We start from the raw sequence: 113,603 nt of genomic DNA, 5'->3' as shown, positions 1-113,603 counted from the left end.
CAGCGCGTGGAGACCGGCGACGACACCGTCGACGTGGCCGCCCCCACGGAGCTGTCCGGCGGGGACATGGTCTCGGTGTCGGGCAAGATTGGCTACGACGTGTCCTCGTCGCGGCCGGTGACGACGCAGGGTTTCGTCACCGCGCGCGAGCTGGAGGAGGCGGGCCGCATCGAGGGCTCCCCGAACGGCGCGCTGATGCTGGCCTTCCCGGACAACGTCTACGTGCGCTTCAAGCGCAAGGCCGACGCCAAGGTCGGTGACCGCTACGTCGTCTTCCACACCACGCAGAAAGTGAAGCACCCGCGCTCGGGCAAGGAGCTGGGCTTCCTGACGGACTTCGTGGGCACGCTGCGCGTGGTGCGCGTGGACAAGGGCGTCGTCACCGCGCAGATCGTCGACACCTGGGACGGCATCGAGCGTGGCGACCTGGTGGGCCCCTACGGCGAGAAGCTCAGCGAGCGCGTCGCCCCCCGGCCCAACACGAAGGAGCTCAACGCCACCGTCGTGACGGCGCTGGTGCCGTACCTGTCGCTGCTCGGCGAGCACAACACCGTGGTGCTGGACAAGGGCAGCGCCGATGGCGTCCAGCTGGGCAACACCTTCCTCATCCTCCGCCAGGGCGACCCGTCCCGGCAGGTGCTGGGCAAGCCGGAGCTCCCCCCGCCGCCCGCGTCCGACAAGGCGCTGCCGTGGGAGAACATCGGCACGTGCATGGTCACCGAGGTGAAGGAGCGCACCAACAACTGCCTGATGATGCGCTCCACCGAGGAGATCAACACCGGCGACCGCGCGTACATGCGCGTCAGCCCCGCCCCCACCGCCAGCCGCTGATTCCGGCAGGAAAAGTGCATCCCCTCCCGTCCAGGAGGGGTTGAGTGCTTGACCGGTGGCGGTCCGGTGTTTATGTGTCGCGCCCCTCCCTGCGGACCCATCTTCTATATAGGTGGGAATGGAGGGGGGTTGGGTATGGCGGACGCTGAGACGGACAGCCTCACGGCGGAACAGCAGGCATGCCTGGCGCTCTGGGCCGTTCCCGGCCTGGGGCCGAGGACGCTGGCCGCCTTGCGCGCATTCGCCGACGGTCGTCTCGCTCCCCTGGCCGCGACTCCGGTAGGAGACTGGGTGTCCGAAGCGCCGGTTTCCCCACAAGTTCGTCGTCGGCTGGCGACCCTGGAGCGGCTCCCCGTCGTCGCGGAGCGGTTGCAGGAGGCGTGTCACGCAGGAGGCATGCGGGTGGCGTTCGCCGAACAGCGGACCTATCCGGAGCGTCTCAAGCAGGTGGAGGACGCGCCGCCCCTGCTGTTCCACCGGGGCCAGCCCGGGCCGCCGCGCAGGCGGGTGGCCATGGTGGGCAGCCGACATCCGGATCAGGGTTTCCTGCCTTTTGCCCGTGCCTTCGCCCGTCAGGTGGCCGAGGGTGGGGTGGGGGTGGTGTCGGGTGCGGCGGCGGGCGTGGACCGGGCGTGCCACTGGGGTGCACTGGACGTGGGCGCGGAGACGTGGGCTTTTCTGGGGTCGGCGCTGGATGCGTTGGACCCGGCGCAAGCCCGCCTGCTTCCTCACTTCTTGGAGAGGGGCGGGGTGTTCTTCAGCGAGCTGCCGCCTGGGGTGCGGGCAAGCACCTCCACGTTCCCCCGGCGCAACCGGCTCATCTCCGGCGCATCGGATGCGGTCCTGGTGATGAGGGCGGGGGCGGAGTCGGGCAGTTTGCACACGGCGAAGGCGGGGCGGGCGCAGGGACGGCCGGTGCTGGCGATGCCGGGGGATGTACGTCAGGCGGATGCGGCAGGCTGCAACGCCCTGCTGCGGGAAGGGCACGCGAGTGCGTGCCTGGATGCGAAGGACGTCTGGCGGGCGGTGGGTGTTGACCCTGGGTGGATGGTGGCGCCGGGAAAGGCTGATTCGTGGGAAGGGCTCTCCGCGGAAGCGCGGGGCGCCTATGCGGTGTTGGACCGGATTCCCCGGACGTTCGATGAGGTGCTGACCGGGAGCACCCTCACACCCGCGGCGCTCGTCAGCGCGCTGGTGGAGCTGGAGATGACGGGGCTGGTCGTCCAGCACCCGGGCAGGCTGTACGAGAAGATCTAGGTAGGAGAGTCATGGCCACGCGGACGAAGAAGAAGGCGGAAGAGACCGAGGCGACCGAGGAGAAGGCGCCCCGCGAGGCGACCGGTCGCACGGCCGCCAAGAAGAAGACTGCGGCCAAGAAGAAGCCCGCGGCCAAGAAGGCCGCGGCCAAGAAGACCGCGGCCCGCCGACGTACCACCAAGAAGGGTGACGACGACTCGCTGCCCGCCGTGGACGCGGACGCCGAGGAAGAGGCCACGCCGCGCGGCAAGGGGCCGCACTACCTGGTCGTCGTGGAGTCGCCCGCCAAGGCGAAGACCATCAAGAAGTACCTGGGCTCCGGCTACACGGTGAAGGCGTCCGTGGGGCACGTGAAGGACCTGCCCAAGAGCAAGATTGGCGTCGACGTGGAGCACGACTTCCAGCCCGAGTACGAGGTCATCAAGGGCAAGGAGAAGGTGCTCAACGAGCTGAAGAAGATGGCGAAGTCCGCCGACAAGGTCTTCCTGGCCACGGACCCCGACCGCGAGGGCGAGGCCATTGCGTGGCACATCAAGGAAGAGCTGGCGCATCCGGACGCGATGCGGGTGACCTTCAACGAAATCACCAAGAAGGCCATCCAGGAAGCCATCGCCCAGCCGCGTGAGCTGAACCAGGACAACTACGACTCGCAGCAGACGCGTCGCATCCTGGACCGCCTGGTGGGCTATCAAATCTCGCCGCTGCTCTGGCAGAAGATCCGCCGGGGCCTGTCCGCCGGACGCGTGCAGTCCGTCGCGGTGCGCCTCATCGTGGAGCGCGAGGCGGAGATCAAGGCCTTCGTCCCCGAGGAGTACTGGACGCTCGACGCGCTCCTGGAAGGCCCCACCGGCCCGCCGCCGTTCAAGGCCAAGCTGTCCAAGGTGGATGGCAAGAAGGTGGAGCTGAAGGACCGCGCCATCACCGAGGGCCTGGTCAACGAGCTGAAGGACGCCGCGTTCTCCGTGGCCAAGGTGGACCGCCGCGAGCGGCGCCGCAACGCGCCCGCGCCCTTCATCACCTCCAAGCTCCAGCAGGAGGCGGCCAACCGACTGTCCTTCACCGCGAAGAAGACGATGACGCTGGCGCAGAAGCTCTACGAGGGCGTGCCCCTCGGCGAGGAAGGCCAGACGGCGCTCATCACGTATATGCGCACGGACTCCACGCGTCTGTCGGACGACGCCGTGAAGCAGGTGCGGGAGATGATCGGCTCCAAGTACGGCGCGGAGTACCTGCCGGAAGAGCCGGTGGTCTACAAGTCCAGGAAGAGCGCGCAGGACGCCCACGAGGCCATCCGCCCCACGTCGCTGGAGTACCCGCCGGAGCGCGTGCGGCCCTTCTTCGACGCGATGGACGAGCAGGACATGTTCCGGCTCTACGAGCTCATCTACAACCGCTTCGTGGCGTGCCAGATGAAGCCCGCCGTGTATGACCAGACGAGCGCGGACATCGCCGCGGGCCGGGCCACGTTCCGCGCCTCCGGCAGCACGCTGAAGTTCCCCGGCTACCTCGCGGTGTACGGCGCGGGCCTGACGCCGGAAGAGGAGTCGGAGAAGGAGAAGGCCAAGGCCGCGGGCGAAGAGGGCGCGGATGGCGCCGACGCCGTGGGCGACCTGCCGCTGCTCAACGACAACGACAAGCTCGGCCTGCAGAAGCTCCTGCACGAGCAGCACTTCACCCAGCCGCCCCCGCGCTTCAGCGAGGCCACGCTGGTGAAGGAGCTGGAAGAGAAGGGCATTGGCCGCCCGTCCACCTACGCGGCCATCCTCTCCACCATCCAGGACAAGAAGTACGTGGAGAAGCTGGAGGGCCGCTTCCGGCCCACGGACCTGGGGCAGATGACGAACGAGATGCTCGTCAAACACTTCCCCCACGAGCTGGACGTCACCTTCACCGCGACGATGGAGGAGAAGCTCGACCAGATCTCCGAGGGCGAAGCGAAGTGGGTGTCGGTGCTGCGCGACTTCTACGGGCCCTTCAAGGACACGCTCGAGAAGGCGAAGGCGGAGATGCGCGACGTCAAGCGCGAGGAGATCAAGACCGACATCGCCTGTGAGAAGTGCAGCAACCACTTCGTCATCAAGTTCGGAAAGATGGGGCACTTCCTCGCCTGTTCGAACTACCCCGACTGCAAGAACACCAAGGACTTCAAGCGGGATGCCGAGGGGAAGATCGTCATCGTCGAGGAAGAGACGACGGACGAGCTATGCGAGAAGTGCGGCAAGCCCATGGTCATCAAGCGCGGCCGCTTCGGGCGCTTCATGGCGTGCTCGGGCTACCCGGACTGCAAGACGTCCAAGCCCATCTCCATCGGCGTGGGTTGCCCGGAGTGCAAGCAGGGCTACCTGACCGAGCGCCGCAGTGGCCGCGGGAAGATCTTCTTCGGCTGCAACCGCTACCCGGACTGCCGCTTCGCCGCGTGGGACCGGCCCCTGGCGGAGGCGTGCCCGGATTGCGCGTCGCCGTATCTCCTCCAGAAGTACTCCAAGCGGGACGGCGCGTACGTCGCCTGCCCGAACAAGGAGTGCGGTTACCGGCGGGAGGTCGCTGAGCAGTCGGGCGTCCCCACGGACCCGGGAACTTCGTCGGCGGCCTGAAAACCCAAGTGTTTACAGGGGGCTGGCCCGTCCGTGGCTTGACAGCTTCGGCGGGCCCGCCCTACAACCCGACCAATGATTTCCTCGGTGGTCAGCGAGCTGCTGGTCAACGCGAGCCTCGCGGCCGCGGACGCCGGAAAGCTCGGCGTCACGGACTCCGTCATCAAGTTCTTCAAGGATGGCGGTCCGTTCATGTTCGTGAACCTGTTCTGGCTGGCGTGCGCGCTGGCGGTGGCGTTGGAGCGCATCGTCACGCTGGTGTTCCGCTACAACCTGAACCCGGCGCCCTTCATGGAGCAGATCTCCAAGCTGGTGCGCGGCGGCAACCTGGACCGCGCGGTGAAGGTGTGCGGCATGGCGCCGACCGCGCCCCTGGCCAAGGTCATCCGCGCGGGGCTGGTGCACGCGAACCGGGGTGAAATCGAGGTGGCCAAGGCGGTGGAAGAGGCCCTCATCGAGCACAGCCCGCATGTGTCCAAGCGCATCCCCTGGCTGTGGTCCCTGGCGAACATCGCCACGCTGGTGGGCCTGGTTGGCACCATCTTCGGCCTCATCGGCACCTTCCAGGCGCTGGGCGACGTGCCGGCGGACCAGAAGCAGCGGCTGTTGTCGGACGGCATCTCCAAGGCGATGAACAACACCGCCTTCGCGCTCTCCATCGCGGTGGTCTGCATCATCTTCCACCTGTTCCTCACGTCGTACGCGAAGAGCATGGTGGAGAGCCTGGAGCTCAACGCGCTGAAGCTGGAGAACCTCCTGTCGCGTCGCGGCAGCGTGGACCCGGCGGCCACGGAGCTCGAAGCCCGCGCGTCGTAGGGCGGGGCGAGCGCGCGCCATGGCGTTCCACTACTCCCGCCGCAAGCTGAAGGTCCGCGAGGAAGAAGAGTCGGGCGAGCTGAACGTCGTCCCGTACCTCGACATCCTCATGAACCTCATCATCTTCATGCTGCTGTCGATTACGGGGCTGACCTCGTTCGGCATCCTCAACGTGAGCGCGCCGGGCTACGGCGCGCCGTCCACGGCGATGACGCCAGAGTCGCCGAGCGACGAGCCGAAGCTCACGCTGTCCGTGCTCATCTCCCGCAAGGGCCACTTCGTCAGCAGTGAGAACGCCATCCTCGGAGAAGGCGGCGCGCCCACGGTGCCGACGACCGCCGACGGCGTCTACGACTACGCCGCGCTCAACGCGTGGATGGTGAAGATCAAGACCGAGTTTCCCAAGGAGACGAAGGTCATCGTCGGCGCGGACGCGGATGTGCCCTACGACGTGCTCATCCAGACGATGGATGCGCTGCGCGAGGAGCAGGGTCCCCAGCGCCGGTTGCTGTTCCCCGATGTCACCCTGGCGGGGACCTGAGCCATGTCCTCCGAACCCATGTCGCACGCGCCTGATGCCGTCGACGAGGAGGCCCTGGCGCGGCTGCGCTTCCGCCGGGCGCTGTCTCGCAAGAAGCGCAAGGAGCGCGACGCGGCGGGGGAAATCAAGGAGCTGAACATCACCGCGATGATGGACATGATGACCATCCTCCTGGTGTTCCTGCTCAAGTCCTTCGCGTCGTCCTCCGCGGCGGTGACGGCCTCCGAGGACGTCCGGCCGCCCATCTCCACCACGCGCGCCACGCCGCAGGACACCATCGCCGTCACCATCACCGCCAAGAGCCTGCTGGTGGGGGAGCGGGAGGTGCTGCGGCTGCAAAACGGTCAGCTCCCCGCCGAGGCCCTCCAGGGCCGGTTGGTGCTCCCGCTCGACGCCCGGTTCAAGAAGGAAGTGGAGAAGCTGAAGTACATCGCCGAGCGCAACCCGCGGGCGCCCTTCAGCAAGGAGCTGTCGGTCATCGCGGACCGCAAGGTCCCCTACGACCTGCTCCTCAGCGTGCTCTACACGGCGGGGCAGAACGAGCTGGAGAACTACCGCTTCGTCGTCCTCAAGAAAGAGGGCGACTGAAGAACGAGCGGCGCTCCCCGGCGGAACCAGGGAGCGCCCGCCTGTCACGTCACCGGCGCGGGGCTACAGCGACGGCGTCGCGTAGTGCCCGCCGCGAGTGTCCTGCTCGTGCTGCTCGGCGTCCTCCGCGCAGCGGATGGCGAAGGGCAGGGCTTCCAGGCGGTCCATGGAGATCTCCTGGCCGCAGTCCACGCACTCGCCGAAGACGCCCGTGTCCATGCGCAGCAACGCGGCGTCGATGAGCATGACCTCGCGGCGCTGGGCCTCCATCAGGCTGGACAGGGTGTAGTCCGCCAGCTCCGACTGGGCGTTCTCCTCGTACTCGGGATCCCGCTCCTGCTCCTTGAGCGCGGTCAGCTCGCGGTGCGTGCCGCTGCTGGTGGTGAGGATTTCCCGCCTGCGGCGCTGAAGAATCTCGCGAACCTTCAGCAAATCTTGGGCTCGGCTCATGGTGGCCTCGTTTCCGTGTTGCTGTCTTCGAGTGCGTTGTGCGCTCGCTCGGAAGAACGCTGCCTCGAGCGATGAACGCGAGAAACGTAGGGGTGCAACCCAGGTGGGGAAACCGCGCCTTCCAACCGGGGGCGAAGGTGGCTCGGGGGGCAGGCGGCCGGACATGGGGCCCTGGACAAGACGCCGGGTTGACGCCCATGGCTTCGCGAGTGGGACAGGGCGTGCCAGTCCTGCTAACTGTTCGCTGACGGGCTGGCGCTCGGCGCTCCCGGGAGGAACAGGATGGCGGACGTGAAGCAGCAGCGGGTGACGGTGATTGGCGGCGGCCTGGCCGGTACGGAGTGCGCATACCAGCTCGCCCGCCGGGGCGTGCCGGTGGTGCTGCGCGAAATGAAGCCCCACAAGCGTTCTCCGGCGCACAAGTCGGATCAGCTCGCGGAGCTGGTGTGCAGCAACTCGCTGCGCTCGGACAACCCGGAGAGCGCCATTGGCCTGCTGCACGCGGAGCTGCGCTCGCTGGGCTCTCTGATTCTGGGCAGCGCGGATGCCCACCGGGTACCCGCCGGAGACGCGCTGGCGGTGGAGCGCGAGGGCTTCTCCAAGGCCATCACCGAGTCGCTGCTGCGCCAGGCGGGCGTGGAGCTGGTGGCCGGCGAGGTGGAGACGCTGCCAGAGGAGGGCCCCGTCGTCGTGGCCACCGGGCCGCTGACCTCGGATGCCCTCACTCGTGAGCTGGAGCGGCACGTGGGGCAGAAGCTCTATTTCTACGACTCCATCGCCCCCATCCTCTCCGGAGACTCCATCGACCTGACGGTGGCCTTCCGACAGAGTCGCTACGGCAAGGGCGGCGGCGACGACTACCTGAACCTGCCGATGAACCGCGAGGAGTACTACCGCTTCATCGCGGAGTTGAAGGCGGGGCAGAAGGTGGTGCCGCACAGTTTCGAGGAACCGAAATACTTCGAAGGCTGTCTGCCCATCGAGGTCATGGCGGAACGCGGCGACGACACCCTGGCCTACGGGCCGATGAAGCCGGTGGGACTCCGGGACCCTCGCACGGGCCAGGAGCCGCACGCGGTGGTGCAGTTGCGCATGGAGGACCGCGCCGGCACGTCCTGGAACATGGTGGGCTTCCAGACGCGCCTGACGTGGGGCGAGCAGAAGCGCATCTTCGTCTCCTGCATCCCCGGCCTCCAGAACGCGGAGTTCCTCCGGATGGGGCAGATCCACCGCAACACCTTCATCGACTCGCCCCGGCTGCTGTCGGCTGACTTGTCCCTGAAGACCGAGCCCCGGGTGTTCTTCGCGGGGCAGGTGTCCGGCGTGGAGGGGTACGTGGAGAGCGCGGCGTGTGGCTACCTGGTGGCGCTGGCGCTGCACGCGCGCCTGAGTGGGAAGGAGTGGGTGCCCCCCCCGGCGACGACGGCGCTGGGCTCGCTGTTCCGTCATGTGACGGGCGAAGCGCACCCGCCGGACTACCCGCATCAGCCCTCCAACATCATCTATGGCCTCTTCCCGCCGCTGACCGGGCGGATGAAGAAGGCGGACAAGCGGGCGGCGTACTCGGCCCGCGCGAAGCAGGACCTGGCGGCGTGGCTGCCGCACGCGGGTGTCCCCTCGTCGGGCACCCCGGAGCTTGAGGAGCAGAGGAGCGCATGATGCGGCCGAGGCTGGGACGACTTCTGGGCGCGGGCCTGATGGCCTCGCTCATGGTGGCGGGCACGGGGTGCAAGAAGGGTGAGGACAGCGGGGCGAAGGGGAATGCTCCCGCCGCGACGGCCTCGGGTGACTCCGCGGCTCCGAGTCGCGCGCCCGCGCCGAGCAGCTCCGGACGTGGCGCGCCCGCTGGAGCAGGGCAGGGCCTGCTGCTGGCGGCGGGCCGCGCGGCGGACCTGCGGCTGACGTCGGACGGACGCTTCGCCACCTACCTGTTGAATGGGCAGAAGCCCCGGCTGGACGGCGTGCCTCCGCAGATGTTGCTCGGGGAGCTGTTCGTGGTGGCCGTGGAGGGGGGCGAGCCGCGCAAGCTGGGCGACAGCGTGACGAACGTGCCGGGCGGGCTGCTGTTCTCGGCGGACTCGAAGCACGCGCTGTACCTCACCGGCTACAACCCGGCCTCGCAGTCCGGCTCGCTCAACGTGGCGGTGCTGGATGACGCGAAGGCGGAGCCGACGGTGCTGGGCACGGCGGTCAGCTACATGCTGCCGTCGCCGGACGGGACGAAGCTGGCCTTCGTGGACGGCGGCAAGCTGAAGCTGGGCCCGCTGCCCTCGGGGCCGTTCGTCGACGTGGCGGCCGAGGTGAGCACCGCGCAGTTCACCTCCGACAGCAAGACGCTGCTGCTCAAGCGGCGGCTGTCCGCGGCGGGGGGCCTCGCGGCGGTGTCGGTGGAGAAGCCCGAGGAGGCGCCGCGCAAGCTCGCGGACCAGGTGGGTGACTACGCCGTGTCTCCGGATGGTCAGCGCGTGGCCTTCCAGGTGCGCAGTGAGTCCGTGCGCGGGCTCTACGACTTGTACCTGGCGGAGCTGCCGGCGCAGAAGCCGAAGCGGCTGGCCGTGGCGGCGCAGGCCTTCGGTTTCTCTCCGGATGGCAAGTGGCTGGCGCGCTCGGAGAACGGCAAGCCGGACGTGCCGGGTGACTTGTACGTGGGCCCCGCCTCCGGCGGGCCGGGCCGCAAGGTGGGCGAGCGCGTGGAGATCTTCTCCTTCTCCCCGGACTCGCAGGCCGTGGGCTTCCTGGACAGGTACGACGTGACGGCGCGCGCGGGCTTGATGGCCGTGGCCTCGCTGCCGGATGGCGCGCCGAAGCGGGTGGGAGATCGTGTGCCCAACTTCGTCTGGGGCTCGGACGCGCGCTACGTGGCCTTCCTCTCGCGCTTCCTCAAGCCGGAGTACTCCGTGGACCTGATGCTCTATCCCCTGGGCGCGGAGAAGGCGGAGAAGGTGCACCGGGGCGTCTTCGGCTACGGCTTCATGCCGGGCAACGGGCAGGTGGTGTTCCGCGCCAACTGCATCCGCAACGGACGCGCGTGTGACTTCAAGGCGCTCGAGCTGCCCCAGAAGGCGGACCCGCGGACGTGGCTCCAGGGCATCTTCAGCTACAAGCTCTCCGCGGATGGTCAGCGCGTGCTGGCGACGTCGGCGCGGATGGACTCGGACACGTACGACATCGCCGTGTACGACGCGAAGACGCAGGCGCGAAAGCCGTTGGACCAGGGCGTCCAGGTGCCAGTGTACTTCGGCGGCAAGGATGGCTCGCGCGCCGTGTACATCATCTCCCAGGGGCCGAAGGCCGGCGTCTACAGCGTGTCGGCCCTCCCGTAGTCGCGCGTCGCGTGGGGTTCACCGGAGCGTGAGTTGGAAGCTCACGCCTCCGGGCCCGACGCTGAAGCCCGCATGGGGGCCGAAGAGGACCAGGGAGAACAGGGCCATTCCCAGGCAGACGAGGGCGACCTTTCGACCCGTGCGCAGGGAGTGGAAGAACGTCGTCTCGTAGTTGGCTCCCACGAAGCGCAGCGCGAAGAGCAGGCCGATGGGTAGCAGCGGCGTGTCGTTCACCGTGAACCAGAGGGTGGAGAGCACGAGCAACTGGTAGTAGCGCTTGCGGCTCAGGTGGAAGCGGTCGTCGTATTCGGCGGCGGCGTGCATGGGCTGCCTTTCTTTCGTGCGAGGCCAGGTGTGCCGCCGCGTCGATTGCAGGGGGCTCGCCACTCGCAGGCGCACGTCGTTCCGGTGGCTTGGAACGAGCCGTCGTCCGGGTGATGGGACACCCGGTCCGACGTGACAGCCGAGCGGCTGGCCTCATGAAGAGACGCTGCTTCGGAGCCGTGCGAGGTGACGTCGGGTGTGCTTAGGTCCGCCGCCTGTATGACTTCGACTCCGCTCACCTATCGCCGCTATGGCGGCTCGCTCCAGGTCGACATTCCTTCCTTCGATGTGCTCGTGGAGGCCTCGCGCATTCCCGAGACGCAGTGGATCGCCACGGCGTGTCCGTTGGAGGGACTGAGCTGCGACCCGGCCTTCCTCAAGTTCCTGGACACGGACGGCAATGCGCGCGTCCGCGTGGCGGAGGTGCGCGCCGCGGTGGCCTGGGCCGCGAAGCACTTGAAGGACCGGCGCGGCGCGGACGCGAACAGTGATGTGCTGGACTTGAACGCGCTGTCCTCGGACGCGGCCTCGCTGCGGACCGCGGCGGAGATGATTCTGCGCTCGGTGGGCGCGCCAGACATGGGGCGCATCTCGCTCGGCCAGGTGCGAGCGAGCGACCTGGAGCTGCGCAAGTCGGGGCAGAACGGTGATGGCATCATCGCCCCGGAGCGCCTGCCGGAGTCCCTGCGCCCGCTCGCGAAGGACGTCATGGCGTCCTTCCCCGAGTTGAAGAACCGCTCGGGCGAGGCGGGCGTGGATCGGCCGATGCTGCAGCGCTTCCGCGAGGCTCGCGAGGCGCTGCTGGCCCATCTGGGCAAGCGTGGCGACGTCTTCGTATGGGGCGAAGAGAGCGAGTCGCGCGCGCGACGCATCCGCGAGGTGGCGCCGCTGCTGGACACCTACTTCCTCCAGTGCCGCCTGGTGGCGGTGCAGCCGGAGGCCGCGGCCAACTTGAGGCTGCGCGCGGAGCGGGTGGAGAGCTCGCTGGGTGACTCGGCCGCGCTGGGCAAGGCGGCGGGGGATCTGCCCATCGCGGTGCCGGAAGCCTCGGGCGTGCTGGAGTGGGCGCGGCTCTTGCGCGGTCCCTCCTATGAGCAACTGCAGTCGTTCCGTCGCGACGTCGCCGCGCCGGTGACGGGAGACTCGGAGCGCCTGTCGGACACGGCGTGGCGCGAGCTGGTGGCGAAGGCGGACGCCGTGCTCGCATGGTTCACCCAGCGCGAGGCGAACCCGGTGCACAAGCTGGCCGACTCGCTGCCCACCGTGTCGCTCACGGACCTGGACGCCATCGACGCGGCCAGCCAGGCGGACCTCGCGCTGGCGCCCACGCTGGCCGCCATCGTCGAGCTGGAGCGACTGGTGCTCTACCAGCGCTGGCTGCTGGTGTTCGCCAACAACTTCATCAGCATGCCCAACCTCTATCTCCCCAAGGCGCCCGCGCTGATGGAGAAGGGGACGCTCATCCTCGGCGGACGCAAGTACACGCTGTCGGTGCTCGCGAAGAACCGCGCGGAGCACGCGGCGCTCACGAGCCAGGGCACCACGTGCATCCTCTACGTGCTGGTGGCGCCCAAGGACGGCACGCCCGGCTACGAGGTGGCGGTGCCCGTCACTCGCGGTCGGAGCACGGACTTGGTCGTGGGCAAGCGCGGCGTCTTCTACGACGTGGATGGCCAGGAGCACGACGCCACGGTGACGCATGTCGTCCGCCAGCCCGTGTCGCTGTGGGAGTCGATGACCATGCCCTTCACTCGCATGGCCTCGTTCATCACCGGCAAGATTGAAGGGCTCGCGTCGGCGGGGGAGAAGACCTTCGACGCCACGCTGGAGCAGGGGTATTCGCAGACCGTGGCGGCGGCGCCCGCTCCCGTCGCGGCTCCGGCGGCGGCTCCGGCCCCATCTCCCGGTGGGCTCGCGGGAGTCATCGCGGCGGGCAGCATCGCGGCGGCGGCGTTGGGCTCGTCCTTCGCGTTCATCGTCACGCAGGTGAAGTCGTTGACGATGGTGGACGTCATCACCGCGGCGTCCCTCATCGCCATCGTCGTCATGGCGCCCGCGGGCCTGCTCGGCTGGCTGAAGCTGCGGCGCCGCAATCTGGCGCTGCTCCTGGAGGGCTCCGGCTGGGCGCTCAATGACCGCCTCATGTTGACGCATGGACTGTCCACGCTCGTGACCCGGCGTCCCAGGCTGCCCCGGGGAGCACGCGTGGACCGACGGGACATGGTCCGCCCGGCGATGCTCGCCCAGCAGGACGAGGATGGCGAGACGGAGGGGCTGTCCGGTTGGGCTCGGTTCGGGCTCGGGGCGCTCATCTTCTTCGTGCTGCTCTGGCAGGTGCGCAACCCCATCCTCACGTGGATGTGTGAGAAGGCGTGGCTGTCAGACGCCACGTGTGTCGCGCTGCTGCCCGCGCCGACGCCCGTGGTTCCAGTCGTTGCCCCCGCCGTGCCGACGAAGTAGGGGTTTCGCGGGGCCCGGAATCTTGCGAGCCTCTCCGGGCCCCCTACGCTGGCCTCGCCATGACGACCCTCTCGCCGCTGCTGGAGAAGTTCCGCGTCCACCTGGAGGACGAGAAGGGGTCGTCACCGCACACGGTGCGCAACTACCTGGTCGACCTGGTGGACTACGAGCGCTACCTCGTCGAGCGGATGAAGCTCTCGCTCCTGGCCGGCTCCCACGCCGCCATTCGCGGCTACCTGGGCACGCTGAGCGTGGACCATGCCCCCGCGAGCCGCGCCCGTCGGCTCGCGTCCATCAAGTCCTTCTACAAGTACCTGGTGCGGCAGAAGCTCCTGCCCGCGAGCCCCGCGAAGCTGGTGAAGAGCCCCAAGCTGCCCAAGGCGCTGCCCAAGGTTCTGCCGGTGGAGGAGGTCTTCGCGCTGCTGGACGTGCATGACTTGAAGACGGTGCTCGGGCTGCGCGACAAGGCCATCCTGGAGCTGCTCTACGGTGGCGGGTTGCGCATCAGCGAGCTGTGTGACTTGGACCTGCTCGCCGTGGACCGGAGCGGGCGCATCGTCCGGGTCATGGGCAAGGGCAGCAAGGAGCGCCTCGTCCCCGTCAACGCGCAGGCCATCCGCTCGCTGGAGGCATACCTCGCCCGGCGCGGGGAGCTGCTGGCGGAGCCGAAACCCAGCCAGGCTCCAGAGGCCATCTTCCTCAACTTCCGTGGGGGACGGCTGACGCCTCGGAGCATCCGCCGACACCTGGACGCGCACGTGCTGAAGTGCGCGCTGGCGCGCAAGGTGAGTCCACACGCGCTGCGTCACTCCTTCGCCACGCACCTGCTCGGAGGGGGCGCGGACATCCGCAGCATCCAGGAGCTGCTGGGCCACGCGAGTCTGTCCACCACGCAGCGGTATACCCACGTGAGCTGGGAGCAGCTCCAGCAGGTCTACGACGCGGCCCATCCCCGGGCGTGAGGGTGCGCCTCTCCGCTCCCTGGCGCGAGGAAACGGTGCGGGAGCGGACAGGCAGGCGGTGTTCCTTGGAAACGCGGGGCGCGGCTTGTTAAACCCGCTCCATGTTCCACGGAACCACCATCCTCTGTGTGCGGCGTGACGGGAAGGTCGCCATCGCCAGCGACGGGCAGGTCTCCCTCGACAAGACGGTGATGAAGAACACGGCGAAGAAGGTTCGCAAGCTGGGCGAGGGCCAGGTGCTCGCCGGCTTCGCGGGCAGCACCGCCGATGCCTTCACCCTCTTCGAGCGCTTCGAGGGCAAGCTCAAGGAGCACCAGAAGAACATGGCGCGCGCCTGCGTGGAGCTGGGCAAGGACTGGCGCACCGACAGATTCCTTCGTCGGCTGGAGGCGCTGCTCGTCGTCGCGGACAAGGACAAGACGTTCATCCTCTCCGGGGCGGGTGACGTGATTGAGCCGGACTACGGCATCGCCGCGGTGGGCAGCGGCGGCCCGTACGCGCTCGCCGCCGCGCGCGCGCTCATGGCGCACACGCAGATGCCCGCGCGGGACGTGGCGCGGGAGTCGCTCTCCATCGCCGGCGAAATCGACATCTACACCAACGCCAACATCTCCCTCGAAGAGCTCTAGGAGCCCCCCGTGGCCGAATCGCGAAAGCCGTCCGCCTTCACGCCTCGCGAGGTGGTGAGCGAGCTGGACCGTTACATCGTCGGGCAGAACGCCGCCAAGCGCGCGGTGGCCATCGCCCTGCGCAACCGATGGCGCCGTCAGCAGGTCAATGACGACCTGCGCGACGAAATCCACCCGAAGAACATCATCATGATTGGACCCACCGGCGTGGGGAAGACGGAGATTGCCCGCCGGCTGGCGAAGCTCGCGCAGGCGCCCTTCGTGAAGGTGGAGGCCTCCAAGTTCACCGAGGTCGGCTACGTGGGCCGCGACGTGGAGTCGATGATTCGCGACCTCGTCGAGAACGCCATCTCCCTGGTGCGCGAGGAGGAGACGGAGAAGGTCCGCCCCCGCGCCGAGGAGCTGGCCGAGGACCGGCTGATGGAGCTGCTCCACAGTGGCGGCTCCCGTCCTCCTCCGCCCCCGCCGCCGCCCTTCGGCTTCTCGCCGCCTCCGCCGCCTCCTCCCGCGCCGCAGCGCCTGGGAGACACCGAGCGGGAGAAGCTCCGCGCCCAACTGCGCGCGGGAACGCTCGATGACCAGTTCGTGGACGTGGAGACGAGCGACAGCGGGCAGACGTTCATGCGCGGCTTCTCCGGCCAGGGCATGGAGGAGATTGGCGTCAACCTGCAGGACCTCTTCAAGAACATGCCGGGCATGAGCAAGACGCGCCGACGTCGCGTGCGCGTGCCGGAGGCGCTCCAACTGCTGCGTCAGGAAGAGGCCCAGAAGCTGGTGGACCCGGACCGCGTGCAGCGCGAGGCCGTGGTGCGCGCCGAGTCGAGCGGCATCGTCTTCATCGACGAAATCGACAAGATCGCCAGCCGCGAGGGCGCCAAGGGCAGCAGCGGCCCGGACGTCTCGCGCGAGGGCGTGCAGCGAGACATCCTCCCCATCGTCGAGGGCTCCACCGTCAACACCAAGTACGGCATGGTGAAGACGGACCACATGCTCTTCATCGCGGCGGGCGCGTTCCACGTCTCCAAGCCCAGCGACCTGATTCCCGAGCTGCAAGGGCGCTTCCCCATCCGCGTGGAGCTGGAGGCGCTCTCCGGTGACGACCTCATCCGCATCCTCCGCGAGCCGAAGAACTCCCTCCTGCGCCAGTACACCGCGCTCCTCCACACGGAGGGCGTGCGCCTGTCCTTCACCGACGACGCGGTGACGGAGCTGGCGCGCATCGCCCAGCAGGCGAACGAGCGCACGCAGAACATCGGTGCTCGCCGCCTGCACACCGTGCTGGAGCGACTGCTCGACGAAGTGTCCTTCTCCGCCAGTGAGCTGGGGCCCCGCGACTTCCAGGTGGACGGCAATTATGTGCGTGAGCGCCTGAGTTCCATCGTCCAGGATGAGGACCTGTCGCGCTACATCCTCTAGCGCGCTATATGGCGCGCTCGCAGCCGTTCCCCCCACCACGAAGGAAGGTAGACACCCTTGCCGCAGCCCGTGCCCTCCGCCGCCGCCTCGACTTCCAACGACACCCTCATCTCCAAGGCCAAGAGCCACCTGCTGCAGAACTACAAGCAGCAGCCCATCGTCCTGGTCAAAGGTCGGGGTACGCGCGTGTGGGACGCGGACGGTCGTGAGTATCTGGACCTCATCGGCGGCGTGGCGACGTGCGCGCTCGGACACTGTCATCCGGACCTGGTGGCGGCGGCGCACGCGCAGCTGGACTCGCTGTGGCACGTGTCGAACGCGTTCTACTCGCAGCCGCAGATCGATTTGGCGGCGCAGCTGTGTGAGTGGAGTGGGTTCGAGCGCGCCTTCTTCTGCAATTCCGGCGCGGAGGCCAACGAGGCGCTGCTGAAGCTGGCCCGCAAGGTGATGAAGGACCGGGGCACCCCGGAGCGCTACGAGGTCATCACCTTCGAGCGCAGCTTCCACGGCCGCACCCTGGCCACCGTCACGGCCACGGGACAGCCGAAGTACCACGCGGGCTTCGAGCCGCTGCCGGCCGGCTTCCACCACGTGCCGTACGGTGACCTGGAGGCGGTCCGCCGCGCCGTGGGTCCGGCCACCGCCGCCATCCTGGTGGAGCCCATCCAGGGAGAGGGTGGGGTGCGTCTGGCCCCCGAGGGCTTCCTCAAGGGGCTGCGCGCGCTGTGCGACGAGAAGGGCCTGTTGCTCCTCGTCGACGAAATCCAGACGGGCATGGGGCGCACCGGCATCCCCTTCGGCTTCATGCGCGAGGGCATCCGGCCGGACGCCATCAGCATGGCGAAGGCGCTGGGCAATGGTCTGCCCATTGGCGCCATGTTGTGCCGCGAGGACGTGGGCGCGAGCCTGTCGCCGGGCAGCCACGGCTCGACGTTCGGCGGCAACCTGGTGGCCGCCGCCGCCGCCAACGCCGCCCTCAAGGTCATCCGCCAGCCGGGCTTCCTGGACGAAGTGACGGCCAAGGGTGCGTACTTCCTGGGCCGGCTGCGGGAAATCCAGGGCAAGTTGCCCCCGGGTCGCGTCGTCGAGGTCCGAGGACAGGGCCTGCTGGTGGGCCTGGAAGTGGACCGGGAGGCGCCCCAGGTGCTCGGCAAGCTGCGCGAGGCCGGGGTGCTGGGCAACGCGGCGGGTGAGCGGACGGTCCGTTTCGCCCCTCCGTTCACCGTCACCCGGGAGGAGTTGGATCAGAGCCTCGCCATCATCGAGCGGGTGCTGATGGCCCTCTGAGGCCGATTTTCCGCCGGATGGAGCCTGGGAGGGGGCACTGGGTGTTTGACGCCCCGCGTCCCCCAAACCTAGGCTCGACCTTTCGGCAACCCATTCGTGGACCGTCCTGTGAGCGCGCCAAATACGATTGTCGGCCTGGGGGCCCGGACGGACCACATCGCCACGGTGCCCAATCTGGACTTCGCTCGCCTCCAGCTCTCGTCGGAGGAAGCGTCCGTCCTGTCGCTTGTCGGCAGGGTGGAGCGCATCGACCAGGTGTTGTCACGCTCTACCCTGGGTGAAGCACGCACCATCGCCGTGCTGCTCGCCCTGCGGGCCAAGGGGGCCATCGTCCCCGCGCGCGTGGTGCAGAAGAACCAGCCCGCTCCCGCGGTGGACGCCGCGCTGGCCGAGGAAGTGGACCTGGAGCCGGAGCGGAAGAAGGAGATCATCGACCTGGAGCGTGCGCTGGACGGGTTGGATCACTTCGCCGTCCTCGGATTGCGCCCTGGTGCTCCGGCCGCCGAGGTGAAGCAGGCGTACTACAACGCGTCCCGCCGCTATCACCCGGACCGCTACTTCGGAAAGAACCTGGGCAGCTTCCGCGCGCGCATGGAGCGCATCTTCCGGAGGCTCACGGACGCCCACAACATCCTCACCCAGCAGGACAAGCGGGACGCGTACCTCAAGGCACACCCGGCGCTCGCGACGGCTTCCGTGGCCGCCGCGACCCCCGCGCCCGCGCCCGTGCCGGTGATGGATCCCACCCAGGAGCTGATGCCCTTCGCTCCCACTCCGCGTCCGGCGCGCCTCTCGTCCCCGCTGCAGGCGTCCGCCCCGTCGACGCCACCTCCGGTGCAGGACGCGGAGTCGGAGGCACGCAGGGCGGAGCGGCAGGCGCGGCTCGCTCGGCACCCGTACATGGCGCGCAACGTGCGGCTGTCGGAGCTGGTGGCGCGCGGCAAGGCGGCCATCGCCCGAGGCGACTGGGAGCGGGCCTACCAGGACTTCCACCAGGTCCAGACGTTGGACCCGAAGAACCGCGAGGTGACGACGCTGCTGACGGAGGCGCGCCGCCGCCACGACGAACAGCGTGGGGCCATCGAGCTGGCGCGCGGGCGGGAACTGGAGCAGCACGGCGATATCGCGGGGGCGCTCGCGGCCTATCGGCTGGCGTATTCCCTGGATGGGCAGAACCCGGAGGCCGCCTTCCGTGCGGCCAGACTGGGACTCCAGCAGGGCCAGGACGTGGGCGAGGTTCGCTCCCTGGCACAGCGTGCCGTGGACCTTCAGGGAGGGCGAATCGAGCACCATTTGTTGCTGGGACGGGTGCTCGCCGACGCGGGATCGAAGAAACTGGCCAAGCGGGTCTTCGAAGATGCAGCGAAGTTGGATCCGGACAATGCCGAGGCCAAGGCGGCGCTCAAGAAGCTGCGCTGGACGTTCTAGGATGAGCACGCTCTCTCATGGCTGATCCCGAACCCCTCATAGGCATCGACCTGGGGACGACGAACAGCATCGTCGCCACCGTCCAGGACGGGCAGCCCGTCGTCATCAAGAACCGCACGGGCCAGGCGCTTACGCCGTCGGTCATCGCCGTGTCCAAGAACGGCAAGCGACTGGTGGGTGGCATCGCCAAGCGTCAGGCCATCACCAACCCGCAGGAGACGGTGTACGCGGCCAAGCGGCTCATCGGCCGGAAGTTCTCCTCGCACGAGGTGCAGGACGCGCTGCGCTCGTTGCCCTACGAGGTAGTGCCGGGGCAGCACGATGACCTGCGCATCCGCATGGGCGGCAAGGACATGTCGGTTCCGGAGATCAGCGCCATGATCCTCCAGGAGCTGAAGGCGGACGCGGAGGCGCACTTCGGCAGGCCGGTGAGCAAGGCCGTCGTCACGGTGCCGGCGTACTTCAACGACGCCCAGCGGCAGGCCACCAAGGACGCGGGGCGCATCGCCGGGTTGGACGTGCTGCGCATCATCAACGAGCCCACCGCGGCGGCGCTGGCGTATGGCTTCAGCCGCACCGTGAACGGCCGCGTGGCCGTGTTGGACCTGGGCGGCGGCACGTTCGACGTGTCCGTGCTGGAGATCAACCAGGGTGTCTTCGACGTGGTGGGCACCGGCGGCGACACGTACCTGGGGGGCGAGGACTGGGACAACCGCATCATCGAGTGGCTCGTCTTCGGCTTCGCGAAGGAGCACGGCATCGACCTGCGCAAGGACCGCATGGCGTTGCAGCGGCTCAAGGACGCGGCGGAGAAGGCGAAGGTGGAGCTGTCGAGCGTGAAGGAGACGCAGCTCAACCTTCCGTTCATCAGCACGCCTCCCGGGGGCGGCGCCGCGCTGCACCTGCAGGCCGCGTTGTCCCGCGAGAAGCTGGATGACCTGACGGCGGACCTGGCCGAGCGCGTGGTGGGCATCACCACGGAGGTGCTGGGCGAGGCGGGTGTGCGGGCCTCGGAGCTGAAGGAGGTCATCCTCGTCGGTGGCATGTCGCGCATGCCCAAGATTGTCGAGGCGGTGCGCGGCTACTTCCGCCGTGAGCCGTGCAAGGGCGTGCATCCGGACGAGGTGGTTGCGCTGGGCGCCGCGGTGCAGGCGCACGCGCTGGTGGCGCAGGAGGGCGAGCTGCTGCTCCTGGACGTCACGCCGCAGAGCCTGGGGGTGGCCATCGCCGGCGGCTACGTGCGGCGCATCATCCCGAAGAACACGACGGTGCCCACGTCGGCCACGGAGGTCTTCGCGACGTCGAAGGACTTCCAGCGGCTGGTGAAGATCATGGTGCTCCAGGGCGAGCACGAGCTGGCGCACCAGAACGAGCTGCTGGGCGAGTTCGTCCTCACCGGTCTGCGCGAGGCACCTCGGGGGCAGGTGGAAATCGAGGTGACGTTCGACATCAACGCGGAGGGCATCGTCTCCGTCTCCGCGCGCGACAGGGAGACGGGCCTGCGCCAGTCCATCACCGTCACCGCGTCCAGTGGACTCACCGAGGAAGAGCTCAAGCGCATCATGGACGAACAGCGCGGCTACCTCATGGCCGCGCGCATCTCCGAGGAACTCAAGGTCAAGCGCATGGAGCTGGACTCGCTCGCGCGCGACGTCATGGATGCGCTGACGCGAGCGAGGCTGTTGCCCGGAGGCGGTGGGCTTCCAGCCGACGCGGTGCCTCGCGCGGAGCAGGTGCTGGAGCATGCGCGGCAGGTCCGCGCGGGTGAGGACGTGGGGGCGCTGGGCCGCGCGTGTGAGCTGCTCACGGGATGTCTGACCCAGCTCAAGGGCCCGTCACGCAGTGGCATGGGGCGATAGATGAGCACCCAGCGCGCCAACCAGCTCGTCGAGGCGGGACTGTGGCTGCGCCTGAGTGGCGACGCCCAGGGTGCGCAGAAGCTGTTCGAGCGGGCGCTCGTGCTGGACCCCGACAATGTCCGGGCGCGCGAATCCCTGGCCGCGCTGGAGACCCCATTCGGACGGAGCAGCCCGTTCGCGGGGGCATCGGCGGATGCGTCCACGCGAGGCACGCCGCTGCCCTCGCTGGATGGCGACTGGGGCGCGTGGGCCGAAGGCGAGGGCCATCCGCTGGACGAAGAGGACGAGGAGCGTTCTCCCAGCGTGCTGATTCCAGAGGGCGACGGACCTCCACCGGGAGGTGACGTGCTGGACCTGCTCTCGCGCGACGAGCCCACCACGCAGGAGTACGGCGTCCCCGAGGGTGACACGGACGAGTTCGGTGTCCCCGTCACGGAGAGCGAGCTGGAGCGGTTGCTGCGCGGCGCGGCCGACCTGCTGGAGCTGGATGACCACTCGGGCGCGGTGGACCTGCTGTTCAAGGCGCAGGAGCTGGCGCCGGGAGACCCGCGCGTGGATGTGCTGCTCATCCGCAGCGAGCGCATGCTGATGGCCATGCTGGAGTCGAAGCTGGGCGACCTGGGCCGTGTGCCCCGCGTGCGCCTCCAGCCGGACGACATCATCTGGCTCAGCCTGGACCACCGCGCGGGCTTCGTGCTCGCGCAGATTGATGGCGCCGTGACGTTCGAGGACCTCTTCTCGCTGTCCGGGATGACGCGGCTGGATACCGCCCGCATCCTCGCCCAGCTCCTCGACGAAGGCGTCATCGCCGCCGCCTGACCTCCCTCGAAGCCGGGTTCACGCAGGCGCGCCTTTCTGGGTGTGTTGACAGGGTCCTGTCATGATGACAGGTTGTTTCGTGTTCGCGCGTGAGTCGAGGCCACTCCTGGGCCCGCGTCGCGCGGGAGGCACACACCCAATGAAGCATGACGCCAGCATTCCGGCGCTGCCCTGTGTCGCGCTCGAACCGACGCTCGAGTTCTACGGCCTGCTGGGCTTCGAGGTGACGTACCAGCAGCGCCTGCCGAATCCCTATGCGGCGACGCGGCGTGGAGGGGCCCAGCTCCACTTCTTCGGAGTGAAGGGTTTGGACCCGCTGGCGGCCTATAGCTGCTGTCTCATCATCGTCGACGAAGTCGAGCAGCTGCACGAAGGCTTCGCGGCGGCACTGCGAAAGACCTACGGCAAGGTTCCCGTGCGAGGCGTGCCGAGAATCACCCGGATGAAGAAGGGGCAGACGCGCTTCACCGTCGTCGACCCGTCCGGCAACAGCGTCATGTTCATCCGTCGCGACGAGCCCGGTGGCTACGGTGACGACGAAGACGACTCCACCTCGCTGTTGGGCAAGGCCCTGAAGACCGCCCGGCGGCTGCGTGACTTCAAGAGTGACGACGCGACGGCCGCGAAGGTCCTCGACGCCGCGCTGAAGAAGCCCGATGCCGGCACGCCGCTGGAGCGAGCGCGGGCGCTGGTGGCTCGTGCCGAGCTGGCCGTGGCGCTGGCGGACCTGCCGCGTGCGAATCAATCGCTCCGCGAATTCGACGCCCTGGTGCTCCCGCTTCGGAGCGGGCGTCGCTCGAGGCGGACAGGGCCGCGGTCGACACCCTCATGCGCACCCAGGAGTAGGGCGGGCCCGGGGGCAATGACCCCGAGCCCACGTGCCACGGCTACGCGCGGACGACGCCCGTCCAGACGCCCTTCACCACGACGTCGCCGCGCTGGTTGCGCGACTCCGTGCTGACGACGACGAACTCCTTGCCGGCCTTCACGTAGATGTTCTCGATGCGGCCCGTGGTCGTCATCACGTCGCCGGGGCGCATGACGTCCAGGAACTCCAGCTCCTGTTCACCGTGCACCAGCATCAGCAGATTCACGCCCAGCTCCGGGTCCGCGACGGCCGCGCCGAACGGGCGGATGGCGAAGACGACGGCGAAGCTGGGGAACGCAATCAGGTCGCCGTACGGGCCCTGCTTCGCGGCGGTGTCGTCGTAGAGGAGGGGACTGACGTGCTCAGGCGGCTCGCCCGGTGTGCCGGCGGCGGGATGCGCGCCTCCCACGGCCAGGGTGAACTCGCGCAGCTTCTCCGCGCCAATCGTGTACGTGTACGGGCCGTATTCCCGGCCGATGAAGCGCTTGTCGATGGCCATGGCGACTATCCGATGGAGGCTTCGACGACGGCGCCCTTGAGGACGGCCTCGCCGCGCTGGTTGGTGGCGGTGACTTCCGTGGTGAGCCGGTCCGCTTCGATGGCGGTGACCTTGCCTTCGAACGTCACGACATCCTCGGGACGAACAGGGCGCGAGAAGCGCGCCTTCACCTTGCGGATGCGGCCCGGGTCTCCCACGAAGACGGCGACGGCTTCCACCGCCCAGCCCAGCGTGCAGAGCCCCTGCAAGATGACGCCGTCGAGGCCGGCCACCTTGCCGACCTCCGGGTCGATGTGGATGGGATTGAAGTCCCCGGATGCGCCCGCGTAGTAGATCGGCCGGTACAGGTCGCACTCGCGGACGTGCGTGAAGGTATCGCCTACCTGGAAGGTGCGTGCCATGAGGCCCTCCGATCTAGCACGGAGGCCCCGCTCGCTCACCCCGTCGCGGAGCCCTGATCCAACGGGTCATCCACTTCAGAGCCTTCTCGGCGCTTGCGGTACTGCTCGCGCACATACGCCACCAACTGGTCCAGGTACGAGGACAGGGGAGGGCAGCGCACGCCCGTGCCGTCCAAGAGCTCCAGCGTGTTGTGACAGTTGTAGATGGCCAGGTGGTTCACATAGCTGATGGCCGCGCGCTGCGGCCGGGCCAGCTTCTCCAGCACCGGCAGCCGCAGCATGACGTCCGCCGCGCGCGCCGACAGGTTGAAGCGCGGCAGCTTCTTGTTCGCCTTCTCCGCGATGAGCTCGTACACGCGCCGCGCGCTCATCGGGTTCGGGTCCACCAGGTGGAACGTGCGGCCCGCGGCGCGAGGGTCCTTCGACAAGCGCCACACCGCCTCCACCACGTAGTCCACCGGCACCACGTTGAGCGGCGCCACGCCGTTGCCGGGCAGGGGCAGCGGCACCACCAGCGGCGACGTGACGAGCAGGATGCCCAGGTAGTAGGGCCCCTCGAACTTGTCGATCTCCCCCGTGCGCGAATCGCCCACCACGCTGGAGGGCCGGTACACGGTGACGGGCAGGGTGGAGCTGGCGCGCATCACCAGCCGCTCCGCCTGGAACTTCGTCTCCTCATACGGATTGCGGAAGCCCTGGCCGCGGTCCAGCTCGTCCTCGGCGATGACGCCCACGCGGTCGCCGGACACGTAGCAGGTGGAGAAGTGGTTGAAGCGCGCCAGGTGCTCGCAGTCGCGCGCGAGCTCCAGCATGTTGCGCGTGCCGTCCACATTCACGCGCCACGCGGTGTCCTTGGCCACGCCCAACTGCGCCACCGCCGCCAGGTGGAAGATGTCCGTCACCCGCTCGCACAGGCGCTGGTACTCCTCGCCCGACAGGCCCAGGTGCATGTCCACCACGTCACCGGTGAGCAGCTCCACCGTGGCGCCCTTCAGCTTGGACGCGTGCTTCTGCGCTTCCTTGAGCGCCTTGGGCTGCACCAGCGCGTAGACGTGCCCTTTCGGGTCCTCCCGCGCGATGTGCTCCACCAGCCGCTTGCCGATGAACCCCGGATAGCCGGTGATGAAATACGTCCCAGCACCGGTCTTCTTGCGCGTCTCGCTCATTGCGCGCGGAGCATACTCGCCCGTCAGCCGCGCGCGAGCATGGCGCGCCAGACCGACTCCACTTGCTCCCGGGTGGATGACAGGTCCTGGCTGTTGTCGATGACCCACGTCGCGTGGACCCGCTTGTCGTCCAGGGGGAGCTGGGCGGCCAGCCGAGCCTCGGCGGCCGTCGCATCCAGCCCGTCACGCGCCATCAGCCGCGCTTTTTGCAGGTCCCGGGGCACCCACACCAGCGCCACCCCCTCCATCCACTCGTGCATCCCGGCCTCGATCAGCAGCGGGACGTCGTAGATGACACGCTCCACGCCCCGAGCCGTCAGCGCCTCGAGCTTCTCCATGAAGGCCTCGCGCACGCGAGGGTGGGTGATGGCGTTGAGGGCGGCGCGCTCCGTGTCGTTGCCGAACACGTGCGCGCCCAGCTTCGCTCGGTCCAGGCGGCCGTCGGGGCCCACCACGCCAGGGAAGCGCTCCGCGATGGCGGCGAGGCCCGGAGTGCCCGGCTCGACGACTTCGCGGGCGAGCACGTCCGCGTCGAGCACCTCCGCGCCCAGCTCCCGGAGCATCCGCGTGACGGTGCTCTTTCCGGAACCGATGCCGCCCGTCAGTCCGAAGACGTGCATCCGCGGGCCTACTTCGCGGCCTTCTGCGTGGTGAAGGTGAACGACTGCACCGTCTTGCCGTCCTCGTTGAAGAAGATGGCCAGCCCCAGCTTCGGGTAGAGGAAGTAGGTGCGGAAGTCGTCCGTCAGCTTGCGCTGGTAGCACGGCGCGGAGGGCACGGGGCCGGAGGGGCAGGCGGGGCCGTAGCTCGTCTCGATGGTCTCCTTGTCGATGACGGGCCCGGGGAAGACGTCGATGCGCTCGATGAGTCCCGTGCCGGGGTCCACCTTGAACTGCGCCTGGCTGGTGCCCTTGATGGCCTCCTTGCCGAGGTAGGCGATGGTCTCCTTGCCGTCCTGGCTGACGGTGCGCGAGGGCTCGCCGAACTTCTTGACGACCTCGTCCTTCTTGGTGACGCCGGGCTCCACGCCCTGCCACGGCTTGGCGACAGCGGGGAAGGCGACGGCAATCACGGCGAGCGCAATCAAGGTCCTCATCACGACTTCCTCCCTAATGGAAAGGGCGGGCGGGGCTCAAGCGCTGCCCTCTCTTTTCAACGGACGATTCCGACGGGCATTCAACCACGAGACGCCTTGCCCCGTCCGGGGGGGTCTGCTACTTCGCGAGCCATGCGCGCTCCTGGCTCCAGGATTCTTTCCGTCCTCCTGCTGGCCCTCTGTGGCGCGGCCGGGGCGGCTGATTTCGTCGGCGCTGACAGTTGCAAGGGCTGCCACCCGGAGGCCTACGAGGCGTGGATGCAGTCCAAGCACGCCCGGGCGGTGAGCTCCCTCTCCGAGCAGCAGCAGAAGGACGGCCGCTGCCTGTCGTGCCACTCACCGGACCAGGTGGCGCAGACGCAGGCCAGTGTGAGCTGCGAGACATGTCACGGCGGCGGCCAGTACTACTCGCCCGAGTACGTGATGAAGGACCCGGAGCTGGCGCGCCTGGTGGGGTTGGTGGACCCGTCCGAGAAGCAGTGCCGCTCCTGCCACGACGCCTCCTCGCCCTCCTTGCGGCCGTTCGACTTCAAGGAGTCGCTCAAGGCCATCGACCACTGGTCGGCCGAACGCGCCCGTCGCGCGGCCCGGACCGAGGCCCCGGCCACTCCCCCCTCCACCGCGAAGAAATAGTCGATTGATCAAGATTCTGGACGCCCGTTTCGTCGTCACCGCGGTGGAGCCCAAGGGCTACCCGCAGGGACATACCGCCGAGGTGGCCTTCGTGGGCCGCTCCAACGTCGGTAAGTCCTCCATGATCAACACCCTCACCGGCCGCAAGAAGCTGGTGCGCGTGTCGAACACCCCGGGCCGTACCCGGACGCTCAACTTCTTCGACGTGGACCTGGAGCGCGGCACCTTCCGCCACCAGGTGCGCCTGTGTGACTTGCCGGGCTACGGCTTCGCCCGCGCGAGCAAGGCGGACAAGGCCCAGTGGGAGCAGATGATCACCACCTACCTCGAGAAGCGGCATCGGCTCGAAGTGGTCGTGAGCATCATCGACGCGGAGGTCGGCCCGACGCCGGATGACCTGGCCACGCTCGACTATCTGCAATCCCACAAGCGCAAGGTGCTGGTGGTGGCCACGAAGATCGACCGGCTCACCAAGGCCAAGACGCTGCCCCGGCTCCAGGAGCTGTCGCGCCAGCTGGACCTGCCCATGGAGGCGATTCTTCCGTTCTCCTCGACGGAGCGGCGGGGCGTGGACGAGGTCTGGGGCGCGCTCCTGGACACCTTCGGCAAGGCCTCGCGCGTTTGAGCCCAGGCTCCGGTACCCCGGGGCTCCATCGTCTAGTCGCCGCTCTCCGTGGCGTTCCCCTCCCGACGAGGGAGGCGCTGTGGTAGGCACGGCGCCGTGTCCTCCGAGAACGGCAAGGGTAATGGCAGGGATTCGCAGCTCGCCCTGCGCGAGTTGCAGCAGCAGTTGATGAGGCTGTCACCCCGGAGGCGCATGGACGCGCTTCTGGAGGGAGCGGATGCACAGGCGCTGGTGCGCGCCCTGCCTCCGGAGAGCCTCTACGTCACCATCCAGGAAGTGGGGCTCGAGGACGCGACGGAGCTGGTGCAGCTCGCGTCGCCCGGCCAGTTCCGCGCCTTCGTGGACCTGGGCGCGTGGAAGCGCGACAAGCTGGACTCGCACGCCGTGCTGACGTGGCTGCGCGCCGCGCGCGGCGGCTTCGATGACACCCCGGAGTTCCTGCGCAAGCTGCACGCGGTGGACATGGAGGTGCTCGAGTACCTGCTGCACGAACTGGTCGCCGTGCATGACCTGGAGGAGAACCCGGACGTCAACCCGCAGGGTGTGACGCTGGAGACTCCGGAGGGGCGCTACCTGGTCGAAATCAAGGCCGAGGGCGCGGAGATGTCCGCGGTGCGCGCGCTCGTCACCGACCTCATCGCGGAGAACCCCTTCGAGGCCGTGCGCCTGCTGGAGGCCGTGCGCTGGGAGGTTCCCGCCGAGCTGGAGGAGACGGCCTTCCAGTTCCGCAAGGCGCGCCTGCTCGATTTGGGCTTCCCGACGCTGGAGGACGCGATGGCGCTCTTCAGCCGCGTGGACGTTCCGTCGCGTCGGCCCTCGAGTACGTCAACCCCGGCGGCGCTGACGGCGTCCCAGGGCCACGTGGACTACCTGGCGGCGGCGTTCCGGGGACTGACGGAGGTCGAACGTCAGAACGCGGAGGACGAACTGGCGGGCGTGGCCAACGCGGCGTTGGTGGCGGAGCTCGCGGACCCCGGCGACCTGGACGCCGTGCGCCGGGTCGGCGAGATGGTGCGGGACTACCTCTCGCTCGGGCTGGAGCACCTGACGGGGGCGGACCCCTCGCAGGCCACCGAGGTGCTGCGCGACACGCCCCTGCGGCGCATCTTCCAGACGGGCTTCACGCTGACGCTCCAGCTCAAGTTCCGCGCGGACCGGCTGGCGAAGTCGCCGGGAGCGGTGGTGGACGGCGTGCTGCTGGTGCTGCCGGAGGAGGCCGCCGCGCTGGAGGCGCTGCGCCGCAAGCGGCCCCGTCGCGCGCTGAAGGTGGAGGGCGCGGAGCCGGTGCCGTTCCGCTCGCTGCGCGAAGTCGCCGCCAGCGAGGCCGTGCTGGCGCGCGCGGAGGCCCAGGTGGAGGTCTTCCGGGGCGTGCTGGGTGGCACGCCGGAGTCCGCGCTCGAGGCGGTGGCCCGCTTCGGTGTTCCGTTGGAGACACTTGGCGTGGAGCGCCTCTTCGCCGCCGTGGTCGCCATGGCGGTGCTGGAGGCCCGGCCGGATGCCCGCCCGGTGCCGCTGGGCCGCACGGTGGAGCTGGGCCAGCGCCTCTTCGAGGGCACCCCCCAGGCCCCGCGCCTGCTCGACTCCGCCTCCGTGCGCGCCCTGTCGGGCCTGGAGGGCGCGGTGGCCCCGGAGGCTCGCGCGGAGCTGCGCTGCATGGTGGGTGTGACGCTCACGCGGCTGTTGTCGGAGCTGGGCGCGGCGTGGCTGGAGGACGCGAAGTGGAGTCCCGTCGCGTCCGAAGTCCTGCCCATGGAGAGCCACCCGGTGCCGTAGCTTTTTCAGTCCGGGAGGGCCTCCGGCTTCCGGGGGTCTTCCGGCCTGTGGAGATCCGGGCCTTTGCGAGCCCGGACCCTGGCACGCCCTCTGCTACTGCGTGGCGCACGCGAAGGTGTACGCGCGTGAACTGCCAGAGGAGGAGGGACATGGTGCCGGGAGAGCAGGGGCAGCGCCGTGACGTGTGGGCCTTCTATGCGCTGACCGCATTCGCCGCGGTGATGTACGCGGTGCCGGGTGAGTGGATCCCCGTGCTGGCGCCGCTTCGGTTGGCGCTGCTGACGTCAGTGGTGGCCGCGGGGTTGATGGTGATTCGGAGGTTGGGGCGCGCGGAGCCGCTCTACCTGGATGGCGCGCGGGGCTGGGGGCTCATCGGCTTCTCCTGCCTGGCGGTGCTGTCCGTGTCGTGGGCGGTGAACGCGGAGGTGGCCCGCTACACGGGCATGGAGCTGTTGAAGCTGACGGCCATCTACCTTACCGTCGTCAACGTCATCTCCAATGGGCGCAGGCTCGCCGTCGTGTGCGGGTCCATTGTCCTGGCCTCCGTGGTGACGTCCATTGGTGTCATCAACTGGTACGTGGTGGGGGAGAACCTGGTGGAGGGCTTCCGCGCGCGCTGGGTGGGCGTGTACGCGGACCCGAACCACATGGCCATGAACCTGGTGCTGGTGGTGCCGCTCGCGGTGGCCTTCGTGGCCCGCAAGGGCTCGCCCTGGGTGTGGCGGGTGGCGTGTCTGCTGGCGGCGGTGCTGGCGGTGGTGGCCATCGTCCTGTCGCACTCGCGCGGTGGCTTCATCGGCCTGTCCGTCGCCATGGGCCTGTGGGCCTTCCGTGAGAAGCGCCGCATCCAGGCCATCGTCGTGGGCGCGCTCTTCGTGATGGGCCTGCTCGTCTTCGCGCCGGAGAGCTTCTGGGCCCGCAACGAGACGGTGGCGGCCTTCCACGAGGATGCGTCCGCGATGGGCCGCGTCTACGCGTGGCAGGTGGCCAGCCGCATCAGCCTGGACCGGCCGCTGCTGGGGGTGGGCGCGGGCAGCTTCCGCTACGCGTGGGCGGAGTACGCGCCTCCAGAAGCGCGGCGCGCGTACGTGGCGCACAACATCTTCCTGGACGTCGTGGGAGAGCTGGGCTGGGTGGGCCTGGCGCTCTTCATGATGTTCGCGGGAGGCGCGTCCGGAGGCGCCTTCACCGCATCACGCAGTCGAGAGGTGGGCTGGATTGCACGGGCGCTGTCCGCGTCCGTGGCGGGCTACCTGACGTGTGACTTGTTCTCCGGATACATCCTCTCCGCTCACTGCTACGTGCTCTTCGGCCTGGCTGCCGCGGCGCACCGCATCGCCCGCGCGGCGGAGGTGACGGAGACGGTGGGCATCCCGGACGGACAGGCGCCTGTCGGGCCCGTGGGGGCGTGGGAGGGGTCGGGACATGCGGCGTGAGGACGTGAAGATGGGGGCCAGGCCACTGCGCCTGGTGCAGTTCACCCGGTCGTTCCACATTGGCGGCACGGAGGTGCAGGTGCTGGAGCTGCTGCGGGGCCTTCCCCCCAGCTACCAGCTCCAGGTCTCCGTACTGGAGGACGCGGGGCCGTTGATGGGCGCGGTGTGGAAGCTGGGCTACGTGGCGGAGACGTTTCCCCTGAAGGGCTCCGTCGCGCAGGCCAACACCGCGTACCAGGTGATGCGCATGGCCCGGTGGCTGAAGACCAACCGCGTGGACCTGGTCCACGTGCACGACTTCTACTCCACGCTCATCGCCGTGCCGGCCGCGAAGCTCGCGGGGACGAAGGTCATCGTCGGACGGTTGGACCTGTCCCACTGGCAGGGCAGCGCGCGGCGCGCGGTGCACTCGCGGCTGACGGCCATGGCGGACCACGTCGTCGCCAACGCGGAGGCCATCCGCCGGATGCTGGTGGAAGAGGAGGGCCTGCCCGCCTCCCGCGTCTCCGTCATCCACAACGGCCTGGACCTGGCCCGCTTCGACGCGCGGATGCGCGAGGGCCTCAAGTCCCCGCTGCCCGACACCGGCGACGCGCCCGTCATCGTCCACGTCGCCAACATGAACCACCCGGTGAAGCGCCAGGAGGACCTGCTGCTGGCGCTCGCCATGCTCCACCACGGAGGCACGCCGCTGCATGCCTTCCTCGTGGGCGACGGGCCCCGCCGCAAGAGCCTGGAGAAGCTGGCCGCGGAGCTGGGCGTGTCGGACACCGTGCACTTCCTGCGGCACCGCACGGACGTCGCCGCCATCTACGCGCGCGCCACCCTGGGCGTGCTGTGCTCCAGCGCGGAGGGCATGTCCAACGCCGTCATGGAGGGCATGGCCGCTGGCCTCCCCATGGTGGTGACGCGGGTGGGGGGGAACACCGACCTCGTCCGCGACGGCGAGCGCGGCCTCGTCGTCCCCGCCGAGCGTCCGGCGCAGCTCGCGCAGGCCTTCAACCAGCTGCTCTCGAGCCCGGAGAAGGCCAGGCGCATGGGCCGCGCGGCCCGGGACTTCGTCGCCCGCGAGCTGTCCCTGGAGCGGCTGATCCGCCTCCATGACGCGCTGTATCAACGCGTGGTCCACGGCCCCTGAGGGCATGTCAGACCGGCGTGGATACTTCGCGTCGTTGGCCGGCAATGGGGCGCCGGCTCGTCCGTAGGTGGGGTGTTCACACCCTACCTCGGAGCACCCTTCATGCTGCTGCCCCTCCTGGCCGTGCTGGCCTCCGCCGCCCCGACGACGCAGACCTGGAAGTTCGACACGGATGGAACTCCCCAGGTCCATCTTTCCAATGTTAATGGCGCGGTCCGCGTAGATGCGGTAGACGGGAATACTGTGGTAATCGAGGTGGTTCCGGAAAACCCCGACAATTCCCGGAAGCCGTTGGAGGTCGAAGTCACCCAGGAAGGTGACGCGGTGCGGGCGAGGGTGTGCTGTGGGCCGTGTGCGGAACGGCAGCAGTCATGCCGTGCGGACCAGGGCACGGTGCGGTTGACGGTGAAGGTGCCGCGCGCGTCGGAGCTGGAAGTGTCGGTGGTGAACGGGGCGGTGGTGGTGAAGGGCGTGACGGGGCCGCAGAAGCACGCCACCGTCAACGGCCGTGTGGAAGTGAACGGCTCGGAGCGACGTTTGTCGGTGAGTAGCGTTGAGGGAGAGGTGGTACTGGCTCCCCGGAAGCTCGAGGACACCGAAATCACGACGGTGTCGGGCAACGTCCGGCTGAAGCTGCCGGAGCGAGCGGACGCGCAGGTGGAATTCAGCTCTGTAGGGGGGAGTTTCAACGGGAGCAGCGTCGCCCTGGGTTCGCGGAAGAAGACCTATGGCGCGGGCACCCACGAGGTGGAAGTGAGCACCGTCGGTGGCTCGCTCACCGTCCAGGAATAGCTTTCGAGGCCCGTCTCCCAGTCAGACGGCCCGGGGCGCTCGCCGGTGAAACTCCAAGGCGCCGGCGAGCGCTCACTTTTTTGTTGGGCCCCTTTACGTCCCCACCACCGTGGCGCGAGACGAAGGGCCCCCGGCCGACGGGCCGCCCCCAGGGCGAGCCCCGGCCTTCAGGAAGCGGGCGTCCCCGCGCTCCGGTGCTCCGCGCCAATGGCCTGAGTGACGCTCGTGAAGCCATCTCTCGCGAGCAGGGCGGACAGGGCGGGGAGGATGCGGCGCACCATGCCCGGCCCCTCGTAGATGAAGCCCGTGTACACCTGCACCACGGAGGCTCCCGCACGCAGCTTCTCGTAGACGTCCTCGGCGGTGAAGACGCCGCCCACGCCGATGATGGGCAGCGCTCCACCCGAGCGCTGGTACGCGCGGCGGATGACGGCGTTGGCGGCCTCCCGCACGGGAGCGCCGGACAGGCCGCCGGCCTCCTTCGCGAGCGGATGTTCGAAGGGCCGTGCCACTGTGGTGTTGGTGGCGATGAGGCCCGCGAGCTGCTGGGCGCGCACCACGTCCACCACTTCGTCCACGGCCTCGGGCGTCAGGTCCGGGGCAATCTTGAGGAACAGCGGCTTGCCCGGAGCCACGGAGGCCAGACGCTCCTGCACCGCGCCCAGGAGTGCGGAGAGCTGCTCGGGCTCCTGGAGCTTGCGAAGGCCCGGCGTGTTGGGTGACGAGGCGTTGACCACCACGTAGTCGCCCAGGGGCGCGAGCGCGTCCACGCACGCCACGTAGTCGTCCACCGCCCGCTCCAGCGGCGTGTCCTTGTTCTTGCCCACGTTGATGCCCAGCGGGCCAGGGCGCCAGTCGCGTTGGCGCAGGTGCGCCGCGGCCACGGCGGCGCCGTGGTTGTTGAAGCCCATGCGGTTGATGACGGCCTGGTGCTCCGGCAGACGGAACAAGCGGGGCGTCGGGTTGCCCGGCTGGGGGCGGGGGGTGAGGGTGCCAATCTCCACGGCGGAGAAGCCGCAGGCGAACAGGCCGTCCACCGCCTCCGCGTCCTTGTCCAGGCCCGCGGCCAGGGCCACGGGGTGGGCGAAGCGCAGGCCCGCCACCTCCACGGCCAGCGCTTCGGTGCCGCCCCGCAGGGCCCGTCCCCGCAGGGACTGGCACAGCTCCTGGGAATGCCCCAGCTCCCTCAACCCGAAGAGGCCCAGCCGGTGCGCGGGCTCCGCCGGGAGTCGGAAGAGCAGCGAGCGAGTCAGTCCGTACATGCGCGGGCTCAGGCGGGGATGAACGACGCCTGGCGGGCCCAGGCGAGCGTCTGGTCCACCTGCTCCGGCGTGAGGATGCCGTTGTTCTCCACCAGCTCGATTTCCCGGCGCATGTCCGTCTCGAGCAGGTAGGGGCCGTCGGTGTTGATGGTGAACTTCACCTTGCGGTCCCAGAAGGTGCGGATGATGTGGCGCAGCTCCTCCACGCCCTCGACCGCCTTGGTGTGCAGGTTCGACGTCGGGCACAGCTCCAGCACGATGTCGTTCTCGCGCAGCACCTTCATCGCGTTCTCGTCATAGGCCGCGCGGATGCCGTGGCCGATGCGGTGCGGCTTGAGCTTCTCCACCACGGACATGACGCCCTCGGCGCCCGTGCCCCGCGTCTCGCCGGTGTGCACCGTGCACTTGAGCCCCGCGCGCCGCGCCCGGGCGAAGAGGTCCTCGTACTGCGCGACGACCTCCGGCTTGAGCTCCATGGCGTTGGTCTCCGTGCCGGCCAGGTCAATGCCGTACACGCCGCGCGTGCGGTACTTGATGGCCTTGTCCACCAGGATGCTGTTGAGCCGATGGTCGAACTCACGGGCCAGACAGAAGATGAAGCCCACCTTCACGCCGTACTCGAGCACCGCCCGGTCCATGCCGCGCAGCGCCGCGTGGATGATGTGGTCCAGGTCCAGCTCGGAGTGCAGGTTGCGCTTCATGGGATTGAAGCGCAGCTCAATCTGCGTCACCCGGCTGCCCCGGTACTCCTTGCCGATGATTTCGTAGACGGAGCGCTCAATCGCGCTGGGCGACGACTGAATCTTCTCCGTCCAGGTGTGGAGGATCTTCAGGTAGTCGTCCAGGCTCCCCACCTTGCCCGGACGGGAGGTGATGAGCTCCACGAAGTCGAAGTACGTCTTGACTGGGAGCTTGAAGCCTTGCTGATGGGCGATGGACCAGAGGATGTGGGGGGCCACCGAGCCGCCCACGTGGATGTGCAGGTCGATCAGTTCACGTGCCATGGCGGTATGTATGCACAGTGCCGGGCGCGCGTAAAGGATACGGCTGTCACCGTCTCAGCAGGACGTAGACAGCCCCCGTTCCTCCGTCTTGCGGACGTGCGGTGGCGAACGCCAGCACCAGTCCGCCAATCCGTTTCTGTGACAGCCAAGACTTCATCAGCTCCTTCAAGACGGGCATCTGGTCCTTGGAGTGCAAACCGCGTCCATGGACGATGAGCACGCACCGGTGGCGGGCGCGGCGGCTGTCGGAGAGGAAACGCTCCAGCGCCGCCTTCGCCTCGGGCTGCGTCTTGCCGTGCAGGTCCAACTGGCCCTGGATGGAGAAGTCTCCGCGGCGCAGGGCGCGCAGCAGGTTGCGGTCCACGCCGGGGCTGGTGCCCTCCAGGAACTCGTCCGCGCCGGAGGAGATGTCGAAGTCTCCCTGGCCGGCGACCAGCTCGGAGAGCTGCGCGAGCGCCTCCGCGTTCTCGTCGATGAGCTCCGGCAGGCGCGGGTTGGACTTGGGCGCCTCGCCCCGATTCGTGATTTGCGCCACGCCGTCCATGGCGGAATAGAAGAGGGCGGCGTCGTCCTCGGCGCTCTCTCGGGTCGGCTTCGCCTTGGCGCGCACGGGGGCGGCCGCGGGCTTGCGCTTCTCCGCCTCGGAGGCGGCGCGGGCCTGGGCCTCCTTCTTCTCCTGGTCCTGGATGGACTTGATGGCGCCCTTGAAGGGGTTGTTGTGGAACGCCTCGTCCTTCTTCTTCGGAGGGGATTTTTTCTGCGAGCTCATGGCGGGAGAAGACCTCGTCGTGGGCGATGGCGGGATGTAACCGGGGGCTACATCCCGCGCAGGCGCCGGATTTCCTCGTAGGCGTCGCGGACTTCCTGGAAGTGGCGGGCGACCTCTTCGGCGTCCTCGCCCTTCAGGTGGGCATGTTTGTCCGGGTGGAGCTCCGCGGCGAGCCGCCGGAAGGCGCTCTTTACCTCGGAGTCCGTGGCGTCGGGCGTCAGCCCGAGTACCTCGTAGTGGGCCGAGCTGTCACCCAGGTGCAGCGCGGCGATGGCGTGCTGCTCCTCGGCGGAGAGCTTCAGGCCGTCGCCCACCCGGCTGAGCACCTCGCGCTCGGAGCGCTGCAGGGAGCCGTCCACGAGCGACAGCTCGAAGAGCGCGTCCAGGAGCCGGCGCCGCTCGCTGGAAGGGAGCGCCTCCTGGCAGGCCGCCACGGCGTCATCGAGGTCGGGCGGGACGGAGATGAAGTCCTTGAGGCGCCCTCGGACGAACTCGAGCGAGTCCGGGCCGTACTTGAGGACCTCCTCGAAGTAGCGGCGAATCTCCCGGACCTCCTCGCGGCGGACTTCACCGTCGGCGCGAGCGACCTCCACGAAGAGGGCACAGAGGCTGCGCGTGAGGTGCGCGTCGGCCTCCTCCTGCACGGACGCGGCGTCGCGGGGCCCGCCCCGTCCCGCGAACGCGGAGGGCACGACGGGGGGGAAGTCGGCAAGGGCGTCGGGGGACTCGGCGGGCAGGGCGTTCATCTCGTCGAACCGGTGTCCGACGAAGCCACCCACTGCCCCAAGCAGGACAATGGCCCACGGACTGCCGATGAGCAGCCCGACACAGAGACCTATCATCACCCCGAGCACTTTTCCTGAGCCCATGGCCGCGGTTTCCCTCCCTACCGGGAAGGGAGTCTCTCATAGAGTGGGCCGCGCTATGGCCCAGTTGATCGACGGCAAGGCAGTGGCGGCGCGGGTGCGAGCCGAGGTGAAGGCGGAGGTGGATCGGCTCAAGGTGGAGCGGGGCCTCGTCCCCGGACTCGCCGTGGTGCGGGTGGGGGAAGACCCCGCGTCCAAGACGTATGTCACCGGAAAGAAGAAGGCCGCCGAGGAAGTGGGCTTCCACTCCTGGGAGCACCACCGGGACTCCACGGTGTCGCAGGACGAGCTCCTGGCGCTGGTGCACCGGCTCAACGAGGACCCCGCGGTGCACGGCATCCTGGTGCAGCTGCCCCTGCCCCGGCACATCGACGCGGACGTCATCATCTCCGCGGTGCGGCCGGAGAAGGACGCGGACGGCTTCCACCCGATGAACGCGGGCAGCCTGCTGCTGGGCCGCGCGGCGACCCGGCCCTGCACGCCCCTGGGCGTCATGCGGCTGTTGGAGGAGATTGGCTGCGAGCCGTCCGGCAAGCGGGCCGTCGTCGTGGGCCGCAGCAACATCGTGGGCAAGCCGATGGCGCTGATGCTCCTGCAGCGCAACGCCACCGTCACCCTCTGCCACAGCAAGAGCGACCTGCCGAGCGAGGTGTCGCGGGCGGATATCCTCGTCGTGGCGGTGGGCGTGCGGGAGTTGGTGAAGGGCGCGTGGATAAAGCCTGGCGCGGTGGTCATCGACGTGGGGATGAACCGCAAGGAGGAGGACAACAAGCTGGTGGGTGACGTGGAGTTCGCCGCCGCCTCCGAGCGCGCGTCCTTCATCACCCCCGTGCCCGGCGGCGTCGGGCCCATGACCATCGCCATGCTCATCCGCAACACGCTCGAGGCGGCCATCCGGAGTCTTGTCCCTTCCTCCCATTGACAGTCTTTGGGGCGCTGACGTGTGTGTTTCACGACGCTCCTGGAATTGGCCGCCCCGGGGAGCCGGGTCTTCGCTAGTAAAGGCAGACGCTCTCCGACGAGTCCTTCGCCGGGCCTGACTGCCCGGTTGTCTCGCGTCGCACGTTGTTCGTCGGTGGGTGCTGGCCAGGGGGAACGGGCCGGACACGAGCCGTGCGGGTGGCGGGGCTGCCCGCAGAGGCGCTGAGGGCCCACGCGAGCAGGCGTGGGTGAGGAGTGAGCGACATGAGAGGGATTCAGACAGGGTTGGCGCTCGTCTGCGCCTGGTGGATGGGAGGGGAGGGCGTCGCCTGGGCACAGCAGGCGCGGCGCACGCTTCATCCGGTGGTCTTCGCGCATGGCCTGTCCGGCTATGACGACCTGCTGGGCTTTGATTACTTCGGGGACGAGCTGGGCAACTTCGTGGGGGATGCGTGTGACGAATTGCTGGAGTTGAGCTGCAACCCCTACCTGGACTCGGGACAGCGGGCGTTCGGCGCGCAGGTGCAGGCCTTCCAGTCCTCGGAGGTGCGTGGGCTGGACCTGGCGTCCGATATCGAGGGTGTGCTGGCGACCACGGGCGCGACGCGGGTGAACATCGTCGGCCACTCGCAGGGCGGCATCGACGCGCGCAAGGCCGCAAAGGTGCTCTTTGAACGGCAGGGCCGCGCCGTGGTGGACGTCATCGTGAGCGTGTCCTCGCCGCACCGGGGCTCGCCGGTGGCGAAGTATGTGTTGGACCTGGGGCCCGGGGTGACGTCCGTGGTCGCTGCGCTGGCGAACATCTTCGGCGACATCATCTACAAGCCGGGCAACGACGGCATCGCCGCCGTCAAGCAGCTCATCTACAACGACGCGGACGCCACGGACGGCATCGTCACGGGCATGAAGGCCTTCAACGCGGCCAACCCCATGGACTCGCGTTATGCCTCCCACTATGCGTCGCTGCTCACCGCGCAGGCCGGGCTGGAGGTCAATCCCGCGTTCTTCCTGGTGCGCCTGGCGTTCTATGACATCGACGGGGACGGGTTCTGCGTCGACGACTGTGACAACGACGGCGCGGCGGGGCAGGGCGACGGCGTGCGCAACGAGCGCGATGACGACGGCGTGGTTGGCATCAACTCCCAGCAGATGGGACCTCGGCTGCGCTACACGGACGCGCCGCTCGGGCTGGACACCATCACCGTGGACGGCTCGCTGGGGCCCGTCACGGACCTCAACGCGCCCGGCAGCGCGCAGATGACGTCGCTGTCCAGCGTCCTGGACCAGGACCACCTGGACGTCGTGGGCTTCGGCCCGGACCTGTTCGACGAACTGGGGTTCTACGCCGCCATCATCCACTACATCAGCCAGAACGAGTGACGCGGCCGGCGTGACTCATTCCCAGGCCAGGGCGTAGTCGCAGTCCAGCAGCCGTGGCTCATGACCCTCGACGCGCACGTCCCTGGCGCCGAGGGTCTGCAATACGGCGAGCAGCACCCCCTGGTGGTACGGAGGAGGCATGAAGTCGCGCCGCATGTGGAGACAGCCCTTGCGCTCGCTCTCCCACGACACGTGCCGCTCACCGTAGCTGACGGACGCGGAGTACCCCCACGGCAGGTGTTCGACGAGCCGGCGGGGTGAGCCATTGGCCGCGGTCAGCAGCGTCCTTCCCAGCGCCGACGCGAGGAAGTCCCGCGTGGCCTGCGCTCCCATCGTCTCCAGGGCCCTGTCGAAGCCGCCGAGCCTGGGCGCGAGCAGCCCGGCGGCGCAGTACGACAACCGGAGGAAGTCATTGATGGGATAGAGGAAGAAGGGGACGAAGCGGCGCTCCTTGGAGGTGGTGAGGCACCGGGCTCGGGCCGCCTCTCCGGCCACGCGGCGCACCACGTCCAGCACGCCCAGGAAGAACATGCCTCGCGCCTTGTCCCGCGACGTGGTCAACGCCAGTCTTCTCGCGAGCTCCGTGAGGGGGTCGACCCCGCCGCGCTCCTCGCCCATCTCCAGACCCTCGTCCCTGTGCGTGCTCGCGTCCATGTCATGGTCGTACGCCGCTTGTCTGGGAAACCCACGCCCTCCTCGGGAGGAGTTGAGCGACACTTCACATCCGCCGCCCCTGATGACGGCATGGCGGCGTTTCCTACGCCCAGGACATGACGTATTCGCAGTCCAGCAGGCTCAAGGGCCGTCCGCGGACCCTGGCGACGCGCGTCCCCACGGCCTGCAACACCGCCAGCAACACCCCCTCATGGTAGGTGTGCGGCATGAAGTCCCTGAACACGTTGAAGCAGCCCTCGTGCGCGCCCGTCCAGGTGACATGGCGTTCGCCATAGGTGACGGCGGTGCGATAGCCAGACGGAAGATTGTTGATGAGTCGACGCGGATCTCCCGCGGCGAGCATCAGGAAGCTGCGGCCCACCACCGAGTCGAGGAAGTCATGGGTCGCCTGCGCGCCGATGATGCGCATCGCCGTCTCGAAGCCGCCGAGTCTGGGCGCGAGAACTTCCGCCGCCGCGAAAGACATCCGGAGGAAGGCGCTGACCGGGTAGAGGAAGAAGGGGACGAAGCGCCGCTCGCCGGAGGCCGCCAGGCAGCGGGCCGCCGCTGTCTCTCCTGATTCGCGGCGCACCACATCCAACACCCCCAGGAAGAACATGCCCCGGGCCCTGTCTTCGCTCGCCGTCAGTCCCAGTCGCCGTTCCAGCTCGCACCCAGGGTCGATGACTTCTCTTTCCCTGCTCCGGAACGCAATCACTGTCATGGGCTCCCCCCCGACATGGAAGTTGAGTCAGGAGGCGCGCGGCCCCCGGACTCGCTCCTGAAAGTGAGGCAATCCGAGTACTCTGAAAAGCCCGGCCGGGTGCGACGCGGGTCGGTGTGTGCTGTCTCAGTGGGGACAGTTGCAGGCACCTTCCAGACGAGGGGCCGGGACAAGAGGCTCATCCCCACCGCGCCGGGAGGTGATGGCCAATTCACAGCGCGGACCGCCAGGCGTGCGGGATGTGGCGGCTTCTGGTCGTTGCGTCCCACTCATGGAATGAACGCACGGTGTGTTCACACGTCGCAGGCCGAGTCCCCTGCGGGCCACGGCGCGATGTGCCGTGGGATGACGCGGGAGGGCGAGGGCGCTGGCCGTCGTCGACGACATGACGCGTCGGGCCCCCACGTGTTCTTCCACGCGGAGGCCCGACCCGTGCTCGTGTCTGACGACGCGCCCGGCGGACCGGGGACGTCCGAGGACTCAGCGGCTCAGCACCTGGACCTCGATGCGGCGGTTCATGTCGCGGCCCTCCGTGGTGGTGTTGGGCGCCAGGGGCTGCGAGGCACCCACGGCGGCGACGTCCACGCGATTGGCGGAGATGCCATCATCGACGAGCGCGGAGCGCACCGCCTCCGCCCGGCTCTTCGCCAGCTGGCTGTTGACGGTCGCATCACCCGTGGCATCCGTGTGGCCGGTGATGCGCACGCGCGAGTTGGGCTTCTCACGCAGCACCGAGGCCAGCTGCCCCACGCTCGCGTCGCTCTGCGGCGTCAGCGTCGCGGAGCCTTCCTCGAAGGCCACGCCCGCCAGGATGAAGCTGCGCGCGCCGCTGTCGATGGCCTGCCGCATGCCCTGTGCATCCCGGGCCACCGGCGGCGTGGTGCCCGCCGTGCCGCCGCCACCCACGCCGGTGTCCGTCGGGCGCTGCTGTGGCTGCGGCTGCGCCTGGGGCCGCGCGGGCTCCGTGACGGCCGCCTGCTCGCGCCGGGGCTCACTGCGGCGTCCGCGCGTGAGGAACCAGCCCGCCAGCAGCGCGAGCAGCGCCACCGGGATGACCCAGGAGAGGTTTCTCTTCTTGGGCTCCGCGTGGTGAACCGGCGCCCGTTCGATGGGCTGCTGCCGCCGCACCGTCTCCACGGTGGGGATGGCGCGCGTCTCGTGGACCTCCTCGACGACGCGGGGCCCCACCGCCGCGGCGGCGCCACCGATGCCCAGGATGCTGCCCAGCCCCGCGGGCAGCGCGGACGACAGCAGCGACTTCTGGCTGCCCAGGAGCTGTCCCAGCCCCGCGGCGCCCATGCGGTTGTCACGCACGTGCTTGCCGATGACGCCCATGATGACGGGAGCCACCAGGGCCATCATCCCGCCCGCGGACTTGCTGTTGCTGAACCCGCTGGAGCGACCGAGCGCACTGGTGATGCTGCCCAGCTTGTCTCCAAACAGGCCACTGAGCATGCCCTGTCCCTTCTCCTCGGTGTCCGCGGAGAGGATGTCTTCCTTGCCCGCGTTGGGCCCCGTGAAGCCGCCTTCGTTGAGCTGGGACATCAGCCGCTGGGCGCCTGCTTCCGTGGAGCCTCGCTCCGCCACGCTCCCGCCCACCGCGGCGATGGCACCGGGCAAGGCCTTGCCCAGTGTGCTGGGGTCCTCGCCCATCGCGGAACCCATCTGCTGCATCACGTTGCCCGTGAAACGCTCACGCACCATGTCGATGAGGTTGAAAGCCATGCGAATGCCTCCTCCGTGGTTCGGCACCAGTTGGCCCGGTGCGGGGAGTCGCTCATCGCCTGCATGGCGCCGGGGGCTCCGGAGCGAACGACTCTTCAGGGGACGAAAGTGCGGACCGCCTTGCCGGGGAACATCACCCTGGCGGCGTGCTCGGGCAGGGGGGCCGTTGCACGCCTGCTCCCGGAAGGCCCCTTGCCGCGTCCGCGCCGTGACGGCTTGACGGAGGGCGGGCGTGGGCGCCAGCGTCCAATCCCGGACGCTGGGCGAAGGACTGGAGGGGGTTCGTGGTGACGCGCGAGGAGCGAATCGAGGGAGGGCTGCTGGGGCTGTTGGTGGGAGACGCCCTGGGCGTGCCTTACGAGTTCCACCCGTCGGAGAGGATTCCCTCGGCGGACGCGATTGAGTTCGAGCCCCCCGCGGGCTTTGGTCGCTCCCACCCCGACGTTCCCCCCGGGACCTGGTCCGACGATGGCGCCCACGCGCTGTGCCTGTTGGACTCGTTGCTCTACCAGGGGCGGCTGGACCTGGAGGACCTGGGCCGGCGCCTGGTGAACTGGCGGGAATGGGGTTACCTCGCGGTGGATGGTCAGGTCTTCGACGTGGGCATCCAGACGGACCGGGCCCTGTCCATGTTCCGCGCCGGAGTGCCTGGGACGAGCTCCGGACCTTCGGGTCAGCAGGACAACGGCAATGGCTCGCTCATGCGCGTGCTGCCGCTCGCGCTGTGGCATCGCGGGACTGACGAGGAGCTCGCCTCCGACGCCATGCTCCAGTCCCTGGTGACGCATGGCCACCTTCGCTCGCGGGTGTGCTGCGCGCTGTACTGCCTCTGGGCCCGCCGCGCGCTGGAGGGCTCGGACCGTCCCTGGGACGCCGCGTTGGAGGCCTTCTGGGCGCTGCATCCCGAGGGCACCGAGGCCCGCACGGAGCTGGACGATGTCGTCCTTCCGCGCGGCGTCGAGGACACGCCCGGTCGCGGCTCCGGGTATGTGGTGGACTGTCTGCGTTCAGCGCGCGACTGCGTGGCGGCCGGCGGCGGCTACGAGCAGGTGGTCCGCGCCGCGGTGCGACTGGGCAATGACACCGACACCACGGCGGCGGTGGCGGGCGGCGTCGCGGGAGTGATGCTGGGCGCGCGGGCCATTCCGGAGCGGTGGCGTTCGGCGCTTCGGGGGCGCGAGCTGCTGGAGCCGCTCTTGCGCAAGCTGCTGGTGCACGCCGCACGCTGAGCTGAAGGGATACCGCGGGCCTCGCTCCGCCCACCCCCCCGGGGGCGGAGCGAGGCCTTCAATCCAACGCCAGCCGTCGGGGAGTCCACCGGCCCGGGCCAGAGCAGGCTCCGGCCTGCGTGGGCCGCGTCCTCCGCCATCACCACGCCGCGATGATATGTCCAGGGCGGCTTCCTGCAACTCGATTTAAAGCCGGATTGACCGGATGTCGTCGCGTCTGGCTTTGGAATTGTACCCAGGTACAACGCCTGCCATTGGAGCCCGCAGCGCCCCGCCGCCCACGAGGCCGGGACAGGTGTTGGCGACGCCACAACCGGTTAAAGCGGAAAGAACTGCATTGCTGGATATGCGCGGCGCGTTAGTATGGGGCGGATCCTGAGGGGCCAGCACGGCCGGGGTGAGCCTGAGGATGTCGAAGAACCAAGAAACGGATGCGCTCGCGGGACGGGCGTTGGCGAGTCATCTGGGCACGCTGGAGGTCATGCGTCCCACGCCGCTGGCGGCGGAGCCCGGGCGACAGGATTCCAAGCTGCTGGACGCGGCGCTGGAGTCGCGCGTGCGGTGGCTGTTGTCGGAGTACTTGAGCGCGGTGCGAAGGCGGGCGGATGGGCTGTGCATCTGGCTGATGGGGGGGCAGTGGCTCTTCGCGCTCGCCCTGGCAGTGGTGACGTCCGCGCACCCGTGGGACTGGAGGCTGCGCCCCAGTCCGGAGCCGCTGTGGGTGGCGCTGCTCCTGGGCGGGCCGCTGTGCATCATCCCGGTGACGCTGGCACTGGTGCGGCCGGGCGCGGTGGTGACGCGGCAGGTGATGGCGGTGACGCAGGTGTTGTGGTCCGTGCTGCTCGTGCATCTGTCGGGCGCGCGGCTGGAGACACACTTCCACGTCTTCGGCTCGCTGGCGCTCCTGAGCTTCTATCGGGACCCGAGGGTGCTGCTGACCGCGGGCGTGACGGCGGTGGTGGCCCATGTGCTGCGAGGGATTGGCTGGCCGGAGCCGGGGGCGACGTTCTCTGGAGCGCCGGGGTGGAGCGTGCTGGAGCTGGCGTTCTGGGTGGGGCTGGTGGACGGGGTGCTGGTGCTCGCGTGTCGGGGCGTGGCGCGGGAGATGCGGCGCGTCGCGGAGCGGCAGGTGTTGCTGGAGCGCGCGTATGAACGCGAGAAGCAGGAGCGCGAGCGGGTGACGGAGCGCAGTGGCCGGGAGCTGGAGGACTCGCGTGAGCGGATGGCTCGCCTGGAGAAGCTGGCGGCGGTGGGGCAGTTGACGGCGACGGTGAGCCACGAGCTGCGCAATCCGCTGGCGGCCGCGCGCACGGCGAACGCGGCGGTGGCGCGGAGGCTGCGCAACGTGGAGGGGGCGCTGGAGGACCCCCGGCTGCAGCGCTTCCTCGCCATCGTCGACCGGGAGCTGGGCGTCTGCGCCAGCCTCACGTCGGAGATGCTGGAGTTCGTGCGGGAGCGTCCGCTGGTGCTCCAGCCGTGCTCGTTGCACGGGCTGATGGAAGAGGTCATCGACGTGGTGCCCTCGCGCGAGGGCGTGGCGGTGGTGAACCACGTGCCCACGGCGCTCGAGCCCCCCTGGGTGGACCGGGAGATGCTGCGCAAGGTCCTCATCAACCTGGTGCAGAACGCGGTGGAGGCGATGCCCCTGGGCCGCCAGGGAGTCGTGGAGGTCTCCGCGGAGCTGGGCGTCGGGCGGGCCTTCCACATCCGGGTCTCCGACAACGGTGGAGGGATTCCGGCGGGTGTGCTGGACCACATCTTCGACCCGCTCTTCACCACCAAGGAGCACGGCACGGGCCTGGGATTGACGGTGGTGTCCAGCACCGTGCGGCAGCACGGTGGGACGTTGCGGGTGGAGAGCCGCGAGGGGGAGGGCAGTGTCTTCACCATCTGCCTGCCCCGAGTGCGCTCGGTGACCGGGGTCGCCTGCTCGTCGTGAGGCGCGAAGGCCCCGCGCCTCAGAACAGGCGCGTGAGGCGGAGGGTGCTCGGGCCCGACAGCGCCGTCAGGCCGGAGGGATACAGGCACGGCGTGAGGTCCAGGGGACTCATCGCCTGGGTCATCATCACGGCGTCTCCCTGGAAGCGGCCTCCCGTCACCAGCCCGACGGAGACGAAGACCCTGGCGCCGTTGATGACATCCACTCCGGCGCCCTTGAGGGCGAAGGTCGAGACGGAGCCGTCATCCCAGGTGACGGTCGTCTCGCTCGGGCCCAGGTTGCCGCCGCAACTGGTGGACAGCTCCGTCGTGGCCACGAGCACGCCCGAGGTGACGAGCGTGTCGTTCGAGGTGCACGTGTCGTAGCTCGTGTAGTTCGTGGCGGTGACGCGTCGGTTGGACAGCCGGAGTCCGGGCTCCCAGGTCTGATAGGCGCCGCCGGAGCACGTCAGGTCCGTCGTGCCCACCTGCGCCGACGCGGGCGTGGCTTGGAGGAGGAGTGCGCCGAGCAGCGCGGGCAGGGCGGACAGGAGGACTCTCGACGACATGAAGGGCTCCGTGGGCGGCTGGGATGTGAGTCGCTGGAAGGCTCGGAGCGCCCGAGCCGTCCACCCCGCACCCATGAAAGCCAGTTGCGCGGGGCCGGATGAGTGAGGCCCGTGAAGCAACCTCACCAGTCCGACCGTCAGTCGCACGGCCTTGTCGGGAACCAGCGGCCCACGTCCGCTGGGAGGTGCTTCAGCGCAGCCGGGTGATGACGAGGGGGCTCGTGCCCTCCAGAGACATGAGAACTCCGTGGACGAAGACTCCCAGACGCCTTGGGACTCCAGGGCAGCCACTCGCACACGGACTCGACAGTCTTTGTGCGGAAGGCTGGAATGAATGCCTCCCGACGGGACGAGACACCCGTTGGCTTCTCGTCCAACACGTCTGTCTGAAACATCGCCTCCGACCGCGGGCCCGTCAGCTTCGGAAGGCCTCGCGCACGCCGTCGCGGCGCAAGGTGAAGAGCATCCAGACAGCCACCGGCACTCCCACGACGCAGCCGGGGGACAGGATGTACAGCGCGGTGATGCCGCCCACCGTGGCCAGGCCGTAGCCCTTGAGGTTGAGCGCGCTCAGCGCGCCCCACGCCGACAGCACGCCGCAGAGGATGCCCACCAGCAGCATCAGCGCCAGCGAGCCCGACAGCTCCAGCGGAGCCCCGCCCGGGCCCGCGAACGGCGACGTCACATTCAACGCGGCGAGCACGAAGCCCAGGATGTTGAAGATGACGTTCAGCACGCCCGTGCACAGCAGGAAGAAGGCCGGGGCGCGGACAATCTCGATGACCTTCGCGCGCGGGTCCTCCGGAGGAAGTTGGATACCAGGACCGCTCATGTACGGGCTCTCAGTGCGCTCACGATCATCCGCGTCGCCGGGGACTTGTTGAGCGTGTAGAAGTGGATGCCGGGCACGCCGCGTGACAGCAGCTCCATGCACTGCACCGTGGCGTGCGCCACGCCCAGCTGCACCACCGCGTCCGGCTGGTCCTTCACCCGCTCCAACTGCAGGCCCAGCCGCATGGGCACCGTCGCTCCGCACATCCGCGTGAAGCGCTGCACCTGCTCGAAGTTGGTGATGGGCATGATGCCGGGGACGATGGGGACGTTGATGCCCGCGCGACGGGCCCGCTCCACGAAGTCGAAGTAGAACGCGTTGTCGAAGAAGAGCTGCGTCACCACGAAGTCCAGCCCCGCATCGACCTTGGCCTTGAGATGACGCAGGTCGTCGTCACGGGAGGCCGTCTCCACGTGGCCCTCCGGATAGCACGCGCCTCCCAGGCAGAAGTTGAAATCCTCTTCTCGGATGAATCGCACCAGCTCCGTGGCGTAGGTGAAGCCACCCTCGGCGGTGACGAAGGACTTTTGTCCCTGCGGCGGATCTCCACGGAGGATGAGGACGTTGTCCATCTTCGCGTCCGCCAGCCGCTGGAGCAGCTCCCGCAGCTCCTCTCGCGTGTGGCCCACACACGTCAGGTGGGCCATGGCCTCGATTCCCGTCTCCGCCTTGATGCGCGTGACGAGCTCCAGCGTCCTGTCCCGCGTGCTGCCGCCGGCCCCGTACGTCACGGAGACGAACCCGGGCTCCAGCGGCGCCAGGTCCTCCAGCGTCTTGAGCAGGTTGGCCACCCCTTCGTCGGTCTTCGGGGGGAAGAACTCGAAGGAGAAGCAGGGGTTGGACGGATTCAATCGATTACGAATCTTCATGTTGGTCCCAGTGTAGACGGTCCCCGTCGGCCTTGATCGGCGAAGGTGCGCGGCTATAGTCCGCGCCGTTTTCACTCCCCCTTCATCAGGAGAAGCCGATGGCCCGGCGTACGCCGCTCAACGACGCCCACCGCGCGCTGGGCGCTCGGATGGTCGACTTCGCGGGTTGGGACATGCCCGTTCAGTACACCTCCGTCATCGCCGAGCACGAGGCGGTGCGCAACCACGTTGGACTCTTCGACGTGTCGCACATGGGCGAGGTGGAGTTCGCGGGTCCCGGCGCGCTGGAGACCGTCAACGCCCTCATCTCCAATGACCTCGCTCGCATCGCGGACGGGCAGGCCGTCTATGCGGGCTTGCTCAACGAGCAGGGAGGCTTCGTCGACGACGTCGTCGCCTACCGCTTCAGCCCCGAGCGCATCCTCATCTGCGTCAACGCGAGCAACCGCGACAAGGACTTCGCGTGGATGAAGGAGCATGCGCGCGGTGTCACGCCCGTGGACCGGGGTGAGGACTACGCGCAGATCGCCGTGCAGGGCCCCAAGGCCGCCGGCCTGGTGCAGCGGCTGACGAAGACGGACACGTCCAAGGTGGGCACCTACCGCTTCGCGGAGGGCGAGGTGGCGGGCGTGCGCGCCATCATCTCGCGCACCGGCTACACGGGTGAGGATGGCTTCGAGCTGTACTGCGCCCCGGGTGACGCGGTGTCGCTCTGGAACGCGCTGCTCACCGAGGGCCAGCAGGACGGCGTGAAGCCGTGCGGCCTGGCGTCGCGCGACAGCCTGCGCACGGAGATGAAGTACGCGCTCTACGGCAATGACATCGACGACTCGCACACCGCGCTGGAGGCGGGGCTGGGGTGGATCGTCAAGCTGGACAAGGCGGGCTTCATCGGCAAGGACGCGCTGGTGGCGCAGAAGGCCGCGGGCGTGAAGCGCAAGCTGGTGGGCTTCGAGCTGACCGGCGCGGGCATCCCCCGTCACGGCTACCCCATCCACAAGGACGGCAAGCCGGTGGGCGAGGTGACGAGCGGCACCATGGGCCCGACGGTGAAGAAGCCCATCGGTATCGGCTACGTGCCCGCGGAGCTGGCCGCGGAGGGCTCCACCTTCGACGTCGAGATTCGCGGTCGCGCCGTTCCCGCCGTGGTGGTGAAGACGCCGTTCCACAAGAAGCCCTGAGTTCCTTCTAGCCCTGTCGAGGAGCACCCCATGTCCGATCCGAACATCCCCGAAAACCTCAAGTACACCAACGAGCACGAGTGGGCCCGCGTCGAGGGCAACAAGGTGACGGTGGGCATCACCCACCACGCCCAGAACACGCTCGGCGACGTCGTCTATGTGGAGCTGCCCAAGGTGGGCACGACGATCGAAAAGGACGAGCCGTTCGGCACCGTCGAGTCCGTGAAGGCCGTCTCCGAGCTCTTCTCGCCCGTTTCCGGGAAGATCACGAAGGTGAACGCTGCACTCTCCGACGCCCCCGAGACGCTGAACACCGACCCCTATGGCTTCGGGTGGATTGTCGAAATCGAGCTCTCGGACACCAAGCAGTTGAGCGAGCTCCTGGATGCCGCCGCCTACGGCAACCTGCTCAAAGAAGCCTGAGAGTGAAGCGCCGCAGGGCCGTTGTTAGTGACGGTCCTCGAAATTTCCGACTCCGCCGTCGTGAGTCGCACGCGAGCCACCACCGCCATGTCCCTGAACTGGAAGTACCAGGAGTCGTTCGCCGGCCGGCACATCGGTCCGGATGAGCAGGAGCTGAAGCAGATGTTGTCCGCGCTGGGCGTGGACTCGCTCGATGCTTTCATCGACCAGACCGTGCCTCCGGCCATCCGCTCCAAGGAGCCGCTGCGGCTGGGGCCGGCGCGCGGGGAGCATGACCTGCTCGCGCAACTGGAGGCCATCGCCGCGAAGAACCAGGTGTTCCGGTCCTTCATCGGCATGGGCTACCACGACACGCACACGCCCAACGTCATCCTCCGCAACATCTTCCAGAACCCGGGCTGGTACACGCAGTACACGCCCTATCAGGCGGAGATTGCCCAGGGCCGGCTGGAGGCGCTGCTCAACTTCCAGACGCTGGTGATGGACCTGACGGGCCTGGAGGTCGCCAACGCGTCGCTGCTCGACGAGGGCACGGCCGCCGCCGAGGCGATGGCGCTGGCGCTGCACGTGAAGGGCGACGACGCCAATGCCGCCTTCTTCGTCTCCGAGGGCTGCCACCCGCAGACGGTGGATGTGGTGCGCACGCGCGCCGAGCCGCTGGGCGTGGAGGTCGTCGTGGGCGACCACCGCACGGTGGACCTGGGCGCGAAGAAGTACGTGGGCGCGCTGGTGCAGTACCCGGCCACGGATGGGGCGGTGCTGGACTACCGCGCGTTCGGCGAGAAGGTTCATGCGGCGGGGGGCCTGTTCATCGTCGCCGCGGACCTCTTGAGCCTTACGCTGCTGACGCCTCCGGGCGAGTTCGGCGCGGACGTGGCGGTGGGCAGCGCGCAGCGCTTCGGCGTGCCCATGGGGTACGGCGGTCCGCACGCGGGCTACTTCGCGACGAAGAACGCGTACACCCGCGTGATGCCGGGCCGCCTCATCGGCGTCTCCGAGGACGCGCAGGGCCGGCGCGCGCTGCGCATGGCGCTGCAGACGCGCGAGCAGCACATCCGCCGCGAGAAGGCGACGAGCAACATCTGCACCGCGCAGGTGCTGCTGGCCGTCATCGCCAGCATGTACGCCGTCTACCATGGGCCCCAGGGCCTGAAGGCCATCGCCGAGCGCGTGCACGGGCTCACCGTGTTGCTGGCGCGGGGGCTGGCGAAGCTGGGGCTGAAGGTCCGGCACGAGCAGTACTTCGACACGCTGCGCGTGGAGCTGACGACGCCGCAGGTGCGCGCGGTGCTCGGGGCGGCGGAGTCGGCGCGGATGAACTTCCGCCGCATCGACGAGAAGACGCTGGGTGTGTCGCTGGACGAGACCTCCCGCGTGTCCGACGTGGAGGCCATCCTCACCGCGTTCGCCACGGGCGCGGGCAAGGCGGCGGCGCCGTCGTTGGAGGACGTGGGCGCCAACGTGGAGACGCCGGTGGTGCCGGAGCTGCGCCGCACGAGCGCGTTCCTCACGCACGCCGTCTTCAACAGCTACCACTCCGAGACGGAGATGCTGCGCTACATCCGGCGGCTCGAGGCGAAGGACCTGTCCCTGACGCACTCGATGATTCCGCTGGGCAGCTGCACGATGAAGCTCAACGCCACCGCGGAGATGATTCCGGTGACGTGGCCGCAGTTCGGCCGGCTGCATCCCTTCGCGCCCACCTCGCAGGCGGCCGGCTACAAGGTCATCTTCGAGCAGCTCGAGCAGATGCTCTCGCAAATCACGGGCTTCGCGGGCTGCTCGCTGCAGCCGAACGCCGGCAGCCAGGGCGAGTACGCGGGCCTGCTCGTCATCCGCGCGTATCACCAGGGGCGAGGGCAGGGGCACCGCGACGTGTGCCTCATCCCGTCCTCCGCGCACGGCACCAACCCGGCCTCCGCCGTCATGGCGGGCTACAAGGTCGTCGTCACCAAGTGCGATGAGAACGGCAACATCGACCTGACCGACTTGCGCGCCCGCGCGGAGGAGCACAAGGACAAGCTCGCCGCGCTGATGGTGACGTACCCGTCCACGCACGGCGTGTTCGAGGAGGAGATCAAGGAGATCTGCTCCATCATCCACGAGCGCGGTGGGCAGGTGTACATGGATGGCGCGAACCTGAATGCGCAGGTGGGCCTCACGGCGCCCGGGCTGGTCGGCGCGGATGTCTGCCACATCAACCTGCACAAGACGTTCTGCATCCCGCACGGCGGTGGTGGCCCGGGAATGGGTCCCATCTGCGTGGCGAGCCACCTGGTGAAGTACCTGCCGGGACACCCGGTCATCCAGACGGGTGGGGCGGACGCCATCGGCGCCATCTCCGCGGCCCCGTGGGGCAGCGCGAGCATCCTGCTCATCTCCTGGATGTACATCGCGATGATGGGTGGGGAGGGCCTGACGAAGGCGACGAAGCTGGCCATCCTCAACGCCAACTACATCGCCGAGCGGCTCCAGCCCCACTACCCGGTGTTGTACCGGGGCAAGCGGGGCAGGGTGGCGCACGAGTGCATCGTCGACCTGCGCCCGCTGAAGAAGACGTCGGGTGTCGAGGTCGAGGACGTGGCCAAGCGGCTGATGGACTACGGGTTCCATGCGCCGACGGTGTCGTTCCCCGTCGCGGGCACGCTGATGATCGAGCCGACGGAGAGCGAGTCCCGCGCGGAGCTGGACCGTTTCTGCGACGCGATGATCGCCATTCGTCAGGAGATTCGTGAGGTCGAGGAGGGCCGCATGCCGAAGGACAACAACGTCCTGAAGAACGCGCCCCACACGGTCCGCACGATTACGAATCCGGAGTGGAACCGTCCGTACTCGCGAGAGCTGGCGGTGTTCCCGGCGCCGTGGGTGCGCGACAACAAGTTCTGGCCGTCCGTGGGACGCCTGAACAACGTGCTCGGGGACCGCAAGCTCGTGTGCTCGTGCCCGCCCATCGAGGACTACATGACGCCGGAGCCGAAGCCCGCCGTCGCCTGACGGGCCGTATAGGCCGGGTACTTCCTGGGGCCGTCTTCCCGTACGTAGGGAGGCGGCCCTTGTCGTTACGCGGGGCCTTTGCCTCGGCCCACGAGAGCATACGGCTCTTGTCTCTCGCGGGGCCGTCGCGCTCCCACGCGTCACGCGGGGGCGCCGACTCAGCTCACGTGCGGCGTGGCACCTTGCGCGCGGTCCGCGCCCTCGTGCTCCGGCTCCACGTGGACGACGACGTCCACCACCTGCGGATAGGCGGCGTGGAGTGTGCGCTCCACCCGGTCCGCCACCTCGTGGGCCTGCGCGGTGGTGAGGTTCGGGTCCACCTCGATTTTCAGGTCCACGTAGACGCTCTCCTCCATGCCCCGGCTGCGCACGTCTCGGCAACTGCGCACGCCGGCCACGCCCACGGTGTGCTGCGCCACCTGCGCGGGGTCCAACCTCGCCGTGTCGGAGAGGATGCCCACGGCCTGCCGGACGATGCCGTAGGCCACCCAGGCCACGAAGACCATGACGCCCAGCGCGATGATGCCGTCCGCCTTGGGGTAGCCCATCGCCACCAGTCCCAACGACGCAAGCACCGCCAGCGTGACGAAGACGTCCGACATCGTGTGGCTCGCGTCCGCCAGCAGCAGGCTGCTCTTGTACTTGCGCCCGTAGTGCCCCTCCACGCGCGTCACCACCAGATTGACGCAGAGGGTGAGCACCATCACCACCGCCATGGCCGGCGTCACCTGCGCGTGACGGTCATGCATCAGCGAGTCGAGCGCCATGCGCCCCAACTCCAACATGCCGATGCCAATCATCGCGCCGATGCCCAGCGACGCGAGCGCCTCGAACTTGCCGTGCCCGTAGGGGTGGTCGTCGTCCGCGGGCCGCGAGGCCACGCCCATGGCCACCAGGCCCAGCACGTTGGAGCCACCGTCGATGAACGAGTGGAGTCCATCCGCCGTCACGGCGGCGGACTGGCTGATGAGTCCGAAGATGAGCTTCGCGCCGGCCACCACCCAGTTGGCCAGGAGGATGGCGAGCAACACGAAGCGGATGCGTTTGCTGCGCTGCTGGAGCGCGACGCTTCTCTCGGCGGGGGAGGTGTCCACGGCGCGGCACCGTAGTGGGAACCGCGTCCGGCCGCGAGGACCTCGCACGCCACGCGTGGTGAAGCGAACGTCAGTTGGGCTGACGGAACAGCCGCATGCGCGGGCCGCCACCCATCTCCAGGAAGAAGCCGAACGAGAAGCGCACCTTCGAGTCGTCGTTCAACAACCCTGGCGGTGGGTTGGGGAAGGGCTGCGCGCGCTGGAACGAGGACACGGCCTCCATGTCCAGGAAGTCCAGGCCGCTGCTCTTCTCCACCTCGATGTTCGTCACGCGGCCCTTCTCGTCCAGCGTGATCTCCAGCATCGTGTGCCGGTCCTTCCCGGTGAACATGTTGCCGGTGGGGTCTCTGCGGCGCAGCGTCTCGTTGGGCTTCCAGTGCATGCCCACGCTCTGCTTCACGCGGTTGAAGAAGCTGGCGTACTTCCACTCACGAGAGTTGAGCAGCGTGCCGTCGCCTTCGTCCACGTCGCGCAGGTGGTCATTGGGCGCCGCGCCCACCACCTTGTCCATCACCGCGCGCGACGGCATCAACGCGGCGATGCCCGGCGAGCCCACGCGTCCGGCGGAGCCTTCTTCCTCGCCTCCGGTGTCGCCCGGCTGGATTCGCAGCCGCTTCGCGTTGCCCGACAGCTCGTCGCTCTCGTTCTGGTTGTTCACCGCCACGCCCCCGGGCGTGTTCGGGTCCGTCTTCACCTTCACTTCGTTCTTGCGGTGGATGTCGGGGATCTCGAAGGCGAACTTCTGGCCACCCTCGGCGAGCGGCCGGTCATCGTTGCCCATGCCGTTGTTGCCGGCGATGCGCGGCGCCTGTGGCTCCACGTCCGCGCCCTTCTGCTCCTGGGGCGCGGTGCGCTGCGGCATGGCGTTCCGATAGAAGGGCGTCTGCTCCCGGGCCCGCGTCTCCTTGTCCACGCGGTTGTTGTGCTCCGCGAGGTACTTCGCGTCGGGGGCTTCCTGCTCGTTGCCCGGCGCCAGGTCCACCACCTGCCCATTGGGGCGGGTCTCCGGCTTCTTCTCTTCGGGCTTCTTGTCCTGGACGCGGGGCTTCTGGGTCGTCTGCGTCTTCGAGTCCGTCTTGCCCCGATTCCGGGACCACTGGTCCTCCGTCAGGGGCCGCACGGCCACGGACGTGGGAGGACGCGTGACGGCCTTGCGCTCACGCCCCGTGGGGGGAAGCGTTCCCGTGAAGAGCACGACGGACAGGTAGGCGACATGGACCGCCAGGGCAAGCAGCACCGCGGCGACCACTCGCCACGGGGATTGCCGCCGCCTCTTGCGGCGCCAGTCTGTCTTCGGAGAGGAACCCGTGCTCACGGCGCGATGATAAACCTCCGGGCCCGCTGCCTAGTCCCGTCCCGTTCGCGGCAGAACAGGTGGGCAGGGGAGGACATTCACGAGACGTGCACTGTTCCGCAGGCGCGCCCCCTCTTCACGTCAGTAAATGGGGGCGACTTCAGCACCATTGAAGTAGTGACGGAGGATATCCTGGTAGCGCTGCCCGGCCTCCGCTCGGCCGATGGCGCCCGTCTGACACATCCCTACTCCGTGGCCCCAGCCTCCGCCACGGAAAAGCCAGTGGGTGGGCCGGCCCTCGGCGTTCCGCTCGGCTTCCACCACCGCCATGCTGCTGTTCAACATCCCGAAGAGCCGCCGGATGTTCAGTTCGCCACGCACCTGGGTGGCCCCCAGGTCCCCGGATAACGCGAGCACCCGGGCCCGCCCGGACACGCCCCGCTCCTGGAAGCTCATGGCCTGGACTCGGCCCACGCCCAGCCGGGCGACGAGCGCGTCCACCTGCGCCGCCGTGAAGCGCTTCTCCCAGCGGAACTTGCTGGGCTGGGCGAAGCTGGACAGCCGGCAGGCGGCCCCCACGTCGGGCGTGGCCAGCCAGGCCTCCAGCCGCGAGGGGGAAGGGGAGGCCTCCGAGGGCTCCAGGATGTCCGGGCGTCCGCGCAGGCTCGGGTCCGGTGGGCCGCCCCAGACGATGTCGTTGTCCTCGGTGTGGCCGCCGCACACCGCGCTGTAGACGGAGTCCACCAGCCGACCGTCCGCGCTGAACAGCGCCTCGCCCCGGGTCGCCTCCACCGCCGCGGAGGTGCTGGCCGCCTCGCCCGTGCGGCCGCGGTACACCGCGCAGTGCTGCTCCGAGCACAGCAGATACGGGTCCGCCAGGTGCTTGATGCCCACCTTCGCGAGCACCTCGCCGCGCGCGGTGACGGCCTGGGCCTTGAGCGCCTCCGAGTGGGCCCGCGCGAAGATCTCCGCGGGCACCAGGCCCTTGAGCAGGTCCTCGAGCGGCACCACGTTCACCACGGCCAGCAGGCCCGCGCGGTCCACGGAGAACTGGAGCGCGCCCCGGAAGGTCCGGTCCTCGAAGCCGTGGAAGTCGTAGCCGACGCCGAACTCCACCTGGCGCACGTCGAAGCCCGCGCCGTCCGGTGAGTCCGCGTCCAGTCGGTCCTGCGCCAGGCCCACCACCGCGCCGGACTCGTCGCGCACCTCGAGGATGGCGCGCGCCGGGGTGCGGACCTCCTCGAAGAGCGTCGTCCTGGCGCCGAACTGCTGCAGCAGCTCCGCCTGTCGTGTCGCCGCGTCCTCGGGGGTGAGCACTTCATCGACCAGGAGCAGCGAGCGCCGGTTGTCGATGACCTTGCCGGCGATGCCGTACACCGCGCCGAGCACCTGCGCGCGCACCGCGAGGCCCCGCGCCTTCCACTCTTCCTGCGCGGCGGCGAGACCCTCCCGGTCCGCGAACCGGTGCTCGCCCAACTGCACGCGCGCGGCGAGCACCGCCGGCTCGCCCTGTGTCACGCGCACCGTCCACCGCGTTCCCGCCGCGGCGTCCAGCACCTTGTCCACCGCCCCACCGAAGCGCATCCGCATCCGGCCTCGGGGGGAGAACGTCGCCTCGCGCCGTCCTTCCATGAGCTTGATGGGGAGCCGGGGCTCTCCGCCTCGGAAGTCCAGGCGCTTGAGCTCGCCGGGCCCCGGAATGCCCTGGGCGAGCGGGTCTTCTCCGGGCGTGCTCACGGCCGTGGAGGGCTCCACGCCCGCGTCGGTCGTCCCGGCGTCCTCGACGGGTAGCGGCTCCACGGAGCCCCCATCCGTCCCGGCGTCCTGGCGCTCGCTGACCGGGCTGTCCATCGAGGCGCCGGCCAGGTTCGGTGGTGGCTTGGGGCTCGCGCAGGAGGCGAACAGCACGACGGAGAGCAGGAGCAGGACGGCGGTGCGCACGGGGGGCGACACCGTACCCGCCGGGGCGGGGCCTGTCACGGACCGGACGCCCGTTGGCTCGTTCGGGTGGGCTTGGCACGTGGCGAATAGAACGCGGCGCGTCTCGCGTTGGTCCTGCTCATGCGAATTTTCAAAGGCAACTACCTGAAGCTGAAGACTCCCGTGGCCACCCTGGCCGCCAGCCTGCTCATGCTCGGTTCGACCGCTCACGCAGCGGGCCTGGGTGCCTTCCTTCCCACTCCGAACATCCCCGGTGCTCCGGTGACTCGGACGCCCTCCAATCCTTCGACGCCCGCCAATCCGTCGACGCCCGGCGCCCCGACGGCGACCGGCAGCCTGCCTCCCATCGGTGTCCAGGCCGTCCCCAACACGCCCGTGGCCGCGCTGCCGTCGCATCCGGACCACTCCAACATCGCCACGCCTTCGCCCCAGCCGGGCATCCAGGCGAATGCGCTGTCGCCCGCGTCAGCCAAGTCCTTTACCCGCGAGTGGGTGGTGAGCCCCTCTGGAAATGACGCCGGTGACGGCAGCGCCGCGCAGCCCTTGCGCACCATCAACAAGGCCATCAGCCAGGCGGGCCCTGGCGAGGTCATCCGCGTGCAGGCCGGGACGTACGCCGAGCGCGTCATCATTGGCGCCAACGCGAAGCCGGGCACCGAGGGCGGGAAGATCACCCTCCAGGGCGAGGGCAGCCCGCGCATCATCCCCGGTGCTGGCAGTGGCGCGATGGTGCAGGTGCGTCAGCCGCACTGGGTCATCGACGGCTTCGAACTGGACGTGCAGCGTCAGCCCATCTTCGGCGTCACCTTCGAGGGCAACGTCGCCGGCTCCACGCTGGTGAACTCGGAGCTGCACCACGGTGGTGGTGGCGCGGGCGTGACGACCTACAACAAGGCCACTGGCGCCATCATCGAGAACAACCACATCCACGACTTCCTGAAGACGACGGGCAACCAGGACTCGCACGGCGTCGTCGTGCAGCCCACGTCCAAGGACATCACCGTCCGCAACAACGACATCCACGACAACTCGGGTGACTCCGTGCAGTGCCTGGGGCCCGAGGGCTTCAGCTCGCTGCCGCCCGCGGACGGGGTGCTGGTGGAGAACAACCACTTCTACAACAACCGTGAGAACGCGGTGGACATCAAGACCTGCTACGGCGTGGTCATCCGCAACAACCGCATGCACCAGTTCCGCCCGTCGAGCACCGCCAAGGGCGACGTGGTGGTGGTGCACTACTCCGCCAACAACGTGATGGTGGAGGACAACGAAATCTACGACGGCGCCAAGGGCATCTCCGTGGGTGGGAATCACGAGGGCCCCGTGCCCTCCGGCATCGTCGTGCGCCGCAACCGCGTGCACGACATCACCGCGGCGGGCGGCGGGGAGGGCACGGGCATCCGCCTGGAGAACTCCAAGGGCACCGTGGTGGTGAACAACACCGTCACCAACGTGTCCACCGGCCTCGTCATTGGCCACGGCACGGGCGGCCCCACCCAGTCTCCGGTGGTGCGCAACAACATCCTGGACGGCGCCATCTCCGTGGACATGGGCGGACAGGCGCCGGGCATGAAGCTGGGCAACAACCTCTTCGCCGCCAGCGGTCAGTTCAAGAGCAACGGCGCGGTGGTGAGCGTGGACCAGTTCAAGTCCACGACGGGTGACGCGTCGTCCGCCAGCGGCTCCGCGGACCTGGGCGAGGGCTTCGGCCCGGGCGCCCTGGCCGTGGACAAGGGCACCGACGTGGGGCTGCCGTTCTGCGGCGGTGCTCCCGACATCGGCGCCGTGGAACTGGGCTGCTGATCCGCTGAACCGTCTCCAGGGGGAGTGCCGGGCCTCCGTACGACCGGCCTGCCACTGGGCCCGCGGAAAATGAAAAGGCCCGATGCGGAGTGACTTCCGCATCGGGCCTTTTTTCATTGAGGCGCCACCCGGATTCGAACCGGGGAATGAAGGTTTTGCAGACCTTTGCCTTACCACTTGGCTATGGCGCCAACGGCTGGGGCCGGGTTTATACGCAGCCCTCCGCCGCCCGGTCAAGATTCAACGGAAGCCGCGGGCGGCTCCGGCCGGTACGATTCGCGTCAGAAGCGGTGCCCGTCGCTGGGCTTCGCGCGCTCGAATGGGCCGAGGGGTTTCCAGATGCTGCATGGTCATGGGGTGTACGAGGAAGAGCACGACGCCTTTCGCCGCACGGTGAGGGCGGTGGTGGAGAAGGAGATCCTCCCCCACGTCGCGGGTTGGGAGGAGGCGGAGGAGTTCCCCCGGGAACTCTTCGCGCGCTTCGGTGAGCTGGGCTTCCTGGGGCTGAAGTACCCCGTCGAGTATGGCGGCACGGACGCCGGCCCCCTCTACGAGGCGGTGCTGCTGGAGGAACTGGGGCGGTGTGGCTCGGGCGGAGTGTCCGCGGGCCTGGGGGCGCAGTTCACCATCGCCACCGGCCCCCTCCACCTGTTCGGCACGGACGAGCAGAAGCGCCGCTGGCTGGCCCCGGCGATTCGGGGCGAGAAGATTGGCGCGCTGGGAATCACCGAGCCGGATGCCGGCTCGGACGTGGCGGGCCTGCGCACCACGGCGCGGCGCGATGGCGCCCACTACGTCGTCAACGGCTCCAAGACGTACATCACCAACGGCGTGCGCGCGGACTTCGTCGTCATGGCGGTGAAGACGGACACCTCCGCGGGGCACAAGGGGCTGTCCATGCTGGTGGTGGAGAAGGACACGCCCGGCTTCACGGTGAGCCGCAAGCTGAAGAAGCTGGGGTGGCGGGCCTCGGACACCGCCGAGCTGTTCCTGGAGGACTGCCGCATCCCCGTGGAGAACCTGCTGGGGGTGGAGAACCAGGGCTTCTCGCAGATCATGGGCAACTTCCAGTGGGAGCGCCTGTCGCTCGCGCTGGGGGCCGTGGGCGCCATGGAGGACATGCTGGAGCGCGTCGTCGAGCACGTGAAGTCGCGCCGCGCCTTTGGCCAGTCGCTCAGTCAGCTCCAGGTGGTGCGCCACAAGCTCGCGGACCTGTTCACCGCCCGCGAGTGCGCCCGCCAGCTGACCTACCACGCACTGCGCCTTCACGCGGCGGGGGAGTGGGCCGTGGCGCAGACCTCCATGGCGAAGAAGGTCGCCACGGAGACCGCGTGCCGCGTCGCCGACGAGTGCCTCCAGCTCCACGGGGGCGCGGGCTACATGATGGAGTACGACATCCAGCGTCATTGGCGGGATGCCCGCCTGGGCCCCATCGGTGGCGGGGCCAGCGAGGTGATGAACGAGATCATCGCCAAGCAGCTCGGCCTGTAGGCCCGCCGGCCCCGGTGCGACCGGGGAGGGGCAGGCGACCAGGCGGGATGGAAGAGGTCCGCGGGGTCCCGGGTTGAGCCCCGAGAGCCCCCCGCGGAGGTCCTCGTGGAGCCCAGCATCCTGTGTACCGAGCTGTATCTGCGCCTGGGAGATGACGAGGTCCTCGTCATCGACTGTCGCGCTTCGTCCGAATGGGAGCATCATGATCTGCACATCCCCGGCGCCTTGAGGATGACCCCCATGGAGGTGGCCCGGGACCACCGCATGCTTCCCGACGACGAGCTCATCGTCCTGTGCGGTGGCACGCACGACGGGTCCGAGGTGCGCCGGGTCTGCCGCCTGCTGCGCATGCATGGGCGCGAGGCGGTGTGTCTCGACGGAGGCCTCTCGGGCTGGATTCGGGGGGGCTACCCCACCGAGCGCCATGTCCGTGCCCAGGTGGCGCTGCCCCGCTGAGGTTCGGTGGATGCGGTGCGTCGTCAAAGGGTGTATGGAGCGGCGGACTTCCTCCTTTGGAGAACCGTCCCCATGGCCAAGCTTCGTGCCGCCCTCGTTGGCGCCACCGGACTCGCGGGGCAGCAGTTCATCGCTGCCCTCAGGAATCACCCGTTCATCGAGCTGACCGGCCTGGCCGCGTCGCCTCGCTCGGCGGGTAAATCCTATGGGGACGCCCTGCGCACGGCCAACGGCATGACGGCGTGGTTCGTCTCGGAGCCGTTGTCGCCCGAGACGGCCCGCATGCAGGTCATCAGCGGCGATGCGCTCCAGGCCAGGGACTACGACCTCGTCTTCTCCGCCGTGGAGGCGGACGTGGCGCGTGAGCTGGAGCCGCGGCTGGCCAGGGACATCCCCGTCTTCTCCGCCGCCAGCGCCTTCCGCTACGACGACGACGTCCCGCTGCTCATCCCTCCCGTCAACGCCGCGCACGCGCCGCTCGTGCGCGAGCAGCAGCGCAAGAGGGGCTGGAAGGGCTTCATCGTCCCCAGCCCCAACTGCACGACGACGGGCCTCGCCGTCACGCTGGCCCCGCTCGTCGAGCGCTTCGGGGTGAAGGCCGTGCTGATGACCAGCCTGCAGGCCATGTCCGGCGCTGGACGTTCTCCGGGCGTCATCGGCATGGACATCATCGACAACGTCATCCCCTACATCCCGAAGGAGGAGCACAAGGTCGAGGTGGAGACGAAGAAGATCCTCGGTGCCCTGAACGCGGGTGGCGCGGCCCTCACTCCCCACGACATTCGGGTGTCCTGCACCTGCACCCGCGTGGCGGTGATGGAGGGGCATACCGAGTCCGTCTTCGTCTCGCTCGGCTCCAAGGCCACGGTGGCGGAGGTCACCCAGGCGATGCGCGAGTGGCGCGGCGCCGAGGTGGCCCGGGACCTGCCTTCCTCGCCTGTTCGCTGGATTGAGGTGATGGACGACCCCTTCCGTCCTCAGCCGAGGCTGGACCGGGAGACGCATGGCGGCATGGCCACCACGGTGGGCCGCGTGCGCGAGGATGGTGTGCTGGAGAACGGCTTCAAGTACGTGCTCGTCTCCCACAACACCAAGATGGGGGCCGCGCGCGGGTCCATCCTCGTGGCCGAACAGCTGCGGGCCCAGGGGTTGCTCGGCTGACAGCGACACGCGTCGGACAGGTGTCACAAATTCAGGGTGCCATCCCTGGAACGAACCATTAGTCTGCGCGCCCACGGACGCGCTGAAGATATTTAGAGGAGAGCTTTCATGGCCTACGTCGTCGCGGACCCTTGCATCAAGTGCAAGTACACTGACTGTGTCGAGGTCTGCCCGGTCAATTGTTTCTACGAGGGTGCGAACTTCCTGGTCATCCACCCGGACGAGTGCATCGACTGTGGCGCCTGTGAGCCCGTGTGCCCCACCAAGGCCATCTTCCCGGAGACCGAGCTCCCCGCGAAGTGGGCGGAGTACAAGGCGCTGAACGCCGACTTCTCCAACAATAAGTGGCCGAACATCGCGGAGAAGAAGGCGCCGCTCGCCGAGGCCGAGGAGTACAAGGAGAAGGACGGCAAGCGCGCGATGCTGGAGACCGCGCCCGGCAAGTAGGCCACTGGCGCCGTTCGCGCCCGTGAGTCTCGTGGAGGCCCTCCCGCCCGTCGCTGGCGAGAGGGCCTTCGTCGTTCCGGGCCCGCTCATCCAGCACGCAGCGAGCGGAGCTTCAGCCCGCGTGCCTCCAGGGCATCCCGCAGCCGAGCGACATCCTGGGTGGGCACCGGCCCGTGGTGTCCCTGGATGCGCAGCACCACTTCGCGAGGGCCCGTCCGCTCCACCTCCACCGTCGCGTCGAGGGTTCCCCGGACGCTGATGCTCAGCGCGGGACGCTGCGACTTCACGAAGACCTCGATGCGCTCGATGAGCTCCAGCGCTGAATCGACGCGGGAGGTGGGGGGCGCCTCGCTCCGTGCCGCGCTGCCTGCGCCTGTCGCTGGCATGCGTCCTTCTGTCCCCGTGCTCTCTGGCGAAGCGGCGAGCCGAGGGGCCTCGGGTGGCGCGAGCACCGACTCCGTCTTGAGGGGGGTGCTCGTGGGCACCCGGGGCTCGCGCGAAAGCTCTCGGGCGAGGAGGTCCGTGAGTCGGTGCTCGGTGCGCTCCTGGTTTGAGGCCTGGGCTTCACCGCGAACGCTGCCCAGGCGGGAGGACTCGGCATGCATCGCCTGGCGTGTCACCGCGAGGCGCTCTGGACTGGCCAGTGCGCCCCGAGTGGTCGCGAGGACGGGCGACGTGGCGCGCGCGGCGATGAGTGCCTCCGCGCGGGGCGGGGCGCGAAGCGTGGGGGCCGGCGCACGGACGGGAGCGAGCGTGGCCGGCGGCCTGGACGCGGGCAGCGCGGCGCTTCGCTGAGGTGCTTCCTGGAGTGCCCGTTGGAACCGCTCCGCGTCGGGGCGTTGCTTCGTCGGAGTGCTGTCGGCTGGGGCCTCGGCGTCGACCTTCATGTCATCCCTCGCTGGCGTTGGCGCGAGGGACGAAGCAGCCGTCATGCCAGGGATGCGACGCCAGGGAACGACGTGTCGAAGGCCGACGTCACCATCCCACCTCGCGGAGGTGGGGCTCCCGCGAGGGACGGGGGCTCAGCGCGGTCTGCTGTTGAATGCGCCGGGTTGGACAGGGGCGATGCCGGACAGGTCGTTGACGGCGAGGGGACAGGTGGCCAGCGCCATCGGCTCGACGAGGGCACCCACGCGTGCCCAATCCCGCTCCTGGAAGAGCAGGGCGTCGCGCAGTTCGACGGACGACAGGCCCTTCTTGTATTCCCAGAAGCGCCCCCGCACGAGCACGCGGTTGCCCTTGAGCAGCTTGTTGAGGTCGACGTACTGCTTGTCCTGGAGGATGGCGACGATGTCCACGCGCTCGCGTTTGCGCGGCTTGCCGAACTGGAACTCGTAGGTCGCCGTCGCGGGAGGCTCGGGCTCCACCCAGACGAGGCGGGCCACCATGCGCTCCGGCTCGGGCTCCTCGCCCTTCTTGAGCTTCTTCTTCTTGGGCTTCTCCAGCTTGACGTCCACCAGCTCCATGCCACTGAAGGCCACGTCGTGGTCCAGGTAGTTGTCGCGGAACAGGGCCTCGGCGGTGGAGACGGCCACCGAGTTGACGCGGCTGACTTCCTCCGCATAGCGCTCACGCAGCACGGGCAGCGTGAGCAGGAAGCTGTCCACCGGCTTCACGCCATCGGCGAGGAAGCGCATCCGCGCCATGTCGATGGCGGGATAGTAGGGGACGAGCGACTCGGCCGTCTGGAGCCAGTCGGTGCGCAGCTGCTTGTCGATGAGCACCCGGCGCACCATGGCCACGAAGAAGCTGTTGCCCGGGAAGCGGTCCGTCACCAGCTGCGTGCTCAGCGCCTGCACCAGCGCGGGGTCCAGCATGAAGTTCTCGTCGCGCTTGTGGAACTGGGTGCCCACCTCGCCGAGCAGCGTCAGGTACGCGCCCAGCACCTGAGCGCAGGCGGCATCCGCGGTGCCCTGGTTCAGGGCCTGGAACAGGCGCGTGCGGAGGAAGCGCTTGTCCACGGCTTCCTCGCGGAAGGTGGGGGCTTCACCCGTGCCGAAGAAGAACTCCGGCTGAGCGGTGGCGGGGCCGGCCAGCAGGCCCAGGGCGAGTGCGAGCAGTCGGGCGATACGCATGAGGCCCCCAGTCTATCACCCCGAGGCCCCCGCGGAGAGGGGCCCTGACGCCGGCTCCGCGGGCAGGACGGAGGCCCTCAGGACCAGGCCGGCCGCGACGAGCTCCAGCACCCCGGCGACGGCGAAGAGTCGGTGTCCTCCCAGCCAGTCGTAGCCGGCCCCCGCGGACAGGTAGCCCACCAGGCCGCCCAGGCCGAACGTGAAGGCGGCGAACAGGGCTTGTCCGGAGGCCCGCAGCTCCGGGGGCACGCGTCGCGACAGGAAGGCCACGCTGCCCACGTAGAAGGCGCCGAACGTCAGGCCGTGCAGGGGCGCGAGCAGCACCATGCCCGTGGGAGACGACACCAGGGCCATGCCGCCCCAGCGCAGCGCGCTCGCGGCGAAGGCGACCGCGAGGACGAGGCGCGGCGCCAGCCCGCCGGCCACGCGAGGGTAGAGCGCCATCACGCCCACTTCCGCGAGGACACCGAGGCCCGCCACGACTCCCACCACCGCGGGGGACAAGCCCAGCGCCATGACGTGGATGGAGAAGGTCCCATGAAAGGGCGCGCACGCCATCCAGTGCAGGCTGGTGGCGGCGAGCAGCCAGCGCACGTCGCGGTGACGCAGCAGCTTCAGTCCGGCGAAGGGGCTCAGTCCCCGGCTCGGAGCCGCGGTGTCGCGCAGGGCGAGGCTCCAGGGGACGAGCATGGCCAGCAGCGCGAGTGGAACGAGGACCACGGTCCGGTCCACATCCGTGGCGAGCAGTCCGAAGAGAACGGACGACACGATGAAGCCCACGGAGCCGAAGAGCCGCACGTGCGCGAAGCTGTCACCGGTGCGCGCGACGTGGTGGAGGGCGAGGCTGTCCACGAGCGGCGTGAACGCGGAGGCGAAGCAGGCGTACAGCGCCATTGCGGGGACGAGTGTCTCGAAGGTGCGAGCGCTGGCCACCAGTCCGAAGGCGAGCGTCGCGCCGAGCGCCAGCACGGTGAGGACGCGGGACGTACGGCCGGTGCGGTCGGCGAGGTGCCCCCACAACGAGGGGACGAGCAGCGAGATGCACGGGCTGAGACACAGCAGGAGCCCCACCTGCGTCGCGGAGAGGGAAAGGGACTTGAACCAGGCGGGCAGGAACGGAAGGACGATGCCCACGGTGGCGAAGTACAAGAAGTAGAAGCCCGCCAGCGGCAGACGGCTGGCGACGGGGCGGGGGTTCATGGACGGTTGGGACCTTGACATGTCCGGGTGCTTTTCCGCCTGTTGACCTCGCGTCCTTTTGTGTACCTTGCCCGCGACATGGCCAGTCCCACGGATACTTCCGCGCCCGTCTCCATCACTCAGATCAAGAGTGAGGCGGAGCTCATGCAGGCGCTCGCCATCCGCGAGGTGGTGTTCATCGAGGAGCAGCACGTCCCCGAGGGCATCGAGCGGGATGCAGAAGACGCGCACGCCTACCACATCATCGCCAACCAGGGAGGCCACGCCATCGGCACGGGGCGGCTGGTGATGTTGCCTCAGCCTCCCGTGGGTGAGCAGGGCCTGTGGGGCCAGGTAGGGCGCATGGCGGTGCTCCAGGCGCATCGCAAGGCACGCGTGGGCTCGCTGCTGTTGACGTCGCTGGAGGAGGAAGCCCGGCGACGAGGCGTCAAGGGCATCATGCTGCACGCGCAGCTCTACGCCCTCGAGTTCTACAAGAAGCACGGCTACACCGAGATGGGCACCGTCTTCCTCGAAGGCGGCATCGACCACCTGGAGATGCGCAAGCGTTTCTAGTCAGCGGCGCGGAGGGCGGGGCGCGGGCGGTTGCGCGTGCCTCGGGTCCTCGGGCCACGAGTGACGCGGGTACTTGCGTCCCAGCTCCTTGCGGAGCGCCGGGTAGTGCCGCTCCCAGAAACCCGCCAGGTCGGTCGTCACTTGCACGGCGCGCATGTTGGGCGCGAGCAGGTGGAGCACGAGCGACACGCGGCCGGCGCACACGCTGGGGCCCTGGGCCATCCCGAAGAAATCCTGCAGGCGTGACTCCACCCAGGGTGGCTTGCCCGGCTCGTAGTTCACCTTGACGCCGCGGCCTCCGGGCAGCGTGACGCGCTCGGGGGCGTGGGTGGCGAGCAGGCGTTGTTGCTCGGAGGTGAGTCGCGCGTAGAGCGCGTCGAGGAGGGACACGCCTTCCAGGTCCTTGAAGCTGCGCGCGTCCGAGCACAGGGATGCGAGCGCATCGCGCAGGAAGGCGTCATCCACGGTGGGGAACTTCGCCTCGGGGAAGGCCTGCGTGAGCAGGGCCACGCGCGTGCGCCACTGTTGCAGGGCCTCGGGGTCCGCGAACCGTCCGGGGCCCGCCGCGAGCGCCGCTTCGACGAGCACCCGCGCGGTCTGTTCCGAGGCGGGTGCGGGGGCGCGGGTCTCCTCGAGCATGAGGTTGCCGTAGGAGAGGCGCGTGAGGCGTTCCACGCGTCGTGCCTCGGCGTTCCACTGGAGTGTGTCCACCTCTTCGAGTGTCTCGGGGTAGAGGTCCAGCAGCCACTCGGGTTCGACGGCGCTGGCCAGTCGCACCACGGCGCCTTTGCCAGGGCGCTCCTCGGCGTCCACGGCCACCATCAAGTCCGCGTCCTGCACGACGCTCAGCTCGGAGAGGGACGCGGTGCCTCCGCCGAAGAGCAGCAGCTCGGGAGAGCGAGGCCTGCGCCTGCGCGCGACGCGGTCCGGATAGCCGGCGAGGACGCTGAGCATGAGGGCCTGCTCGATGTCCTCCGCGCGGTGGGGTTTCTCGCCCTGGCTGCGCACGGTGCGTCGGAGCTGCTTCTGGACGCGGTCCACGGACTGCACCGCGCCCTGTTCGAGGGAGAGCGAGTGCAGTCGACCGGACGCGAAGCCCGCGCGTTCGGCCTCGCGGAAGCGCTCCAGCAATTCGAGCAGGTCCGAGGGGCCACTGACGACGGCGGCGGCGCGGCCTCCTCCGCCCAGATTGGCGCGGGCCTCTCGACGGATGTCCCGCTCGCCCATGAGCGCGGCGAGCGTGGCTGCTTCGGCGCCGACTCCCCGGCGCTCACCTTCGACGATGACCCGGCCCTGGCGGGGGTGGACGGGGAAGCGCAGCAGGCGCTGGCCGACGTCCGTGACGATGCCCTTCGGGTCGACGGCGCCCAGACGGCGAAGCAGCGTCTCGGCCGCGTCGAGTGACGCCGCGGGAGGTGGCTCGAAGAAAGGGAAGGCACCGAGGTCGACGACGCCGGAGGCGCGCAGGGAGAGCACGGTCTCCGCCAGGTCCATGCGGCGGATTTCGGGGGCCTCCTGTTCGGGACGGCCATCGAAGTCGTGCTGCGTGTAGAGGCGGATGCAGTGGCCGGCACGGGTGCGTCCGGCGCGTCCGGCGCGCTGGATGGCGGAGGCACGGCTCACCTTGGACAGCTTGAGGGTGGGCAGCCCGGACCACGGCGAATGGCTGGCGACACGTGCGAGGCCGGTGTCGATGACCACGGCGACACCGTCGATGGTGACGGAGGTCTCCGCCACGTTGGTGGAGAGGATGATCTTCCGGCGCGAGCTCCTGCGCACGGCGCGGTCCTGTTCCGCGGGGGACAGGTCTCCGTGGAGCGGGAGGACGTCGGCGTCATGGCGCTCGGCGAACTCCGCGCAGGCGTCGCGGGTGCGGCGAATCTCGCCGGCGCCGGGAAGGAAGACGAGCACGTCGCCGTCCACGCCGTGGGTGAACAGGCGTTTGATGGCGGAGAGGACCTGCAGGTCCAGGTGCCGGTCATCCGGAGCGGGGAGATACTCCACGCTGACGTCGAAGCGTCGGCCCTGGGAGCGCAGGGAGGGACAACCTCCAAGGTACGCCCGGACAGGTTCGGCCTCCAGGGTCGCGGACATGACGACGAGCTTGAGGTCGGGGCGACGAGTCTCTTGCAGGCGGCGCAGCAGCGCGAGAGAGATGTCGGCGGACAGGTGTCGCTCGTGGAACTCGTCGAGCACGACGATGCCCACGTCGCGAAGGGTCGGGTCGGACAGGAGGCGGCGTCCGAGCACGCCCTCGGTGACGAAGGACAGGCGGGTCTTGGCGCTGCGCACGTCCTCGAAGCGGACCTGATAGCCGACGGTGTCGCCCACGCGCTCGCCGATTTCCTCGGACACGCGCTGGGCGGCGAGTCGGGTGGGGAGGCGTCGCGGCTGGAGGACGACGATCTCCTTGCCCCCGCCGAGCCCGGCTTCCAGCAGTGCGCGAGGCACGCGCGTCGTCTTTCCGGCGCCGGGAGGAGCCTCGAGCACGAGCGAGCGCGCACCGCGCAAGGTGGAGACGATTTCCGGAAGGAGCGGGTCGATGGGAAGGGCGGCGTCCGCCATGTCCGGGTTCCTTGAACGCGCGAGCCGAGGCTCGCTCAGGGGGTCTCGGTGCCTGCCGCGCCAGGGGTCGACGTCACGCCCTTCTTCTTGCGCACGGCGGGAGCCTGGGCACGCGAGCCTTCCGGGGTCGCGGTATCGGTGGATGCCGAGGGTGCGCTCGAATCGCGAGCACGCCCGCGGGAACTCTGGGCACCCGAGTCCGCCGATGCGTCAGCAGTGTCACCACCAGCGGTGGGGAGCGGACTCGAATCACGCGCACGGCCACGAGTCACCTGTCCGCGCGCACCTTCTGGCGCACTGGCTGCGTCGGCAGAGGTCGAACCCGGTTCTGTGCCGCGCTTTCGCCCGCGGCCCGCGGCGGGACGTGAAGACCCTGCGATGTCCGCGCCTTCAGCGACTGAAGTGGGGGCACCTTCGGCGTCACGCTTGCGTCCACGAGGGCCCGAGGCACGCGGCTCCTCCGTCGTGTCCGCACGCTCATCCATGGGGGCGTGGCCGCCATCGAGTTCGAGAGGCGAATCCCGGCCCGATGGAGAGGGGACGCCCGTTGCGTCGGACCCGGACTCGACGACGGGCGCGGAGGCGTTCGCATCGCGCTTGCGGCCACGAGCTCCGCCTTGGACCGGTCCGCCTTCGGACGCAGGGCTCTCGACATCGGAAGGCGCCGGCTCGCTCGTCCCCAGGTGCTCGGACACGGAAGCGTCCTCGACACCCTCGAGAGCGGGGGCAGACTGTGCCTCGTTCGTGCCGCGAGTCGAGTGCACGTCGACGTCCGCGGGCTCATCCGTATCGAGCGGTTCGGTCGCCGCCGGGTTGCTCCCAGCCCTGTGCCGTAGGGCGGAAGGCTCCGCGTCGTCGGACGACGAATCCAGGGCAGCGACCTCCGCGAGTTCGGCCTCGGTGGGCTCCATGGAGTCCGAAGGCTCGAGGTCCAGTGCCCCCAAACCATCGTCGGAGGGAGCCAGTCCGCGACCCGCTTTACGCTTGGGCTTGAGGCCGAGCGCGGCGGCTTCATGGACACTGGGCACGGGGACGAGCGCGGCCTCGGAGAGCAGGCGCGCCTGTCGCAGCGCCACTTCGAGCTTGCGCCCCAGGTTCACCAACTCCTCGCGGAGCACGGCCTCCTGTTCGAGCGAGAGTGGCGCGGGCTCATGACTGGCGCGCCACGCGGCATGCGCGGCGGCGACCTGGTCCATCACGGGACGGACGAGCGCGAAGTCCTCGCGAGCGAAGATGCGGGAGACGTAGGAGCTGCGGGTGCGCCGCTCGTACGACGTGGCGTACTCGAAGATGACTTCGCGAGGCGCGCGTCGGAGCTGGGCGAACTTGAGGTGGGGGAAGAGCGCTTCGATGACGGGAGCGCGGCTGCTGGCGGTGAAGGTGATGCCCGCGTGCAGTTTCTCCAGGGCATCGACCCACAGGCCCTGTTGATGGAAGGCGTATTCCTCGCGAGCTTCATCCAGCTCGGGCAGGTCCTTGACGCGGTCGACCACGCCAGCGGCGGGTGCGCGAGTGGTGCGCACCAGCTCAAAGGCGGTGGTCAGCCAGCTCTTCTCGGCTTCCAGACCGGGGCGGCCGGCGAGCATCTCGCCCGCGGTCGCGATCCGACCCTCGAAGGCCTCGGCGAAGCGGATGAGCTCATAGGACTCGAGCGTGGATGACATGCGACGGGCTCCTCGGAAGGGCGGCGGGAGATACCACAGGCCGGGCTCGGCTCCGAGCGCGGGTGGGAGGCGTCAGCTTCCGCCGAGCAGCGTCGGAAGGGCCTCGCGGTGCGAGAAGTCAGGGAAGGCGGCGTGTGCGCCGGCCTGGAGAAGGGCCTCGGCGGTGAAGGTCCCGGTGCCCACGCCGATGCACTCGGCGCCGATGCCGATGGCCGCGTCGACGTCCTTGGGCGTATCTCCGATGACGACCACCCGGCACTGCTCGCGCGGGACACCGAGTGTCGCCGCGCCCGCCTCGGCACCTCGACGGATCAGCTCCACGCGGTTCTCGTGGTCGCAGCCAAAGCCGCCGAAGGCGAACTGATCATGGATGGCCACGCGCTCCAGCTTCAGGCGAGCGCCGTCGCGGACGTTGCCCGTGCCGAGTCCCACGGCGAATCCGGGGCGGCTTCGCGCCTCGAGTACGGCCTCTCGCATACCGGGGAACACACGGTAGCGAGGGGTCTCCACCTTCTGGATTTCATCCGCGAGATGCGCGAGGTAGGCGGCGATGCCGGCATCGATGGCGGCCTCGGTATCCTCGACGCCGATGATGCGCAGGGCGGTGCGGACGATGGCTCGGTCCGTCATGCCGGACATGTGGAAGGAGTCGCAGGCATCGCGGCGACCATGAAGCTGCTCGAAGGCTCGGTCCATGGCACGGCGTCCCGCTCCACCGGTGGTGACGAGGGTGCCATCGATATCGAACAGGAGGACCGTGGGGCGCATGGCCCCCATCTAACGGAAGCCTCGGGCCGACGCGAGTCCGGAAGTCACGTCACGGCCGCTCAGGGCTCCGCGAGGCTGAGTCCTCGCTGGAGGGCTTCGCGCACGAGAGGGCGTTCCTCGATGGGGAGGCGCTCCTCGAGAGCCTGACGGGCCTGCTGCCCACCCAGCCGCCCGAGCGCCAGGGCCACGGCCTCCCGAACGGGGTCCTCACGGTCCATGAGTCGAGCCGCGAGGGGGCGAATGGCTTCGGTCCCCAGGCAGCGTGCCAGGGCACCCGCGGCGCTGGCGCGCACGTCCGCGGGAGCTCTCGGGTCCTCCAGCACCTCCTGGATGGAAGGGGCGCCCTGAGGCGGGTCGATGAGGGCGAGCGATGCCATGGCACGAGCGCGTCGAGTCGAGGGAACCGACGGGTCCACCACGAGCGAGCGAAGGACTGGCACGGCCTGGGGCCCAAGCTGACGCCACTGCTCCTCTCGAAGAGGTCCCTGCGAGGGGTCGAGCAACATCAGCACCTGCTCCCGCAAATCAGCTGACGGGACCGGAGTTGGGGCGGGTGCGGTGGGCACGGTCGGGGAGGCTTCTCCCGAGGCGCGTGAGTACGCGAGTGCGGTGCCCCCTGAGCTCGCGAGCAGCCCCGCTCCGAGCAGGAGGTGCCACCACCGTCGTCCGCGAGAGGGGAGGAGCGCGATGGTGCGAGAAGGTGGCGGCGAGGTCGGTGTTGGCATAGGGGCGCCTCGAGCAGGGGAACATCCCCGGTTATATGCCGGTTGCCCGCTCGGACTCGAACCCCGTTATGGTGCTGCGTTGATGGCTGGACGCGTCTTCTTCTTTCTGCAGCACGCCACGTATGAGCCGGCGTTCCAGGCGAGTTCCATGGGCATCACCGCCGTGGCCATGGGTGACGAGGTCTACTTCGTCTTCGCCTTCGACGCGCTCCGGTCCTGGGTGGGCGGAACCTTCGGTCAGCCCGAGGGTGAGAGGGAGCGAGAGGAGCACGCCCGAGGCGAGACCCTGGGCGTCCCGACTCCCCTCAAGATGATGGAGGAGGCGAGGGCCTTGGGCGCGAAGTTGATCGCCTGCGACACGACGGTGCGCCTGTGTGGCTTCGATCCCGAGGCGCTCCAAGGCCCCCTGGACGAGGTGATGGGGCTTGCCTCCCTGTGGCGGCTGACGCAGGGGGCGCGCACGCTGACACTCTAGATGAGCCGCGGAGAAGAGGGATCAGGCAGGCGCCAATGTCGTCCACGCCACACCAGGTGTGTGCCTGTCGAGGGGAAACCATCGGTTCCTGCTGTAACCTCGCAGTATCAGTTGAACCGGATGCAGCCGTCCATTTGAGGCTGTAGCCTCCGAGGGGAGTCACGCGATACTCTTCACCCAAGCCGTCCCCTGAAGAGCCCGGCCGCGCGGAGCTCCGCGTCCCCCCATGAGAAGCAGAAGGAATTCATTACCTATGCGCGCCAAGTTGCCCCTCCTGAGCGCTCTCGTCCTCGGCGCCCTCTCGGGTGTCGTCGTCGCGGGTTGTCAGTCCTACGACTTCGAGCCGGTGGAGCCGCTCGCCATCGCACAGACGACGGTCGAGGAGACCATCTCCGCCCTGGCGAGCAAGCCCAACATCATGATGCTGGTGGACATCTCCGGCTCGATGACGCTCCCGGTGGACACGTCGCGGCCGTCCTGCCAGGTGCGGGACGAGGACGGCTTGACGGTGCTGTGTGGCAATGAGAACGCGTGCCCCACGGCCACGTGCCCCACTCGGTGGACGGAGCTGCAGGCCGCCGTGCCTCGGTTCCTCGCGAACAGCGGTCCCTACGTGCGCTTCGCGCTCACGACCTATCCCGAGGCCTCGACGGGCTCGAGCATCGAGGCCTGCACCGGCCCCACCGCGACGTCGGTCCGCAAGGACCTGCCGGTCGTCGAGGACGATGCGTCGCTGCTGGCCCACGCCAACTCCATCAACGATTTGATCCAGGGCATTCCGAACCACGGCACCGGGCAGCCGGTGGGCGGAACTCCGACGAGCGGAAGCCTGAACTTCATCGGGTCCATGGCCGGCTTGCAGGACAAGGACCGCAAGAACTTCGTCATCCTGCTGACGGACGGTCTGCCCAACTGCAACCCGGAGAATGAGTACTCCGGCCGAGATCAACCGGAACTGTGCAAGTGCACCATTGCTGGCAATCTCTGCGGTTCGCAGATCTCCACCGCCTTCGAGAAGCGTGGCTGCCTCGACACCAACGCCTCCGTGAAGGCCGTGCAGGCGCTGAAGGCCCAGGAGATTACGACCATCGTCATCGGCTTTGGCGCCGAGACGGCTTCGGGTGATGGTCCGGCGGTGCTCCAGGCGATGGCGTCGGCGGGCGGTTTCGCCCGTTCCTGCACCACTGATCCGACGGCCTGTGGCGCGAACGACACGTGCATCGCGGCGACGGGCCTGTGTGGCCGGGCCTTCTATCAGGCAGGCAACCAGGTGGAATTGGCAGATGCGCTGGAGCGGATCAGCAAGGAGGTCTTGAACCTGGAGCCTTGCCTGATTCCCCTGAATGGTCCTGAGCGTCCTTCGGACCCGAAGCTCATCGTTGTCTACATCGAGGGTGAGCGCACCCTGGCGGGTGACGGAACTTGGACGCTGACGTCGGACGGCGTTCTCTTCAACGGCGCGGCGTGCGAGCGCATCAAGAACTCCCGACCGGAAGCGCCCATCAAAGTCGAGGTTCGCGCAATCCGTCAGCGCTAGGCAGGCGGCCGGGGGCGGCTTTACCCGGGACGGTGCGGGGATTATAGGTCCCCTCGCCTCCGGCCCGGTTGCCGTCCCCTGCCCATGAAAGTCACCCTCCTCTCGCGGTCCGCTTCCATTCCCTCCACTCGGCGTCTTGTCGAGGCGGGCCGCGCGCGGGGGCACAAGATGCGCGTGCTCAACCCGCTCCGGGTGCAGATGCACCTGGACGGGGGCAGCGCCACGCTCTACTACGACCGCAAGAAGCTCTCGCCCACGGACGTGGTCCTTCCGCGCATCGCCCAATCCATCAACACGTACGGGCTCGCGGTGGTGAATCAGTTCGCACTGGGCGGAGTGCCGCTCGTCAATCACGCCCAGGCCATCGCGCAGTCGCGCAGCAAGATGCGCTCACTGCAGTTGCTGTCCGCGCATGGCATCGACATTCCCGCCACGGTGATGGCGCGGGACGCAGCCCACTTGAAGGAGATGGTGGGGCTGGTGGGTGGGGTGCCCGTGCTCGTGAAGCTGCTCCAGGGGCAGGAGAATCACGGGGTGATGGTGTGCGAGAGCCTCCAGTCGCTGGAGGCCGCGCTCGAGGCGGTGCTTGGCCTCGGCCACAACCTGGTGATGCAGGAGTACGTGAAGAGCACGAGCCAGGACGTGCGTGTGCTCGTCGTGGGTGGCAAGGCGGTGGCCGCGGTGCGCCGCCGCGCGCGTCCGGGTCGGTTCGCTCACACGCTCATCAAGGGAGCTCGACTGGAAGCGATGGAGCTGTCGCCTGGGCAGCGTGCCACGGCGGAGAAGGCCACCCGGCTGGTGGGGCTGGAGGTGGCTGCGGTGGACCTGCTGGACGTCCAGGGCCAATCGAAGGTCTTCGAGGTGAACAGCTCGCCCGCCTTGCCTGAGATGGAGGCTGTCACGGGCATGGACCTGGCGACGCCCATCATCATCCGCGCCGAGGAACTGGTCGCGGGCGCGGACCCCGTGTCCGTGCCAGACCTCCTGCCACCTCGAAGTCTTCCCACGCCGGGGCTGCCAACATCTCCAGCACCGCGCAGGAAGCGCACGAGTCGTACGCCCACGAGCGGAGCAGGGGGCACGTGAAGAGAATGCCGGCGCCCCACGTCGCAGGCATGATAGGCAGCACCCGTTTTCAGGAGATCCGCCATGTCGCACATCCGAAGCTTCACCTCCGTTGCCGCGTTGCTGGTGGCCTGTGTCTGGACGGCCCCGGCGTCCGCCGACGAAGTGGACCCCGCCAGCCTCTATGACGTGTCCACGGACGGCTCCTCCAGCCAGGTCAAGACGGGGGAGAAGGGCGTCTTCGTGGTCTCGGTCAAGACGAAGCCCGGCGCCCATGTCTCCGAGGAAGCCCCGCTGAAGCTCGAGGTGAAGGGCACGCAGGTCTCCGTCGCGAAGGAGAAGCTGGGACGAGAGGACTCGGTCGCGAAGAAGGCCGCGGGCCAGGAGTTCGCGGACCCCCGCTTCGAGATTCCCTTCTCCGCCACGGCCGCGGGCAAGGGCTCGGTGGACGCGAAGCTCGTCTTCTTCATCTGCACGGAGAAGATCTGCGCGCGCCAGCAGAAGACCCTCTCCGTTCCCGTCGAGGTCCTCTAGTTCCCATGCGTGAGCGTCCCCCCAAGGGTGGTCGAGGCGAGCGTGAGGGCGGGGACTCCCCGGCGCGTCACGTCTATGGCGTCAATCCGGTCCTCGAGGCCCTGAGGGCCCGACCGGACGAAGTGGAGCGGCTGTTCATCGTGGAGGGGCAGCTGGCCGCCAAGGCCGCGGGTGAGCTGCTCAGCCGCGCCCGGGACGCGGGTGTCCGGGTGGAGAAGGTTTCGCGCGAGCGCCTTGCCGCCATGGCCGACGGCGGGGTCCACCAGGGCGTGGTGCTCGAGCTTCGAGGCTTCACGTACTCGGCTCTGGAGGACATCATCGACGCGGCCAAGGCCAGCAAGCGGCCTCCCCTCGTCGTGGTGCTCGACGGTATCCAGGACCCGCACAACCTGGGCGCCATCATCCGCTCGGCCCACGCGCTGGGAGCGCATGGGGTCGTCATCGCCAAGGACCGCGCCGTACAGGTGACGGGCACGGTGGCCAAGGCGTCAGCAGGCGCGGTGGAGCACTGCCTCATCGCCCGGGTCGTGAACATCTCCCGCGCCCTGGAGGAGCTGAAGGAAGCAGGGCTCTGGGTGGCCGCGGCGGACGTGGACGCGACCGAGCCCATGTGGAGCGCCCGACTGGACGGGCCCCTGGCCCTGGTGGTGGGGGCCGAGGGGGCAGGGGTGAGGGAGGGAGTGCTCAAGCACTGCGACCATCGCCTGCGGATTCCGATGGCGGGTCAGGTCGGTTCACTCAATGCGTCCGTTTCTGCCGGCATTCTGCTATACGAGGTCGCCCGGCAGCGGGGGAGCGCCTCCCGTTAGTCGGCCATCATCTGGGATCAATCCCCTTGACTTGGATGATGGGGACTTCTAAAAGGGCGCGCCTCGCACATCGGAGCCGGGTTGTTGACGGGTTCGGTGGAGGTGGGGTAGGGCGGTGGGCAGGAGCCGGATGAGTGCCGGTGTAGCTCAGTCGGTAGAGCAACTGATTTGTAATCAGTAGGTCGCGGGTTCAAGTCCCGCCGCCGGCCAAGCAGGACGGGGGCCGCGGATGAGGGCCCGAGACGAGCAGTATGGGGTGCAGTACGCAGTCTGAAGTAAAAGTGCGGAGGGATACCCAAGCGGCCAAAGGGAGCAGACTGTAAATCTGCCGGCTCTACGCCTTCGATGGTTCGAATCCATCTCCCTCCACTCGGCAACGCGGGAATAGCTCAGTTGGTAGAGCGTCAGCCTTCCAAGCTGAATGTCGTGGGTTCGAATCCCATTTCCCGCTCCAAACGTTGTAGTTCATAGCATCGCCAAGCCCTGATAGCTCAGTTGGCAGAGCGCATCCTTGGTAAGGATGAGGTCACCAGTTCAATCCTGGTTCAGGGCTCCATTTTTTAGAGGAGTGTCATGGCCAAGGAGAAGTTCGAGCGTAACAAGCCCCACGTGAACATCGGCACGATCGGACACGTGGACCACGGCAAGACGTCGCTGACGGCGGCCATCACGAAGGTGCTGGCCAAGACCGGCGGCGCCACGTTCCTGGCGTACGACCAGATCGACAAGGCGCCGGAAGAGCGTGAGCGCGGCATCACCATCTCCACGGCGCACGTGGAGTACCAGACGAAGAACCGGCACTACGCGCACGTGGATTGCCCGGGTCACGCCGACTACGTGAAGAACATGATCACGGGCGCGGCGCAGATGGACGGCGCCATCCTGGTGGTCTCGGCCGCGGACGGCCCGATGCCCCAGACGCGTGAGCACATCCTGCTGGCGCGCCAGGTCGGTGTCCCGTATATCGTGGTCTTCCTGAACAAGGTCGACCTGCTGGACGACCCCGAGCTGCGCGAGCTCGTGGAGATGGAAGTTCGCGACCTGCTGAAGAAGTACGACTTCCCGGGCGACTCGATTCCCATCGTCCCTGGCTCCGCCATGAAGGCGCTCGAGGGTGACACGAGCGACGTCGGCGAGGGCGCCATCCTGAAGCTGATGGAGGCGGTGGACAGCTACATCCCGACGCCGCAGCGCGCGACGGACAAGCCCTTCCTGATGCCGGTGGAAGACGTGTTCTCCATCGCCGGCCGTGGAACGGTGGCGACGGGTCGCGTCGAGCGCGGCATCATCAAGGTCGGCGAGGAAGTTGAAGTCGTCGGTCTGCGCGACACGCAGAAGACCGTCGTCACGGGCGTTGAGATGTTCCGCAAGCTGCTGGACGAGGGCCGGGCGGGAGACAACATCGGCGCGCTGGTGCGTGGTCTGAAGCGCGAGGACATGGAGCGCGGGCAGGTGCTGGCCAAGCCGGGCAGCATCAAGCCGCACACCAAGTTCAAGGCGCAGATCTACGTGCTGTCGAAGGAAGAGGGTGGTCGCCACACCCCGTTCTTCAAGGGATACCGTCCCCAGTTCTACTTCCGCACGACGGACGTGACGGGAACGGTGAAGCTGCCTGAGAACGTGGAAATGGTGATGCCGGGCGACAACATCGCAATCGAGGTGGAGCTCATCACCCCGGTGGCGATGGACAAGGAGCTGCGCTTCGCTGTTCGCGAGGGTGGCCGCACGGTGGGCGCCGGCGTCGTGGCCGAGGTCATCGAGTAATACGCCTGGGAGGCCGTAGGGTCTCCTGGCTCCACTTTCCGGATTTAGAGGGGAGGGCACCTTCTGGTAGCCTTCCCCTCTCGTGTCTGATGAGGTAGGTCATGCCGAAGGGCAATCGTTCCATTATTTCGCTCGAGTGCACGGTGTGCAAGGAGCGGAACTACACGACCACGAAGAACAAGCGGAAGAGCCAGGACAAGCTCGAATTGAGCAAGTTCTGCTCGAAGTGCCGCAAGCATACGGACCACAAGGAAGGTAAGGTCTAGGTCGGTAGTTCCTGAGAGTTTCTAGGCCAGTAGCTCCAACGGTAGAGCAGCGGTCTCCAAATCCGCGTGTTGGGGGTTCGAATCCCTCCTGGCCTGCCAAGTCTCAGTGGGAGCGGGGCCCCCGGTACCTGGAGGTACCGGGGGTTCCTGTGTTTCCGCAGTTCGTAAAATTTCGCATTCGCAGTACCTCGTGAGGCACCATGGCGACGGCATCAGAGGCCAGCCAGCAGGCTAACCGCTCGGCGATGGATCCGAAGCGGCTCGTGGTCATCTTCTACCTCCTCGCCGGCATCATCCTGGCGCTGTTCCTGGAGCGCCTCTTTGGGGCGTTGTGGGCCAGCTTCGGATGGCCCGACTCGGTTCTCATCGAGGGGTTGGATTGGAAGGTGTCCACCCTCGTGGGCTACCTGGTGGCCGTGGGGCTTGCGCTGGTCGGATTCTTCCATCCAAAGACGCACACGCTCTCCATGGAGGTCGCGTCCGAGTTGATGAAGGTCTCCTGGCCTACCTGGCCGGAGACCCGGACGTCGACCATGGCCGTGGTCGTCGCCTCGCTTGTCGCCGCGGTGCTGCTCTTCTGCATCGACACCGTCGCGTACAACTTGATGGTGGAGTGGCTGCCGGCCCTGTGGGGGAAGCTGTAATGGCCATGAAATGGTACGTGGTCCACACCTACTCGAACTTCGAGAACCAGGCGAAGAAGAGCCTGGAGGAGAAGGTTCGGCTCGAGGGGTTGCAGGACCAGTTCGGTGAAATCCTCATCCCCATGGAGCAGGTCGTGGAGATGGTGAAGGGCGAGAAGAAGACGTCTCGCCGCAAGTTCTTCCCGGGCTACATCTTCGTGCAGATGGAGCTGAACGACCGGACGCTCCACCTGGTGAAGAACACGCCGAAGATCACCGGCTTCCCCGGGACGGTGCAGAACCAGAACCCCCTGCCCATCTCGGACCAGGAGGTCGCGCGGCTCACGTCGCAGATCTCCGAGGGCACGCTCAAGCCCAAGCCCAAGGTGCAGTTCGACGATGGTGACACGGTGCGCGTCATTGACGGGCCCTTCGCCAACTTCAACGGCACGGTGGAAGAGGTCAACGCGGAGAAGGGTCGCGTGAAGGTGCTCGTGAGCATCTTCGGTCGCGCCACTCCCGTGGAGCTGGACTTCATGCAGGTGGAGAAGACCACCGGCTAGTTTTTCGCGGGCGGCTCGGGTAGAGCGCGCCTCGCACACCTTCCGCGCCCTTCGGGGCGCGGTTCCATGGGTGGGAGGGCCTCCCCGTCTGGAGGCCCGTCAGGACCACCCCCTCGAAAGGCAGTAGTCAGCCGATGAAGAAGGTCACAGGTCAGGTCAAGCTGCAGATTCCCGCCGGCAAGGCGAACCCCGCTCCGCCGATCGGCCCCGCGCTCGGTCAGCAGGGCGTGAACATCATGGAGTTCTGCAAGCAGTTCAACGCGAAGACGCAGGCGGAGGCCAAGGAGGGACTGATCATCCCGGTGATCATCACCGTCTATCAGGACCGCTCCTTCACCTTCATCCTCAAGACGCCTCCGGCGGCCGTCCTCATCAAGAAGGCGGCGGGCCTGCACACCGACAAGAAGAAGGGTTCGGGCGCGAAGAAGCCTGGCAAGGAGAAGGTGGGGCAGATCACCCGGAAGCAGCTCGAGGAGATCGCCACGAAGAAGATTCAGGACACCACCGCCGCGTCGCTTGAGGCCTGCATGAACACCATTGCTGGCACCGCGCGCTCCATGGGCATCGAAGTCGTCGGCTAAGCCGCCGCCCCACTCACGGACGAGGATTTCTGTCATGGCTCAGAATGGGAAGAAGTTCCGCGCGGCCGCCACGCTGGTGGATCGCGAGAAGCGCTACAGCATCGCCGAGGGCTTTCAGCTCCTGAAGAAGACGGTGGATGCGCGGGCGTCGAAGTACGACCAGACGGTCGATGTCGCCATCAACCTGGGTGTGGACCCCAAGCACGCGGACCAGATGGTCCGTGGCGCCGTGGTTCTGCCCAACGGCACGGGTGCCACCGTGCGCGTGGCCGTGTTCGCGAAGGGCGAGCGCGCCACCGAGGCTGGCAACGCGGGTGCGGACATCGTCGGCGCGGAGGATCTCCAGAAGCGCATCGAGGAGGGTTTCCTCGACTTCGACACCGTCATCGCGACGCCCGACATGATGGGTATCGTCGGTCGCCTCGGTAAGGTGCTCGGTCCCCGTGGCCTCATGCCGAACCCGAAGGTCGGCACGGTGACCATGGACGTGGCCAAGGCCATCCGCGACGCGAAGGGCGGTAAGGTCGACTTCCGCGCGGAGAAGGCCGGCATCGTCCACGCGAAGATGGGCAAGGCCTCCTTCGCGGTGGACAAGCTCGAGGGCAACTTCAACGCGCTGGTGGACCTGGTGATGAAGCTCAAGCCGGCCACCGCCAAGGGCGTGTACCTGAAGGGCATCGCCATCTCGACGACGATGGGCCCGGGCATCAAGATCGATACCCAGGAGATTCTGGCCCGCCACCGCTAGGCGGACAGCAGGCAGGGCGGCGCTCCCATCCCCGCACAGGGGGTGTCAGAGGCGCCGCTCGCCTGACGTCTCAGGTTCGAAAGTTCTGGATCTTTGCTGAAGCCGGGGGTATAGGCCCCCGGCTTTTGCAATTGGAGCGCCACGTCGTGAGACGGGTGTTCCGACCTGGTTCATGACAGCAGGGACCCGGTCAGAGGAGAAGTGCCCCGTTGGGAACCGGACAACCGGTCGGGGCATGGCTTCCCCTGTCGGGTTCAAACGGCCGAAAGGCCAGCCCTGCCGAGACTGGAGGTGCGTTGTGGTGTCTCTCGGAGACTCCTCTCGCTCTGCCACTTTGGCCCAGGCATCACGCCCGTCGGAAGACGGGCCAGTAAGGAGGTGAGTCAAAGTGCTGAAGAGCGAGAAGGAGGAGATGATCAAGGAACTCCACGAGAAGTTCTCGCGGACCAAGTCGGCCGTCGTTGCCGAGTTCTCCAAGGTGGATGTGGAGACGGTGACGAAGCTGCGCCGGAAGTTCCGTGAGGGCAACGTCGAGTACAAGGTCATCAAGAACACGCTGGCGCGTCGTGCGGCGCAGGGCACGGACGTGGCTGTCATCGCTGATGACTTCACGGGTCCCGTGGCGCTGTGCATCAGCTACGGCGATGTGGTGGCCCCGGCGAAGATCCTGACCGAGTTCACGAAGGACCTCGAGGACAAGATCAAGATCCGCAGCGCCGTGGTCGACGGCCGCAAGGTCGACGCCGCCGGTGTCAAGCAGCTGGCGAAGCTGCCGGGTCTCAACGAACTCCGAGCGCAGTTGCTCGGGATGATCACCCAGCCGGCTACCAAGCTGGTTCGGACGATTGCCGCCCCGGGTACGCAGCTCGCGCGGGTCATTCAGGCCCACGCGGACAAGTCGCAGGGGTAGTTTTCCTCATCTGTCCGAGAAGTTTTTCTACACCCACCTTTTCGGCCGTTCCTCCCTTTGGGAGTAAGGCCGTTAGTCAATCCAAGAAGGACACAGTTCCATGGCTGACCTGAACGCAATCGTTGATTCGCTTTCCTCCCTGACCATCATCGAGGCCGCCAACCTGGTGAAGGCCCTCGAGGAGAAGTGGGGCGTCTCCGCCGCGGCCGCCGCCGTCGTTGCTGGCCCTGCCGCCGCCACCGCCGCTCCTGTTGAGGAGAAGACGGAGTTCACGGTGGTGCTGGCGAACGCCGGCGCCAACAAGATCAACGTCATCAAGGAGATCCGCGCCATCACCGGCCTGGGCCTGAAGGAGGCCAAGGACCTGGTCGAGGGCGCGCCCAAGACGGTCAAGGAAGGCGTCAACAAGGACGACGCCAAGAAGATCAAGGACCAGCTCGTTGCCGCTGGCGCCACCGTCGACGTCAAGTAAGTCGAACAGGAGCTGCTTGGTTTCCGGGAATTCCCAAGCAGCTTCCTGACCGAATGAGCAGGCCGGCGCTCCCAGTGAGGGGGGCTGCCGGCTTTGCCCATTTGACAGTTGCAAATTTCCCGGCGCCGCCGCGCGTTATTGATGTTTGCCCCGCCCGAGCAGCCGTCCCCGGAGCCAGAATGCCGACGCAGATCCAGAACAATTTCCGCGTGCGGAAGACCTTCGCCAAGATCGCGAAGATCATCGACATTCCCAATCTTATCAACATCCAGAAGCAGTCCTACGAGAAGTTCCTCCAGGCCGATATCGCCCCGGAGAAGCGTGAGGACGTCGGACTTCAGGGTGTCTTCAACTCGGTATTCCCGATTCGGGACTTCAACGAGACGTCGTCCCTGGAGTTTGTCAGCTACCACCTGGAGAAGCCGAAGTACGACGTCGACGAGTGCCACCAGCGCGGGATGACCTATTCCGCCCCCATCAAGGTCGTGGTCCGCCTGGTGGTGTGGGACAAGGATGAGGAGACTGGCGCCCAGTCCATCCGTGACGTGAAGGAGCAGGAGGTCTACTTCGGGGAAATCCCGCTGATGACCCAGAACGGCACCTTCATCATCAACGGAACCGAGCGCGTGGTGGTCAGCCAGCTGCACCGCAGCCCGGGTGCCTTCTTCGACCACGACAAGGGCAAGAGCCACTCGTCTGGCAAGCTGCTCTACAACGCCCGCATCATCCCCTACCGCGGTTCGTGGATCGACTTCGAGTTCGACCACAAGGACCTGCTGTACGTGCGCATCGACCGCCGGCGCAAGCTGCCCGCGACGGTGCTCATCCGCGCCCTGGGCGCCGTCAGCGACACCGCGAAGAAGAACCCGCTGGAGTTCAAGGGCTCCACCGAGGAGATCCTCAACTACTACTACGCCACGGAGACCATCTACCTCCAGAGCGCGACGGACTTCGAGAAGAGCGTCGAGCTGGAGCTGCTCCCGGGCCAGCGAGCCACCCGCGACATCAAGACGAAGACGGGCGAGCTCATCGTCAAGAAGAACCGCAAGTTCACCCGCGCCGCCATCAAGAAGCTCGAAGCGGCGAAGATGAAGACGCTCCCCATCGACGCGGATGAGCTCTTCACGAAGGTGTCCGCCTACGACGTGGTGGACGAGAACACCGGTGAGGTCATCCTCGAGTGCAACGAGGAAGTCTCGCAGGACAAGGTCGACGAGCTCCTGAAGCGCAACATCAAGGAGTTCAAGGTCCTCTTCATCGACAACCTCAACGTGGGTCCGTACCTGCGTGAGACGTTGATGCTGGACAAGCTCGAGACGCCCGAGCAGTCCATCATGGAGATCTACCGCCGCCTGCGTCCTGGCGATCCCCCGACGCCGGAGACGGCGATCAACCTGTTCACCAACCTGTTCTTCAACCCCGAGCGCTACGACCTGTCCAAGGTCGGTCGCCTCAAGTTGAACTTCAAGTTCGGCCTCGAGGAGCCTCTCGACGGGCAGATCCTCACCAAGCGGGACATCCTCGAGGTGATCCGCTACCTGATCGATCTGAAGAACGGCAAGGGCACCATCGACGACATCGACCACCTCGGCAACCGCCGGGTGCGCGCGGTGGGTGAGCTGCTGGAGAACCAGTACCGCATCGGTCTGGTTCGCATGGAGCGGGCGATCAAGGAGCGCATGAGCCTCCAGGAGATCGAGACGCTCATGCCGCACGATCTCATCAACGCCAAGCCCGTCACGGCGGTCATCAAGGAGTTCTTCGGGTCCAGCCAGCTGTCGCAGTTCATGGACCAGACGAACCCCCTGTCCGAGGTGACGCACAAGCGTCGTCTGTCCGCGCTCGGGCCCGGCGGTCTCACCCGCGAGCGCGCCGGCTTCGAGGTGCGCGACGTGCACCCGACGCACTACGGCCGCATCTGCCCCATCGAGACGCCGGAAGGTCCGAACATCGGCCTCATCGCGTCGCTGTCGACCTATGCGCGCGTCAACGAGTTCGGCTTCGTCGAGACCCCGTACCGGAAGGTCGAAGCGGGCATCGTGACGACGGACGTGGCCTTCTACTCGGCGCTTGAGGAGGAGAAGCACACCATCGGTCAGGCGAACGCCGAGACGGACAAGAAGGGCAAGTTCGTCAACGCGCTCGTGTCCAGCCGCCGCGGCGGTGAGTTCGTCCAGGCTCGCGCCGAGGACGTGGACCTGATGGACGTGTCTCCGAACCAGCTGGTGTCGGTGGCCGCGTCGCTCATCCCGTTCCTGGAGAACGACGACGCCAACCGCGCCCTCATGGGCTCCAACATGCAGCGCCAGGCGGTGCCCCTGCTGCGCACCAGCGCTCCGCTGGTGGGTACGGGCATCGAGGCCATCGTCGCGCGCGACTCCGGCGTGACGTGCGTGGCCAAGCGCGACGGCACGGTGGAGAGCGTGGACGCCGGCCGCATCGTGGTGAAGGCGGACGTGCCCGCTTCGCTCAGCGACGTCTCGAGCGAGGTCGACATCTACAACCTGCTCAAGTACCAGCGCTCCAACCAGAACACCTGCCTCAACCAGAAGCCCATCATCAGCAAGGGCGACAAGGTCCGGAAGGGTGACGTCATCGCCGACGGCCCGGCCACCGAGACGGGTGAGCTGGCGCTGGGCCAGAACGTGGTCGTCGCGTTCATGCCGTGGCAGGGCTACAACTTCGAGGACTCCATCCTCATCAGCGAGCGCATCCAGAAGGATGACGTCTTCACGTCGATCCACATCGAAGAGTTCGAGTGCATCGCGCGAGACACCAAGCTGGGCAAGGAAGAGATCACCCGCGACATCCCGAACGTGGGTGAGGAAGCCCTCAAGGACCTCGACGAGAGCGGCATCATCCGCATCGGCGCCGAGGTGAAGCCCGGCGACGTGCTGGTGGGCAAGATCACCCCGAAGGGCGAGACGCAGCTGTCTCCCGAAGAGAAGCTGCTGCGAGCCATCTTCGGCGAGAAGGCCGGCGACGTTCGTGACAGCTCCCTGCGCGTGCCTCCGGGCGTGGTGGGCACCGTCATCAACGCCAAGGTGTTCAGCCGCAAGGGCGTGGAGAAGGACGAACGCGCCAAGCAGATCGAGTCCATGGAGGAGGCGAAGCTCCTCAAGGACCAGAACGACGAGATCAAGGTCCTCCAGGACAGCGCCATCGGCCGCATCCGCGCGCTGGTGCGTGGCAAGGAGGTCCAGGGCAAGCTCGTGGACGACAAGGGGAAGATCCTCCTGAAGAAGGGGGACATCCTCGACGACGCGCTGCTGGCCACCGTGCCCTACAAGTACTGGGGCGAGATCTCCGTCGGCGACCCGCTCGACTCTCGCGTGCGCGACATCCTCCGCAACCTGGAGGAGACGAAGGAGGCCGTGAAGCTGGCCTTCGGCGAGAAGATCGCCCGTATCAAGAAGGGCGACGAGCTGCCTCCTGGCGTCATCAAGATGGTGAAGGTGTACGTCGCCATCAAGCGCAAGCTGGCCGTGGGCGACAAGATGGCCGGCCGCCACGGAAACAAGGGCGTCGTGTCCCGCATCCTCCCCGAGGAGGACATGCCGTACCTGGAGGATGGCCGTCCGGTGGACATCGTCCTCAACCCGCTCGGCGTTCCCAGCCGCATGAACATCGGGCAGATCCTCGAGACGCACCTGGGCTGGGCCGCCAAGGGCACTGGCGAGGCGCTGCAGCGCTACGTGGAGGACAACTGGAGCGCTGACGCCATCAAGGTCCGCCTCAAGGCCATCTACGGTGAGGAGACCGCGTTCGGCGAGTTCCTCGACAAGCTGGACGAGGAGGAGATCAAGCAGCTCTGCCGTCGCTCCAAGCGGGGTATCCACGTGGCCACGCCGGTGTTCGACGGCGCGCACGAGCTGGAGATCCACCAGCTGCTGGACGAGGGGAAGCTGCCCCGCACGGGCCAGATGGTGCTCTTCGACGGGCGCACGGGTGAGCCGTTCGACCAGAACGTCACCGTCGGCGTCATGTACATGCTGAAGCTGCACCACCTGGTGGACGAGAAGATCCACGCCCGGTCCATTGGTCCCTACTCGCTCGTCACCCAGCAGCCGCTGGGCGGCAAGGCGCAGTTCGGCGGTCAGCGACTGGGAGAGATGGAAGTCTGGGCGATGGAGGCCTACGGCGCGGCGTACACGCTGCAGGAATTCCTCACCGTCAAGTCGGACGACGTGGTGGGCCGCACGCGCATGTACGAGGCCATCGTCAAGGGCGACAACGTCCTGGAGAGCGGCCTGCCCGAGTCGTTCAACGTGCTCCTCAAGGAGCTCCAGTCACTCGCGCTCGACGTCGAGCTGCTGGAGAGCGCACCCCCGGAGCGGCAGCGCAGCTTCGGCGGTGACTTCCTGGGTGGTGGTGGTGACGGCGAAGACCGGAAGACCGGTACCGACGCCTGAGAGAGCCGGAGCGCCCGCCTGACCGGCCGCCCGCCACCCTGAAAAGGGTGGGCGCGGCCGGGTCCGGGGCGGGGGCCCGAATCAGCTGGCGTTCCCCACGGGGGACGCCTCACGAGATTTCGGAGGCAACGTGAAGGACATTTTCAACTTCTTCGAGAAGCCGAAGGACCCGCTGTCGTTCAACGCCATCCGCATCGCGCTGGCGTCGCCCGACAAGATCCGCCAGTGGTCCCATGGCGAGGTGAAGAAGCCGGAGACCATCAACTACCGCACGTTCAAGCCGGAGCGTGACGGCCTGTTCTGCGCCCGCATCTTCGGGCCGGTGAAGGACTACGAGTGCAACTGCGGCAAGTACAAGCGCATGAAGCACCGCGGCGTGGTGTGTGAGAAGTGTGGCGTGGAGGTCATCCAGTCGAAGGTCCGCCGCGAGCGCCTGGGTCACATCACCCTGGCCACGCCGGTGGCCCACATCTGGTTCCTCAAGTCCCTGCCGAGCCGCATCGGCAACCTGCTCGACATCACGCTCAAGGAGCTGGAGAAGGTCCTCTACTGCGAGAGCTACATCGTCCTCGACCCCAAGTCGACGCCGCTGACCAAGGGCGAGCTCATCAGCGAAGAGAAGATGCACCGGCTTTACCAGGAGCACGGTGAGGACTCCTTCACCACGGGCATGGGCGGCGAGGCCGTCCGCGAGATGCTCAAGGCGCTGGACGTGGAGCGGCTGTCCGAGGACCTGCGCAAGGACATGCGCGAGACCACCAGCGAGGCGAAGCGGAAGAAGTACGCCAAGCGCCTGAAGGTGGCCGAGGCGTTCCGCGTCTCCGGCAACAAGCCCGAGTGGATGATGCTGGACGTGATTCCGGTGATTCCGCCGGACCTGCGCCCGCTCGTTCCCCTCGACGGTGGCCGCTTCGCGACCTCCGACCTGAACGACCTCTACCGTCGCGTCATCAACCGCAACAACCGACTCAAGCGCCTCCAGGAGCTCAACGCCCCTGACATCATCATCCGCAACGAGAAGCGGATGCTGCAGGAGGCGGTGGACGCGCTGTTCGACAACGGTCGCCGCGGCAAGACCATCACCGGCCCGAACAAGCGGCCGCTCAAGTCGCTGTCCGACATGCTCAAGGGCAAGCAGGGCCGGTTCCGTCAGAACCTGCTCGGCAAGCGCGTGGACTACTCGGGCCGCTCCGTCATCGTCGTCGGTCCCGAGCTGCGCCTGCACCAGTGCGGCCTGCCGAAGATCATGGCGCTCGAGCTGTTCAAGCCGTTCATCTACAACAAGCTCGAAGAGAAGGGTTACGTCACCACCATCAAGTCGGCGAAGAAGATGGTGGAGAAGGAGCGTCCCGAGGTCTGGGACATCCTCGAGGACGTCATCCGCGAGCACCCGGTGCTCCTCAACCGCGCCCCCACGCTGCACCGCCTGGGCATGCAGGCCTTCGAGCCCGTGCTCATCGAAGGCAAGGCCATCCAGCTGCACCCGCTCGTCTGCGCGGCGTTCAACGCCGACTTCGACGGTGACCAGATGGCCGTGCACGTGCCGCTCTCCATCGAAGCTCAGATGGAAGCCCGCGTGCTGATGATGTCGACGAACAACATCCTCAGCCCCGCGAACGGCAAGCCCATCATCGTCCCGACGCAGGACATGGTGCTCGGCATCTACTACATGACCCGCGCCCGCGAGTTCGCCAACGGCGAGGGTCGTGTGTTCAGCTCGCCCGACGAGGTGCGCGCCGCGCACGACCACGGCGAGGTGCACCTGCAGGCGAAGGTCGTCTGCCGCATCGATGGCGTCCGCAAGGAGACCACCGTCGGCCGCGTCCTCCTGTGGGAAGTGGTGCCGCGCCGCGTGGGCTTCGACGCCATCAACAAGGTGCTCGACAAGAAGTCGCTCGGCGGCCTCATCGACCTCTGCTATCGCCTCACTGGCGAGAAGGAGACGGTGCTGCTCGCGGACCGCATTCGCAGCCTCGGCTACTACAACGCGACCCGCGCCGGCATCTCCATCGCGCTCAAGGACATGATCATCCCTGCGAAGAAGCAGGAGTTCCTGGACTACGCGCGCAAGGAAGTGGCGGAGATCGAGAACCAGTACCTCGAGGGCCTCATCACCGACGGTGAGCGCTACAACAAGGTCATCGATATCTGGGCCGAGGTCACCGAGAAGGTCGCCCAGGAGATGATGCAGCAGATCTCCCAGGAGGAGACCTCCGGGGACAAGGACGGCAAGCGCGAGTCGCGCAAGCAGCCCTCGTTCAACCCCATCTACATCATGGCCGACTCTGGCGCGCGTGGTAGCGCCCAGCAGATTCGCCAGCTGGCCGGTATGCGCGGCCTGATGGCGAAGCCCTCCGGCGAAATCATCGAGACGCCCATCACCGCGAACTTCCGCGAGGGCCTCTCCGTGCTGCAGTACTTCATCTCCACGCACGGCGCTCGTAAGGGTCTGGCGGACACGGCGCTCAAGACGGCCAACTCCGGTTACCTCACCCGCCGCCTCGTCGACGTGGCGCAGGACGCCATCATCAACGAGTACGACTGCGGCACCATGGACGGTCTGTTCATCGGCGCCCTGGTCGAAGGCGGAGAGATCATCGAGCCCCTCGGCGAGCGCATCCTGGGCCGCGTGGCCCTCGATGACATCCTCGACCCCGTCACGGGCGAGGTGCTGGTGCGCGCCAACGAGGAGATCGACGAGGAGCGCGTCCGCCGCATCGAGAACAGCGGTCTGGACAAGGTGAAGATCCGCTCGGTGCTCACGTGCCAGGCCAAGCGCGGCATCTGCGTGGAGTGCTACGGACGTGATCTGGCCCGCGGCCGGAAGGTGTCCGTGGGCGAGGCCGTCGGCGTCATCGCGGCGCAGTCCATCGGTGAGCCGGGTACGCAGCTGACGATGCGCACCTTCCACATCGGTGGCGCGGCGACTCGGCGCGCGGAGCAGTCCAGCCTGGAGAACCGCTACGCCGGTAAGGTGAAGTTCGCGGGTCTCACCACGGTGCAGAAGGTGGATGGCACCCTGGTCGCGATGAACCGCAACGGCGAGCTCGTCGTGGTCGACGACTCCGGCCGTGAGCGCGAGCGCTACCAGATCATCTACGGCGCCCGCATCCTCATCAAGGAAGGGCAGCGCATCGAGCCGGGTACGCTCGTGGCCGAGTGGGATCCGTTCGCGATTCCGCTGCTCACCGAGGTCGGCGGCACCGTCCGGTACGAGGACATCATCGAAGGTGTGACGATGTCCGAGACGCTCGACGAGGTCACCGGCCTGTCCCGGAAGACCATCATCGAGTCCAAGGATCCGGAAGCGCGTCCGCGCGTCTCCATCCGCGACGCCCAGGGCAACACGAAGGACCTGCCCTCGTCCCGCAACCCGGCGAGCTACTTCCTGCCGCAGGGCTCCATCATCACCGTCAACGACGGCGATGAGATCCACCCGGGCGAAGTGCTCGCCAAGGTGCCCCGCGAGACGACGAAGACCAAGGACATCACGGGCGGTCTGCCCCGCGTGGCCGAACTCTTCGAGGCGCGCAAGCCGAAGGACGCCGCGGCCATCGCCGAGATCGACGGCGTGGTGTCGTTCGGCAAGGACACCAAGGGCAAGCGCAAGCTCATCATCACCCCCGAGGTGAATGGCGAGCAGCGCACGGACCTGGCCAAGGAGTATTTGATCTCCAAGGGCAAGAACATCAGCGTCCACTCCGGCGACCGCGTGAAGGCCGGCGAGGCGATGATGGACGGCGCGGCCAATCCGCACGACATCCTCAAGGTGCTCGGCGAGAAGGAACTCGCTCGCTACCTGGTGGACGAAGTGCAGGAGGTCTACCGACTCCAGGGCGTGAAGATCAACGACAAGCACATCGAGACGATCGTCCGGCAGATGCTCCGCCGCGTGCGCGTCACCGACGTGGGCGACACCAACTTCCTCGTCGACGAGCAGGTCGAGAAGTGGGTGTTCGAGGAGGAGAACGAGAAGATCATGGCCGAGGGCAAGCGCCCGGCCGTGGGTGAGCCGCTGCTGCTCGGCATCACCAAGGCTTCGCTCTCCACCGAGTCGTTCATCTCGGCGTCTTCCTTCCAGGAGACCACCAAGGTGCTCACCGAGGCCGCCATCAACGGCAAGGTGGACTACCTGCGCGGCCTCAAGGAGAACGTCATCATGGGCCGGCTCATCCCCGCCGGCACGGGCCTGCCGAACTACAAGCACCTCGACATCGAGGTGGAGAGCCCGACCGACGAGGTCAACGAGATGGAGGCCGCTCTGGCGGGCGCCCATGGCGACGGAGGCCCCCTGGCCCAGCCGTCCCAGCGCTCGGAAGGCACCCAGACGACCGGCGCCGCCTAGCGCCCACCGGCCGCCCCCCGGGCGTGCCGACCTGCTTCCCTCCGCCGCCCCGGTGTTCGCACCGGGGCGGCGGTTTCATTTTCTGCCCCCAGTAAATCCGGACTTCCCGGACGTTGGTCTTGACGGTGATGGCGCGCTGCGTTAAGTTTTGCGCGAAGACTTTTGACACGCCGGGTGAGCCCCCGGCGACGCCAGGACTGAAAAGGGGAAGACGACATGGCCACGACGAAGCAGGCGGCGACGAAGAACGAGACGACCACGACCGAGGCGAGCGCCGAGGCGGTGAAGAGCGGTCTTTCGAACGTGGAAGTATTCCTGAAGGCCCAGCTCGCTCATGCGCAAAAGCGCATCGAGGAGCTGGAGGGCGAGGCCGGCAAGGTGGTGAAGGCGCTGGACGCCCGCCGCGTGGAGGCCACCAAGGAGGCGCAGTCGCTGTGGACGAAGTTCCAGGCGGGTGAGCTGCTGACGGACCCTCGCGTGAAGGAGCTGGGAACGAAGGTGAACGCGGCCGGCACGGAGCTGCGCAAGCGTCTGGATGGGCTGCAGGCCAGGGTGGTGGAGACGGTGGGCGTGGCCAGCCAGTCCCAGCTTCAGGAAATCAACAAGGAGTTGTCCAAGCTGTCGCGCAAGGTGGACGCGCTGCTCAAGCCCATCCGCCGCAACGGCGCCGCGAAGGGTTCCGAGACCACGCCGCGCGCCTGAGAGCGCCGCGTGGTTGACGGTTGGTGCCCCCTACCTACTCCACGAGTGGACACGGAGCAGGGCAGGGGGCTCGTTCTCGTTTCCTTCACCCCGGGGGTGTGATTACGTGGCAGGTCCGTTCGACTGTTCCAGGCTTGCTTGCCTGGTGCACCCCCTCCCGGAGAGACCCATTGGACAACAAGCCCGAGGCCCCCCGAGAGAAGAACCCTGTCGCGGAAACTTTTGAGCGCATCTGGAGTCAGGCGCTCCTGGCCGTGAACACTGCCGAAGAGGAAGCCTCCCGGGCCGTACAGCGGGTGGCGGCCGTGGCGGGCTGGAGCCAGGACGAGGTGAAGCGTCAGGCCCAGGCGTTCTCGGACCGGCTGGCGGGTCACCGCAAGGACCTGGAGCACAACGTGGAAGACAAGGTCCGTACCGCGCTGACCCGGATGAAGCTGCCCCGCCGCGAGGAACTTCAGGCGTTTGGTTCCCGATTGGACCGCCTGGCCGAGCGCATCCAGGCCCTGGAGCAACGTAAGTGAAGGCCCCCGCCCACACGGGCGGGAGGTCTTTCGGTACGCGGTTCTTCGAATCTCTCCACGCCCTGAGTTCCGGCTGCTCCCGACTCCCCTTGCTGGCAGGGGTGGCGCTCGTCATGTCCGCGCGGCTGGTGCCGCTGCTGGAAGAGCGTCCGGTGCAGCCCGTCGTCCCCGAGCGCGTGGGGGCCGAGAGTGCTTCTCCGGAAGCCTCCCTCATCGACGTCGTGCTGTCCCGCCGCGCGCCGGACCTGGGGCTCACCCTGCGGCGGCAGCTGGGACAGGCCATCGCGGAGGAGGCTCGGACGGCGGGGTATGATCCGCTGCTCGTGCTGGCCCTCATCGACGTGGAGTCCGACTTCGCCGAAGAGGCCGTCTCCGAGAAGGGCGCCCGCGGGCTGATGCAGATCAAGCCCAGCACGCTCCACTTCCTGGCGGAGAAGGAAGGGCTGCGCCTGTCCCGCGAAGAGGTGACGGCGGACACGGCCCTCTGTGTCCGGCTGGGCATCCGCTACCTGCGCTCACTCCAGGACCGCTTCGGTGGCGACCTGGAGCTGGCGCTGATGGCCTACAACGCCGGTCCCACCCGCATCCGCAACGCCATCAAGCAGGGCGAGTTGGAGCGCTTCCGGCGCTACCCGCGGGCGGTGCGACGCGACTTCCGCCGCTTCCGCGAGGGCCATGGCCTGGGTGGAGACTGGGCCCTGGCGCAGCGCGAGGTTCCCAGCGCCGAGCCGACGCCCTGACGCGTCAGTGAATCTCCAGGCCGCATGCCCGCTCCAAGCGGGTACATGTGCGCCTTGTCCCGTTCCCCAGGGTGCGCTAAGCGTTGCAAGTGCCCGGGACTGTTGGAGATTCCGAGGAGTGACTACATGAATCGCCCGTTTTCGAGCGCGGCACTCGCCGCCGCCCTGGTGGCGTTGTCCCCGCTGGGGGCCCTTGCGGGCTCCGTCTACCTCAACGGTGTGTTGATCGACGGCGTCACCAACCAGAAGTTCGAGAAGGCCACCGTCCGTATCGACGAGGCCGGCAACATCCACATCGACGCACCGGGCTACCGCGCGTCCACGTCGAGCGTGACGCTTCCTCCGACGGCTCCCGCGCAGGCCGCCGCGCCGCCCGCGACTCCCGGGACGACTCCCGCCGCCGCGCAACCCTCCACGCCGCAGGCCATGGCCGTGCCCGCCGCCGCGCAGGGGACGCCTCCCGCCGCCGCCACCCCCGCCGTGGCCACGACGCCGGGGCGCATCACCCAGCGCTACTGGCTGGTGACGGAGCAGACGGTGCCGGGGATGACGGAGTACGACATCGACGTGTACGTCAACTCGCGCTGGCTCCGGAAGCTGCGTGGCAATGAGGACCAGGTGGTCGTCGATGTCACCAAGCACCTGCAGCCGGGGAGCAACCAGGTGATGTTGATGGCGCGGAAGGTCAGCACGGGCTCGAGGCGCAGCGATTCGCCCAAGCACGTGTTCCGGGTCATCATCGGCGAGGGCAACGAGGGGGGTGGGAACGTGATGATCGACAACCCCCTCATCCGCTTCCAGACAACGGCGGCGGAGTCGAAGGACGTCACACAGGAATTCACCCTCACCACGCGCTGACGGGGGAGGGGCCACGGAGAGACACGTCGTGTTCAACCTGGATGAGCGCTACCGCGGCCTTCCCGCGACGCGCGAACAGATCCTCGCGCTGCACACCTCGCTCAACACGCCGCATGTGGCCATTCCCGGCAAGCAGGCCGGACCGTCACAGGCGTTCGTCGTGGGCCTCCGCGGAGGGCAGGGGGCAGCCGTCTTCGTCTACCTCTACCTCTCCGAGGCCGAGGACTGCGCGGTGTACCTGTCCGGCCGCCGCAACATGACGGCGGACGAGTACCGAGACGACGAGGGCGAGGCGCTCGCCTTCGTCGAGTCGCTCGGCTTCATGATGGATGACGCCAACTGGCGCGCGCAGCCGGCGGAGCAGCAGGACGAAATGCTCAAGGCGCTGCCGGTCTTCTTCAAGGACCCCAAGCTCGTGCCGGCGGTGAAGGCGCGCGCTGAGGAGAAGAAGAACGTCACCACCACCCTGGGCCGGTTCCTCGCGGCCTTCTGAATCCCGTCTCCCACTTCCTTCCCGCCGTCGAGAACCGCTCCCATGCTCCGCCTCGTCTCAGCCTCCTGCTCCCTCGCGCTCGTGCTGGCGCTCTCCGGTTGTGTCCATACCCCCACGGAGAAGGAGCGCCGCAGCGCGGAGATTCACTACGACCTGGCGCTCCAGGCCCAGCAGCAGGGGCACCTCCAGGACGCGCTGCGCGAGCTGCAGGTGTCCCTGGACAACGACCCGGACTACCCCGAGGCCCACAACGCCATGGGCATCCTCCTGCACATGGCCTTCAGCCGTCCGGCCGAGGCGGTGGGGCACTACGAGCACGCGCTGAAGGTGCGGCCCGGCTTCTCCGAGGCCCGGACCAACCTGGCCAACGTCCACCTGGACCAGGCGCGCTACGACGAGGCCATCAAGCTCTACGAGCAGGTCCTCAACGACATGCTCTACGTGACGCCCTACATCGCCCAGGCCAACCTGGGCTGGGCGCTCTACAAGAAGGGCGACACGGCGCGCGGGGTGGGGAGCCTCAAGGCGTCGGTGACGACCAACCCCGGCTTCTGCCTGGGCTACCGCAACCTGGGCATCATCTACGACGAGACGGGCAAGCTGGATGAGTCGTGCCGGCAGTTCTCCCGCTTCCGTGAGAACTGTCCAGAAGCGGCCGAAGCGCACATGCGCGAAGGCGTCTGTCTGGCGAAGCAGGGGCAGGCGGATGCCGCCAAGCAGGCCTTCGAGTTCTGCGAGGCCAAGGCGAAGTCCAGCGAGCAGGAGATGAAGGACGACTGCCGAAGGCTGCTCGAAAAGCTCTAGTCTGCTATCTGGACGTACCGTGGACCACGTCGACTTCGGCAAGTACCTGAGCCAGCAGCGCGACCTCCGGGGCATGTCCCTGGAGGACGTCGCGCGGGAGACCAAGATTCCCCCGACGCTCATCGCCGCCCTGGAAGCGGGGCAGGTGGAGCGGCTGCCTTCACGCATCTTCGTGGTGAACTACATCAAGGCCTATGCCCAGGTCATCGGCCTGTCCCCCGAGGAGGCGGTGCTGCGCTACGAAGAGGTGGACCGCTCGGTGCCCTCTCCGTCGCCCGCGCAGCTCGAGCAGGAGCGCCGCAAGCGGGCCTACGTGGGGCTGTCCGTCCTCCTGGTGGCCCTGGCCCTCGGCGTCTACTTGTTCCTCGTGTTGAGCGGGAAGCTTCCTTCTCCGCTCGCGCGTTGAAGGACGCCATGGAGCGCTACGACGACGATGCGCTCGTGCTGTCCACCGTGGACTACGGCGAGGCTGACCGACTCGTCACGCTGCTGACGCGCGAGCATGGGAAGCTGACGGCCTTCGCCGCGGGGGCTCGCAAGAGCAAGCGGCGCTTCGCGGGTGCGCTGGAGCCGTTCATGCGGCTGCGGGTGCACATCGTCGAGACGCGTGGCTCCACCGTGCGGCTGGACACCACGGACATCGTCGCCGGCTACTACGCCGCGCGAGAGGACCTGTCGCTCATCGCCCGCGCCCTGTACGCCGTGGAGCTGTGCCGGGAGCTGACTCGCGACCACGAGCCGCAGCCGGAGCTCTTCTTCCTGCTCGAGAACTACCTGCGCCGCCTGGATGCGAAGGAAGCGGGCCCCACGTCGCTCCTGGCGTTCGAGCTGTCGGCGCTGGCCCACGCGGGCCTGATGCCGCGCTTCGATGCGTGCTCGCTGTGCGGTGGCGAACCCGGAGAGCGTCCCCGGTTCGACCAGGCCCACGGTGGCGCTGTCTGCGAGCCGTGCAGCGTGCGCGCACGCGAAGCCGTCCTCATCCCCGCGGCCCTGCTCTCTGGACTGCGCGCGCTTCAGGAAGGCGAGCGCACGCCGCTCCCGGCTGACCTGCGCGCCCGAGCCCGTGGATTGCTCAACGTCTTCATCGCCCACCACCTGGGGCGCCGCCTCAAGAGCGTGGACTTCATGGCCCAGGTGGGCCTGGACTGACGACGGGGCGCGGTGCGCGCCACTCGGGAGAAACCATGAGCGAAGGGCAGGAGTCGCCGCTGGACGTGGTGTGCTTCGGTGAGACGCTGGTGGACTTCCTTCCCTCCGAACAGGGCAAGCGCGTGCGCGAGGTCGCCGCGTGGCATCCCTGTCCGGGTGGCTCGCCCGCCAACGTCGCGGTGGGGCTGGCTCGGCTGGGGCTTCGGTCCGCGATGCTAGGCGTGGTGGGTGCGGACGAGTTCGGCCACTTCCTGCGCGAGCAACTCGCTCACGAGGGCGTGAATGTGAGCCACCTGCGCCAGACACCGGACGCTCGCACGGGGCTGGTGTTCATCTCCCTGGATGCGAAAGGTGAACGCAGCTTCACCTTCTTCCGGACGCGCTCCGCGGAGTTCCTCCTGGGCGACACCGACGTGGACGCGGACTTCCTGCTCCAGGCTCGGGCCGTGCACTGTGGCTCCAACTCCTTGCAGCGCGATGAGGCCCGCTCGGCCACGGTGCGGATGCTCACCCTGGCGCGTGACGCGGACCGTATCGTGAGCTGCGACCCCAACCTGCGCCTGCACGCGTGGGAGGACCCGGAGCAGCTCAAGGGGCTGCTCGCGCGGATGTTGCCCCTGTGCACCGTGGTGAAGCTGTCCGAGGAAGAGATTGGCTTCGTCACGGGCACGGAGTCTCCCGAGGAGGCCCTGACGCGACTGTCGTCCCTCGGCGTGCGGCTGCCGGTGGTGACGCTGGGCGAGCGCGGCGCGCTGTTCCTGTGGCGCGGTGAGCGGGTTCAGGTCCCCGCGCCACGGGCCCGGGTGGTGGACACCACCGGAGCAGGGGATGGCTTCGTCGCGGCGCTGCTCCACGGCCTGGTGCGGTGGTACGGCGGCGCCCGCGCGCTGGAGTCCGCCACGCGCGAGGAACTCGTGGCACTGACAACGTTCGCCTGCGAAGTCGCCGCCCGTGTCGTCGAGAAGCCGGGTGCCGTGGAGGGACTGCCTCGCGCGGAAGAACTCACGTCGGTGTGGCCTTCGCGCCCCGTCGCTCGTTGAGGCGCGACAGGGCAGGGGGCTCGCCTACGGTGGGGTGATTCTCGTCACGAAGCTGTCCGACGAGGACCTCCCCGTCACCGGGCCCGAGCCGAAGTCGAGGGTGCCGACGAGCCGCCCCCACAGGACGACATCTCGCAGCCCCACGCTTCCCACGCGCATCGCGGATTGATTGCCGACGTCGCCGAAGGCGCGACCCCAGCGCGTCTCTCCATCGCGGCCCAGCTTCGCCACGAAGATGTCATCGCCGCCCGCGCTCGTCAGAAGCCCTTCGCCGAAGTCGATGGACGTGCTGAACGAGCCCGTCACGACCACGATTCCCGCGAAGTCGACGTCCACGTCATAGCCCCAGTCGAAGCCCGGGCCGCCGAAGCTCCGGCTCCATCGATGGTGGCCCTCGCCATCCAGCGAGACGACGAACACATCGCCGTCGCCGCTCGAAAGTGGACCTCCTCCGTGGTCCACCGTGCCGATGAACGCACCCGTCGCCACGACGTTGCCCGATGAGTCCGCGGCCAGCCGCCAGAAGGTCTGGTTTCTCAGCGGGCCGAAGCTCTTCGCCCAGAGGGGCTCGCCATGGGCGTCCAGCTTCAGCACGTAGACGTTGAAGCCCGGTACGGAGAGCCAGGGCACGCCATGGAACGACAGCGTGTCCACATAGCCGCTGCTGATGAAGAGGTTGCCCTCCGCGTCCACCGCCAGCGACGCGAGGGTGCTCACCGGACCCGCCTCGTAGAGGTTGTTCCACACGGGCGCTCCGCTGCTTCCCGCGAGCCGCACGACGAACTGGTTCAAGGGCCCCTTCGCCGGAATCGGCCCGCCGCCGTAGTCGATGGAGCCCGCGAAGTAGCCGCTCACGTACACGTCTCCGTCGGATGCCACAGCGAGCGTGCCCGTCTGCTGTTGCCCTCCATCTCCGAAGCACCGGCTCCAGACATGCTCGCCGGAGGCCGCGAACTTCGCCACGAAGGCGCGGGGGTAGCCGGGCTCGCCACGGCAGGGCAGCGGGCCTCCTCCAAAGTCCAGCAAGCCCCAGTAGTCACCCGTGATGACCAGGTTGCCCTCCGAGTCGACGCTGATGCCCGTGGCCTGTTGGTAGTTCTCGTCGCCAAATCGCCGGCTCCACAAGAGCTGCCCCTGTGGGTCGAACCGCGCGACGAGGATGTCCGAGTTCGCCGTGCCCACGAGCGCGGTGTGGCCATCCGGTTGAACCGCCAGGTCTCCAAACCCGTCGACCCCGCCATGGGTCGCGGTCCATTCGCGGCGATTGAGCTCGAGAGGCTGGAACCGTGCGAGAGGCTCCGCCGGCGTGGCCACTTCCGCCCCGGTGCCGCCATCGCATGCCGCCACCAGGGCCACGAGCCCCAGGGCGGATGAAAGCCTGAATATCGAGTTCATGCGGACAGGCTAGAAAGGCCCATCCGTCGGATACAAGGCGCACGGGCCGCTCATGTCGGAGTCGAGGCGCCTGCTCTCGCGGCTGTCGTGTACGAGGACTTCTTGTGACCTGATCGGGACGCCGGAGCGGAACCCGCGCATGAGGGCCGTTCATGGTCGCCGACGCACTGGCGCGCGGTGGATTCCTGAAACGGGCCGGTGACGGGAGGGGCTCGTCCTGGAGGGGGTCGGGATGAAAAGATGGGGCAGCCCATGGCCTTGCCCTCACCGCATGCCTCGCCCGAGGAAGAGGCGTCGCCCCTGGCGCCGTCTCCCGAATCCCTGACGCTGCTGAGCATCCCGGGGGACTCACCCGAGGCCACGGACTCCTACTGGCTGAACCACGTCTACCAGGGGGACCGACTGCCGCAGTTCACCGCGCGCTCCGTACTGCTGGGCGCGGGCATCGGCGTCATCACCTGTGCCACCAACCTCTACGTCGGACTCAAGACCGGACTCGCCTTCGGTGTCGCCATCACCGCAGCGTTGCTCGCACATGCATCGCATGGGCTCCTGCGCCGCCTCACCCCGGGCCTCGCTGGCGCGCCCCTGTCTCCGCTGGAGACGTGCAATGCGCAGACGGTGGCCTCCGCGGCCGGCTATGCCACGGGCGGCGCGCTCGTCTCCGTGCAGGGCGCCTGGCTCATCGTCACCGGCCAGCATCCCTCCGGTCCGACACTCCTCGCGTGGACCTTCTTCCTGTCCGCGCTCGGGGTCCTCTTCGCCGTGCCCTTCAAGCGGCAGCTCGTGGACCACGAGCAGCTTCCCTTCGCCTCCGGCACCGCCGCCGCCACCACCATTCGCGCGCTGCATTCGACGGGGGCTGAAGCGACGCCTCGATTGCGTCTGCTCGGACTGGGAGGCCTGCTCTCAGGGCTCGTCACCGTGGTCCGTGATGGGCTGGGACGGCTTCCTCTCTCGATTCCATTTCCGGGCTCGTGGGGTGGCTTGCCCCTGGAGCGGCTTGGCTTCGGGCTGGAGGTGAGCTTGTTGCCCATTGGCGCGGGCGCGCTGCTCGGGCCTCGCACCACGGCGTCGCTCCTGTTGGGCGCGCTGCTGATTCACGGAGTCGTGGCGCCGCGCGTGTTCGCCTCCGGGCTCGTGTCCGTGGAGAAAGGGAACTTCCTCGAGTGGAGCCTGTGGCCTGGCGCCGCCATGCTCGCCACCGCGTCCTTGCTCCATTTCCTGCTCGAAGGCCGTGTCCTCCGGCGGGCCTTCCGCGGATTGTTCTCCCGCCGCACCTCTCCACCGCATCCCGTGGACGCGCTCCAGGTGCCGCACAGGTGGCTCCTCGCGGGCCTCTGCGTGGTGACGCCCGCGACCCTGCTCGTGGCACATCGAGGCTTCGGTGTTCCGCTCGCGCACGCGGCGCTCGCCATCGCGCTGTCGTTCGTCTTGTGCCTCATCTCCTGTCGTGTCACCGGCGAGACGGATGCCACTCCGGTGGGCGCGCTCAGCCAGGTGACCCAGCTCACCTACGGCGTCCTGCTGCCGCACAACATCCACGCCAACCTCGCGACCGCGGGCATCACCGTCAACTCGGCGTCCTCGGCCGCGGACCTCCTCACGGACCTGAAGACAGGGCACCTGCTGGGTGCGCATCCCCGACGCCTGTTCCTCGCGCAGCTGCTTGGCTCGGTGGTGGGAGCGCTCGCGGTGGTGCCGCTGTTCTTCCTGCTCGTGCCAGACCGTGAGGCACTCGGAGGCGAGCGCTTCCCCGCACCCGCTGCGTTCATCACGGCGAGCGTCGCGCGGGTCCTGTCCTCGGGGTTGGGAAACCTGGAGCCCGCGACCCGCGCGGCCGTGGGCTGGGCCGCGCTCGCCGCCGTCGTGCTCGTCCTCGCGGAGAGGCTGCTCCCCCAGCGTGCCCGGCGCTGGGTGCCCTCGCCCCTGGGCATGGGGCTCGCGTGTCTGTTGGCACCCTCGTACTCGCTGAGTCTCTTCCTTGGCGGGCTTGTTTCCGCCTTGGTGGGATACGTGAAATCCACGACAGCGGAGGGACGCGTGGCGACGCTGGCTGCGGGGACCATCGCGGGCGAGGGACTGGTCGGCGTTGCCATCGTCCTGCTGCAAACGCTCTGGTAGCGTCACGTTCCACCGATGCGCTGCCCGAACTGCTACCGCCGCCTTTTGCCGGGCGCGGCCTGTCCCGTGCACGGCTCGCGAGATGCTGGCGGCCCTGCCAACGAAGGACTGCCGCTCGCGGACGTTCCTGGCGTGCGCGTCGCCGCGCCCCTGGGCAGCGGTGGCTTCTCGCAGGTCTTCACCGCGTATCGGGACTCGGATGGTCGCGAGGTGGCCCTGAAGCTGGGCCATGGGCCTCACCACGAGCGCTTCGCTCGCGAGGCCACCGCCCTGCGCCGCGTGGGGCCTCCCACCGTGCCGGAGCTGCTCGAGCACGGCGTGGCTCGCGGGCGTCCCTTCCTGGTGATGGAACACCTGCATGGCCGGACGCTCGCCGCGTGGATGGCCGCGCTGCCCGGCTCCGGCGCCGCGTCGCTGTCGCATGTCCGGGAGATGCTCCATGGGTTGTGCTCGGCGCTGGAGCGGACGCATGCCGCGGGCGTCGCGCACCGGGACCTCAAGCCGGAGAACGTCTTCCTGCGCGAAGGTGGCGCGCTCAGCCTGCTCGACCTGGGCCTGGCGCGTTTCTATGACGTCGAGGGCGACGACCTGGCGGACGAGCTTCCTCCGGGCGTGACCCCCGCGGGACAGCGGCTGGGCACGCCGCTCTACATGGCTCCAGAGCAGTGTCTCGATGCCCGGCTCGCCAGCACGTCGGCCGACATCTACTCGCTGGGAGTCCTCCTCTTCGAGTTGCTCACGGGCGCGCCCCCCTTCGTCGGCAGCCCCGAGCAGATCCGCCACGGCCACGTCAGCTTGAGACCGCCCCGTGTCTCGGAGCGTTGCGCGCTTCCCCCCGCGCTCGATGACGTGCTGCGCACGTGTCTGGCCAAGTCCCCGACGGAGCGCTTCGCCCGGGCTCCCGATGTGCTCGCCGCCTTCGATGCGGCCTGCCACGTCGCGGTCTCTCCGAGCGTCGTCCCACCCGGCGAAGTCCCCGCCGCCTCGGCGCTCCAGGTCGTCGGCTCGGGAGTCCGGCACGTGGCGCTGCTGGGCCTGCATGCCTCGCTGTCCGTGGATGCGGTGCTGGCCGCCATCGAACCGCAAGGAGGCATCATCGCGCGTGTGAAGCGCGGTGGCTATGTCATCGCCTTCGCCGAGTCGCTCACCGCCGAAGCGAACGTCCGCGCCGGCGCGCTCACCGCGCGGCGACTGGTGGAAGAGGGCGAGTCCTCGGCGGTCCTCCACCTCGCGGAGCTGCATGTCCTTGTGGGGACCTCCACGCTGCGGATGGCGGGGCACGCCCTCGACGTGACGGGCGACTGGTGGCCCACGGACTGGGTGCCGGGAGAGACACGTGTCACCGCCGCCGCGGCCGCGCGACTGGAGCCAGGGGCCACCGAGGCGGTGGCTTCCTCGGAGGCGAGCGTCGTCGAGTCCACGCCCATCGGCGGACGACTGCGGTTGCTCGACAGCGGGGCCTCCAGCTCCGTGTCGGAGCCGCCTCCGCTCGTGGGGCGCGAGCCGTTGGTCGACCTGCTCGTCCAGGAGGCCACGCGCAGCCTCACCCTCGGCGTACCCGGTTTCTCGGTCCTCACCGGTGACGTGGGGCAAGGCAAGTCGCGGGTCATCGAGGCGCTCGCGACACGGTTGGAGGCCGAGGGCCGTGCCCAGGTCTTCCGTCTGCGCGCGGCGGCTCCGGACGTCTCGGCTCCGGAGGCATTGCTGGACGTGCTGCGAGCCTCTGTCGGCGAGGGCGCATCGCCGCTCCCCGAGACTCCCCGCTCCGGGCCCATTCCCCTCGCCGATGCTCGCCACGCCGCCGCGCGCTGGCTCGCCGAGGCGCTCCGACACCGCGCGCGAGAGACACCTCGCGTGTTGTTGCTGGATGACGCCCATCTGGCCGACCCCACCAGCCTGGATGCGCTGGAAGTGGCCACGCTGGCTGGCGCGTCCGCCCCCCTTTGGGTCTGCGTGGTGGCTCGACCCGCGCTGCTCGGGCTGCGTCCTCACCTGGGTGAGCGCAGCGCGCACGCGTCGCGGCATGTCCTGCCGCCCCTGCCGCCCGAGGCCAGTCGCGCCTTGCTCCTGCACCTGCTTCGTCCGGCGGAGCATGTCCCCGAGCCCGTGCTGGCGCGCCTGGAGCAACTGGCCCAGGGCGTGCCCCTGTCCCTGGTGGAGCTGGCGGTCGCACTGAGGACCGCCGGAGCGCTGCGTGCCGCGCCGGGCGGGGGTTGGTACATCGCCCCGGATGCGCTGCTGGACGTGTCGGTGACGCCGCTGTTCCAGCGGCTGGCCACGCGCGTGCTCGCGGGACTGCCCGAGGCCCATGGCGTGCTGGCGCGTCTGTGCGCGGTGCTGGGCTCCGAGCTGGATGTCACGCGCGTGGACGCGGCCCTGCGGTACCTGGAACCGCGCGACGAACAGGTGGGCGTGGCCACGTCGCTGGACGCGGGCGCGGGCTTGCAGCGACTCGCTCGCGCTGGACTGCTGCGACCCATGGGCCTGGGGCGCTTCGCCTTCCGTCATCCGCTTCTGCGCGAGGCGCTCGAAGCGCTTCTTCCTCCCGCGACGCGCCGTGCGCTGCATGCCGCCGCGCGCCAGGCCACCTCGGGCAACTCGCCCGCGGAGCGCCGTCGTCGCGCGCACCATGCCGCGGCCTGTGGCGCGCACGAGGAAGCCGCCATCGCCTTCCTGGTGCTGGCCGAAGAGGCGCGTCGCGCGCACCAGTCGGTGGAGGCGGAGCAGCACTTCACGCGCGCCCTCTCCCTGCTGCTGGAGGAAGACACGGGGCGCCGGGCACTCGCGCTGGCCGGACGCGGCCGTGTGCGGCACCGCCTGCAGCGCTTCCATGAAGGGCTCGGAGACCTGGCCGCGGCGCGAGTCCTCGCGGAGGGGCGCGGCGACATGGCCCTGTCGTTGGACTTGCTGCTGGAGGAGGCCACCGCGCGTGACTGGATGGAGGACGTGGATGGCTCGACGGCGTGCGCGCGCGAAGCGCTGGAGCGAATCGAGCACCTCGATGACCCGCGCCTGTCCCTGCGCTGCTCGCTGGCCCGGGGCCGTCTACACGTGCGTCAGGGAGAGTGGGGCCCGGCGGCGCGCATCCTCTCGTCCGTCGTCGAGGGCGCCGAGGGCGCGCGCGAGCATGAGACGCTCGTTGTCGCCCTGGCCATGCTGGGCTCCGCGCTGACCTTCCTCCAGCGCACGGAGGAAGCCGCCGCTCGTTTCGAGGAGGCCGTGTCGCGCTGCGAGGCCGCCGGCGATGCGCTGCACCTGGCCGCCACCCTCATCAACCGTGTGTTGTTGTGGCTGGGGCAGGGCGACGTGACGCGAATGGAAGGAGACCTGCGCCGCGCCATGGGCCTGGGCCGCGAGCTGGGCCACGCCCAGGTGGAGCGCTGGTCCACCTTCAACCTCGCGGAGGTGCTCTACATGCAAGGGCGATTGGCGGAGGCCCTGCCGCTGGCGCGTCGCTCGCACGAGCTGGGGGTTCGCTTCTTCCTCGAGCACCCGGTGCCCCTGGATGCGTTGCTGCTCGCGCGCATCGGCGCCGCGCTGGGCGACCTGGGAGAGGCGTCCCGACAACTGCGCTGGATTGAGTCCCATTGTCCGCCGGCGTCCCTGCCTCCCACCGCGGTCATGCGTCGGTTGGTGGAGCTCCAGGTGCGCGAGGCCGAGGCCGGTGCGGGCTCACATGAGTCCCGGGCCTGGCATGCCCTGGAGGAAGAGGCGCGAGAGCTGGCCTCCCCCGACGAGAAGGCGGAGCTGCTCCTCCAGGCCGCGCACTCCGCCTTCGCCGCCCGCAAGCTGGCGGAGGGCCTCATCTGGTTGGCCCAGGCCGAGAGCGCCGTGTCAGCCGCGCCCCTGTGGCGCCCCCGGCTCGTCGCCCTCCAGGACGTAGCGAGGCGGGTGTAGCGCGAGCCGCTACAAAGCCGCGCGGACGTGACCTTCCGCGCTACAGCGGACGACCTGCCAGGGCGGCTTCGAGACGGCAAGGTGACCGGCGGCGCGCTGGCCTGGAGCGTGCTTCTGTAGGGGGTATTTCGCCAATTCCGTGTTTTTCACTGGAGGAGCGTCCATGGGTGTCACTGTCCGTCGCCCCCCGTCGGGAATCGTGTCCGTGCTGTGCCTGGTCCTGGCCGGCTGTGGTGGAGGAGGAAGTGGGCCCACCACCCCTCCTGCACCCGAGGTCGGAGAGAGCCAGGCGGAGATTCGCATCGCCAACTCCCTGTCCACCGACGCGCTCGTCCTCAATGCCATCGGCACCAACCCCGAAGCCAACGGGCTGCTGGCGACGACGAAGCTGGTGGATCTCTTCAGCGTGTCGGGAGGAGACCCGCGCATCCTCAAGCAGTTGCATGACCCGGACGCGCAGAAGTTCATGGAGTACCTGGTGAGCTGCGCGCTGGGGCCCAACCAGACGCTCTGGTACTACAATCCCCGAGGTTCGAACCCGGGCCCCCGTGTGTGGGGTGGCAAGGCGGGCCTGTGCACGCAGTGGCTCACGTCGGCTCCCTCGCAGGCGTGTCTCAACCGGGTCTCCGCGTGCCTCCTGTCGCGCAACAACGCGCTGGGCCGCCGAGTGGAGTTGTCCATCCGGGGCGAGGTGCCAGGAGACCCGAGCATCTTCTACCTGGAGGCCGTGACGAAGCCCGCCGAGTACGAGCCGACCACGGCCGTGAAGCTCGACAGCTTCGCCCCGTGTACCGCGAGCGAGACGGGCGCTCAGCGCGACTGTGGCTGGACGGCCGACGGCATCGGCGTGTGTATCCCGGGGTCGACGGTGTCGTTGGGCGCGGGGGGCGTTGTCTCGTGCCCCGGCCCGGCGGTGGGTTCCAGCTCGGGTGCCCAGATGGTGTTGCGCGTCTGCTCGGGAGTCGTCGGCTGCGATTCGGCCCGCACCACCAATCTGGGCGAAGGGGACTCGAGCTGCGCGGGCTCGGAACCCATTGTCACCTTCACCTGCCCCGCGGAGGGCTACTACAGCGTGATGACGGCGCCGTGGGACAGCGACGACGCGGGCACCGCGAGCGTGGACGTGTCAGCTGACTCGCCCACGCGATATGCGCTGTCCGAGTCGCAAGTGTTCGCGGTGCGCGAGGGCGCCTTCTACGGCAACGTCTTCGACCCGAAGGCCCTGGCCACCAAGGTGTCCGTGGAGGAGGTGCAGGTCGGTGGCGAGCGACCGCGTTTCGTCGTGGTCGGCGACGACGCCATCATCGAAGGTGCCATCTACAGGAAGATGTACTCCTGCTACGACCCTTCCTGGGGCGACGGCGCGGCGTACTCCTCGCATCGCGTCTGCGCGCTCCCCAACGCTGGCGCCAACTGCGCGGCCACCGTCGCGGGGCCGTGCTGGGGCTCCGCTGTGAAGCCGTCCCTGCCAGGCAGGTGCGAGGTGAATGACGGCCCGCAGGTGCCCGGAGACGGCGACTACGAGCGGTGCAAGGACCCCTACGGGAACGTCTGGAAGGAGCCGGTGACCACGTTCCTCCATGACCCGTGTGGGCCCGTGAGCGATGACCAAACGGGCAAGCTGTGCGGCCGCACGGTGCGACCGCGCAAGGAGCGCTAGTCCATGACGACGGGAGGCGTGGAGTCGCTCTATGGCGAGGAGCTGCGGCCAGGAGCCCTGGTGGGTCGTTGGGTGGTGGAGCGCGTCCACTACCGAGGCCCGGTCTCCACCCTCTATCGTGCTCGGGACGTGGGAGGCGGAGGTGCCTCGGCGCTGAAGGTCCTCCAGTCGTCGGCGCTGACGACGGACACCGCGCTGCGCCGCTTCCGTCGCGAGGCGGCCACGCTCCAGCGGCTGAGTCATCCGCACATCGTCGGTGTGCACGACTATGGCGAGCTCCCGGATGGCAGGCCCTTCATCTCCATGGAGTGGCTGGAGGGCAGGGACCTGGCCGCGGAGCTGGCGGCGCGGGGTCCTCTGTCCTCACGTGAGGCGCTGGAGGTGCTGGAGCAGGTGGGCGCCGCCCTGCGGGTGGCCCATGCCGCGGGCGTGGTGCACCGGGACCTCAAGGCGCAGAACGTGATGAAGCTGTCCGGGAGCGGCGAGGCTCTCGTGGTGAAGCTGGTGGACTTCGGCGTGGCGAAGGGGCTGACGGCGGACTCGCCCGGTGCTTCGTCGCTCACCCATACGGGCGTGGCCCTGGGCACGCCGCTGTCCATGGCGCCGGAGCAGATTCGCGGTGAGGCGCCCGATGCCCGCACGGACCTGTACGCGCTGGGCGTGCTGCTGTTCCAGCTCGTCACCGGACAGCCTCCCTTCCAGGGCGCCACCCGGCATGAAGTCGAGGAGCAGCACCTGCACGCGCCCCCTCCGAGGCCCGGCGAGCGAGCCCCGGTGCCCGAGGCGCTGGACGACGTGGTGCTGCGCTGTCTGGCCAAGAATCGCGAGGACCGCTACCCGGACGTCGTCGTGCTGCTGGAGGACCTGCGGCGCGCGGTGGGAGGAGAGAAGCCGCGCGAGGCCCAGGGCCACGCGGTGGCGCTCTACGCGGAAGCGCGACTGTCGCGGGCCCCCGACTCCGCGCTGCTGGAGCGGATGGACTCCCTGCTGGAGCGGACCGGCGCGGTGGCTCGGGAGGCGGGGCTCGAGGTGCGGCTGGAGGGGAGCGGCTGCCTCATGGCGCTGGCGCCTCTGCCCGACGACGCCGTCTCCGAGCGCGCCGTGCGCGAGCGCGTGCTGGCGGCGGCCCTGTCGCTGCTGGAGGGCGCGCGCGACTCTCGTGATGCGGACGGCGTGCCCGTGGAGCTGGCCATCACCGTCCACGTGGACCGCCTTCCCAGTTCAGAGGGACGCGGGAGCGCGGACGGCAGCCTGCTGCACCTTCCCGGCTGGGTCGCGGACTTCCAGGACGCGGGGCTGGTGGCCACCGGGGCGGCGCTGAGGGACTTGGAGTCGGGCTTCCTCGCCGCGCCGTTGCCGGGCGGCGGAGCCATCTGGTCCCGAGTCACCGGCCGACGCTGACGCTCACGGCTTGATGCCGTGGCGGCGCAGCAGTCGGTAGAGATGCACCCGGTCCATGCCCGCGGTGACGGCGGCCTGGGCCACCTTGCCCTGGTGCTTCTCCAGCAGCGCGCGCAGATAGCGCCGCTCGAAGTCGTCCACCGCGCGGCGACGCTGGTCCGCGTAGGGCAGGCTGGGGTCCACCTCCATGGGGTTGCCCGAGCGCGACTCGTCCTCGGTCAGCTCCACGGCTTCCTCGAAGACGAGGCAGCGCTCCAGGTAGTTGCGCAGCTCGCGCACGTTGCCGGGCCACGCCGCGTAGCGCAGCCGCGCCAGGAAGTCCGGCGTGCGCAGCGAGGCCGTGCGCTCCCGGTCCGCGCCCAGCGAGCCGAGGATGCCCTCCACCAGCAGGGGCAGGTCCTCCGGACGCTGACGCAGCGGGGGCAGGGGGATGCGCAGCACCGCGAGCCGGAAGAAGAGGTCCGAGCGGAAGCGTCCCGCGTTGACCTCCGCGCGCAAGTCGCGGTGCGTGGCCGCCATCAGCCGCACGTCCACCGGCTGGTACGTGTTGCTGCCGACGCGGCGAATCTCCCGGTTCTCCAGCACGCGCAGCAGCTTGGGCTGCAGCTCCGCGGGCAGCTCGCCAATCTCGTCGAGGAAGACGGTGCCGCCAATGGCCTCCTCGAAGACGCCCGCGCGGCGATGGACGGCGCCGGTGAAGGCGCCCTTCTCGTGGCCGAACAGCTCGCTCTCCAGGAGGTGCGCGGGGATGGCGCCGCAGTCCACCACGAGGAAGGGCCCGTCCTTGCGGCGGCCCGCGTCGTGGATGGCCTGCGCGGCCTGGCTCTTGCCCGTGCCCGTCTCGCCCTCCAGCAGCACCGTGACGTCGCGAGAGGCGGCGCGCTCCATCATCGCGAAGCACACGCGCATGGCCACGGAGGCGCCCACGAGCGTCCCGAAGCGCGTGCTCTCCGACACCGGCAGCCGGTTGTTCTCCGCGCTGAAGTCGAACCGCAGCACCACGCGGCCCAACCTCAAGAGGGAGCCGCTGCGCAGCACGCCCTCCATCACCTGGACGCCATCCAGGATGACGCCGTTGAGGCTGTCCAGGTCCCTCACCTGGGGGCCCTTGGCGCCGATGCGAATCTCGCAGTGAAAGCGCGACACGGTGGAGTCATCCACCGCGAAGTCATTGAGCGGGTGCGAGCCCACCGAGCAGGTGTCCGCCGTGGACTCCCACGTGCTGCCGGAGTTGGTGCCTTCCACCACCGTCAGGCGGAAGCGGCGCACCGTCGACGCGTCATATGCACGGCGCCCTTGCTCATAGGGCAGCGTCACGTGCAGCGCTTCGTCTCCTGAGTCCCGGGCCTCCAGCTTCCAGAGCGAATCGTTCTGCACGTCTGGAGGCAAGGGGGTTGTGCGGACCCGGTCGGAAGCAGACATGAGCTTCAAGATAACATGGCCGCGTGACGCCGAGTCTTCGCTCATCCATCTCCGCCTGCCTGGCAGGACTCCGGGGAACGCCCTCGCGGAGACCCGGCGCGGCGAGACACCGGCCGGGCTCCGCGCCCCCCACTCCGCCCCCCGGCCCCCCTGCGACACAGAGCTCACGGCCGTGGTGGGTTGCTCCCGACCGTGTGGCGAGCCTGGGCACTGCAGCGGGTGTGCCGCCATACCCGCTCCCTGGGTTGTCCTGCGCCCACCGACGGACGGAGTGACTTGTGGCGCTACAAATCCCCGTCGCCTGTAGCGCGGAGGGTTACAGCCGGGCCCGGTCCGCGCGTCGATGACCGTCATCGATGGGCTCGATTGGGCTCATCCGTCCCCCGTCGCTAGGTACGTGATGCCGCCACCCCGCACCGCGAGGAGGGCGAGATCGCATCCCCGCACCCGGGGATGCCCAGCAACGGGGAGCACCATGTTCAAGAAACTCATCCAGGTCCTTGTCCTCGCGAGCGCGGGGTGGAGCGCGGCAGTGGTCGCCGCGCCGCCCCAGGGCGCTCCCGTCGCGCGGGGGCTGTCGAGTCGCGAGGCCATCCAGGACTGGAAGAAGCAGCACGGCAACTGGGGGCGCTGGGGCCAGGAGGATCAGCTCGGCACCGCGAACCTCATCACTCCAGCCAAGCGCAAGGAGGCCGCGAAGCTCGTGCGCGACGGTGTGTCTGTCTCGCTGGCGCACACGCTGGAGACGCGGCAGGCCGCGGACGTCCCCTCACCGCTGGAGCGCCAGATGCTCTTCCACGGCGAGGCCCCCGAGTCCACGTACAGCGCGGACCACCTGGGCATCGGTTTCCATGGCTGGTCTCACACGCACCTCGACGCGCTCTGCCACGTCTTCGACGAGGGCCGGACGTACAATGGCTACCCGCAGTCGAAGGTCGATTCGAAGGGCTGCTCGGTGCTCTCGGTGAACGAGGTGCGCGACGGTCTGCTCACGCGCGGAGTCCTCATCGACATGGCAGCGTTCAAGGGCGTGCCGTACCTGGAGCCCGGGACGCCCATCCACGCGGCGGACCTGGAGGCGTGGGAGCGCAAGACGAAGGTGAAGGTGTCGAGCGGTGACGCCATCATCGTCCGCACGGGGCGCTGGGCCCGCCGCGCGGCGGTGGGTCCTTGGGATGTGTCCTCGAAGTCACCGGGACTTCATGCGTCCAGCGTGGAGTGGCTCGCGGCGCGCGGGGTCTCCATCGTCGCGACGGACGTCGGCCTGGACGTGCTGCCCTCCGGGGTGGAGGGCGTCGTGATGCCCGTGCACGTGTTGCTCATCAACACGCTGGGCGTCCACGTCATCGACAACGCGGACCCGGAGGCCCTGGCGAAGGCGGCGGCGGCTCGCGGACGCTACGACTTCCTCCTCAGCGTCGCGCCCCTGGCCATCGAGGGCGGGACGGGCTCGCCCGTCAATCCCATCGCGACCTTCTGACGGGAGCGCTTCGGGGGCGGGGGCGTCCGCGCCGCCACCCGGGTGGCGGTGTTGTCCTCGCCGCTCGACGTGGCGGCGAGGAACATGGCTTCGCGCAGCCAGCGGTGGCCCGGGTCGGAGTCGCGCGAGGCATGCCAGCGCATCACGATGCTGTCCGCGGTCAATGCCAGGGGTGGCGGGCTGACGCTCAGGCCAAAGGCCTTCGCACTCGCCAGCGCCGAGCGCCGGGGCAACAGGCCGAGCAGCCGCGCACCGCGCAAGAGGTGGGGCACGCTGAGCGCGTGGGTCGTCTGAACGGCCACGCGGCGGCGCAGGCGGAGCCTGGCGAGCGCATCATCCACCGCGTCGCCGGAGTCCGCCCGTCGCGAGACGCGAACGTGTGGAATGGAAAGGAAGTCCTCCAGGGACAGCGGCATGTCCACGCGCACGACGCTCGGGTCGAACACGACCAGATAGCCCCCGGCGCAGAACAGCCGCAGCTTGTGATGGGGGGCCTGCTCCATGGGTGGACCCACGAGCAGGTCCAACGAGCCGTCATCCAGCATCGCCAGCCCCCGCGCTTCCTGGAGCGGAGAGAGGGAGAGGGTGACGCCCGGGGCCTGCTCCGCGACGAGCGCGAGGAACGGCGGCACCAGCGAGGACTCGAGTCCGTCGGACAGGCTCACGCGGAAGTGGCGCTCCTGCGTGGCGGGGTCGAAGGGGCGCTGGGTGAGCACGGCCTGGAGGCACGCGAGCGCATTGCGCACGGGCTCCGCGAGCGCCTGCGCATGGGGCGTGGGGACGACGCCCGTGGGCGCGCGGGTGAAGAGCTCGTCGCCGAGCAGCTCGCGCAGACGGGCCAGGTGGTGGCTCATCGCGGGCTGGCCCAGTCCGACGCGGTGGGCGGCCCGGGTGACGTGGCGCTCGCGCATGAGGGCGTCGAACGCCACCAGGAGATTCAGGTCCAGTCGGGAGAGATGCGCGTGGTCGATGGGCTGCATGGCTTCGCGTCTCCTTGCCAGCCGCAGGGATAACGCAAAGCCGGCGCGGATGCCCGGGAGACGTGGCGCTAGAACGCCAGGTTGAGCTGCAGGGTGATGAGCTGGGAGGTGCCCGCGTCCTTGGGGATGACGACGGAGGCGGCTTCCGCTCCGGCGGCGGCCTCCTGGTGGGCCAACTGGTAGCGCAGCTTGACGGCGAGGTGCGGGGCGTTGACGAACCAGCCCAGCTGCGCCTCCGCGATGTAGAGCAGGTCGTCGTCCAGATCGAAGCTCGGGTTGAGGAAGCTCAGCCGCACGGCCGCGTCGAGCACCTTCTTGTAGAAGACATAGTCGGCCTGAACCCATGCGCCGAAGCTGGAGAAGTTTTGCGAAGCGTCCTGCGGGTCCGTCCGGCTGTAGTACAGCTCGCCGAAGAAGCTGAACCTGCGCGCCTGGATGAAGAGGTCCACGCCGCCGGTGATGAAGCGCCGGTCGCCTTCACGGAGGATCTGGAAGACACCGGACTCCGGGTTGAAGTTCTCCTTTACCTGCGTCACCTCGCCGCCCGCGCCCTGCAGGGTGAAGGACACGTTGAGCGGAGGCGGCTCCTTGTCTCCCGACATGATGTACGGCAGCTCGCCGTAGCCCGGCTTGCCCATGGGCGAGAACGTCGCGCGTGCGTTGAACTGGTACTTGCCGGGCTCGGAGCGGATGGAGCGCAGCGGCGAGCCGCCGAAGATGCCCACGTAGTACTCCAGGTGCTCCATCGTCCCGAAGATGGTCACGCCCTTGTCGCGGCCCGTCCAGTAGTAGTTGGCGATGGTGGAGAACTCGGGGAAGAGGATCTGCTGCGGTCCCCAGGACTCGTGCCGGCTGAGGGGCGTGTACTGCTGCCCCGCGCGGATGCCCACCTCGTCGATGGGCTGGATCTCCACCAGCGAGTCGAGCAGGTAGATGGGCGGGTCCGCCAGCTCCAGCGACGTCCAGAAGCGAATCCACGGCCGGTAGATGTTGCCGCGAAGGATGGGACGGAGGAACGAGAAGGCCGTGCGTGACTCCGCCTTGCCATCCAGGAAGACGGGCTCGAGCTTGTAGCCCGCCTGCAGGCCGATGCCGAGCAGGTAGTTCCCATCCTCCGACTGGATGTGGAAGCCGTTCTTCTCGTCGTAGCCCCCGGTGAGCGAGGGCTTCTTGTCGTCGTCCTTCTCTTCATCCTCGGCGTGGCCCACGGCCGGTACGAGGAGTCCACTGCCCATCGCGACGACGGCCGTCGCCACTCGCATCCAACGCATACCCTGTTCCCCCGAATGAGCGCTGCCCGCGCCTGTGCTCTCACGCGAACCCGAGCGGCACTCTGGGCACGCGACGGGGGGAAGGAAGCGTCACGGCGCGCGCGCTATCGCGGAGCGAACGACCGGGCCCCTTCCGCGACGGCTGACGGACAGCGGCCTCGTTCTCGAGGGTGGGGGGATTCGTGAACAGGCATCGGGAGGTGAGGCGTGAAGCGGGCGCTGAAGTCCCTCCGCGGAACGAGGGGGGCATGGTCACTGATGCGCGCCCGGCTCGGACGCGAAGGGCCCCTCCCATCCGGCGGGAGAGGCCCTTGCGTGTGGACCTGGGAGCGTGGCTACGGCGAGGGACGCGTCTTCTTGGGCTCGTCGCGCCCCGCACCGCCGGTGCCCTGCTGGCTGGCCGCTCCGGGCGTGGCGGCGTAGAGATTGTCCCCCAGCGAGTTGACGACCTGGCTGATGGCCTTCTGCGAGCGCACGCTGTTGCCCGCCTTGTCGAGCGGCGGCGAGAAGGCGGCGATGGCATAGCGACCGGGAACGACGGCGACGATGCCCCCGCCCACGCCGCTCTTGGCGGGGACGCCCGCCTGATAGAGCCACTCGCCGGTGCTCTCATACAGGCCGTTGGTCGCCATCAGCGCCAGCGTGCGGCGCGCCGTGTCCGGGCTGACGACCTTCTTGCCAGTGACGGGATTGGTGCCGCCGTTGGCCAGCGTGGCTCCCATGGTGGCGAGCTGCGTGGCCGTGACGTTGACGGAGCACTGCCGCGTGTAGAGGTCGAGCGCCTGCTCCCGGGGGGAGCCAAGCACCTTGTAGGAGTCCAGCAGCGCGGAGATGGACTGGTTGCGGGTGTTGGTCTCCGTCTCCGACTTGTAGACCTCCTGGTTCACCGGGAGGTCCGCGCCCGCGAAGTCGTTGAAGTTGTCGCTGAGCTTCTTCCAGCGGGCTTCGGGCGTTGCCGCCGGAATCATGCTCACGGAGGTGATGGCGCCCGCGTTGACCAGCGGATTGCCGGCGCGGTGGTCCTCGTTCATCTCGATGGCGACGATGGAGTTGAAGGGCTGCCCCGTGGCATCCACGCCAATCTTGTCTTCGACCTTCTTGGCGCCCACCTCGTCCATCAACCGCGCCAGGGTGAAGGGCTTGGAGAGGGATTCGATGGGGAAGGGCGAGGTGGCATCGCCCACCGTGTAGACCTTGCCCTCCACGGTGACGAGCGCGAGGCCGAAGAGGTTGGGGTTCACCGTGGCGAGGTACGGGATGTAGTCCGCGTTCTTGCCTTCCTTGGTGCCGCGGAACTGCTGGTGGGCTTTCTGGAGCGCCTGCTGAATCTCCGTCTCCGTGGGCATCGCCTCGTCGCCCTGGGAGGGGCGTGCGGCCGTGGAGGCGGTGTCCGACGGCTTCGTGGCCGTCTTGGGACTCTCGGCGAGCGCGATGCCTGGCCCCGCGAGGGCCATGAGGCACATGCAGAACAACCAGCTACTTCGACAACGGAGTGCGAGCTTCATGTCATCTCCTTCCAAGGACAAGGGCGCTCACGAGCGGACACATGACGCCCGGCTTTGGTGGTTGAGGAGTGAGGCCTCGGGGGACGCGCGGCAACTTCGAGAGCACCCGAGCAGGAGAGCCCCCGCGCCCATGCGTCCACGCGTGAGGCCAACGCCCCTCCCCGCCGTCCAGGCTTTGCCGTGGACGTGTGACGGCTACCTTGTCCGACGTCGTGCCGCACGGCGCTCCGCCGGTGCCCGTCGACAAAAAGGAAGGAGCGCCATGGCGGAGCCCATGACCTCGCTGGAGTCCGGAGTCCAATCCCACCTGCTGTCCGCGGTCTTGAATCCCGAGCAGGTCCGACTGGACGTCTGGAACCGCTTGCGGGAGGAGATGTCCCGGCTGGAGGCGCGGTATTCGGAGGGACAGGTGTCCTCCGACGAGCGCGTGAAGCAACTGCTGTCGCTCTTCGCGGAGGTGCACCCCATCGAGCGGCTCTTCGTGTTTC

General features: G+C 68.5%; 98 protein-coding genes and 6 tRNA genes (2 of these 104 only partly in view). 71 read left to right on the top strand and 33 right to left on the bottom strand.

Features of this window, described 5'->3' with window-relative positions:
- The 6 genes from HUA75_RS17880 to HUA75_RS17855 all read left to right on the top strand — a co-directional run.
- A protein-coding gene (locus HUA75_RS17880) for a LysM peptidoglycan-binding domain-containing protein (protein WP_174455214.1) crosses the window boundary here: on the top strand, nt 1–831 show its 3' portion. 390 nt of this gene lie to the left of the window's left edge; the window shows 831 of its 1,221 coding nt (coding positions 391–1,221); the start codon falls outside the window, past its left edge; its stop codon occupies nt 829–831.
- A gap of 135 nt (nt 832–966) precedes the next feature.
- A complete protein-coding gene (locus HUA75_RS17875; protein WP_174455215.1) occupies nt 967–2,088 on the top strand; it encodes a DNA-processing protein DprA in 1,122 nt (373 codons plus the stop codon).
- 11 nt (nt 2,089–2,099) lie between these two features.
- Nucleotides 2,100–4,682 carry a type I DNA topoisomerase gene (topA, locus tag HUA75_RS17870; protein ID WP_174487104.1) on the top strand — a complete coding sequence of 861 codons (2,583 nt, stop codon included), beginning with the start codon at nt 2,100–2,102 and terminating at the stop codon, nt 4,680–4,682.
- Nucleotides 4,683–4,757: 75 nt separating this feature from the next.
- Nucleotides 4,758–5,498, top strand: coding sequence for a MotA/TolQ/ExbB proton channel family protein (locus HUA75_RS17865; protein ID WP_141648809.1), 741 nt, complete (start codon nt 4,758–4,760; stop codon nt 5,496–5,498).
- A gap of 19 nt (nt 5,499–5,517) precedes the next feature.
- Nucleotides 5,518–6,039, top strand: coding sequence for a biopolymer transporter ExbD (locus tag HUA75_RS17860; RefSeq protein WP_141648808.1), 522 nt, complete (start codon nt 5,518–5,520; stop codon nt 6,037–6,039).
- A 3-nt stretch (nt 6,040–6,042) separates the two neighbouring features.
- The gene (locus HUA75_RS17855; RefSeq protein WP_246137815.1) at nt 6,043–6,627 is read left to right on the top strand and encodes a biopolymer transporter ExbD; all 585 of its coding nucleotides are present in this window, start codon (nt 6,043–6,045) and stop codon (nt 6,625–6,627) included.
- Between the two features lie 63 nt (nt 6,628–6,690).
- Here HUA75_RS17855 and HUA75_RS17850 read toward each other — a convergent pair whose 3' ends face one another.
- Nucleotides 6,691–7,077, bottom strand: coding sequence for a TraR/DksA C4-type zinc finger protein (locus tag HUA75_RS17850; protein WP_141648807.1), 387 nt, complete (start codon nt 7,075–7,077; stop codon nt 6,691–6,693).
- A gap of 282 nt (nt 7,078–7,359) precedes the next feature.
- Here HUA75_RS17850 and trmFO point away from each other — a divergent pair, with 282 nt between their 5' ends.
- Together trmFO and HUA75_RS17840 are read left to right on the top strand one after the other, a co-directional pair.
- Nucleotides 7,360–8,736 (top strand): methylenetetrahydrofolate--tRNA-(uracil(54)-C(5))-methyltransferase (FADH(2)-oxidizing) TrmFO, encoded by a 1,377-nt coding sequence (gene trmFO, locus HUA75_RS17845; protein ID WP_174487103.1) that lies wholly within the window; start codon nt 7,360–7,362, stop codon nt 8,734–8,736.
- On the top strand, nt 8,733–10,400 hold the full coding sequence (locus HUA75_RS17840; RefSeq protein ID WP_174487102.1) for a PD40 domain-containing protein: 1,668 nt from the start codon (nt 8,733–8,735) through the stop codon (nt 10,398–10,400). The genes trmFO and HUA75_RS17840 overlap by 4 nt, the downstream gene beginning before the upstream one ends.
- Before the next feature lie 18 nt (nt 10,401–10,418).
- On the opposite strand, the gene HUA75_RS17835 is transcribed toward HUA75_RS17840, so the two are convergent.
- On the bottom strand, nt 10,419–10,724 hold the full coding sequence (locus HUA75_RS17835) for a hypothetical protein (protein ID WP_174487101.1): 306 nt from the start codon (nt 10,722–10,724) through the stop codon (nt 10,419–10,421).
- Between the two features lie 219 nt (nt 10,725–10,943).
- On the opposite strand from HUA75_RS17835, the gene HUA75_RS17830 reads away from it, so the two are divergent.
- The 9 genes from HUA75_RS17830 (at nt 10,944) to HUA75_RS17790 (ending at nt 22,545) form a co-directional block, all read left to right on the top strand.
- Nucleotides 10,944–13,184, top strand: a complete 2,241-nt coding sequence (locus HUA75_RS17830) for a kinesin (protein ID WP_174487100.1) — start codon at nt 10,944–10,946, stop codon at nt 13,182–13,184.
- Between the two features lie 59 nt (nt 13,185–13,243).
- Nucleotides 13,244–14,146, top strand: coding sequence for a tyrosine recombinase XerC (locus HUA75_RS17825; RefSeq protein ID WP_141646351.1), 903 nt, complete (start codon nt 13,244–13,246; stop codon nt 14,144–14,146).
- A 101-nt stretch (nt 14,147–14,247) separates the two neighbouring features.
- A complete protein-coding gene (gene hslV / locus HUA75_RS17820) occupies nt 14,248–14,775 on the top strand; it encodes an ATP-dependent protease subunit HslV (RefSeq protein WP_141646352.1) in 528 nt (175 codons plus the stop codon).
- 9 nt (nt 14,776–14,784) lie between these two features.
- Nucleotides 14,785–16,191, top strand: coding sequence for an ATP-dependent protease ATPase subunit HslU (hslU, locus tag HUA75_RS17815; RefSeq protein ID WP_174462359.1), 1,407 nt, complete (start codon nt 14,785–14,787; stop codon nt 16,189–16,191).
- 57 nt (nt 16,192–16,248) lie between these two features.
- The gene (locus tag HUA75_RS17810; RefSeq protein ID WP_141646353.1) at nt 16,249–17,478 is read left to right on the top strand and encodes an aspartate aminotransferase family protein; all 1,230 of its coding nucleotides are present in this window, start codon (nt 16,249–16,251) and stop codon (nt 17,476–17,478) included.
- A 108-nt stretch (nt 17,479–17,586) separates the two neighbouring features.
- Complete coding sequence (locus tag HUA75_RS17805) at nt 17,587–18,906, top strand: DnaJ domain-containing protein (protein WP_174487473.1); 1,320 nt, start codon at nt 17,587–17,589, stop codon at nt 18,904–18,906.
- A gap of 17 nt (nt 18,907–18,923) precedes the next feature.
- A complete protein-coding gene (gene dnaK / locus HUA75_RS17800; RefSeq protein WP_141646355.1) occupies nt 18,924–20,765 on the top strand; it encodes a molecular chaperone DnaK in 1,842 nt (613 codons plus the stop codon).
- Nucleotides 20,766–21,584 carry a hypothetical protein gene (locus HUA75_RS17795; protein ID WP_141646356.1) on the top strand — a complete coding sequence of 273 codons (819 nt, stop codon included), beginning with the start codon at nt 20,766–20,768 and terminating at the stop codon, nt 21,582–21,584.
- A gap of 139 nt (nt 21,585–21,723) precedes the next feature.
- Entirely contained in the window at nt 21,724–22,545 is an 822-nt protein-coding gene (locus tag HUA75_RS17790; RefSeq protein WP_174487099.1) for a hypothetical protein, read from the top strand.
- On the opposite strand, the gene HUA75_RS17785 is transcribed toward HUA75_RS17790, so the two are convergent.
- From HUA75_RS17785 to HUA75_RS17765, 5 genes are read right to left on the bottom strand one after another with little or no spacing between them, the layout of a single operon-like run.
- On the bottom strand, nt 22,472–22,951 hold the full coding sequence (locus HUA75_RS17785; RefSeq protein ID WP_174455224.1) for a MaoC family dehydratase N-terminal domain-containing protein: 480 nt from the start codon (nt 22,949–22,951) through the stop codon (nt 22,472–22,474). The genes HUA75_RS17790 and HUA75_RS17785 overlap by 74 nt on opposite strands.
- 5 nt (nt 22,952–22,956) lie before the next feature.
- Complete coding sequence (locus tag HUA75_RS17780; protein WP_141646359.1) at nt 22,957–23,352, bottom strand: MaoC/PaaZ C-terminal domain-containing protein; 396 nt, start codon at nt 23,350–23,352, stop codon at nt 22,957–22,959.
- Between the two features lie 35 nt (nt 23,353–23,387).
- Nucleotides 23,388–24,518 carry an SDR family oxidoreductase gene (locus HUA75_RS17775; RefSeq protein ID WP_174455226.1) on the bottom strand — a complete coding sequence of 377 codons (1,131 nt, stop codon included), beginning with the start codon at nt 24,516–24,518 and terminating at the stop codon, nt 23,388–23,390.
- A 23-nt stretch (nt 24,519–24,541) separates the two neighbouring features.
- A complete protein-coding gene (gene coaE, locus HUA75_RS17770) occupies nt 24,542–25,138 on the bottom strand; it encodes a dephospho-CoA kinase (RefSeq protein ID WP_141646360.1) in 597 nt (198 codons plus the stop codon).
- Nucleotides 25,139–25,146: 8 nt separating this feature from the next.
- Entirely contained in the window at nt 25,147–25,614 is a 468-nt protein-coding gene (locus tag HUA75_RS17765) for a hypothetical protein (protein ID WP_141646361.1), read from the bottom strand.
- 132 nt (nt 25,615–25,746) lie between these two features.
- Between HUA75_RS17765 and HUA75_RS17760 the strand changes: the two genes are divergently transcribed.
- From HUA75_RS17760 to HUA75_RS46215, 6 genes are all read left to right on the top strand, one after another.
- Complete coding sequence (locus HUA75_RS17760; RefSeq protein ID WP_141646362.1) at nt 25,747–26,247, top strand: cytochrome c3 family protein; 501 nt, start codon at nt 25,747–25,749, stop codon at nt 26,245–26,247.
- A gap of 4 nt (nt 26,248–26,251) precedes the next feature.
- Nucleotides 26,252–26,872 carry a ribosome biogenesis GTP-binding protein YihA/YsxC gene (gene yihA, locus HUA75_RS17755; protein WP_141646363.1) on the top strand — a complete coding sequence of 207 codons (621 nt, stop codon included), beginning with the start codon at nt 26,252–26,254 and terminating at the stop codon, nt 26,870–26,872.
- Nucleotides 26,873–26,920: 48 nt separating this feature from the next.
- Nucleotides 26,921–28,645, top strand: coding sequence for a DUF6178 family protein (locus HUA75_RS17750; RefSeq protein WP_174487098.1), 1,725 nt, complete (start codon nt 26,921–26,923; stop codon nt 28,643–28,645).
- A 149-nt stretch (nt 28,646–28,794) separates the two neighbouring features.
- A complete protein-coding gene (gene exoJ, locus HUA75_RS17745) occupies nt 28,795–30,081 on the top strand; it encodes a spore coat polysaccharide polymerase ExoJ (RefSeq protein ID WP_141646365.1) in 1,287 nt (428 codons plus the stop codon).
- Nucleotides 30,071–31,219: a spore coat polysaccharide biosynthesis glycosyltransferase ExoK gene (gene exoK / locus HUA75_RS17740; RefSeq protein WP_141646366.1), complete on the top strand. Its 1,149-nt coding sequence runs from the start codon at nt 30,071–30,073 to the stop codon at nt 31,217–31,219. Before exoJ ends, exoK begins: the two co-directional genes overlap by 11 nt.
- Before the next feature lie 102 nt (nt 31,220–31,321).
- Nucleotides 31,322–32,011, top strand: coding sequence for a DUF4097 family beta strand repeat-containing protein (locus tag HUA75_RS46215; protein WP_217446143.1), 690 nt, complete (start codon nt 31,322–31,324; stop codon nt 32,009–32,011).
- Nucleotides 32,012–32,178: 167 nt separating this feature from the next.
- Here HUA75_RS46215 and HUA75_RS17730 read toward each other — a convergent pair whose 3' ends face one another.
- Genes HUA75_RS17730 through HUA75_RS17715 form a run of 4 tightly spaced genes read right to left on the bottom strand, consistent with a single transcriptional unit; the run spans nt 32,179 to nt 35,915 of the window.
- Nucleotides 32,179–33,273: a quinone-dependent dihydroorotate dehydrogenase gene (locus HUA75_RS17730; protein ID WP_174487097.1), complete on the bottom strand. Its 1,095-nt coding sequence runs from the start codon at nt 33,271–33,273 to the stop codon at nt 32,179–32,181.
- Between the two features lie 8 nt (nt 33,274–33,281).
- Nucleotides 33,282–34,277, bottom strand: a complete 996-nt coding sequence (locus tag HUA75_RS17725) for an adenosine deaminase (protein WP_141648753.1) — start codon at nt 34,275–34,277, stop codon at nt 33,282–33,284.
- A 46-nt stretch (nt 34,278–34,323) separates the two neighbouring features.
- The gene (locus HUA75_RS17720; RefSeq protein ID WP_141648752.1) at nt 34,324–35,046 is read right to left on the bottom strand and encodes a Smr/MutS family protein; all 723 of its coding nucleotides are present in this window, start codon (nt 35,044–35,046) and stop codon (nt 34,324–34,326) included.
- A gap of 47 nt (nt 35,047–35,093) precedes the next feature.
- A complete protein-coding gene (locus tag HUA75_RS17715; protein WP_141648751.1) occupies nt 35,094–35,915 on the bottom strand; it encodes a TerB family tellurite resistance protein in 822 nt (273 codons plus the stop codon).
- A gap of 55 nt (nt 35,916–35,970) precedes the next feature.
- Between HUA75_RS17715 and folD the strand changes: the two genes are divergently transcribed.
- Together folD and HUA75_RS17705 are read left to right on the top strand one after the other, a co-directional pair.
- Nucleotides 35,971–36,834, top strand: a complete 864-nt coding sequence (gene folD / locus HUA75_RS17710) for a bifunctional methylenetetrahydrofolate dehydrogenase/methenyltetrahydrofolate cyclohydrolase FolD (protein ID WP_174462362.1) — start codon at nt 35,971–35,973, stop codon at nt 36,832–36,834.
- A 263-nt stretch (nt 36,835–37,097) separates the two neighbouring features.
- The gene (locus tag HUA75_RS17705; RefSeq protein WP_174487096.1) at nt 37,098–38,213 is read left to right on the top strand and encodes a triacylglycerol lipase; all 1,116 of its coding nucleotides are present in this window, start codon (nt 37,098–37,100) and stop codon (nt 38,211–38,213) included.
- 15 nt (nt 38,214–38,228) lie between these two features.
- Here HUA75_RS17705 and HUA75_RS17700 read toward each other — a convergent pair whose 3' ends face one another.
- The 3 genes from HUA75_RS17700 to HUA75_RS17690 form a co-directional block, all read right to left on the bottom strand.
- Nucleotides 38,229–38,867, bottom strand: coding sequence for a TIGR02265 family protein (locus HUA75_RS17700; protein ID WP_141648748.1), 639 nt, complete (start codon nt 38,865–38,867; stop codon nt 38,229–38,231).
- A 103-nt stretch (nt 38,868–38,970) separates the two neighbouring features.
- A complete protein-coding gene (locus HUA75_RS17695) occupies nt 38,971–39,591 on the bottom strand; it encodes a TIGR02265 family protein (protein WP_141648747.1) in 621 nt (206 codons plus the stop codon).
- A gap of 480 nt (nt 39,592–40,071) precedes the next feature.
- Nucleotides 40,072–41,316 carry an OmpA family protein gene (locus tag HUA75_RS17690; RefSeq protein WP_174487095.1) on the bottom strand — a complete coding sequence of 415 codons (1,245 nt, stop codon included), beginning with the start codon at nt 41,314–41,316 and terminating at the stop codon, nt 40,072–40,074.
- A gap of 284 nt (nt 41,317–41,600) precedes the next feature.
- On the opposite strand from HUA75_RS17690, the gene HUA75_RS17685 reads away from it, so the two are divergent.
- Together HUA75_RS17685 and HUA75_RS17680 are read left to right on the top strand one after the other, a co-directional pair.
- Nucleotides 41,601–42,545, top strand: a complete 945-nt coding sequence (locus HUA75_RS17685) for an ADP-ribosylglycohydrolase family protein (protein ID WP_174487094.1) — start codon at nt 41,601–41,603, stop codon at nt 42,543–42,545.
- A gap of 409 nt (nt 42,546–42,954) precedes the next feature.
- Nucleotides 42,955–44,484, top strand: coding sequence for a sensor histidine kinase (locus HUA75_RS17680; RefSeq protein ID WP_174487093.1), 1,530 nt, complete (start codon nt 42,955–42,957; stop codon nt 44,482–44,484).
- Nucleotides 44,485–44,503: 19 nt separating this feature from the next.
- On the opposite strand, the gene HUA75_RS17675 is transcribed toward HUA75_RS17680, so the two are convergent.
- The 3 genes from HUA75_RS17675 to metF form a co-directional block, all read right to left on the bottom strand.
- Nucleotides 44,504–45,031 carry a hypothetical protein gene (locus HUA75_RS17675; RefSeq protein ID WP_141642680.1) on the bottom strand — a complete coding sequence of 176 codons (528 nt, stop codon included), beginning with the start codon at nt 45,029–45,031 and terminating at the stop codon, nt 44,504–44,506.
- Nucleotides 45,032–45,446: 415 nt separating this feature from the next.
- On the bottom strand, nt 45,447–45,863 hold the full coding sequence (locus tag HUA75_RS17670) for a hypothetical protein (protein WP_141642679.1): 417 nt from the start codon (nt 45,861–45,863) through the stop codon (nt 45,447–45,449).
- Nucleotides 45,860–46,732 carry a methylenetetrahydrofolate reductase [NAD(P)H] gene (gene metF, locus HUA75_RS17665; protein ID WP_174465654.1) on the bottom strand — a complete coding sequence of 291 codons (873 nt, stop codon included), beginning with the start codon at nt 46,730–46,732 and terminating at the stop codon, nt 45,860–45,862. The genes HUA75_RS17670 and metF overlap by 4 nt, the downstream gene beginning before the upstream one ends.
- 98 nt (nt 46,733–46,830) lie before the next feature.
- Between metF and gcvT the strand changes: the two genes are divergently transcribed.
- From gcvT to gcvP, 3 genes are all read left to right on the top strand, one after another.
- Complete coding sequence (gene gcvT / locus HUA75_RS17660; RefSeq protein ID WP_174487092.1) at nt 46,831–47,913, top strand: glycine cleavage system aminomethyltransferase GcvT; 1,083 nt, start codon at nt 46,831–46,833, stop codon at nt 47,911–47,913.
- A 30-nt stretch (nt 47,914–47,943) separates the two neighbouring features.
- Nucleotides 47,944–48,336 carry a glycine cleavage system protein GcvH gene (gene gcvH / locus HUA75_RS17655; RefSeq protein ID WP_174487091.1) on the top strand — a complete coding sequence of 131 codons (393 nt, stop codon included), beginning with the start codon at nt 47,944–47,946 and terminating at the stop codon, nt 48,334–48,336.
- Between the two features lie 87 nt (nt 48,337–48,423).
- Nucleotides 48,424–51,330 (top strand): aminomethyl-transferring glycine dehydrogenase, encoded by a 2,907-nt coding sequence (gene gcvP / locus HUA75_RS17650; protein WP_141642681.1) that lies wholly within the window; start codon nt 48,424–48,426, stop codon nt 51,328–51,330.
- A gap of 158 nt (nt 51,331–51,488) precedes the next feature.
- Here the strand turns inward: gcvP and HUA75_RS17645 are convergent, their stop codons facing one another.
- From HUA75_RS17645 to HUA75_RS17635, 3 genes are all read right to left on the bottom strand, one after another.
- Complete coding sequence (locus HUA75_RS17645) at nt 51,489–52,424, bottom strand: cation diffusion facilitator family transporter (protein ID WP_174487090.1); 936 nt, start codon at nt 52,422–52,424, stop codon at nt 51,489–51,491.
- A gap of 70 nt (nt 52,425–52,494) precedes the next feature.
- Nucleotides 52,495–53,739 (bottom strand): energy transducer TonB, encoded by a 1,245-nt coding sequence (locus tag HUA75_RS17640; RefSeq protein ID WP_174487089.1) that lies wholly within the window; start codon nt 53,737–53,739, stop codon nt 52,495–52,497.
- A 120-nt stretch (nt 53,740–53,859) separates the two neighbouring features.
- Complete coding sequence (locus tag HUA75_RS17635; protein WP_371746132.1) at nt 53,860–55,659, bottom strand: SpoIID/LytB domain-containing protein; 1,800 nt, start codon at nt 55,657–55,659, stop codon at nt 53,860–53,862.
- Nucleotides 55,660–55,779: 120 nt separating this feature from the next.
- Between HUA75_RS17635 and HUA75_RS17630 the strand changes: the two genes are divergently transcribed.
- Nucleotides 55,780–57,462: a nitrous oxide reductase family maturation protein NosD gene (locus HUA75_RS17630; RefSeq protein WP_254627629.1), complete on the top strand. Its 1,683-nt coding sequence runs from the start codon at nt 55,780–55,782 to the stop codon at nt 57,460–57,462.
- A gap of 119 nt (nt 57,463–57,581) precedes the next feature.
- Here the strand turns inward: HUA75_RS17630 and HUA75_RS17625 are convergent.
- Nucleotides 57,582–57,653: transfer RNA gene (locus tag HUA75_RS17625), tRNA-Cys, on the bottom strand.
- Between the two features lie 148 nt (nt 57,654–57,801).
- Between HUA75_RS17625 and HUA75_RS17620 the strand changes: the two genes are divergently transcribed.
- The 4 genes from HUA75_RS17620 to fdxA all read left to right on the top strand — a co-directional run bounded on the left by HUA75_RS17620 (nt 57,802) and on the right by fdxA (nt 61,017).
- Complete coding sequence (locus tag HUA75_RS17620; RefSeq protein WP_141642671.1) at nt 57,802–58,953, top strand: acyl-CoA dehydrogenase family protein; 1,152 nt, start codon at nt 57,802–57,804, stop codon at nt 58,951–58,953.
- A gap of 105 nt (nt 58,954–59,058) precedes the next feature.
- Complete coding sequence (locus HUA75_RS17615; protein ID WP_141642670.1) at nt 59,059–59,409, top strand: rhodanese-like domain-containing protein; 351 nt, start codon at nt 59,059–59,061, stop codon at nt 59,407–59,409.
- Between the two features lie 72 nt (nt 59,410–59,481).
- Nucleotides 59,482–60,570 carry an aspartate-semialdehyde dehydrogenase gene (gene asd / locus HUA75_RS17610; RefSeq protein ID WP_174487087.1) on the top strand — a complete coding sequence of 363 codons (1,089 nt, stop codon included), beginning with the start codon at nt 59,482–59,484 and terminating at the stop codon, nt 60,568–60,570.
- Between the two features lie 108 nt (nt 60,571–60,678).
- Nucleotides 60,679–61,017 (top strand): ferredoxin FdxA, encoded by a 339-nt coding sequence (gene fdxA / locus HUA75_RS17605; RefSeq protein ID WP_141642668.1) that lies wholly within the window; start codon nt 60,679–60,681, stop codon nt 61,015–61,017.
- An 86-nt stretch (nt 61,018–61,103) separates the two neighbouring features.
- Here fdxA and HUA75_RS17600 read toward each other — a convergent pair whose 3' ends face one another.
- The 3 genes from HUA75_RS17600 to HUA75_RS17590 all read right to left on the bottom strand — a co-directional run bounded on the left by HUA75_RS17600 (nt 61,104) and on the right by HUA75_RS17590 (nt 64,292).
- Entirely contained in the window at nt 61,104–61,904 is an 801-nt protein-coding gene (locus HUA75_RS17600) for a hypothetical protein (protein ID WP_174487086.1), read from the bottom strand.
- A 135-nt stretch (nt 61,905–62,039) separates the two neighbouring features.
- Nucleotides 62,040–63,092, bottom strand: coding sequence for a hypothetical protein (locus tag HUA75_RS17595; protein WP_174487085.1), 1,053 nt, complete (start codon nt 63,090–63,092; stop codon nt 62,040–62,042).
- 15 nt (nt 63,093–63,107) lie between these two features.
- Nucleotides 63,108–64,292, bottom strand: coding sequence for an MFS transporter (locus HUA75_RS17590; RefSeq protein WP_174487084.1), 1,185 nt, complete (start codon nt 64,290–64,292; stop codon nt 63,108–63,110).
- A 78-nt stretch (nt 64,293–64,370) separates the two neighbouring features.
- Here HUA75_RS17590 and HUA75_RS17585 point away from each other — a divergent pair, with 78 nt between their 5' ends.
- Nucleotides 64,371–64,847 carry a GNAT family N-acetyltransferase gene (locus HUA75_RS17585; protein WP_141642664.1) on the top strand — a complete coding sequence of 159 codons (477 nt, stop codon included), beginning with the start codon at nt 64,371–64,373 and terminating at the stop codon, nt 64,845–64,847.
- On the opposite strand, the gene hrpB is transcribed toward HUA75_RS17585, so the two are convergent.
- The 4 genes from hrpB to HUA75_RS46755 all read right to left on the bottom strand — a co-directional run bounded on the left by hrpB (nt 64,848) and on the right by HUA75_RS46755 (nt 70,221).
- Nucleotides 64,848–67,412: an ATP-dependent helicase HrpB gene (hrpB, locus tag HUA75_RS17580; RefSeq protein WP_174487083.1), complete on the bottom strand. Its 2,565-nt coding sequence runs from the start codon at nt 67,410–67,412 to the stop codon at nt 64,848–64,850. It lies immediately after the preceding gene.
- Nucleotides 67,413–67,447: 35 nt separating this feature from the next.
- A complete protein-coding gene (locus tag HUA75_RS17575) occupies nt 67,448–69,076 on the bottom strand; it encodes a hypothetical protein (protein ID WP_174487082.1) in 1,629 nt (542 codons plus the stop codon).
- A gap of 72 nt (nt 69,077–69,148) precedes the next feature.
- Complete coding sequence (locus tag HUA75_RS17570) at nt 69,149–69,853, bottom strand: HAD family hydrolase (protein ID WP_174487081.1); 705 nt, start codon at nt 69,851–69,853, stop codon at nt 69,149–69,151.
- Nucleotides 69,854–69,903: 50 nt separating this feature from the next.
- Nucleotides 69,904–70,221, bottom strand: a complete 318-nt coding sequence (locus tag HUA75_RS46755) for a HEAT repeat domain-containing protein (protein ID WP_254614476.1) — start codon at nt 70,219–70,221, stop codon at nt 69,904–69,906.
- A 430-nt stretch (nt 70,222–70,651) separates the two neighbouring features.
- Here HUA75_RS46755 and HUA75_RS17560 point away from each other — a divergent pair, with 430 nt between their 5' ends.
- From HUA75_RS17560 to HUA75_RS17420, 29 genes are all read left to right on the top strand, one after another.
- Nucleotides 70,652–71,044 (top strand): hypothetical protein, encoded by a 393-nt coding sequence (locus HUA75_RS17560; protein ID WP_174465643.1) that lies wholly within the window; start codon nt 70,652–70,654, stop codon nt 71,042–71,044.
- A gap of 253 nt (nt 71,045–71,297) precedes the next feature.
- Entirely contained in the window at nt 71,298–72,581 is a 1,284-nt protein-coding gene (cglB, locus tag HUA75_RS17555; RefSeq protein WP_174462377.1) for an adventurous gliding motility lipoprotein CglB, read from the top strand.
- 84 nt (nt 72,582–72,665) lie between these two features.
- Nucleotides 72,666–73,667 carry a RimK family alpha-L-glutamate ligase gene (locus tag HUA75_RS17550; RefSeq protein WP_174465641.1) on the top strand — a complete coding sequence of 334 codons (1,002 nt, stop codon included), beginning with the start codon at nt 72,666–72,668 and terminating at the stop codon, nt 73,665–73,667.
- Between the two features lie 63 nt (nt 73,668–73,730).
- Nucleotides 73,731–74,180 (top strand): hypothetical protein, encoded by a 450-nt coding sequence (locus HUA75_RS17545; protein ID WP_141642656.1) that lies wholly within the window; start codon nt 73,731–73,733, stop codon nt 74,178–74,180.
- Between the two features lie 5 nt (nt 74,181–74,185).
- Nucleotides 74,186–74,989 carry a 23S rRNA (guanosine(2251)-2'-O)-methyltransferase RlmB gene (gene rlmB, locus HUA75_RS17540; protein WP_141642655.1) on the top strand — a complete coding sequence of 268 codons (804 nt, stop codon included), beginning with the start codon at nt 74,186–74,188 and terminating at the stop codon, nt 74,987–74,989.
- A gap of 136 nt (nt 74,990–75,125) precedes the next feature.
- A tRNA-Thr gene (locus tag HUA75_RS17535) sits at nt 75,126–75,198 on the top strand.
- 76 nt (nt 75,199–75,274) lie between these two features.
- Nucleotides 75,275–75,358 (top strand) — tRNA-Tyr (locus HUA75_RS17530).
- Nucleotides 75,359–75,367: 9 nt separating this feature from the next.
- Nucleotides 75,368–75,443: transfer RNA gene (locus tag HUA75_RS17525), tRNA-Gly, on the top strand.
- 26 nt (nt 75,444–75,469) lie between these two features.
- Nucleotides 75,470–75,545 (top strand) — tRNA-Thr (locus HUA75_RS17520).
- A gap of 17 nt (nt 75,546–75,562) precedes the next feature.
- Entirely contained in the window at nt 75,563–76,753 is a 1,191-nt protein-coding gene (gene tuf / locus HUA75_RS17515; protein WP_141642654.1) for an elongation factor Tu, read from the top strand.
- A 101-nt stretch (nt 76,754–76,854) separates the two neighbouring features.
- A complete protein-coding gene (gene rpmG / locus HUA75_RS17510; RefSeq protein WP_046713307.1) occupies nt 76,855–77,019 on the top strand; it encodes a 50S ribosomal protein L33 in 165 nt (54 codons plus the stop codon).
- A 23-nt stretch (nt 77,020–77,042) separates the two neighbouring features.
- A tRNA-Trp gene (locus HUA75_RS17505) sits at nt 77,043–77,118 on the top strand.
- Nucleotides 77,119–77,219: 101 nt separating this feature from the next.
- On the top strand, nt 77,220–77,663 hold the full coding sequence (gene secE, locus HUA75_RS17500; protein ID WP_141642653.1) for a preprotein translocase subunit SecE: 444 nt from the start codon (nt 77,220–77,222) through the stop codon (nt 77,661–77,663).
- Nucleotides 77,663–78,205: a transcription termination/antitermination protein NusG gene (gene nusG / locus HUA75_RS17495; protein ID WP_011553122.1), complete on the top strand. Its 543-nt coding sequence runs from the start codon at nt 77,663–77,665 to the stop codon at nt 78,203–78,205. Before secE ends, nusG begins: the two co-directional genes overlap by 1 nt.
- Before the next feature lie 134 nt (nt 78,206–78,339).
- Nucleotides 78,340–78,786 carry a 50S ribosomal protein L11 gene (gene rplK, locus HUA75_RS17490; protein ID WP_141642652.1) on the top strand — a complete coding sequence of 149 codons (447 nt, stop codon included), beginning with the start codon at nt 78,340–78,342 and terminating at the stop codon, nt 78,784–78,786.
- Nucleotides 78,787–78,820: 34 nt separating this feature from the next.
- Nucleotides 78,821–79,534: a 50S ribosomal protein L1 gene (rplA, locus tag HUA75_RS17485; RefSeq protein WP_141642651.1), complete on the top strand. Its 714-nt coding sequence runs from the start codon at nt 78,821–78,823 to the stop codon at nt 79,532–79,534.
- Nucleotides 79,535–79,922: 388 nt separating this feature from the next.
- Nucleotides 79,923–80,444 carry a 50S ribosomal protein L10 gene (rplJ, locus tag HUA75_RS17480; RefSeq protein WP_141642650.1) on the top strand — a complete coding sequence of 174 codons (522 nt, stop codon included), beginning with the start codon at nt 79,923–79,925 and terminating at the stop codon, nt 80,442–80,444.
- A gap of 100 nt (nt 80,445–80,544) precedes the next feature.
- Complete coding sequence (gene rplL / locus HUA75_RS17475; RefSeq protein WP_174462379.1) at nt 80,545–80,916, top strand: 50S ribosomal protein L7/L12; 372 nt, start codon at nt 80,545–80,547, stop codon at nt 80,914–80,916.
- Nucleotides 80,917–81,095: 179 nt separating this feature from the next.
- A complete protein-coding gene (rpoB, locus tag HUA75_RS17470) occupies nt 81,096–85,328 on the top strand; it encodes a DNA-directed RNA polymerase subunit beta (RefSeq protein WP_141642648.1) in 4,233 nt (1,410 codons plus the stop codon).
- 130 nt (nt 85,329–85,458) lie between these two features.
- Complete coding sequence (gene rpoC, locus HUA75_RS17465) at nt 85,459–89,673, top strand: DNA-directed RNA polymerase subunit beta' (protein WP_174487079.1); 4,215 nt, start codon at nt 85,459–85,461, stop codon at nt 89,671–89,673.
- 216 nt (nt 89,674–89,889) lie between these two features.
- Complete coding sequence (locus HUA75_RS17460) at nt 89,890–90,375, top strand: hypothetical protein (RefSeq protein WP_141642646.1); 486 nt, start codon at nt 89,890–89,892, stop codon at nt 90,373–90,375.
- A gap of 170 nt (nt 90,376–90,545) precedes the next feature.
- A complete protein-coding gene (locus tag HUA75_RS17455; protein WP_141642645.1) occupies nt 90,546–90,896 on the top strand; it encodes a phasin family protein in 351 nt (116 codons plus the stop codon).
- Entirely contained in the window at nt 90,893–91,636 is a 744-nt protein-coding gene (locus tag HUA75_RS17450; protein ID WP_141642644.1) for a lytic transglycosylase domain-containing protein, read from the top strand. The genes HUA75_RS17455 and HUA75_RS17450 overlap by 4 nt, the downstream gene beginning before the upstream one ends.
- A gap of 126 nt (nt 91,637–91,762) precedes the next feature.
- Nucleotides 91,763–92,494 carry a hypothetical protein gene (locus HUA75_RS17445; protein ID WP_174487078.1) on the top strand — a complete coding sequence of 244 codons (732 nt, stop codon included), beginning with the start codon at nt 91,763–91,765 and terminating at the stop codon, nt 92,492–92,494.
- 28 nt (nt 92,495–92,522) lie between these two features.
- On the top strand, nt 92,523–92,987 hold the full coding sequence (locus HUA75_RS17440) for a social motility and stimulation tgl protein (RefSeq protein WP_141642642.1): 465 nt from the start codon (nt 92,523–92,525) through the stop codon (nt 92,985–92,987).
- A gap of 42 nt (nt 92,988–93,029) precedes the next feature.
- Nucleotides 93,030–93,791 carry a social motility TPR repeat lipoprotein Tgl gene (gene tgl, locus HUA75_RS17435; RefSeq protein WP_141642641.1) on the top strand — a complete coding sequence of 254 codons (762 nt, stop codon included), beginning with the start codon at nt 93,030–93,032 and terminating at the stop codon, nt 93,789–93,791.
- Between the two features lie 19 nt (nt 93,792–93,810).
- Entirely contained in the window at nt 93,811–94,197 is a 387-nt protein-coding gene (locus HUA75_RS17430; RefSeq protein ID WP_174458975.1) for a helix-turn-helix transcriptional regulator, read from the top strand.
- Nucleotides 94,198–94,205: 8 nt separating this feature from the next.
- Complete coding sequence (recO, locus tag HUA75_RS17425) at nt 94,206–94,940, top strand: DNA repair protein RecO (protein WP_141642639.1); 735 nt, start codon at nt 94,206–94,208, stop codon at nt 94,938–94,940.
- 35 nt (nt 94,941–94,975) lie between these two features.
- A complete protein-coding gene (locus HUA75_RS17420; RefSeq protein ID WP_174487077.1) occupies nt 94,976–95,980 on the top strand; it encodes a carbohydrate kinase in 1,005 nt (334 codons plus the stop codon).
- A 24-nt stretch (nt 95,981–96,004) separates the two neighbouring features.
- Here HUA75_RS17420 and HUA75_RS17415 read toward each other — a convergent pair whose 3' ends face one another.
- Nucleotides 96,005–97,375, bottom strand: coding sequence for a hypothetical protein (locus HUA75_RS17415; RefSeq protein ID WP_174487076.1), 1,371 nt, complete (start codon nt 97,373–97,375; stop codon nt 96,005–96,007).
- Nucleotides 97,376–97,627: 252 nt separating this feature from the next.
- On the opposite strand from HUA75_RS17415, the gene HUA75_RS17410 reads away from it, so the two are divergent.
- The 4 genes from HUA75_RS17410 to HUA75_RS17395 all read left to right on the top strand — a co-directional run bounded on the left by HUA75_RS17410 (nt 97,628) and on the right by HUA75_RS17395 (nt 106,457).
- Nucleotides 97,628–99,499, top strand: coding sequence for an OPT family oligopeptide transporter (locus tag HUA75_RS17410; protein WP_174487075.1), 1,872 nt, complete (start codon nt 97,628–97,630; stop codon nt 99,497–99,499).
- A gap of 15 nt (nt 99,500–99,514) precedes the next feature.
- Nucleotides 99,515–103,396 (top strand): serine/threonine-protein kinase, encoded by a 3,882-nt coding sequence (locus tag HUA75_RS17405; protein WP_174487074.1) that lies wholly within the window; start codon nt 99,515–99,517, stop codon nt 103,394–103,396.
- Nucleotides 103,397–103,559: 163 nt separating this feature from the next.
- Nucleotides 103,560–105,056 carry a hypothetical protein gene (locus HUA75_RS17400; protein WP_174487073.1) on the top strand — a complete coding sequence of 499 codons (1,497 nt, stop codon included), beginning with the start codon at nt 103,560–103,562 and terminating at the stop codon, nt 105,054–105,056.
- A gap of 3 nt (nt 105,057–105,059) precedes the next feature.
- Nucleotides 105,060–106,457 carry a serine/threonine-protein kinase gene (locus HUA75_RS17395; RefSeq protein ID WP_174487072.1) on the top strand — a complete coding sequence of 466 codons (1,398 nt, stop codon included), beginning with the start codon at nt 105,060–105,062 and terminating at the stop codon, nt 106,455–106,457.
- 3 nt (nt 106,458–106,460) lie between these two features.
- Here HUA75_RS17395 and HUA75_RS17390 read toward each other — a convergent pair whose 3' ends face one another.
- Nucleotides 106,461–107,879: a sigma 54-interacting transcriptional regulator gene (locus HUA75_RS17390; RefSeq protein ID WP_174487071.1), complete on the bottom strand. Its 1,419-nt coding sequence runs from the start codon at nt 107,877–107,879 to the stop codon at nt 106,461–106,463.
- A 475-nt stretch (nt 107,880–108,354) separates the two neighbouring features.
- On the opposite strand from HUA75_RS17390, the gene HUA75_RS17385 reads away from it, so the two are divergent.
- A complete protein-coding gene (locus tag HUA75_RS17385; RefSeq protein WP_141646788.1) occupies nt 108,355–109,359 on the top strand; it encodes a cyclase family protein in 1,005 nt (334 codons plus the stop codon).
- Here the strand turns inward: HUA75_RS17385 and HUA75_RS17380 are convergent.
- The 3 genes from HUA75_RS17380 to glsA form a co-directional block, all read right to left on the bottom strand.
- The gene (locus HUA75_RS17380) at nt 109,278–110,339 is read right to left on the bottom strand and encodes a LysR family transcriptional regulator (RefSeq protein WP_174487070.1); all 1,062 of its coding nucleotides are present in this window, start codon (nt 110,337–110,339) and stop codon (nt 109,278–109,280) included. The two genes, HUA75_RS17385 and HUA75_RS17380, sit on opposite strands and share 82 nt — an antisense overlap.
- A 68-nt stretch (nt 110,340–110,407) precedes the next feature.
- The gene (locus HUA75_RS17375; protein ID WP_141646786.1) at nt 110,408–111,610 is read right to left on the bottom strand and encodes a porin; all 1,203 of its coding nucleotides are present in this window, start codon (nt 111,608–111,610) and stop codon (nt 110,408–110,410) included.
- Nucleotides 111,611–111,945: 335 nt separating this feature from the next.
- Nucleotides 111,946–113,115 (bottom strand): glutaminase A, encoded by a 1,170-nt coding sequence (gene glsA, locus HUA75_RS17370; RefSeq protein ID WP_174487069.1) that lies wholly within the window; start codon nt 113,113–113,115, stop codon nt 111,946–111,948.
- 262 nt (nt 113,116–113,377) lie between these two features.
- Between glsA and HUA75_RS17365 the strand changes: the two genes are divergently transcribed.
- On the top strand, nt 113,378–113,603 hold the 5' portion of the coding sequence (locus HUA75_RS17365; protein WP_217446142.1) for an aminotransferase class I/II-fold pyridoxal phosphate-dependent enzyme. It continues 2,594 nt past the right edge of the window; only the first 226 of its 2,820 coding nucleotides appear in the window; it begins with the start codon at nt 113,378–113,380; the stop codon falls past the right edge of the window.

The organism is Myxococcus sp. CA040A (assembly GCF_013336725.1).
GTDB classification, from domain to species: domain Bacteria; phylum Myxococcota; class Myxococcia; order Myxococcales; family Myxococcaceae; genus Myxococcus; species Myxococcus llanfairpwllgwyngyllgogerychwyrndrobwllllantysiliogogogochensis.
The sequence above is the reverse complement of the archived record's forward strand: the minus strand, read 5'-3'. Positions and strand labels throughout refer to the sequence as shown.

Bases quoted from the DNA above. Each gene is read 5' to 3' on its own strand.
- HUA75_RS17875 (WP_174455215.1), top strand. From the start codon at position 967: ATGGCGGACGCTGAGACGGACAGCCTCACGGCGGAACAGCAGGCATGC.
- topA (WP_174487104.1), top strand. From the start codon at position 2,100: ATGGCCACGCGGACGAAGAAGAAGGCGGAAGAGACCGAGGCGACCGAG.
- HUA75_RS17865 (WP_141648809.1), top strand. From the start codon at position 4,758: ATGATTTCCTCGGTGGTCAGCGAGCTGCTGGTCAACGCGAGCCTCGCG.
- HUA75_RS17860 (WP_141648808.1), top strand. From the start codon at position 5,518: ATGGCGTTCCACTACTCCCGCCGCAAGCTGAAGGTCCGCGAGGAAGAA.
- HUA75_RS17855 (WP_246137815.1), top strand. From the start codon at position 6,043: ATGTCCTCCGAACCCATGTCGCACGCGCCTGATGCCGTCGACGAGGAG.
- HUA75_RS17850 (WP_141648807.1), bottom strand. From the start codon at position 7,077: ATGAGCCGAGCCCAAGATTTGCTGAAGGTTCGCGAGATTCTTCAGCGC.
- trmFO (WP_174487103.1), top strand. From the start codon at position 7,360: ATGGCGGACGTGAAGCAGCAGCGGGTGACGGTGATTGGCGGCGGCCTG.
- HUA75_RS17840 (WP_174487102.1), top strand. From the start codon at position 8,733: ATGATGCGGCCGAGGCTGGGACGACTTCTGGGCGCGGGCCTGATGGCC.
- HUA75_RS17835 (WP_174487101.1), bottom strand. From the start codon at position 10,724: ATGCACGCCGCCGCCGAATACGACGACCGCTTCCACCTGAGCCGCAAG.
- HUA75_RS17830 (WP_174487100.1), top strand. From the start codon at position 10,944: ATGACTTCGACTCCGCTCACCTATCGCCGCTATGGCGGCTCGCTCCAG.
- HUA75_RS17825 (WP_141646351.1), top strand. From the start codon at position 13,244: ATGACGACCCTCTCGCCGCTGCTGGAGAAGTTCCGCGTCCACCTGGAG.
- hslV (WP_141646352.1), top strand. From the start codon at position 14,248: ATGTTCCACGGAACCACCATCCTCTGTGTGCGGCGTGACGGGAAGGTC.
- dnaK (WP_141646355.1), top strand. From the start codon at position 18,924: ATGGCTGATCCCGAACCCCTCATAGGCATCGACCTGGGGACGACGAAC.
- HUA75_RS17795 (WP_141646356.1), top strand. From the start codon at position 20,766: ATGAGCACCCAGCGCGCCAACCAGCTCGTCGAGGCGGGACTGTGGCTG.
- HUA75_RS17790 (WP_174487099.1), top strand. From the start codon at position 21,724: ATGAAGCATGACGCCAGCATTCCGGCGCTGCCCTGTGTCGCGCTCGAA.
- HUA75_RS17785 (WP_174455224.1), bottom strand. From the start codon at position 22,951: ATGGCCATCGACAAGCGCTTCATCGGCCGGGAATACGGCCCGTACACG.
- HUA75_RS17780 (WP_141646359.1), bottom strand. From the start codon at position 23,352: ATGGCACGCACCTTCCAGGTAGGCGATACCTTCACGCACGTCCGCGAG.
- HUA75_RS17775 (WP_174455226.1), bottom strand. From the start codon at position 24,518: ATGAGCGAGACGCGCAAGAAGACCGGTGCTGGGACGTATTTCATCACC.
- coaE (WP_141646360.1), bottom strand. From the start codon at position 25,138: ATGCACGTCTTCGGACTGACGGGCGGCATCGGTTCCGGAAAGAGCACC.
- HUA75_RS17765 (WP_141646361.1), bottom strand. From the start codon at position 25,614: ATGAGGACCTTGATTGCGCTCGCCGTGATTGCCGTCGCCTTCCCCGCT.
- HUA75_RS17760 (WP_141646362.1), top strand. From the start codon at position 25,747: ATGCGCGCTCCTGGCTCCAGGATTCTTTCCGTCCTCCTGCTGGCCCTC.
- exoJ (WP_141646365.1), top strand. From the start codon at position 28,795: ATGGTGCCGGGAGAGCAGGGGCAGCGCCGTGACGTGTGGGCCTTCTAT.
- exoK (WP_141646366.1), top strand. From the start codon at position 30,071: ATGCGGCGTGAGGACGTGAAGATGGGGGCCAGGCCACTGCGCCTGGTG.
- HUA75_RS46215 (WP_217446143.1), top strand. From the start codon at position 31,322: ATGCTGCTGCCCCTCCTGGCCGTGCTGGCCTCCGCCGCCCCGACGACG.
- HUA75_RS17730 (WP_174487097.1), bottom strand. From the start codon at position 33,273: ATGTACGGACTGACTCGCTCGCTGCTCTTCCGACTCCCGGCGGAGCCC.
- HUA75_RS17725 (WP_141648753.1), bottom strand. From the start codon at position 34,277: ATGGCACGTGAACTGATCGACCTGCACATCCACGTGGGCGGCTCGGTG.
- HUA75_RS17720 (WP_141648752.1), bottom strand. From the start codon at position 35,046: ATGAGCTCGCAGAAAAAATCCCCTCCGAAGAAGAAGGACGAGGCGTTC.
- HUA75_RS17715 (WP_141648751.1), bottom strand. From the start codon at position 35,915: ATGGGCTCAGGAAAAGTGCTCGGGGTGATGATAGGTCTCTGTGTCGGG.
- folD (WP_174462362.1), top strand. From the start codon at position 35,971: ATGGCCCAGTTGATCGACGGCAAGGCAGTGGCGGCGCGGGTGCGAGCC.
- HUA75_RS17705 (WP_174487096.1), top strand. From the start codon at position 37,098: ATGAGAGGGATTCAGACAGGGTTGGCGCTCGTCTGCGCCTGGTGGATG.
- HUA75_RS17700 (WP_141648748.1), bottom strand. From the start codon at position 38,867: ATGGACGCGAGCACGCACAGGGACGAGGGTCTGGAGATGGGCGAGGAG.
- HUA75_RS17695 (WP_141648747.1), bottom strand. From the start codon at position 39,591: ATGACAGTGATTGCGTTCCGGAGCAGGGAAAGAGAAGTCATCGACCCT.
- HUA75_RS17690 (WP_174487095.1), bottom strand. From the start codon at position 41,316: ATGGCTTTCAACCTCATCGACATGGTGCGTGAGCGTTTCACGGGCAAC.
- HUA75_RS17680 (WP_174487093.1), top strand. From the start codon at position 42,955: ATGTCGAAGAACCAAGAAACGGATGCGCTCGCGGGACGGGCGTTGGCG.
- HUA75_RS17675 (WP_141642680.1), bottom strand. From the start codon at position 45,031: ATGTCGTCGAGAGTCCTCCTGTCCGCCCTGCCCGCGCTGCTCGGCGCA.
- HUA75_RS17670 (WP_141642679.1), bottom strand. From the start codon at position 45,863: ATGAGCGGTCCTGGTATCCAACTTCCTCCGGAGGACCCGCGCGCGAAG.
- metF (WP_174465654.1), bottom strand. From the start codon at position 46,732: ATGAAGATTCGTAATCGATTGAATCCGTCCAACCCCTGCTTCTCCTTC.
- gcvT (WP_174487092.1), top strand. From the start codon at position 46,831: ATGGCCCGGCGTACGCCGCTCAACGACGCCCACCGCGCGCTGGGCGCT.
- gcvH (WP_174487091.1), top strand. From the start codon at position 47,944: ATGTCCGATCCGAACATCCCCGAAAACCTCAAGTACACCAACGAGCAC.
- gcvP (WP_141642681.1), top strand. From the start codon at position 48,424: ATGTCCCTGAACTGGAAGTACCAGGAGTCGTTCGCCGGCCGGCACATC.
- HUA75_RS17630 (WP_254627629.1), top strand. From the start codon at position 55,780: ATGCGAATTTTCAAAGGCAACTACCTGAAGCTGAAGACTCCCGTGGCC.
- HUA75_RS17620 (WP_141642671.1), top strand. From the start codon at position 57,802: ATGCTGCATGGTCATGGGGTGTACGAGGAAGAGCACGACGCCTTTCGC.
- asd (WP_174487087.1), top strand. From the start codon at position 59,482: ATGGCCAAGCTTCGTGCCGCCCTCGTTGGCGCCACCGGACTCGCGGGG.
- fdxA (WP_141642668.1), top strand. From the start codon at position 60,679: ATGGCCTACGTCGTCGCGGACCCTTGCATCAAGTGCAAGTACACTGAC.
- HUA75_RS17600 (WP_174487086.1), bottom strand. From the start codon at position 61,904: ATGAAGGTCGACGCCGAGGCCCCAGCCGACAGCACTCCGACGAAGCAA.
- HUA75_RS17595 (WP_174487085.1), bottom strand. From the start codon at position 63,092: ATGCGTATCGCCCGACTGCTCGCACTCGCCCTGGGCCTGCTGGCCGGC.
- HUA75_RS17590 (WP_174487084.1), bottom strand. From the start codon at position 64,292: ATGAACCCCCGCCCCGTCGCCAGCCGTCTGCCGCTGGCGGGCTTCTAC.
- HUA75_RS17585 (WP_141642664.1), top strand. From the start codon at position 64,371: ATGGCCAGTCCCACGGATACTTCCGCGCCCGTCTCCATCACTCAGATC.
- hrpB (WP_174487083.1), bottom strand. From the start codon at position 67,412: ATGGCGGACGCCGCCCTTCCCATCGACCCGCTCCTTCCGGAAATCGTC.
- HUA75_RS17575 (WP_174487082.1), bottom strand. From the start codon at position 69,076: ATGTCATCCACGCTCGAGTCCTATGAGCTCATCCGCTTCGCCGAGGCC.
- HUA75_RS17570 (WP_174487081.1), bottom strand. From the start codon at position 69,853: ATGGGGGCCATGCGCCCCACGGTCCTCCTGTTCGATATCGATGGCACC.
- HUA75_RS46755 (WP_254614476.1), bottom strand. From the start codon at position 70,221: ATGGCATCGCTCGCCCTCATCGACCCGCCTCAGGGCGCCCCTTCCATC.
- HUA75_RS17560 (WP_174465643.1), top strand. From the start codon at position 70,652: ATGGCTGGACGCGTCTTCTTCTTTCTGCAGCACGCCACGTATGAGCCG.
- cglB (WP_174462377.1), top strand. From the start codon at position 71,298: ATGCGCGCCAAGTTGCCCCTCCTGAGCGCTCTCGTCCTCGGCGCCCTC.
- HUA75_RS17550 (WP_174465641.1), top strand. From the start codon at position 72,666: ATGAAAGTCACCCTCCTCTCGCGGTCCGCTTCCATTCCCTCCACTCGG.
- HUA75_RS17545 (WP_141642656.1), top strand. From the start codon at position 73,731: ATGTCGCACATCCGAAGCTTCACCTCCGTTGCCGCGTTGCTGGTGGCC.
- rlmB (WP_141642655.1), top strand. From the start codon at position 74,186: ATGCGTGAGCGTCCCCCCAAGGGTGGTCGAGGCGAGCGTGAGGGCGGG.
- tuf (WP_141642654.1), top strand. From the start codon at position 75,563: ATGGCCAAGGAGAAGTTCGAGCGTAACAAGCCCCACGTGAACATCGGC.
- rpmG (WP_046713307.1), top strand. From the start codon at position 76,855: ATGCCGAAGGGCAATCGTTCCATTATTTCGCTCGAGTGCACGGTGTGC.
- secE (WP_141642653.1), top strand. From the start codon at position 77,220: ATGGCGACGGCATCAGAGGCCAGCCAGCAGGCTAACCGCTCGGCGATG.
- nusG (WP_011553122.1), top strand. From the start codon at position 77,663: ATGGCCATGAAATGGTACGTGGTCCACACCTACTCGAACTTCGAGAAC.
- rplK (WP_141642652.1), top strand. From the start codon at position 78,340: ATGAAGAAGGTCACAGGTCAGGTCAAGCTGCAGATTCCCGCCGGCAAG.
- rplA (WP_141642651.1), top strand. From the start codon at position 78,821: ATGGCTCAGAATGGGAAGAAGTTCCGCGCGGCCGCCACGCTGGTGGAT.
- rplL (WP_174462379.1), top strand. From the start codon at position 80,545: ATGGCTGACCTGAACGCAATCGTTGATTCGCTTTCCTCCCTGACCATC.
- rpoB (WP_141642648.1), top strand. From the start codon at position 81,096: ATGCCGACGCAGATCCAGAACAATTTCCGCGTGCGGAAGACCTTCGCC.
- HUA75_RS17460 (WP_141642646.1), top strand. From the start codon at position 89,890: ATGGCCACGACGAAGCAGGCGGCGACGAAGAACGAGACGACCACGACC.
- HUA75_RS17445 (WP_174487078.1), top strand. From the start codon at position 91,763: ATGAATCGCCCGTTTTCGAGCGCGGCACTCGCCGCCGCCCTGGTGGCG.
- tgl (WP_141642641.1), top strand. From the start codon at position 93,030: ATGCTCCGCCTCGTCTCAGCCTCCTGCTCCCTCGCGCTCGTGCTGGCG.
- recO (WP_141642639.1), top strand. From the start codon at position 94,206: ATGGAGCGCTACGACGACGATGCGCTCGTGCTGTCCACCGTGGACTAC.
- HUA75_RS17420 (WP_174487077.1), top strand. From the start codon at position 94,976: ATGAGCGAAGGGCAGGAGTCGCCGCTGGACGTGGTGTGCTTCGGTGAG.
- HUA75_RS17415 (WP_174487076.1), bottom strand. From the start codon at position 97,375: ATGAACTCGATATTCAGGCTTTCATCCGCCCTGGGGCTCGTGGCCCTG.
- HUA75_RS17410 (WP_174487075.1), top strand. From the start codon at position 97,628: ATGGCCTTGCCCTCACCGCATGCCTCGCCCGAGGAAGAGGCGTCGCCC.
- HUA75_RS17405 (WP_174487074.1), top strand. From the start codon at position 99,515: ATGCGCTGCCCGAACTGCTACCGCCGCCTTTTGCCGGGCGCGGCCTGT.
- HUA75_RS17400 (WP_174487073.1), top strand. From the start codon at position 103,560: ATGGGTGTCACTGTCCGTCGCCCCCCGTCGGGAATCGTGTCCGTGCTG.
- HUA75_RS17395 (WP_174487072.1), top strand. From the start codon at position 105,060: ATGACGACGGGAGGCGTGGAGTCGCTCTATGGCGAGGAGCTGCGGCCA.
- HUA75_RS17390 (WP_174487071.1), bottom strand. From the start codon at position 107,879: ATGTCTGCTTCCGACCGGGTCCGCACAACCCCCTTGCCTCCAGACGTG.
- HUA75_RS17385 (WP_141646788.1), top strand. From the start codon at position 108,355: ATGTTCAAGAAACTCATCCAGGTCCTTGTCCTCGCGAGCGCGGGGTGG.
- HUA75_RS17380 (WP_174487070.1), bottom strand. From the start codon at position 110,339: ATGCAGCCCATCGACCACGCGCATCTCTCCCGACTGGACCTGAATCTC.
- HUA75_RS17375 (WP_141646786.1), bottom strand. From the start codon at position 111,610: ATGCGTTGGATGCGAGTGGCGACGGCCGTCGTCGCGATGGGCAGTGGA.
- glsA (WP_174487069.1), bottom strand. From the start codon at position 113,115: ATGAAGCTCGCACTCCGTTGTCGAAGTAGCTGGTTGTTCTGCATGTGC.